The organism is Streptomyces sp. NPDC048483 (genome assembly GCF_040651455.1).
GTDB lineage: Bacteria > Actinomycetota > Actinomycetes > Streptomycetales > Streptomycetaceae > Streptomyces.
Window position 1 is genome coordinate 55,640 of the sequence record NZ_JBEZJZ010000008.1, and the last position, 99,964, is coordinate 155,603.

The window sequence follows — 99,964 nt, forward strand, 5'->3', positions numbered from 1 at the left end:
TGCCCTCGGCACCCCGGCGGTGTGCCTTCGCGGGATCCTCCGATGTCTCCCTCATGCACGACCACGCTCCTCTCCGACGACACGTCACCATGACGGCCGTAATGCGTCGTTGACCACCCCGCAGGGAGCGGCCTACCTTGTGTAAGCAGGTGCTTACATGAGGGAGGTCACCATGACCACGGCCGACACAGCACCACTCTCCTACCCCTTCAATACGCCCGAGAGCCTTGAGCTCGCCAACGAGTACGAGCAGGCGCGCAACCGTCCCGGACTGCTCCGGGTGCGGATGGCCCACGGGGAGCCGGCCTGGCTCGTCACACGGTATGCCGAGGCCCGGCTCGTGCTCGGCGATCAGCGGTTCAGCCGGGCCGACGCCGCACTGCACGACGAGCCCCGGCAGTCCGAGGCACGCCGCAACAGCGGCATCCTGGGCATGGACCCGCCCGACCACACCCGGCTGCGCTCCCTGGTCGCCAAGGCCTTCACGGTCCGCCAGGTCGAGAAACTGCGGCCACAGGTGAGGGAGTTGACGAACGATCTGCTGGACGAGCTGGAGGCGGCCGGGCCGCCGGCCGATCTGGTGGACCGGTACGCGCTGCCCATTCCCGTGGCGGTGATCTGCCGGCTGCTCGGGGTGCCGGCCGAGGACCGGCCGCGGTTCCGGGTGTGGAGCGATGCGGCGCTGTCGACCAGCTCGCTGACGGCGGCGGAATTCGATGCGAATCTGGAAGAACTACGCGCCTATATGGGCGAGTTGATCGAGGATCACCGGCGTGCGCCACGCGACGACCTGATGACGGCGCTGATCGATGCGCGGGATGTCGACGACCGGCTGTCCGAGCTGGAACTCGTCGATCTGTGCGTCGGGATCCTGGTCGCGGGCCATGAGACGACCGCCACCCAGATTCCCAACTTCGTGCTCGCGCTGCTGGATCATCCCGGGCAGCTGGCCCTGCTGCGGGAGCGGCCGGAGCTGATCGGCAGGGCCGTCGAGGAGCTGCTGCGGTTCGTCCCGCTGGGCAGCGGCGCCGGCCAGGCGCGCTACGCCAAGGAAGACATCGATGTCGGCGGCACGCTCGTACGGGCCGGATCGCCCGTACTCGTCGCCGTAGGGGCCGCCAACCGCGACGCCCTGCGCTTCGGCTCGCCGGGGACGCTGGACATCTCCCGGGACGGCAATCAGCACCTGGGTTTCGGGCACGGGGTGCACCACTGCCTGGGCGCGCCGCTCGCGCGACTGGAGCTCCAGGAAGCGATCGGTGCGCTCATCGGCCGGTTCCCGGGTCTGCGCCTGGCCGGTGATGTGGTGTGGAAGAGCCAGATGCTGGTGCGTGGCCCGCGGGTCATGCCGGTGGGGTGGTGAGGGCGGATGACGTGGAAAGCGGCGATCGATTCCCGGCAGTGCATGGCGTCGGGGATGTGCGCGAACATCGCGCCGGACCTGTTCGTCCTCGGTGAGAGCTACTCGCGCCCGGTGAAAGAGGAGTTCGAGGAGGACGAGCGGGCGCTGGACGCGGCCGACGTCTGTCCGGCCATGGCCATCAGCGTGTACAACGACGGGGGCGAGGTCATCGGCCCCCGCCCGTAGGACGGGCGCCCCACGCCGGGCGGGACCGGCGTGGGGCGCGCGGCGTCAGCGCGTACGGATCGTCTCGGCGAGGTGATTGACCGCCGACCAGCTGAATGTCATGGCCGGCCCGATCGTCGCTCCCGGTCCCGGATAGGTCTCCCCCATCGGTGCCGCGGACACGTTGCCGGACGCGTACAGCCCCTCGATCGGGCTGCCGTCCTCTCGGAGCACCCGCGCCGCGGTGTCAGTGACCAGACCGCCCTTGGTACCGATGTCCCCGGGGTGTACCGGGACGGCGTAGTAGGGCGGTTTGGACAGCGGGGCGAGGTTGGGGTTGGGGAGGGTCGGATCGCCGTAGTAGCGGTCGTAGACGCTGTCGCCGCGATGGAAGTCGCCGTCGCGGCCCGCGCGGGCGAACGCGTTGAAGCGGTCGATGGCGGCGTTCAGGCGCTCGGGGGCGGCGCCCGTCAGCCCGGCCAGTGCGGTGATCGAGTCCGCCTTCTTGATGAAGCCGCCGGCCAGCCATTTCTTGGGGAACGGCTGGCCGGGGAAGAGGCCCATGAAGAGGTAACGGGACTTGGCGCGGGCATCGAGGATCAGCCAGGAGGGGACGGTGGACGCTTCGGGGGTGTCGTGCGCGTACATCGCGTCGAGGAACTCGCTGTACGGCGCGGCCTCGTTGGCATACCGCTCGCCCGCCTGGTTGACGATGACCATGCCGGGGATGCCGCGGTCGGCGACCAGGAAGAAGGGGCGTTCGCCAGGGGGTACGACGGAGGGGGCACCCCAGACCTTGTCCAGGAGGTCGGTGGCGGCGCCCGCCTCGATGCCCAGTTCCAGTGCGTCGCCGGTCTGCCCCGCCGCGGCCGAGGACCAGGCGGTGGAGGTGGGGGCCGGCAGATGCTTCTCACGCAGCCGCTGGTTGTGGGAGAAGCCGCCGGCCGCGAGGACGACGCCGCCGGTTGCGCCGACGGTGACCTCCTTGCCGTCGAGGCGGACCCGTATGCCGGTGATCCGGCCGTTCTCCTCCACCAGGGCGGTGAGCGGCGCGGACAGCCACAGGTGGCCGCCGAGGGTGTCGAGCGAGTGCCGCATCCGGGCGATCAGCGCCTCGCCCAGGGACAGCGGTCTGCTGCGGGTGGCCAGTGCCTTGGCGGCGCGCAGGCCGACCTTGACGGAGGTACGGCGGCCGGCCCAGGTGCGGGCCACCATGTTGAGGTGGCGGAAGTCATGGCTGGTGATGGTCAGCCCGTACGTGGGCAGGCCGGCCCGGCGCATGGTGCGGCGCGCTTCGCCGCCGAGCCGGTTGAAGTCGAAGATGGCCGGTTCGATGGACCGGCCCTGCGGATAGCCGCCGAGCCGCTCGGGGAAGTAGTCGCAGTAGCCCGGCGTGTAGACGAACTTCACCTCCGTACGGTCGTGGAACTCGCGGACCATGCGCGGGCCGTCGCTCAGGTAGGCGTCCTTGAGGGCGGCCGGTACGCGGTCCCCGACGGTCGCGTCGAGGTAGGCGCGGGCCTTCTCGCGGGTGTCGCCGAGGCCCGCCGCGTCCAGGTGGAAGTTGCCCGGTACCCAGATGGCGCCGCCGGACAGCGCGGTGGACCCGCCGTAGCACTCGGTCTTCTCCACGACCAGGGCGGTCAGGCCCCGTAGCCGGGCGGTGAGGGCCGCGGCGAGACCGGCCGCGCCGGATCCGACGACCACGACGTCGTAGGTGTGGTCCCAACTCGTGCTCATCGGGGCTCCGTTCGGTGCGGCGGGCGGCGCAGGGTGACGCTCGCTTCGGTCAGTACCGGCGCCTCGTCGCGGTCCGCCGCGCTCGCGCGGAACAGGAAGCCGCCGGCGTCCGGGGCGCGCCAGAGGTGCAGCCGCAGGGTCTCGCCGGGGAAGAACACCCCGGCGAAGCGGGTGCGGCAGGCGGTGATCGCGGTGGGGTCGCCGTGCAGCAGCCGGTCGGTGAGGACCTTGACGGCCGTGCCGAAGGTGCACAGGCCGTGCAGGACGGGCCGGTCGTAGCCGGCCTTGCGGGCGGTGGCGGGATCGGCGTGCAGCGGGTTCCAGTCGCCGGTCAGGCGGTAGAGCAGGGCCTGTTGGCGCAGGGTGGGCACATCGAAGACATGGTCGGGTGCCCGGTCGGGGACGGGGGTGCGGCGGGCGGGGCCGCGGTCGCCGCCGAAGCCGCCGGCGCCGTGCACAAAGATCTGGTTGCGCTGGGTGAGCAGGGGCCGGTCGTCCTCGTCGTACAGGGTGGATTCCTGGACGATGACGGCGGCCCTGCCCTTGTCGTACACGGCCGGAACATGGGTGACGGCGGTGGCCCGGGCGGCGGCGGGCAGCGGGCGGTGGACGGTGATCTCCTGGCCGCCGTGCAGCGCCTGGGCGAGGTCGAAATCGGCTCCGGGCAGGTCGAAGACCTGGAAGCCGATGCCGCCGGTGCCTCCCGCGACCGTGCCGAAGGTGGGCAGTACGGTCAGGCCGCGGGTGTGCCGCTCATAGACATAGGCCAGTTCGCGCTCGTCGGTCTCGGGGACGCCCGCGCCGAGGGCGAGGTGGTAGAGCCGCACATCGCGGTCGTCCCAGCTCACCTCCGTACGGACGGGCGGCGCGGCGGTGAGTTTCGCTGCGTCGAGGGGCATCAGAACGCTCCGGCGGCGTAGGCGCTGCGGAAGTAGAGCAGCGGCGATCCGTCGTCGCGGGCGGCGAGTGCGCGGACCCGCCCGGTGACCACGAGGTGGTCGCCCGCCTCGTGGACGGCCTCCAGCGCGCAGTCCACGATGGCCAGGGCTCCCTCGATGTGCACCGTTCCGTGCGGCGACGTATTCCAGTCGATGGCGGCGAACTTGTCCGGGCCGGACCTGCCCAGTGCGGCACAGGTGTCCCGGTGCTCCTCGGCAAGGATGGAGACGGCGAACCGTCCGATGGCCTCGATCCGGGGCCAGCTGGTCGAGGACTTCCCGACGCAGAGCATGATCAGTGGCGGGTCGAGGGACAGCGAGGCGAACGACTGGCAGGCCAGGCCGGCCGGTTGGCCGTCGTCGCCGAGGGTGGCGACGACGGTGATGCCGCTGGCGAAGCGTCCGACGATCTCGCGGAAGGCGGCCGGATCGATCGGCCGGTCCCTCGGTGGGTTCAGCCGTTCCACTGGTGGCCCCAGAAGCTGTCGGAGGTGATCTCCTTCGCCGTCCAGGTGGCCGGGTCGACGATCAGGCCGTCCCAGCCGTACTCGACCTGGAAGCCGCCGGGGGCCTGCGCGTAGAAGGACACCATGTGGTCGTTGGAGTGCCGGCCCAGCGAGGAGGCGATCGGGATGCCGGCCTTGTTCATCCGGTCGAGGCAGAAGCCGACGTCGTCGAGCCTCTCCAGCTCGACCATGAAGTGGACGATGCCGGGCGGCAGGGCGCCGGGGTAGAGGCCGAGGCTGTGGTGGCGGGCGTTGGGGCTGAGGAAGTTCATCCAGTAGAAGTCGCGGCCCGGCTCGCCGGTCGGGACGGCGACCGGCGGCAGCTTCATCCGGTCGCGCAGCTGGAAGCCGAGCAGGTTCTCGTAGAAGTCGACGGCCGTGTCCATGTCGGGTGCGGGCAGCACGACATGGCCGAGGCCGAGGTGGTCGCCGGTGACGAAGCGGTTGCCGTACGGGGTGCCGAGCGGGGTGTGGTCCTGGGCCTGGCCCCAGTAGATCTCCAGGGGGTTGCCGGCCGGGTCGGCGCAGTGGATCAGGCCCTGGACGCGGCGTTCGGCCAGGGTGGCGTCGTCGGCGTGCTTGACGGCGACGCCGGCCGCCTCGAGTTCGGCGGCGGCCTCGGCCAGCGCCCTGGCGCCCGCGACCTCGAAGCCGGCGGCGAGGAGCCGGTCCTGGTCGCCGGCGACGAAGGAGAAGCGGCGGATGCGGTCATCGATACGGGCGTGGAGCACCTCGTCCGTGGTGCCCTCGGCCTCGGTCATGCCGAGGATGTCGAGGACGTAGCCGCGCCATTCGGCGAGCTTGGCGGTCTCGATGCGCAGATAGCCCAGAGAGCGAATGTCCATGGTGAAGTCCCTCGGTGGTTCCGGTGGCACCCAGTGCGGGCACTCAGTGCGAGAAGAAGTCGATGGCGAGGCGGTTGAACTCGTCGAACCGCTCCGTCTGTGCCCAGTGGCCGCAGTGCGGGAAGACGTGCAGCCGCGCGTCGGGGATGGTCTTGAGGGCGACCAGCGCCCCGTCGAGGGGGTTGGTGCGGTCCTCCCGGCCCCAGGTGATCAGCGTGGGGTGGGTGATGCGGTACGCCTCGCGCCACAGCATGGTGTCCTGGGGCCACTTGGCGAACGAGGCGCCCATCCGGGCGGTGCCGAGCCGGGCCTGGGGGTCGATGGCCTGCGCGTAGCGCTCCTCGACGAATGCGTCGGTGACGATCGCCGGGTCGTACGCCATCGTCAGCAGGAAGTCCCGCATCTGTTCGCGGGTGGGCTCACCGGAACCGTTTGCGGCATGGAAGGCGAAGAGCTTCTTGATGCCCTCGGTCGGGTCGGGCGAGAAGAGGTTGACGGAGATGCCGCCGGGGCCCATCAGCAGGAGCTTGGCGACCTTGTCCGGGTGGTCGAGGGCGAGGCGGGTGGCGGTGCCGCCGCCGAGCGAGTTGCCGATGAAGTGGGCTTGTTCCAGGCCGAGTTGGTCCATCAGCGCGGCCACGGCATCGGCGGCGAAGGAGAAGAAGTCCTTGTCCGGCTCGGGCTTGTCGGACGCGCCGTAGCAGGGCTGGTCGATCAGCAGCGTACGGAAGTGCTCGGCGAAGACGGGGAGGTTGCGGCCGAAGTTGGACCAGCCGGAGGCGCCGGGGCCGCCGCCGTGCAGCATGATCACCGCGGGTGCGTCCTGCGGCCCCGCCTCGTTGTAGTGCAGGGTCAGTCCGCCGGCCTTCGCGGTCCTCGAGGTGCTCTCGTAGGTGCTTTTGTGGGCGCTCTGGTCACTGCTGTCGTAAGTTGTCACCACATTCCTCCGAGAATGCCCCGGTCTTCAGGCCGGGGTGGGGGTACCGCCCGGTTGCGGGGGAGAATCGGACTCCTGCGGAGCAGGGCAGAGGTGGCCGGACCGCCGCCAGGGCGATCCGGCGTCCACCCCGCAACGGGGCGAGGCAGCCCACAACGATCAAGAGCTCTCAACTGTCAGTCCTCCCAGGTAGGTTCGGGTTCATGACGACACCAGCGCAGACGGCGGAGGAGTCCGGGCACACCCGGTACACCTACCGTGTGCGCCTGTCGGCATCGGCCAGGACCGCACTCGAAGCCGAGTGGGACCGGTGAATGGGGTCTCCCCTGCTCGAGCGGAGCCGAGAGCTTGGGGAAGGGTGTGGAACGAATACGTCGCGAAGTCGAAGGCCATGCACCAGCACAATCGGGCGACCGGCGAAAAGGTGACGTGTGGTCCGGCCCAGCTCGACAAGATGCTGACCGAGGCCCGACGCGTGAGCCGTGGCCGGCCGAGGGCGCATCGGTTCCTCAGCAGCAGCTCATACGCGACTTCGCGAAGTCGCGGGCCAAAGCGCTCAAGGACATCAAGGCCGATTGCCGATGCGGCGGCGCGCCGGGATGCCCCGCTGGAAGAAGCAGCGCGAAGCCGACCCGAGCCTGAACTCCACCCAGCGCGGCTTCCGTTTGAAGGACGGCCGCCTGCACCTTGCCGGCGGGATCGTGCTGTGCGTGGTGTGGTCGCGGGACCTTCCCAAGCCCCCGTCCAGCGTGCGCGTGTACCGCGACGGCATCGGAGTGCGCGCCCGCCGGGCCGCAGGCAACGTGAGCCAGGAATCCCCCTCGTCCACGAGGGGGAGGAGTCAAAGCATCGTGTCCTGGATGTCGATACCGAGCGCGCCCTGGCCGAAGAGGACCAGCGCCCGCTCGGGGTCGTTGGCGGCGTGGCCGCGGCCGGTGTGCACATCGCGCCAGGCCCTCTGGACGGCATTCGGGCCGGTGCGCATGGCGCTGCCGCCGGCGTTCTCCATGAGCAGGTCGACGGCGCCGACGGCCCGTTCGGTGGCGAGCACCTGGTCGCGGCGGGCACGGGTGCGCAGCTCCATGGGAAGCGCCTCGCCGCGCACCGCGAGCTCGTACAACTCGCCGACATTCCGGGTGAGTTGAAGCCAGGCGGCGTCAATGTCGCTCGCCGCGCGGGCGATCCGTACCTGCGCGAACGGATCCTCGGCCACCTTCTGACCGTACGAGACCCGGAACCGCTCCCGTGTGGCGGCGACATAGCCGTCGTACGCGCCCTCGGCGATGCCGACGATCGGGGTGGAGATGGTGGTGGTGAAGACGGCGGCGTACGGCAGCCGGTAGAGCGGTTCGGGGTGGACCTGGTGGCCGGGACAGTCGAGCGCGCTGACCGGGCCGAAGCCGAGGGCCCGGTGTTCGGGGACGAAGACGTCCTCCATGACGATGTCGTTGCTGCCGGTGCCGCGCAGGCCGACGGTGTCCCACACGTCGACGATGCGGTAGTCGCCGCGCGGGACGAGGAAGGTGTAGACCTCGACCGGCTTGCCGTCGTCGTCGGTGACCAGGCCGCCGAGCAGCGCCCAGTCGGTGTGGTCGCAGCCGGAGGAGAAGTGCCAGCGGCCGGAGACCCGGAAGCCACCGCCGACCGGGGTGACGTCGGTGGTCGGGGCGTACGAGGAGGAGATTCGGGTGTGCGGATTCTCGCCCCACACCTCGTCCTGGGCACGCCGGTCGTAGAGCGCGACGTGCCAGGGGTGGACGCCGACGACGGAGGCGACCCAGCCGGTCGAACCGCACGCCCTGGCTATCTCCTTGACGCAGCGGTAGAAGACCAGCGGGTCGGCGGCCAGTCCGCCGTAGGCCTGGGGCTGGAGCAGCCGGAAGAAACCGGTCTCCTCCAGGTCCTTGATGGACGTATCGGGCACCTTACGGAGCGCCTCGGCCTCCGCGGCACGCTCGCGCAGGGCCGGGGCGAGTTCGCGGACCGCTGCGAGTACATCGTCGTCGCGCATGCGCATCCCCTCTCGGGTCGTACGGGATGAGCCCCTGCCGCTCCGTCCCGCGGCAGGGGGTAGAGGGAACCTACGCTTTACTATTCCGAAACGAAATACCCTCTTCCCACTCAGCGGGAGGGCTGGCAGTCTCCCCCGCAACCCCGGAAAAACCTGGTCACGGCCCTGCACCGGTTCCATACCAGGGACGCATCGCCGGGGCGCTCCGCCGTTCGTGTCCGCCGTTCCGTGTCCGCCGTTCCGTGTCCGCCGTTCTGTGTCCGCCGTTCTGTGTCCGCCGTTCTGTGTTCCGACGTTCCGTGGGATTCCGTGGGAGGTATGCCGATGACGCAGCAGCCCCTCGAGGGCGGCTGCCCGCCGCCGTCGCTGCTGGAGAAGGCTGCGCGGGTGATGAGCGCGTTCAGCAGTGCGAACCCGCGGCTCACCCTGACCGAGGTCGTCGAGCGCTCGGGGGTCCCCAGATCCTCCGCGCACCGCATCCTCGACCAACTGATGCAGCTTCGCTGGCTGGAGCGCGAGGGCCGTGCCTACCGCCTCGGCATGGGCATGCTCGAACTCGGCGCACTGGCCTCCCACCACCACCGCCTGCGCCGCGCCGCCCTCCCCCACCTGCACGAACTCCACGAATCCACCGGGCATCTGGTGCACCTCGCGGTGTTGGACGACGCGGAGGTCGTCGTGGTGGAGCGGATCGGCGGGGCGATGGACACCGCGGTGCCCTCTCGGGTCGGCGGCCGGCTGCCCGCGTACTGCACCGCGGCGGGCAAGGCGATCCTGGCGTTCAGCGACGACGCCGTGGTGGAGCAGGTCGTACGGCGCGGACTGCGGGCCCGTACGCCGCGCACCATCAGCCGTCGGCAGGGGCTGCACAGCGAACTGGTCGCGGCACGCGAGCGCGGGGTGGCCTTCGACCGCGAGGAGGCCTACCGGGGCGTCTCGTGCGTGGCCGTGCCGCTGCGCGGGGCGGGCCGGGCGATCGCCGCGATCTCCCTGTCCGGCAACGGCGCGCACCGCGAACTGGACCGGCTGGTGCCCGCGGTGACGGACTGTGCGCGGGCGGTGTGGCAGTCGCTGTTCGGACCGGGGCGCCGGGCAGGCAAACCGAACCGCCCGCCCCGGCCCACCGCCCCCACGGGGCCGCGGCTGTCGCCGGCCGCGATGGACAGCACCATGGCGTGGATTCGCGACAGCGAGTGGCTGTGAGGCCGTCGAGGTGTACAAGGATCACCTCGGCTCAGGGCCGCCTGACTCAGGGCGTGTCCCACGGATCGGCCGGCAAGGCATGCGTGCCGGACATCGATCGGCCCCGTCAGGACTGAAAGGCGGACGGGCAGCACTGCCTTCGGCGAATTCCGTTTTCTCGCGGCCCTTCCATGGAATAATCCGAACATACTGCGAGGATTTCAGTGAGTCGGGGGGCTTGCTCATGAGCGGTACGTCACGGTCGCACCAGAACAGCGCGGAGTCAGGGGACACCACGCCTGAACCGGAGCGCCACAAGGTGAAGAAGATCGCGCTCCGGCCGCCCTCTCCGGGACCGCTGCCCGAGGGCAACCCCGAGCGTTCCGGCGACGAGCACCCCGACCCCCTCGCCTCGCTGCTGGCCAAGGTCAACAACGGGGAGGCCATTCCGACTCCCGGAGGCAGGGCGGGCAGCGAAGACCGCGACCTCCATGACGAGGAGTGGCGGGCACACGATCGCCACGGCCCCTATGGACAAGGGCGTCGCCGCAGGAATTGACACGACTCCGGCGGAGCCACCGCCGGATCGACGCGGGTCACCGTGCCGTGGAAGACGCGCTATTGGTGAGCTACGAGTAGGTGATCTCGACGCGGTCGGTGCGGGGCACGCTCTGGCAGGCCAGGACGTAGCCGTCCGCGAGGTCGGTCGCATCGAGCACCTCGTTGCGGGCCATCTGCACCTCGCCCTGCACCACCCGGCAGGTGCAGGCGGCGCAGGCGCCCTCGCGGCAGGAGTACGGGGCGTCGACCCCGGCGGCGAGAAGCGCGTCCAGGAGGGGGGTGTTCGCCGGCCAGTTGATCTCGTGGGTTTCGCCGCCCAGTTCGACGTGGGCCGTGCTGCCGGGGGCGTCCGCCGTGTCCCCGGCCGGTGCGGGCGGCGTCGCGAACACCTCGCCGCCGAGGGAGAAGAACCGTTCGCGGTGCAGCCGCTCGCGGGCGGCGCCGAGGCTGCGCAGGGCCGCCTCGGCGGCGTCCATCAGGGGCTGCGGGCCGCACAGGTAGGTGTCGCGGCCGGCGTACGGGGTGAGCGTGGCGGCCAGCCGGTCGGTGGCGGGCAGGCCCTGGAGGCTCTCCAGCCAGTGGAGCACCAGGAGCCGGTCCGGGTAGTCCTCGGCCAGCTCCCGTAGCTCCTCGCGGAAGATGACGCAGGATTCGGCGCGGTTGGCGTAGAGGAGGACGAGCCGTCCCCGGCCGTGGGTCAGAACGGATTTAAGGATCGACATCACGGGGGTGATGCCGCTGCCGCCGGCGATGAACAGCAGGTCCGCGTCCAGGCCGGGCGGGGTGAAGGTGCCGCCGGGCGGCAGCACCTCGAGTTCGGTGCCCGGGGCGGCGTGGTCGCACAGCCAGTTGGAGCCCAGGCCGCCGGTGACCCGTTTGACGGTGATCTTCGGGGGTTCGCCGGTGTGCGGGGAGCTGGCGAGGGAGTAGCAGCGGGCGGCCGTTTCCCCGTTCGCGCCGGGCAGCTTGAAGGTGAGGAACTGGCCAGGTTTGTACGGCAGTTGGGGTGAGGTCTCGAAGACCAGGGAGCGGGCGTCGGCGGTCTCCTCGATCACCTCGGCGATCACCAGCCGGTGCGTACGCGGCTCAGCCATCGGTCACCGCCACGGTCGCGTACACACCGCCGGCCTGCTCGGCCTCGCGCGTGCCGTCGACCGTCAGCGCCCCCTCCTCGACGGCGCGGGCGATGGACTCACGCAGCGCGTCGCAGGAACGTACCCGGGCGCTCGGCTCGCCGGCCGCCACCCGTGCGCGGATCCGTGGGCAGGCCTCGGCCGCGTCGTCGGTCCACTGGACCTGGGTGTGGGCGGGGCTGAACTTCTCGCACCGGACCTGGTTGCCGCAGGCCCCGCATGCCACGGGCCGCATCTCAGGACCCGGCCGCGCGGCGGGCGAGGTTGTCGGCCACCTCGGCCTGCCAGGCCGCGTTGGCCCGGGTGGTGTCGATCTCGAATTCGAAGCGGCGCACCATCTCGTCCTTGACCTCGGCGACGTTCACGTAGAACTGCTCGTACCAGCGGCGGAGTTGGTAGACCGGGCCGTCCTCCTCGGTGAGGAGCGGGTTGTCGATACGGGTCTTGTGCTGCCAGATCTCGACGTCCTGCTCGAAGCCGACCTTGAGGCCCTCGGAGGCGAGTCGGGCGGCTTCGGCGGCCTGGTCGTCGGTCATGCCGGGGAGTTTTCTGACGCTTGCGCCGTACATCAGCAGGAAGCTGTTCTCGTCGATCGGATAGTGGCAGTTGATCAGGACGGACTCCATCTCGACACCGCCGCCGACGTCGGTCCAGAGCCTGTCGATCATGTAGGAGGGGCCGTAGTACGAGGCGTCGGAGCGCAGTTCGCCGGTGGAGGAGAGGGTGCCGAGGTCGATGTCGCCGCGCGGGGTGGACTCCATGTACTGGGTGGCGACATGGCCGTCGAAGATGTTCTTGAAGTAGGTCGGGAAGGAGTAGTGGATGTAGTAGAAGTGCGCCATGTCGACGACGTTGTCGACGATTTCGCGGCAGTTGGAGTTTTCGACGCGGAGGGAGTTCCAGGACCAGTCGGACCAGTCGGCGCTGCCGACGCCCGCTATCTCCGGGATGGTGACCTCGGGCGGCGGCGGGTTGCCCTCGGGGTCGTGCCACACGTAGAGCTGCTGGTTGCGTTCGAGGCAGAGCCAGGCGCGGGTGCGGGCGCGGGGCGGGACGCGGCGGGCGTACGGGATGCCGGCGCAGCGGCCGTTGCCGGACCAGCGCCAGTCGTGGAAGGGGCAGGCGACGGCGTCGCCCTTGATGGTGCCGCGGGCGAGGTTGCCGCCCATGTGGGGGCAGTAGGCGTTCAGGATGTGCAGTTCGCCGTCGTCGGCGCCCTGGAAAACGACGAGTGTGGTGCCGAACGCCGTGATCTCGTGCGGCATGCCGTCCTTGAAGGTGTCGGCGAGGCCGAGACAGTGCCAGCCCCGGGCGAAGCGGGTGGGCGGCGCGGCCGCCTCGATGACACGGGCCTCTTCGTTGAGTGCGGTCATCGCTGCTCGCCCTTCTGCTGGTGTGCCGCGAGTTCGACGGCGATGTCGATGAGCTGGTCCTCCTGGCCGCCGACGAGGCGGCGTTCACCCGCCCGCAGCAGGATGTCGGCGCCGGAGACGCCATAGCGTTCGGCCTGCTGGTAGGCGTGCTTGAGGAAGCTGGAGTAGACGCCGGCGTGGCCCATCAGCAGGGCGAGCCGGTCGAGTTGGCATTCGTCGTCCATCACCGGGCGGACCACGTCCTCGGCCGCGTCGATGATCTTCAGTACGTCGATGCCGGTGCGGATGCCCATCTTGGCGCAGACCGCGGCCAGCGCCTCGACGGCGGTGTTGCCGGCGCCCGCGCCGAGGCGGCGGGTGGAGCCGTCGATCTGCAGGGCGCCGGCCTTGATGGCGGCGATCGAGTTGCCGGTTCCCAGGGCGAGGTTCTCGTGTCCGTGGAAGCCGACCTGGGCGTCGTCGCCGAGTTCGGCCACCAGGGCCGCGACCCGGTCGGTGACCTCGTCCATGACCATGGCCCCGGCCGAGTCGACGACATAGACGCACTGGCAGCCCGCGTCGGCCATGATGCGGCCCTGCTGCGCCAGCTTCTCGGGGGTGGTGGAGTGGGCCATCATCAGGAAGCCGACGGTCTCCAGGCCCATGTCGCGGGCGAGTCCGAAGTGCTGGATCGAGATATCGGCCTCGGTGCAGTGGGTGGCGATACGGCAGACGCGCGCGCCGTTGCCGTGGGCGGCCCGGATGTCGTCCTTGACGCCGAGGCCGGGCAGCATCAGGAAGGCGATCTTCGCTCGCAGGGCGGTGTCCACGGCGATCTTGATGAGCTGTTGCTCGGGGGTTTTGGAGAAGCCGTAGGTGAAGGACGAGCCGCCGAGTCCGTCGCCGTGGGTGACCTCGATGACGGGGACGCCCGCGCCGTCGAGGGCCGCGACGATGGACCGTACGTCCTCGCCGGTGAACTGGTGCCGCTTGGCGTGCGAGCCGTCGCGCAGCGAGGAGTCGGTGACGCGGATGTCGAGCGTGGCGGAGTAGGAGGGGTGTGTCGCTGTGCCGGAGTACGTCCTCATGCCTGCATGCCCTTCGCGAACTCCTCGCCGACCTTGGTGGCGGCGGCGGTCATGATGTCGAGGTTCCCGGCGTACGGCGGCAGGTAGTCGCCCGCGCCCTCCACTTCCAGGAAGATCGCGACCCGTGCCTGTCCCCCGCTCGCCGGTGTCGGGTCGTCGAACTGCGGCTCGCTGCGCAGCCGGTAGCCGGGCACGTAGCTCGCCACCTGCTCGGCGACCTCCTTCACGGACTGGGCGATCGCGGCCCGGTCGGCGTCTTCGGGGATCGCGCAGAACACGGTGTCGCGCATGATGACAGGTGGCTCAGCCGGGTTGAGGATGATGATCGCCTTGCCGCGCCCGGCGCCGCCTATGGTCTCGATGCCGCGCGAGGTCGTGCGCGTGAACTCGTCGATGTTGGCGCGGGTTCCTGGCCCGGCGGAGACCGAGGCGACCGAGGCGACGATCTCCGCGTACGGCACGGGAACCACCCGCGACACCGCGTACACCATCGGGATGGTGGCCTGGCCCCCGCACGTGATCATGTTGACGTTGGGCTCGGCCAGGTGCTCGCGCAGATTGGCGGGCGGCACGACCGCCGGACCCACCGCGGCCGGGGTCAGGTCGACCGCCATGATGCCGAGCTCGGCGTAGCGCGGGGCGTTGGCGCGGTGAACGTAGGCGCTCGTGGCCTCGAAGACGATGTCGGGCTTCTCGTCCTGCGCGAGCAGCCAGTCGACGCCCTTGTGGCTCGTCTCCAGGCCCGCCCGGCGGGCCCTGGCGAGGCCCGCACTGTCGGGATCGACGCCGATCATCCAGCGGGGCTCGACGAGTGCGGAGCGCAGCAGCTTGTGGAGCAGGTCGGTGCCGATGTTTCCGGATCCGACGATCGCGGCGGTCGCCTTGGTCTTGCTGGTCATCATCACCTCAGATGAACGAGAGGGAGACCGGGCCCAGCCCGGTGAACTCGGCGGTGAAGGTGGCTCCGGCCGTGACCTCGACGGCGCGGGTGCAGGAGCCGGGCAGTACGAGGTGGCCCTTGCGCAGGGGCACGCCGAAGCGGGCGACGGTGCGGGCGAGCCAGGCGACGGAGACGGCCGGGTCGCCGAGGACGGCGTCGCTGCGGCCGGCGGCGAGCGAGCGGTCGTCGTCGCGCAGTACCGCCTCGATCGCCTTGAGGTCCACCTCGCGCGGGTCGCGGCCGTCGCCGATGACATATCCGGCGGAGGAGGCGTTGTCGGCGATGGTGTCGGGCAGGGCGATCCGCCAGTCGCGGATCCGGCTGTCGATCAACTCCAGGGCGGGTACGACGCGTTCGGTGGCGGCGAGCACATCGGCGGCGTCGCATTCCTCGCCCGGAAGATCGTCGCCGAGGACGAAGCCGACCTCGACCTCGATGCGCGGGGCGCAGTAGCGGGTGACGGGTACGGGGCGGTCCTGGTGCAGTTCCATGCCGTCGAGGAGGTGGCCGTAGTCGGGTTCGTCGACGCCCATCATCTGCTGCATGACCGGGGAGGACAGTCCGACCTTGTGTCCGGTGACGGTGGCGCCGGAGACGCACCGCTGCCGGATGTTGATCAGCTGGATCTCGTAGGCGTCCTCGGCGTCGATGCCCGGGAAGATGCCGACGAGGGGGGCGACGGGGGTGCCGCTGCGCTCGGCGTCGCGCAGCAGTTCTGCCGCGAGGTGCCGTTGGCGGTCCGTGAGCATGGGGTGGTCCTCCGCAGGGCGTTGGTTCGTCCGGGGAGGCTAAGCGGGGCGGCGGGCGGGCGGGGAGCGCGCGTTCCCGCTGAGCGGGAACTCGGCTCCGCGGCGTTGTCCGGGCGGTCGCCGCACCCTGTCGCCTCACGCCGGCAGCGCACCCCGTCTCCCGTCCCGTCGCCCGCCCCGTCACCGCGCCCCGTACACCGGCTGTGGCCGCTCGGCGTCGGTGAGGAGCTTGCGGGCGGTCTCGCCCGCCTCGGCCGGGGTCCAGCGGGCGCCCTTGTCCGCGGTGGGGCCGGGCCGCCAGCCCTCCATCACGGTGATCCGGCCGGCCTCGGCCTCGAAGACCCGGCCGGTGATGCCGTCGCTGGCCGTGGAGGACAGCCAGACGACCAGCGGGGAGACGTTCTCCGGTGCCATCGCGTCGAACTCCTCCGCTGCGGGTGCCGCCATCGTCTCGGCGAAGGTCTGCTCGGTCATCCGGGTGCGGGCGGCCGGGGCGATGGCGTTGACCTGGACGCCGTAGCGGCCCATCTCGGCGGCGGCGACGAGGGTGAGGCCGAGGATCCCGGCCTTGGCGGCGGAGTAGTTGCCCTGGCCGACGCTGCCGAGCAGTCCGGCGCCGGAGCTGGTGTTGACGACGCGGGCGTCGGGCGTGCGGCCGGCCTTGGCCTCGGCGCGCCAGTGTGCGGCGGCGTGCCGCAGGGGCAGGAAGTGGCCCTTGAGGTGCACCCGCAGCACGGCGTCCCAGTCGTCCTCGTCCAGGTTGACGAGCATCCGGTCGCGCAGGAATCCGGCGTTGTTGACGAGGGTGTCGAGGCGGCCGAAGGAGTCGAGGGCGGTCGCGACGAGGGAGGCGGCGCCGTCGGTGGTGGTGATGTCGCCGGTGTGGGCGACGGCCTGGCCGCCGAGGGCGCGGATTTCCTCGACCACCAGCTGGGCGGGCCCGGTTGAGGCGCCGGCTCCGTCGGCGGCGACGCCGAGGTCGTTGACGACGATGCGGGCTCCTTCGGCGGCGAGGGCGAGCGCATGCGCGCGGCCCAGGCCCCGGCCGGCTCCGGTGACGGCGGCGACGCGTCCGGTGCAGATTCCGGTCATGTCAGGACTCCTTGGGGTGGTTGACGGTGGCGGCGTCGAGGAAGGCGGGGCGTTCCCCGCCGCCGTGGACGAGCAGGCCGGCGCCGCTGAGATAGGCGGCGCGGTCGGAGGCGAGGAAGACGCAGGCGTCGCCGATCTCGGCCGGTTCGGCGAGCCGGCCGAGCGGCACGGTGGCGCCGACGGCGGCGATGCCCGCCTCGTCCCCGTAGTGGAGGGCGGACTGTTCGGTGCGCACCATGCCCAGGACGAGAGTGTTGACGCGGACCGTGGGCGCCCATTCGACGGCCATGGAGCGGGCGAGGTTGTCCAGGCCCGCCTTGGCCGCGCCGTAGGCGGCGGTGCCGGGTGAGGGGCGGGTGCCGCTGACACTGCCGATCATGATGACCGAACCGCCGTGCGGCTGGGTGCGCATGACCTCGTATGCGGCGAGTGAGGCGGTCATCGGCGCGGTGAGGTTGAGTGCGATGACGCGGGCGTGGCGTTCGGCGTCGGTCTCGCCGAGGAGGCGGTACGGGGTGCCGCCGGCGTTGTTGACCAGACAGTCGAGGCGGCCGTGGTCGGCGGCGACGCGGGGGAAGAAATCCCGTACGGCAAAGGGGTCGTGCAGGTCGAGGGGGCGGAAGTGCGCGGTGCGTCCGGCGGCCTCGACGGGTGTGTCGGGCGGGCGTCGTGCGCAGACCACCACCTCGGCTCCGGCCTGCAGGAAGGCGCGGGCGATGCCCGCGCCGACGCCCCTGGTGCCGCCGGTGACGACGGCCACCTGTCCGGTCAGATCGAGGGTCAGGCTCATGTGACACCCCTCCCGCAGCGCGCGATCCGCTGCTAACTTCGCTACCTAACAAACGCTTGGTGGAAAGGTAGCTGATCTGCTCATGGGTGTCTCCACCTCCGGACCGGACCAGGGCATCGCGGTCGTCACCGTCGATTTCCCGCCGGTCAACGCCCTGCCTGTGCAGGGCTGGTACGACCTCGCGGACGCGGTCCGCGCGGCGGGCCGCGACCCCGAGGTCCGCTGTGTGGTCCTCGCCGCCGAGGGCCGCGGGTTCAATGCGGGCGTCGACATCAAGGAGATGCAGCGGGACACCGCATCCGGCGGCCACGGTGCGCTGGTCGGCGCCAACCGGGGCTGCGCGGAGGCCTTTTCGGCGGTCTACGCGTGCGAGGTGCCCGTGGTCGCCGCCGTACAGGGCTTCTGCCTGGGCGGCGGCATCGGCCTCGTCGGCAATGCGGATGCGATCGTGGCGAGCGACGACGCCACCTTCGGCCTGCCGGAGCTGGACCGCGGCGCGCTCGGCGCGGCCACCCACCTGGCCCGGCTGGTCCCGCAGCATCTGATGCGGGCGCTCTACTACACCTCACGGACGGCGACGGCTCAGGAGCTGCACGCCCACGGCTCGGTGTGGCGGGTGGTACCCCGTGGTGAACTCCACGACACGGCAATGGAGTTGGCGCGCGAGATCACCAAGAAGGACGGCTATCTCCTCCGGCTCGCCAAGGCCGCCCTCAACGGCATCGACCCCGTCGACGTCCACCGCAGCTACCGCTTCGAGCAGGGCTTCACCTTCGAAGCGAACCTCAGCGGTGTCGCCGACCGCGTCCGCGACACCTTCGGCAAGGAGGCCCGATCGTGACCGACAAGACCATGACGCCCGAGGACGTCGTCTCCCGCCTGCGCAGCGGAATGACCCTGGGCATCGGCGGCTGGGGCTCGCGCCGTAAGCCGATGGCGCTGGTGCGGGCGCTGCTCCGTTCCGAGATCACCGATCTCACCGTCGTCTCGTACGGCGGTCCCGATGTCGGCCTGCTCGCCGCCGCCGGAAAGATCCGCAAGCTGATCGCCCCGTTCGCGACCCTCGACTCCGTCCCCCTCGAACCGCACTTCCGCGCGGCCCGCCAGCGCGGCGCGTTCGCGCTGACGGAGATCGACGAGGCGATGTTCATGTGGGGACTGCACGCCGCCGCCAACCGGCTGCCGTTCCTTCCCGTACGGGCCGGCCTCGGTTCGGACGTCATGCGGGTCAACCCCGGCCTGCGGACCGTCACCTCGCCGTACGAGGACGGGGAGACGTTTGTCGCGATGCCCGCGCTGCGCATGGATGCGGCCCTGGTCCATATGAACCGCGCCGACCGGCTGGGCAACGGCCAGTACCTGGGGCCCGATCCCTACTTCGACGATCTGTTCTGCGAGGCCGCGGACGCGGCGTATGTCTCCTGCGAACAGCTGGTGGACGGCTTCCAGGACGCCGTCGCGCAGACCCTGCTCGTCGCGCGGCACGCGGTCACCGGTGTCGTCGAGACGCCGAACGGGGCGCACTTCACCTCGTGCGTCCCCGACTACGGCCGCGATGAGCCGTTCCAGAAGCTGTACGCGACCACGCCCTGGGACGGGTTCGCGGAGCGCTTCCTGTCCGGGGCGGACGAGAAGTCCTACCAGTCCGCGGTGCACGCCTGGCGCGAGGAGCAGAAGTGACGACGACCGTGAGCGCGGCCACCCGCGCCGAGTACTGCGTGATCGCCTGTGCCGACGCCTGGCGCGACAACGGCGAGGTCCTCGCCAGCCCGATGGGCATGATCCCGTCCATCGGCGCCCGGCTCGCCAAGCGCACCTTCTCCCCCGACCTCCTCCTCACCGACGGCGAGGCCATGATCGTCGGCCTCGACGGGGAGCCCGAGGGCTGGCTGCCCTACCGCCGCCACCTGGCCATGGTCACCGGCGGCAGGCGCCACGTGATGATGGGCGCGAGCCAGATCGACCGGTTCGGCAACCAGAACATCTCCTGCATCGGCGACTGGCAGCAGCCCGCCCGCCAGCTCCTCGGCGTCCGCGGCGCACCCGTCAACACCCTGAACAATCCGGTCAGTTACTGGGTGCCGAAGCATTCGACGCGGGTCTTTGTCGAGAAGGTCGACATGATCAGCGGGGTCGGTTACGACAGTGCGGCCGCGGCCGGCCCGTCCGCGACCCGCTACCACCGCATCCCGCGCGTCGTCTCGAACCTCGGCGTCTTCGACTTCGCGACGCCGGACCGCGCGATGCGGCTCGCCTCTGTGCACCCCGGTGCCACGGTGGACCAGGTCCAGGAGGCCACCGGCTTCGCCCTCGCCCGGCCCGACGACGTGCCCGGCACCCGCGAGCCCACCCCCGAGGAGCTGCGGCTGATCCGCGAGGTCATCGACCCGAAGGGGCTGCGCGACCGCGAGGTGCCCTCGTGAGCGGGGCGACCGCGGGGCACGGTGCCGGCAGTGCGGGCGGCGCGGGCATCGCGACCGCGCTGACGAAGCTGGTCGGCGTACGGCATCCGATCGTGCAGACCGGCATGGGCTGGGTGGCCGGGCCCCGGCTGGTCTCGGCCGCCGCGAACGCGGGCGCGCTGGGGATCCTCGCCTCCGCCACCATGACCCCCGACCAGCTGCGGACCGCCGTCCGCGAGGTCAAGTCCCGTACGGACGAGCCCTTCGGCGTCAATCTGCGGGCGGACGCGGGCGATGCGGCCGACCGCGTCCGCATCATCGTGGAGGAGGGCGTACGGGTCGCCTCCTTCGCGCTGGCTCCCTCGCGCGAACTGATCGCCCGGCTCAAGGACGCGGGCGTCCTCGTCGTCCCGTCCATCGGCGCCCGCCGGCACGCCGAGAAGGTCGCGGCCTGGGGCGCCGACGCCGTCGTCGTCCAGGGCGGCGAGGGCGGCGGCCACACCGGGAACGTCGCCACCACGGTGCTGCTCCCCCAGGTCGTGGACGCCGTGGACATCCCCGTGATCGCCGCGGGCGGCTTCTTCGACGGCCGGGGCCTGGTCGCCGCGCTGGCCTACGGCGCGGCCGGGGTCGCCATGGGCACCCGCTTCCTGCTGACGTCGGACAGCACCGTGCCGCAGGCCGTACAGGCCCGCTATCTGGCGGCGTCCGTCAAGGACATCACCGTCACCACCAAGGTGGACGGCCTGCCGCACCGGATGCTGCGCAGTGAGCTGGTCGCGGCGCTGGAGCGGTCCGGGCGCGCGGCGGCGCTGGCCAGGGCGGTGCGGCACGCCGCGTCGTTCAGGAAGCTGTCCGGGCTGAGCTGGGCGCAGATGGTCCGCGACGGTCTGACGATGAAGCACGGCAAGGACCTGACCTGGAGTCAGGTCCTGCTCGCGGCCAACACCCCGATGCTGCTGAAGGCGTCGATGGTGGACGGCCGTACCGACCTCGGTGTGATGGCCTCCGGCCAGGTGGCGGGCCTGATCGACGATCTTCCCTCGTGCGCCGAACTCGTCGGCCGGATCATGGCCGAGGCGCACGAGGCCCTGGCGGCGCTGCCGCGCTGACCCGGCCGCCCCGGCCCACCGTTCACCTCCCCCGCACCGGACCGGTGTTGCTGCCTCTCGCCGGTCCGGCGGGGCCCTCCCCCTCCCCTCCCCTCTCCACCGATCCGGAGCCGCCGCATGTTCCCCACTCGCCGACGCGCCACCACCCTCCTCTTCGGGTCCGCCCTCACCCTCGGCGGGCTCTCCGTCACCGCCGCCTGCGGCCGCGCCGCCCGCGCGCCGTCCGATGCGCACACCCCGGCCGCGGCGCCCGCGGTACGCCGCGTCGCGCTCCAGGGCGCGGTCAACGTCCGTGACCTGGGCGGCTACCGCACCGCCGACGGCCGCACCGTCCGCCACGGCCGGATCTTCCGCGCCGGCTCCCTCGCCAGGCTGACGCCCGCGGACGTCACCAAGCTGGCCGGTCTGGGGCTGCACACGGTGGTGGATCTACGGGTCCCGGCCGAGCTCCGCTTCGACGGCAAGGACCGTCTGCCGCCCGGCCTCGAGGTGACCTCGCGGCCGGTCGACGACACCGGCCTGTTCCAGGCGGTGCAGGCGGCCGTCGCGAGCAAGGACCCGGCCGAGCAGCGCAGGCAGCTCGGCGGCGGGAAGGCCGAGCGGCGGATGCGGGAGATCTACCCGGGCTTTGTCCACAACCCCGACAACCGCGCCCGGTTCGGTGCCGTCCTCACGGACATCGGGCACGACCGACGGCTCCCGCTGCTCTTTCACTGCACGTCGGGCAAGGACCGCACCGGCTGGCTGAGCTATGTCCTGCTGCGGCTGCTCGGCGTCCCGCACGCCGACGCCGTAGGCGACTATCTGCTCTCCAACACCTTCCGGCGCCATGCCGACACCCAGGTCAACGCGGGGCTCAGGAAGGCCGGGGCGATGCGGGACACGGATCTGCTCAGGCCGCTCCAGGACGTGCGGACCAGCTATCTGAGCGCGGGGCTGACGGAGCTGCGCCACGAGTACGGCACCCTCCAGGCCTATCTCACCAAGGGCCTGGGGCTGGACGAGCGGGCCGTGGGCCGGATCCGCGACCGACTGCTGCGCTGATCCGGCCGGCTGTGCCGCCGCCCGGGGGCACCGTGCGGCGGCGTGGGCCCGGCCGGGTCGACGCAGCGGTGCCTGCATCACCGGCCGCGTGCCTCCGCGGTGGGTGCCTCAGAGGCGCTCGATGATGGTGACATTGGCCTGGCCGCCGCCCTCGCACATGGTCTGGAGCCCGAACCGGCCGCCGGTGCGCTCGAGTTCGTGCAGCAGGGTCGTCATCAACCGGACGCCGGTCGCGCCCAGCGGGTGGCCCAGGGCGATGGCGCCGCCGTTGACATTGACCCGCTCCGGGTCGGCGCCGGTCTCCTTCAGCCAGGCCAGCACCACCGGCGCGAATGCCTCGTTGATCTCGACCAGGTCGATGTCGTCGATCGCCATACCGGCCTTCTTCAGCGCGTACGCGGTGGCCGGGATGGGCGCGGACAGCATGCGGATCGGGTCCTCGCCGCGCACCGAGAGGTGATGGATCCGGGCGCGCGGGGTGAGGCCGTGTTCGGCCACCGCCCGCTCGGAGGCCAGGAGCATGGCGGCCGCGCCGTCGGAGACCTGTGAGGAGACCGCCGCGGTCAGCCGGCCGCCCTCGACGACCGGTGCCAGCGAGGCCATTTTCTCCAGCGAGGTGTTCCGGCGCGGCCCCTCGTCGGCGATGACGTCCCCGTACGCGACGGTCTCGCGGTCGAAGCGGCCCTCGTCGAGGGCGCGGACGGCGCGCTGATGCGAGCGCAGCGCGAACTCCTCCATGTCCTGGCGGGAGATGCCCCACTTGGTGGCGATGAGTTCGGCGCCGTGGAACTGGTTGACGGGCGCGTCGCCGTAGCGGGCCCGCCAGCCCTCGGAGCCGGCGAACGGGCCCTGGGCCAGGCCCAGCGGTTCGGCTGCCTGGCGGCTGGCGAAGGCGATCGGGATCTGTGACATGTTCTGGACGCCGCCCGCGACGACCAGGTCCTGGGTGCCGGAGAGCACGCCCTGGGCGGCGAAGTGGACGGCCTGCTGGGAGGAGCCGCACTGGCGGTCGACCGTGACGCCGGGGACTTCCTCGGGCAGTCCGGCGGCCAGCCAGCAGGTCCGGGCGATGTCGCCGGCCTGCGGTCCGACCGTGTCCAGGCAGCCGAACACGACGTCCTCGACGGCGGCCGGGTCGGCGCCCGTACGGTCCATCAGCGCCCGCAGGACATGTGCGCCCAGGTCGGCAGGGTGGACGGCGGCCAGACCACCGCCCTTTTTGCCGACGGGGGTGCGGACCGCATCAACGATGTAGGCCTCGGCCATGGTGTCTCCTAAGTCAGATTCTGCGGAGGTGCCGGTCGGTTCCGCAAGGCGATGCCGTCCAGGACCATCGAGAGGTACTGACGGGCGATCTCCTCGGGGCTGTGCTGTGCGCCCGGCCGGTACCAGGAGGCGGCGACCCAGACGGTGTCGCGGACGAACCGGTACGTGAGCCGGATGTCGAGATCGGCGCGGAAGACCCGGGCGGCCACGCCGCGCTCCAGGGTGCCCAGCCAGGCCTGCTCAAAGGTGCGCCGCGCGTCGGTGAGGTAGCCGAAGCGGGGCTGCTGGGCGGCGAGGTGCTTGGCCTCCTTCTGGTAGATGGCGACGGCGGCGCGGTGCCGGTCGATCTCCCGGAAGGACTCGGTGACCAGGGCCTCGATGGTCTCGCGGGGGCCGAGCCGGGCGGCGAGCACCGCGTCGTACCCGGCCCCCAGTTCGTCCAGGAAGGCGGCGAGGATCTCGTCGAGCATCGACTCCTTGGAGTCGAAGTGGTAGTAGAGGCTGCCCGCGAGCATGCCGACCGTGTCCGCGATCTGCCGGACGGTGGTGGCGTTGTACCCCTGCGCGGCGAAAACCTCCGCCGCGGCGGCAAGGAGTTCACTGCGGCGTGCCTCAGGCATGCTGAGAGCTGACCGAGACCGTCTCCCCGGTCATGTACGAGGCGTAGTCGCCGGCCAGGAAGACGATGACGTTGGCGATCTCCCAGGGTTCGGCGTAGCGGCCGAACGCCTCCTTCTCGGTCAGTTCGGCCAGCAGCTCGGGCGTGGTGACCTTCACCAGGTGCGGGTGCATGGCGAGGCTGGGCGAGACCGCGTTGATCCGCACGCCGTACTCGGCGGCCTCCATGGCGGCGCAGCGGGTCAGGGCCATCACCCCGGCCTTGGCGGCGGCGTAGTGGGCCTGGCCGCGCTGGGCGCGCCAGCCGACGACGGAGGCGTTGTTGACGATCACGCCGCCGTCGCCCGCGGCCTTCATCCGGCGCAGTGCGGCGCGGGTACAGCGGAAGGTGCCGTTCAGGGTGACGTCGATGACCTTGTCCCACTGCGCGTCGGTCATCTCGGTGAGGTCGGCGGTGCCGCCGAGTCCGGCGTTGTTGACGACGATGCCGAGGCGGCCGTGGCGCTCCTCGGCGAGGTCCAGCAGGGCCGTGACCTGGTCTTCGTCGGTGACGTCGCAGGGCAGTCCGGCCACCTTGTCGGCGCCGAATTCCGCCGCGAGCGCGGCCACGCTTTCCGTCAGCCGCCGCGCGTGCGCGTCGCCGATGACGATACGGGCGCCTTCCTCCAGGAAGCGGCGGGCGGTGGCGCCGCCGATTCCCGCTCCGGCGGCGGCAGTGATGACGGCGGTGCGCCCGGCGAGCAGGTGGTGGCCGGGGACGTAGGGGGGCGGGGTCATCCGCGAGCCTCCTTGGGCAGGCCGAGCACCCGCTCGGCGATGATGTTCCGCTGGATCTCGTTGGAGCCGGCGTAGAGGGTGTCGGCGCGGGAGAAGAGGAACAGCCGCTGCCAGTCGTCGAGGTCGTAGGGCTCCCCGGCGGCCAGCATGCCGCCCGCGCCGCAGATGTCCATGGCGAGTTCACCGAGGTCCCGGTGCCAGGTGGCCCAGAAGATCTTCCCGATGGACGCCTCGGGTCCGGGGGCGCCGGCCGCGACGCCGTCGAGCATCCGCAGGGCGTTGAACCGGATGGTCTCGAGGCCGATCCAGGCCCGGGCGAGCCGGTCGCGGATCAGCGGGTCGTCGGCGGTGCCGTTGCGGCGGGCCAGCGCGATGAGGGTTTCGAGTTCGCGGCGGAAGCCGACCTGCTGGCCGAGGGTGGAGACGCCGCGTTCGAAGCCGAGGGTGGCCATGGCGACCTGCCAGCCGTCGCCGGGGGCGCCCACGAGGTGTGCGCCGCGGGTGCGGGCGCCGTCGAAGAAGACCTCGTTGAACTCGGAGGTGCCGGTCAGCTGGACGATGGGCCGGATGTCCACGCCGTCCTGGTCCAGGGGGACCAGGAGGTAGGACAGTCCGCGGTGGCGTACGGAACCTGCCTCGGTGCGCGCCACCACGAAACACCACTGCGACTCGTGCGCCAGTGACGTCCAGATCTTCTGCCCGTCGACGATCCAGTCGCCGCTCGCCTCCTCCCGTACCGCGCGGGTCCGGACATTCGCCAGGTCGGAGCCCGCGTCCGGCTCGCTGTATCCCTGGCACCACAGTTCCTCCACGGCGACGATCGGCGGCAGGAACCGGGCCCGCTGCTCGGGTGTGCCGAAGGCGATGAGGGTCGGGCCGAGGAGCTGCTCGCCGATGTGGTTGACGCGCGCGGGGGCGTCGGCGAGGGCGTACTCCTCGTGGTAGGCGACCTGCTGGGAGAGCGTGGCGCCGCGGCCGCCGTACTCCACGGGCCAGCCGACGCAGGTCCAGCCGGCGGCCGCCATGTGCCGCTCCCAGGCAAGGCGTTGGGCGAAGGCCTCGTGCTCGCGGCCGGGTCCGCCGCGGCCGCGCAGGGAGGCGAATTCGCCGGTGAGGTTGGCCCGCAGCCAGCTGCGGAACCCGGTGCGGAAGCTCTCGGTGGTGGAGGGGGCCTCGACGCTGCTCATGGCGGTACGTTAACCTACCAAACACTTGTTAGGGAATGCTTGGCAGGGAAGCTTGTCAGGGAAGGAGGGGCGGGGAATGACCGCTGCCCACGACGACGGGCCCGTGCGGTACGCACGCCAGGGGCCGATCGCGACCGTCACCATGAACCGGCCGGACTACCGCAACGCCCAGAATTCCGCGATGACCTACGCCCTCGACCGGGCCTTCTACCGCGCCGCGGACGACAGCGACGTCAAGGTCGTCGTGCTGGCCGGCGAGGGCCGGCACTTCTCCGCGGGCCATGACATCGGCACGCCCGAACGCGATGCCCACCTCCCCTTCGACCGCGCGGCGGGGCTGTGGTGGGACCACTCGGACAAGACGGGGGCGGAGAGCCGGTTCGCCCGCGAGTCCGAGGTCTATCTGGGTATGTGCCGCCGCTGGCGGGAGCTGCCCAAGCCCGTCATCGCCTCCGTACAAGGGGCGTGCGTGGCGGGCGGGCTGATGCTCGCCTGGATCTGCGACCTGATCGTCGCCTCCGACGACGCCTTCTTCGCCGACCCCGTCGTCCGCATGGGCATCCCCGGCGTCGAGTACTTCGCGCACCCGTGGGTGATGCCACCGCGCATCGCCAAGGAATTCCTCTACACCGGGGACCGGATGAGCGCGCGGCGGGCGTACGAGGTGGGCATGGTCAACCGCGTCGTACCGCGTGCCGAACTCACCGGCTGCACCGAGGAGTTGGCACTTCGCATCGCCGAGATGCCCCGACTCGGGCTGGCCCTGACCAAGCGTGCCGTCAACCAGGCCGAGGATCTCCAGGGCCTGCACACCGGCCTGGACTCCGTGTTCGGCCTGCACCACCTCGCGCATGCGCACAACGCCGAGACGGCCAGTGACCCGCTCGGCGGCATGGACGTCAAAGCGATGAAGGAGGCGGGTGCGTGATGGATCTCGACTTCACGGCCGACGAGGACGCATTCCGGGCCGAGGCCCGCGCCTGGCTCGCCGACCACACACCCGCCACGCCCCTCCCCTCACTCGAGACCGAGCAGGGGTTCGCCGCCCACCGCGAGTGGGAGCACCAACTCGCCGCGGACCGCTGGTCGGTGGTCTCCTGGCCCGAAAAGTACGGCGGCCGGGGCGCGTCGATCCTGGAGTGGCTGATCTTCGAGGAGGAGTACTACGCCGCCGGCGCGCCCGGCCGGGTCAGCCAGAACGGCATCAACCTCCTCGCCCCCACCCTCTTCGAGCACGGCACCGACGAGCAACGCGCCCGCGTCCTGGGCCCCATGGCGGGCGGCGAGGTCATCTGGGCGCAGGCGTGGTCGGAGCCGGAGTCGGGCTCGGATCTGGCATCGCTGCGCTCGACGGCCGTACGGACCGCGGGCGGCTGGCTGCTGAGCGGCCAGAAGACCTGGTCGTCGCGGGCCGCCTTCGCCGACCGCGCCTTCGGCCTCTTCCGCAGCGACCCGGCCACGCCCAGACCCCACCAGGGGCTCACCTATCTGATGTTCCCGCTGGACGCGCCGGGGGTGACGGTCCGCCCCATCGGCCGCCTGGACGGCAAGCCCGCCTTCGCCGAGCTCTTCCTGGACGAGGTCTTCGTCCCCGACGCGGACGTCATCGGCGAGCCGGGGCAGGGCTGGCGGGTCGCGATGAGTACGGCGGGCAACGAGCGCGGGCTGACGCTGCGCAGTCCGGGCCGTTTCACGGCGGCGGCCGACCGGCTGGCCGCCCTGTGGCGCGAGGCCCCGGACCCGGTGCTCGGCGAGCGGGTCGCCGACGCCGTGATCGGCGCCCGCGCCTACCAGCTGTTCACCTACGCCAACGCCTCCCGGATCGCTGCCGGAAGCTCGATCGGCGCCGAGTCGAGCCTGAACAAGGTCTTCTGGTCCGAGCTGGACATCGCCCTGCACGAGACCGCACTGGACCGGCTCGGCCCATACGGCACCCTGGCCGACGACGCCGCCGAGGCCCCCTCACACGGAAGTTGGGCCGAGGGCTACACCTTCTCCCTCGCGGGACCGATCTACGCCGGCACCAACGAGATCCAGCGCGACATCATCGCCGAGCGGCTGCTCGGCCTGCCGAAGGGACGCCGGTGATGCGGTTCCTCCTGACCGATGAGCAGCGGGAGTTCGGCCGCACTCTGGACGGCATGCTCGGCGCGTCCGGCACCCCGGCCGCCGTACGGGCCTGGGCATCCGGGGACCACAAGCCGGGGCGCCACCTGTGGGCGCGGCTCGCGGAGGCGGGGGTCTGGGGGCTCGCCGTCCCCGAGGAACACGACGGGACGGGACTGCTGCCCGTCGAACTGACCGTGGCCTTCGGCGAGTTGGGCCGTCATGCGGTGCCGGGTCCGTTGGCGGAGACGGTGGCCGCGGCGGCCTTCCTGGACCGGCTCGGCGAGGAGGCGGCGGCCGGCGAGTGGCTGCCGCGGATCGCCACCGGAGACGCCGTCGTCAGCCTCGGCATCGGGGGCCCGTACGTGCTGGACGCGGACGCCGCCGACGCCGTGTTCGCCGTCCAGAACGACCAGGTCCGTATCACCCGACGCCACGGCGCCGTCCAGCCCTCCCTCGACCCGGCCCGCCGGCTGGCCCGCCCCCTCGACGGCACCCTGCTCGCCCAGGGCCCGGCGGTGGCCGCGGCCGCCGCGCACGCCACCGATGTCGCGCGGCTGGCCACGGCGGCACAGTCCCTCGGTCTGGGCCGCGCCCTGCTGGCCGAGACCGTGGCATACGTGAAACAACGCACCCAGTTCCAGGTCGCCATCGGCTCCTTCCAGGCGGTCAAACACCGGCTCGCCGACACCCTCATCGGCCTCGAGTTCGCCCGGCCCCTGGTGCATGCGGCGGCGCTGGCGGTGGCGGCGGGCGCCCCCTCGGCGGGCCGCGACCTCGCCGCGGCAAAGGTGGCGTCCGGCGAGGCGGCGTACGCGGCAGCACGCACCGCACTCCAGCTCCACGGCGCACTCGGCTACACCGAGGAGCTGGACCTCTCCCTCTGGATCCGCAAGGCCCGCGCCCTACGGGACGCGTGGGGGACGCCGGCCGAGTGCCGGGCCCGCGTCCTGGCGGACTAGTTCGACGACGGGGCCTGGCGCGCTTCCCGGGGCCCGCGGCGTCTTCTCGTACGAGGCGCCGCGGGCCCGTTACGCCAGGCCCGCTCGCCCAGCAGGACCATCGCGGCGGGCAGCAGCACCCCCCGCACCACGGTGGCATCCAGCAGCACCGCCAGCGCCATGCCGAGTCCCAGCATCTTGTACTCGATGGCCGACAGCGTGAGAAAGACCAGGAAGACGCCGGTCATGATGAGGGCGGCGCTGCTGACCACGCCCGCGCTGGCGGCGATGCCGGAGACCACGGCGTCCCGGGGTGTGGCGCCGCCGAGCCACCGTTCCTTGATCCGGCTGAGGATGAAGATGTGGTAGTCCATGCTCAGCCCGAACAGGACGATGAACATGAACAGCGGCAGCCAGCTGACGACGCCGCCGTAGGACGTGAACCCGAGCGCCGATTCCAGGTTGCCGTCCTGGAACACCCACACGAGCACTCCGTAGGCGGCCCCGATGGACAGCAGGTTCAGCAGGATCGAGGCCAGGGGCAGGGTCCAGGACCGGAACGTCACGGCGAGCAGGAGGAACGCCAGGGCGAGAATGAACCCGAGGACGAGGGGCGTTCTGCTGTTCACCTGGCGCGCGAAGTCGTGCGGGACGGCGGTCTTTCCGGTGACGGCGTACCTGACGCCCGGCACCGTTCCGAAGGTGGCGGGGAGTGCGTGGTCGCGCAGGGTGGCCAGGGCGCGGTCGGCGTCCGGGTCGGTGACGGCGCCGCCGAGCGGCACCCGTATCACCATGGTGTTCCCCACCGGCAGCGCGGTGATGGGCTCGTGGAGGGCTCCCTGGCTGTGGGCGGCCCGGCGGTGCAGCGCGTCGAGGGCCTTGCGTGCCGGGGGTCCGTCGACGGGCATGCCGTCCGTCCGGTCGATGACGACCCGCGCGGCCGTCGCCGCCCCCGGGAACGCCCGTTGCATCTCCCGCGCGGCGTCCACCGCGGCCGAGGCGCCGGGCGGCAGGCTGGCGGTCACCGCCGCGTCCTGGAGGCGGAGTCCCAGCGCGGGGACGGCCATGAGGACCAGGACGACGGCCATCGACAGCCCGGCCGCCAGGGGGCGCCGTACGACGGCCCGTGCCACGCCGCCCCAGAACCGGGACTCCTTGGGCACCGTCATCCGCTTGCCGAGCCACGGGACGCGCGCCGAGTCGACCCGGTCACCGAGCGCGGCGAGCAGCGCGGGCAGCACCGTCACCGAGCCGAGCACCGCCAGGCCGACCACCAGCACGGTGCCCGCGGTCAGGCCTTTGAAGACGTCCACGCCGGTGAACAGCAGGCCGAGCATGCAGATCATCACGGTCAGTCCGGACGCGACGACGGCGTGGCCCGAGGTGGCCGCCGTGATCCGCAGCGCCTCGCGCACGTCGTGCCCGGCGGCGCGTTCCTCCCGTACCCGGCGCAGGTAGAACAGCGAGTAGTCGATGCCGACGGCCATGCCGATCAGCAGCACGATCGCGGAGGCCGCGCTGTTGAACGGCACCCATTTGCCTATCAGTTGGAGGAGGCCGAAGGTGGCCGCGACGGTGGTCGCCGCGACCAGCAGCGGTATCCCCGCGGCGATCAGCGAGCCGAAGACGGCCAGCAGAATGAGCAGGGTGAGCGGGAGGGACGTCGTCTCGGCGTGTTTCAGGTCGCCCTTGATGCCGTCGTTGACCGCGTCGGAAAGGCTGCTGTCGCCCGCCTGGAGGAGCCGTACGCCGGGGTGGCGCTTCTGTACCGCCGTGACAGCCCGCTCGGCGGTCGCGTAGTGGTCCTCGAACTGCTCGTCCGGACCGCGGACTTCGAAGGTGACGAGGCCGGAGCGGCCGTCGCGGGAGATCCAGTGGGCGCCGTGCGCGCCGAGCGGTGACCCGACCTCGCTCACGGCGTGCGGGGTGCGGCGCATCTCGGCCACCAAGTCCCTGGTGGTAGAGGTCAGTTCGGGGTCGTCCGCGAACCGGCCGGCGTTCCGCCCCCGTATCAGGACGTTCTCCCGGATGGAGTCGCCGCTGCGCTGGGCATCGACCCGCTGCTGGGCCCGCCCCGCCTCTCCGGGGTCGACGGCATGGGCCCCCTCGCCGCCGGCCGGCGCACCGGCGAGCAGGGCGAGGACGACCAGCGCCAGCCAGCCGGCGATCGCCGCCGTGCGATGGCGTGTGGACCATCCGGCCACGGTCGCGACCATGCCCGGCCGGGCGCCTGGTTTGTTTTCGGGCAGCATGAACTACCCTCCTGTTCCTGGTGGATCGATCCTGTGGAACCCGCCTGTCGGCGGGGTGGTCCGGCCGCCGTTACGGGGCCGTCGAGTTGCCGCTCGACGGCCCCACGGCCGGGTTTGCGAGGTGCTGCAGACGGGGCTGCTCGGTCCGACCGCCCGGTCCGGCTCCTTGGTCTACTCGACGTCCTTGAGGATCCTTTCGATCGCCTCCAGCCGCCGCTCGATGCGCTCCTGCCCCGCCGTACCGGCTGCGACGAGCTTGCGGTACTCGCCCTCCCTGGCCAGCTGCGCCTTGGCCCGTTGGCTGATCGCCACCTGCCAGATGACGGTGACGACGGTGACGGTGAGCAGCACGAAGATCCCGATGGTCCCTATGATTTCCTGCCACTGGTGGTACTTCATCGTGACGGTCCTTTCTCGATGGTCAGCGTCTCCACGGCAGTGGCGAGCCGTTCGGGTGTGAGATGAACCGAGAAGGGGTTCACCTCGTAGAACTTCATGGCTTTGCCGTCGTCCGACACCTGGATCCGCGAGGAGACCAGGCCGGCCGCCTCGAGCTTCTTCAGATGGACCTGAAGGAGCGCTCGGGCGATGCCCAGCTCGCGGGCCAGTTGGCTGACGTAGTTCGGCCCTTCCTGGAGCGCGGCGATGACGCGCACCCGGTGGGGATTGGACAGGGTCGCCAGCATGCGGACGAGGGCGTCGCCGGTCGGCGCGGGGTCTTTCATGGCAGCCTCCAGCACATGCCAATTTACGTTAGCAGGTGCCTAGTTGTCATGGCAGGCGAGGGCAGGCAGGGGACAACTGGACTGTCAGTGGCAGCAGTTAGGGTGCGAAGCATGACTGATCACCGAATGATGCGCGGCTTCGCCGGCCACACCCACGGCTTCCAGGACACCTCATCCGTCATCGAACTCGACGGTGTTCTCGTGGTGGTCAGCGTGGACGTCGACGGAATTCTGTGGACCTGCGATCTGCGCAGCGGGAAATGCGCGCAACGCCCTCTGGAACTCGACGCGGCCCGGCCCGAGGACGACTGGTACCGCGAGGTCGGCCTGTTGGAGGACGACGAGGAGAAGGAGAACGAGGACTGGCGCCAGGTGCGCGAAACGAACGCCGGGCAGACCGTCTCCCTCTTGACGGCGGCGTATCTCGACGGACGGCCCGTGATCGTCACCGGCGGCGGGCGGTTCGACCTTTCCCACTTCGACGAGGAAAGCATGGGCGGTGCCGTGCGGGTCTGGGATCTGCGTACCGGTCGCAAGATAGGCAAGACGCTGACCGGCCACGGTCTGGGCGTCGGCTCGCTCACCACGGTTGCGTACGAGCGAGGGCTGCTCGGGGTCAGCAGCTGCGAGGAGGGGAAGCTGCTGGCATGGGATCTGACCACCGGTGAATGCTTCGCGGAAATCGAGGGCAGCTACAACGGGGGCATGGGCGCCGCCCGCATCGGAGGCCGTCCGCTTGCTGCCACCGGAGGGCACGACTCCTTCGTCGAGGTGTGGGACATCCTCGGCGAGGAGCGGCTGGGAGAGCCGCTGACCGGCATCGAGCCCGTCGTCAGAGCCCTCGCGATCACCGAGATGGACGGTCGCACCGTGGTCGTGGCCGGCGGCGACGACCGCAACGCGCTGCAGGTGTGGGACCTGGCGCGCCAGGAGCCGGTGGGATCGCCCATGACGGGCCACACCGACAGCATCCAGACGCTGGGCACCGCGACCGTCGCGGGGCGGGCCATCGCCGTGACCGGCAGCAACGACGGCACCACCCGTGTGTGGGACCTGGCCCGCGGTGAACAGCTCGGGGAGCCGTTCACCGGCCACCACCTCCAAATGGTCACCGAGATAGCCGGTAGGCCTGTCGCCGTCACGAACTCCGGTGACGGCATCCGTGTATGGGACCTGACGCTCGCCGCCCCCGCACCCCGGGACTGACCCCGGTACGACGGGGGCGGGGCGCCCGATCAGCGGCTCCGGCTCACACGAGCAACCCCAGCTCCTCCGCGAGCCGTTCACGATGCCGGGCCGGGGCGCCGAAGAGCTGCCCGTCCCCGTGCGCCCGCTTGAAGTAGCGGTGGGCGTCGTGCTCCCAGGTGATGCCGATCCCCCCGTGCAGCTGCACCATCTCCCCCGCCACCGCCGAAAACGCCTCCGAGCAGGCCGACTTGGCGACGGCCGCGTAGCGGGGCAGCTCCGGTGCGCCCTCGGCGGCCGCGAAGGCGGCGCCCAGCGCGGCCGATCGCGCCGCCTCCACCTGTACGTACGCATCCGCCAGCCGGTGCTTGACGGCCTGGAAGGAGCCGATGGGGCGGCCGAACTGCACGCGCTCCTGGGCGTAGGACACGGTCAGCTCGAGGCAGCGTTCCGCCGCGCCCACCTGCTCGGCGGCGAGCGCCACACACCCGAGGTCCCGGACCTGCCGCAGCACGCGGTCGCCGTTGCCTTCCGTACCGATCAGGCGCGCCGCAACCCCGTCGAGGACGATGCGCGCCTGCGGTCGCGACGTGTCCATGGGCACCAGCCGCTCGCGCCCCAGCCCCGCCGCATCCACCGCCACCTCGAACAGCGAGATCCCCGCCTCCGCGCGGGCGGCGACGATCAGGACATCGGCATCCGCCCCGTCCAGGACGTGCTCCTTGACACCGGTGAGCCGCCACCCGTCCGGGCCCCGGCGCGCGGCGGCCCGTACGGCATCCGGCTCCCACGACCCGCCCTCCGCCCAGGCCAGCGCCCCCACCGCGCTTCCCTCGGCCAGCCCCGGCAGCAGTTCCGCATCCCCCGCGGCGAGCAGGGCCTGCGTCGTCAGCACCGCCGAGCCGAGGAAGGGTACGGGAGCCGGCGTCCGCCCCAACTCCTCCATGACGACGTGGACTTCGAGAGCGCCGCAGCCCGCTCCCCCGTACTCCTCGGGCACCGCCAGCCCCGCCACCCCGATCTGCCGGGTCAGCGGCCGCCAGGCCGTCTCACCAGGGTGACGGACGAGCAACGCCCGTACGGCGGCCCGGAGTTCCTGGTGTTCCTCGGTCAGCCTCATGCGCCGGGTTCTCCTTTCCTCGCCGCGCGGCGCAGCTCGCCCTTGAGGATCTTGCCGCCGGCGTTGCGGGGCAGTTCGGGTACGAGGTGATAGTGGCGCGGCACCTTGAAGTTCGCCAGTCGTTCGCGCGTCCAGGCGGTCAGCTCGTCGGGGTCGGGGACGGTGCCCGCGGCGGGCACGACGAAGGCGACGCCCACCTCGCCGAGCCGTTCGTCGGGGGCGCCGACGACGGCGATGTCGGCGACGGCGGGGTGCCCGCGCAGCACTTTCTCCACCTCCGCCGGGTAGGCGTTGAAGCCGCCGACGACGTACATGTCCTTGATCCGGTCGGTGAGGGCGAGAAAGCCGCGGTCGTCCAGCACGCCGACATCGCCGGTGTGCAGCCAGCCGTCGGGGTCGATGGCCCGGGCGGTGGCCGCCGGGTCGTCGAGGTAGCCGGGCATGACGTGGTAGCCGCGGACGACCACCTCGCCCGGCTCTCCGGTGGGCACCGGCTCCCCGGCCGGGTCGACGATGCGCAGCTCCGTACCGGGCAGCGGCAGGCCGACCGTGTGCGCGACAGTCCAGGCGTCGGCGTCGGTCGGGCAGACCGTCACCACTCCGGCCGATTCGGTCAAGCCGTAGGCGGTGAAGACGTCCGGGGCGCCGAGCACCTCGCGGATCTCCTGGACGAGTTCGGTGGGGACGGTGGCGGCGCCCGTCCCGGCCAGCCGGAGGGCGGTGAGCGGGTGGCGGTCGCGTTCGGGGTGGTGGATCAGGCCGTGGAAGACGGTCGGCGGGCCCATCAGCACGCTGACCGATTCATCCGCCATGCGCCGCAGGATGCGGTCGGTGTCGTAGACCGGCTCGGGCAGCATGGTGACGCCGCGCAGCAGGCAGGCGAGGATGCCGGCCTTGTAGCCGAAGGTGTGGAAGAAGGGGTTGACGAGGAGGTAGCGGTCGCCCGTGCGCAGGGTGACCAGGCGGGACCATGTGTCGAAGACGCGGAGGGTCTGGCCGTGGGTGGCCATCACGCCCTTGGGGCGGCCGGTGGTGCCGGAGGTGAAGAGGATGTCGGCGAGGTCATCGGGGCCGACCGCGTCGGTACGGGCGGTGAGCGCGGCGTCGGTGACGGCGCGGCCGGCCGCCAGGTAGGCGTCGAAGGTCGTGGTCGACGGGGTGTCCTCGGCCGGGTCGGCGTCGTCCCTCAGGATGACCGTGTCGCTCAACCGGCCAAGGTCCTCACCGGAGTTGTGCAGCATCGCGGCGTAGTCGCGGCCGAGGAATCCGCGCGTGGTGAACAGCAGGCGGGCGCCGCTGCGACGCAGGATGTCGGCGGCCTCGGCGGCTTTGTAGCGGGTGTTGAGGGGGACGAGGACGGCGCCGACGGAGACGGCGCCGAGGACCGCGGTGATCCATTGGCGGCTGTTGGGGGCCCAGACGGCGATCCGGTCGCCGTGCCGTACGCCGTGGGCGAGGGCGGCCCGTGCCGCGGCGGTGATCTCCTGCGCCAGCCGGGCGAAGGTCCAGCGGACCTCGCCGTCGGCGAGCGCCTCCCGGTCCCCGTACGCCTCGGCGGCGTACTGCACCAGCCGCGCGATGGTGGCCGGCTCCGACGCGACCGGCGCCAACTGGTCAGGCGGCCCTTGGTGGTTGGTGTGTGCGCTGGTCATGGCCTCCCGCTCCCTTGCTCGGAGGTGGCGGCCGCGGTCCCGTGCGGTGCCGCCTACTTGACGTGCGGACGTGGCCGGTATCCAATCACAGTGTTTCGGTTAGGCATATACCTAGTAGGAATAACCTGGGAGGCAGTGATGTCCATCCTCACCCCTGACACCCCCGCGCCGCCCGTCGCCCCGGCGCCCCGCGTCGACGACGCGGCCATGCGCGACGCCCTGAGCAGCTTCTGCACCGGCGTCGCGGTAATCACCGTGCGCCGGCCCGACGGACGGCCCGCCGGTATGGCGGTGCAGTCCTTCGCGTCGGTGTCCCTCGACCCGCCCCTGGTGTGCTTCTGCCCGGCGAAGACCTCCACCACCTGGCCGAAGATCAGCGCCGCCGGGCGGTTCGCGGTCAATCTCCTCGCGGCCGACCAGCAGGAGCTGTGCCGCCGGTTCGCGGTCACCGGCGGGGACAAGTTCACCGGCGTCGACTGGCGCGCGGGCCTCAACGGCGCGCCGCTGCTGACCACCGCGCCGGCGACAATCGAGTGCGATCTGGTGGACACCCTGCCGGGCGGCGACCATGTCATCGCGCTGGGCCGGGTCACCGCACTCACGCCCGCGGACCGGGTCCGGGACGCCGATCCGCTGCTCTACTTCCGCCGCGCCTACGGGAGCCTGCGCCCCTTCTCGCCCGTCCCGCCGCGCTCGCCCATCTCCTCCAGGTCGGCCAGCATCGCGTCGGCCAGATCCCGCTCGGAGGCGTAGTACCGCTCCGACCACTTCAGGACGAGCGACGGGTAGGCCCACTCCTCCTTCTCCCGGGCGCCCGCCGCGTCGACCTCGGCGCGCTGCCGCATGGTCTCCGCGTACTCCCGGTGCCGGCCGAGCACTTCGCGCATCTGGTCACCCTCGAGCAGATGGCCGAGCCAGAGCCGCAGCATGACGCCGTGTTTGAGGACCGGGGGCTCCACCGACGCCTCGCGCGCCCAGTGGCGGACCGCTTCCATGCCCTCGTCGGTGATCAGATAGACCCGCTTGTCGCGGTTGCCGGTCTCCTGCGCGACCATCCGCGAGGTGACATAGCCGACCTTCTCCAGCCGCTTCAGCTCGCCGTAGATCTGGCTGAAGGACGGGCTCCAGTAGAAGAAGCGCAGCGACCAGTCCGACCATTTCTTGAGGTCGTAGCCGGACAGCTCCTCGCCGAACGAGAGCAGCCCCAGCACCGCCCAACTCGTTGCCGGCAGCGCCGGGCGCCCGTCTTCACCGGCCTTTGCGCCGCTCGCCTTCTTGTCCGTCACGTTCCGCAGTCTACGGTCCGCGTCCGCCCCGGAAGTGGGGCACCTCCCGGACGGAGCCCGGAGGGACGGAGGGCCCGGAGGGACGGACATCGCCCATTCCACTTCCCCCACCCCTCCTATTCCTGCTAGACATATTCCTATTAGAAATAACTTCTGCTGTAGCCGCAGCAACCAGGAGGCAGTTCCGTGAAGTTCTCGATGATCTTCGAGGCTCAGCTCGCCCACCCCACCCCCGAACGCGAACACCAGGTCATCCGCGACTGCGTCGAACAGGCCGTGTACGCCGAGGAGATGGGCTTCGACCGCATCTGGGCGGTGGAGCACCACGCGCTGACCCAGTACGCGCATATGAGCGCCTCCGAGATCTTCCTCACCTGGGTCGCCGCGCGGACCTCCCGCATCCGTATCGGGCACGGCGTGGTGACCATGCCGTTCGGCTACCAGCACCCCGTACGGGTCGCCGAGCGGGCCGCCATGCTGGACGTGCTCTCCGGCGGACGCGTCGACATCGGCGCGGGGCGCGGCGCCACCAAGCAGGAGATGTCCATGTACGGGGTCGACCCCGCGGACACCTACCCGCAGATGGAAGAGGCGCTGCGGATCTTCGCCAACGCCTGGCGCGAGGAGCGGTTCGAGTGGCACGGGTCGATCGACATCGGCCCCGGCGCGATCCTGCCCCGCCCCGTACAGGCCCCGCACCCGCCGCTGTTCATGGCCTGCAGCAAGCACGACACCCTCAAGCTCGCCGCCGAACTGGGCATCGGCGCGCTGGTGATGGGCTTCGCCGGGGCCGATGACGTACGCGAGATGCGCAAGGTCTACGACGAGGCGGTCGCCACCCGTGGTGGTGACCGGCTGGTCTCCACCGAGGTCAACAACCACTTCTCGGCGCTGTGCCCGACCGTGGTGCTGGACGACGCGGCCGCGGCGTACCGGATCGGCACCCGCGGCCAGCGGTTCTTCGCCGAGTCCATCGCCCACTGGTACGGCAACGGCCCCGCGCCCACCGGTGACGAGGAGGGCGAGGACCATGTGGCGGCCATGGCCGAGGGCCGCGAGCGGCTGGTCGCCAAGCTGCACGAGGCGAACATCCCGGCGCGCCCGAACGACACCGGCGCCTACAACGCGCAGCACGCGTACGGCACCGCGCAGGACGCCATCGCCTATGTCGAGCAGCTGCGCGAGATCGGGGTGGACGAGGTGATGTGCCTGATCCAGATGGGCACCGTGCCGCAGGAGGCGTGCATGGAGACCATCCGCCAGTGGGGCGAGACGGTGCTCCCGCACTTCCGTGCCCTCGAGGAGCGCGCATGAGCGCCGGCGGGCAGCGCCTCGACGGCAAGGTGGCCGTGATCACCGGCGCGGGGCGGGGCCAGGGCGCGGTCGAGGCGCGGCTGTTCGCCGAGGCGGGCGCGCGCGTGGTGATCACCGATGTACGCGAGGAGGAGGGCCGCTCGGTCGCCGCCGAACTGGGCGACGCCGCCGTCTTCGTCCGGCATGACGTCACGGAGGCCGCCGGATGGGCGACCGTCACCGAGACCGCGGTGGAGTCCTTCGGCCGGCTGGACATCCTCGTCAATAATGCGGCCCTGTGGCGCACCGCCCCCGTCGACACCGAGACCGAGGAGAACTTCGCGCTGCTGCTCCGCGTCAACCTGCTCGGCGCGTTCCTCGGCATCAAGGCGGTGGTTCCGGCGCTGCGCACGGCGGGCGGCGGCTCGATCGTGAACATCTCGTCGACGGCCGGGCTCAAGGGCCTGCCGCAGCACGCGGCGTACGGGGCGAGCAAGTTCGGGCTGCGCGGCCTGACCAGGTCCGCCGCCATCGACCTGGCCGGTGACCGGATCCGGGTCAACTCGGTGCACCCGGGAATGATCGACACCCCGATGGTGGCGAGCGTGCTGGGCCCGGAGCGCCGCGAACAGGAGTACCCGCGGGTGCCGTTGCGGCGCATCGGGCAACCGGACGAGGTGGCGGAGCTGGTGCGCTTCCTGGCCTCGGACGCATCCGCGTACATCACCGGCGCCGAATTCGCCGTGGACGGAGGACTGACCACCTGATGACCGCCGCAACCGGATCCCGAGCCCCCGACCCGCTTTCCCCCGCAGCCCGCCAGATATGCGACGCGATGACGGCGAACTTTCCCGATCCCGCGCGCGGGCCGCTGGACGCCGCCTCGCTGCGCCGCGCCACGGGCGCCGGCGCCGGCCGGCCCGTCCGGGAGGGGGTCGCGACGGAGGACCGCAGCGTCCCCGGGCCGCCCGGGGCACCCGCCCTCCCGGTACGCCTCTACCGCCCCGAGGCCGAAGCCACCGGCCCCCGCCCCCTCCTCGTCTTCTTCCACGGTGGCGGCTGGGTGATGTGCGACCTCGACACCCACGACGGCCTGTGCCGCGAACTCGCCCTGCGCAGCGGCGCGTTGGTGATGTCGGTGGATTACCGTCGCGCGCCGGAGGACCGCTTCCCGGCCGCCGCCGAGGATGCGTACGCGGCCACCCGGTGGGCCTTCGCGCAGGCGGCCGGGCTGGGCTGTGACCCGGACCGGGTGGCCGTCGGCGGCGACTCCAGCGGGGGCGGGCTCGCCGCGGCGGTCACCCTCATGGCCCGCGACCGCGGCAGCCGGGCCCCGGCCGCCCAACTCCTGCTCTACCCGGCCCTGGACCACCGCCTGGCCGGCGACTCGGCGGCCGACTACGCCACCGGCTACTTCCACACCACGGCCCATATGCGCTGGTACTGGGAGCAGTACCTGGGCCCCGACGGCGACCCCGCCCACCCGTACGCCTCCCCCGGCCTCGCCCCGGACCTGACCGGACTGCCGCCCGCCCTGCTGGTCCTGCCCGAGTGCGATCCGCTACGGGACGAGGGGCGCGCGTACGCCGAGGCCCTGCGTGCGGCGGGCGTCGAGGCCCGTGTCGACGAGCACGGCGGCACCTTCCACGGATTCCTGGGGGCGCTCGGGTATCTGCCGGCCGCGGAGGCGGCGGTCGCTGCGGCGGGCGAATGGCTTGCGGGGGTGCCGGGCGCAGCGACGGCGTGAGCGGCGGCGACGGCGGGGCCCGCCGCCGCACCGGGCCCTGCCGTCGCGCCTCGTCACCGGACCGTGCCGAGGAACTCCTCCACCCGATCGGCGATCCGCTCCGGGAACTCCCCGTTGATCGCGTGCGAGGCGTCGGGCCAGACCTCGACCGTACCGCCGGGCACCGTACGTGCCCGCGCGGCGGCCTTGTCGGGGTCGTGCGCGATGCTCCTGCCCGCGATCAGGGCCAGTACGGGCACGCCGATGGCCCGCAGTTCGTCGTCGCGGGGCAGGACCGGGGCCGGGAAGCGGGTCGTGAAGTCACGCATTCCGGAGGCGATCAGCCGGCCCTCGATAGGGTCCCCGGCGTCGTCGATACCGCCCGAGATCCACCCCAGGAGCCGGTTGCGCAGCCGCTCCGGCATGCCCGGGATCACGCTGCCCAGCGAGACCACGAGCATCTTCCAGCTCAGCCGCGCAAAGGAGTGCGCCGGATCCAGGGTGATGACGGAGGCGAGGCGTTCCGGGCGGTGGATGGCCACCTGGAGCGCCGGCCACCCTCCGATGGACACCCCCAGCAGATGCGCGGCGGGCAGTTCCAGGCCCGCGAGCATCTCGTCGATCCACGCCGCCTGGTCCGCGCCCGATGTCAGCGGCGCGGACTGCACGCTGCACCCCGGCTCCCCGAGCCCGTCGACCGCGCACACCGTGCGCCCGCCGCGGGTCAGCCCCGCCAGGTTCGTCCGCCACAGCGGAGTGCACGAGCCCCGGCCCGGCATCAGCACCAGCGGCACGCCCTCCCCCGTACCGAACCGGTACACCCGGACCGCCCCGAAGGCCGTCTGCACCATGCGCTGTTCGTCCGGTTCGGGCAGCCGGCCCATCGCTTCCTCGTAGACCGCCGCGAACCGCTCGAACGCCGCCGCGTCACGGAACGCGCCGATCCGCCGCCGTCCCCACTCGGGTCCGATCCGCGCGTCCGGAAAGCTCGCCTTCCTCGACTCCCTCAACCCAGCGGTTCCTTGGCGGCGTGCGCGAGCAGGGCGCCGACGGTGACGGGCGAGCCGGGCATCGGCCAGTTGGTGTCGTAGCCGGTGATCGCGGCGAAGAGCCGCTGCCAGGCGGCGTGGTCGGTGCCCAGGTGCTGCGCGGCGAGGGCGGCAAGCTCCTTGGTGGCGTCCTGGACCGCGGTCCGCATCGGGGCGGGGAGTTCCTGGCGGAGGCTGGCCTCGGCGAGGTAATGGAGGACGGTGTTGGCGCCTTCGGCGCGGTGGACGAGGTCGCCGGGGGTGAGCAGGCCGCGTTCGAGGAGAGAGTCCAGCGTCACCCCGAACTCCTCGCGCCTGTCCGACCTGCCGGGGACGGCGATGAGCGCGCGGGCCAGGCGGGGGCTGCTCCGGGCGAGAGCGCCGTCGAGGGAGGCCGACGCCACCTCCTCCGGAGCGTCCGGGAGGCCGCGGAGCGCATCCCAGGCCGCCCGCGGGAAAGGCTTCTCTTCCTGCGCGCGGAGCAGGACGTCCCAGTCGCGGACGTAGGGAAGGCCCAGGATCTTGTGCTCCTCGAGGTATCTCTTACAGGTCCGGAGCCTGGTGACCAGCCGCTCCATGCTCAGCTCACGGTCGAGCCGGGCGGTGAGCACCGCGTCCGGGTCGGGCGCGGCCAGCGCCTTGGTGGCGGCCTTGGCGGCACCGGTGCTCAGCAGGCCCCGGTCGATGAGTGAGCGCAGATGGTCCGGGCCGCCGTGGCGCAGCGAGTTGCGCGCGGCGAGGAGATGGTCCAAGAGCGGGAGCTGTGTGCCGAAGGACGCGAGAGCACCCTCGACGACGTGGGAGTCTGCCGCCTCAACCGCCAAGCGGTCGTCCTGCAGAGAGCTCTTGCCGAGGGAGACGCGCAGCCGTGTGCGCAGCTCCGGGGCGAGCGGGAGGAGGTCGTCGGGGCCGGTGACGGCACGCCCCTGAGGCCGGCGGGAGAGGATGACCCGGCGGATCTCGACCGGGGACCGGGCGTACATCGCGTAGTTGAGGGCGGTGTCGTCGAGGGTCAGCAGGCGCCACCGCAGGTCCGGGTGGCACCTGGCGGCGTACGTATTTCCGGCGAGGGTGAGCAGTGCGGTCCGGTCGCCGCGGGCGAAGACATGGTCGACGAGGGCGGCGGTCACATGGTTGCGCGCACATGCCTTCTCGGTCAGTGTGGCCGTTGCCCCGCAGGCCAGTTGCGTCATCACGGCGGCGAGGGCGTCGGCGTCCGCATGGAGCAGAAGCCCGGCCGCGGCGGGCGTCAGGGTCAGGGGGGCTGTCCGGGCCGCGCCGTCGGCATCGTCCGTGTCGGCATGGTCCAGCAGTTCGGCGAAGGGCCGCTCGGCCCATTCGGTGTCCATGGCCACGAGCGCGCGCAGCCAGCGCCCGGGGTCGGCGCCGAGCCGGTCGGCGGCCAGGCGGCGTACGGCGCGCAGCTGCGCGGCGACCCTGCCGCGCTTGAGCCAGGCGTCGGGCAGCGGGGCCAGTTCGGCGGCGGGCCGCCGGGCGACCATCTCGCTGGGCGCGATATGGCCGGTGCGGCAGGCCGCCAGTTCCTTGGTGGCGCCCCGGTCGGATCCGTCGAAGTGCTGGTAGGCGGGTCCCTTCCGGGAGGCCAGCAGCTCGGCGGCTTCGGGGGTGCCGTGCGCATGGCAGGCCTCGTCCAGCCAGCCGGGGTGCCGGTGCCCGGGGATGCGGGAGGAGTCGGTGTCGGCAAGCTTCTTCAGGACGACGGGGTCGGTGGGCAGCGGCGCGTGCGGCACGAGACTCCGCAGCAGGTCGGCGGCGGTCACCGCGGCCTCGGTGTCCAGGGTCCGGTCCAGGCGATGGCGGTCGACGTAGCGGGGTTGCTTCGAGGGCGGTGCGGGCGCGGGCTCCTGGGCGGCCGCCCTGGCGTCGGCGGCGTGCCGGCTCGCGTCGAGGCGGGCCAGTTCCTCCGCGTCCGGCCTGGGGCCGGCCACCTGCGCGGCGACGGTGATCAGCTCGGCGAGCGTACCGGTGAAGGTGCCGAGGAGGTTGAGCGCGACGACCCAGGCCTCGGGGTGGCCGGCCAGGTGCTCGTGTGCGAGGCCGATGGCGTGCCGGCGGGCCGCCGTGACCTGCGATGCGTGCCAGTTTTCGTGGAGGCTCGCCACGACCGCCGCCGCGGGCCGGGCGGTGTCGACGAGCCGTTCGGCGGCGAGCGAGCCCTGCCGTACCGCGTCGGTGAACCAGCGGGAGGGGCCGGGCCACGACGCGGCGCGCAGATACGCGATCGGCTCGAATGCTCCGTCCTGGGCATCGTCCGCTTCCCGCTGGGGCCTCGCCGCGGTGAGCGCCCACCGGATCTCGTCGTCGACGTCCTCGTGGCGCAGGAGTTCCTCGAGGGGCTCGGGTTGGAAGGTGTGCCGGTGATGGGCGGCGATCAGGCGCGCGAAGTCGTAGGCATAGGGCTCGTGCACGATGGTCCGCATCAGTCGCCGGGTGGCGTTGCGTCCGCGCGGCTGCGCGAAGAGGCCGGGCAGCCGGCCGGTGTCCTCGTACGGTTCCATGCCGGCCCGGAGGCGGGCCACGCCGTCGCGGTGGTCGAGCGCGGCGAGGGTGTCCTGGACCAGCTGCCACCCCTGGACGGCCTCGGGGAGCAGGCCGACCAGCCGGCGTACCGCGTCCGGGCCGCCGCGCTCCCACACCCGGACCACCGCGAAGCGCAGCGCCGCGTCAGGGAGGTGCCGCCAGGCGCGGTGCACGAGTTCGGGATCGCCGCTGGTCACGGCCGGTGTGAGAAGGAACTTGTCCTTGGCGGCGAGGAGTGCGGCGCGCAGGCCGGCGTCGAGCGGGAGCAGATCGCTGCGGCCGGGGGTACGCGGCACGCCGGAGGCGATCGCACGGCGCAGCGACAGGGTGGCCTTCTGGTTGAGGTACACGGCCGCGTTGACCGTGGGCTCATCGCCTTCCGTCAGCCGGCGCAGATCACGCGCGCCGAGCGCGACATTGCCCCCGATGGCGGCCCATGCGCGGGGATCGGCCGCGGCGAGCGCGGTGTCGAGGGCATGGGCCGGCAGCGCGCCCTTGCCGAGCAGGGCGTGCCGCAGCTCGTCGGGGAGGTGCGGGAGGAGGTCGCGCAGGTCGTCGGGCTCGGCGGCGTACAGCAGGTAGCGGTACGGCTTGGTCAGGGCGGGCACCTTGGCGGTGGGCGCAGGTTCGGGGACCGTACCGTCGGCGATGTCTGCCAGGAGGTCGGCGAGGGTGCCCTGGTAGCGGGACAGGGCGGTGCGCAGGGTGGCCCAGCGGCGCGGGTCGGCGCCGAGGTGACGGCGTAGCAGGGCGCGCAGGGGTGCGGCGGGGGCGCCGGTCCCGAGTTCCACGAGGGTGCTCACCGCCGTACGGGCGGGGCTGACGGCATCGAGGACGGCCGACCCGGTTGCCTCGTCGGCCCGGTCCAGGGCGGCGGCGAGCCGGGCGAGTTCGGGGTGGCCGGGGGTGTGGGCCGCGGCGCGCAGTACGGCGGGGCAGGGGCGGGCGGCGTCGGCCACGGCGGCGGGGTGGGCCCGGTAGAGGTCGGCGAGCAGCGGCTCGGGGCAGCCCGGGTGGGCGGCGAGGGCACCTACGGCCGACTCCGGCAGCGAAGCCTCCTGATGTGCCGTCAGTAGCGCATCCCAGTCCAGGGTCCGCCGCCATACGGGCCCGGACTCCTCGCCCGCCCGAAGGCCGGCGATCAGCCCCTCGGCTCCCTCGGCGTCGGTGACGGCGGCGCGCAGCCGCTCACCGCCGTCCTCCGTCCCGAGGGCGGCGCGGGCGAGTTCCGCAACCGGCGTACGCAGCAGTGCTGTTGAGGCGTTGTCGGCCGGGGAATCCAGCAGGGCCCGCAGGCGTTCGGGGTGCGGGAGCAGCGACAGCACGCCGCGCAGCTGTTCCGCGGTGGTCAGCGCCGGGCCGCGGGTACGCAGGGCGTACTCGGCCACCTCGGGTACGTCGCTGACCACGGCCGCGGCGACGAAGTGGGCGAGCCCGGGCGGGTCCTGGACGGTCGCCCGGATCCGGTCCAACAGGGGCTTGAGGGCAGTGGGGTCGGGGTGCCGGCCGGGCTCGAGAATGCGGCGCCGCATCCAGGGAAGCGCCGCCGGGTGCTCGTACACGGCCTGGTCGGCCACGGGATCGGGCCGTTCGAGCAGCGCCGTCAGATCGTCCTCGGTGAGCCCGTCGGCCCGGACCACCTCCCGCCGTACGCGGGCGTCCGGATCGGCGATCGCCTGCGCACGGGCCTCGTCACCGAGGCGCACCCAGGTGAGATAGCGGGGCTCCGCCTCCCCCAGCCGATGGCGTATCCGCCCGGCGTCGCCCGGTGCCGCGCCGCCGAGCAGAAGGGCGAGCAGCTGTGCGCCGCGGTGGTCGTAGGGGGTGGTCGAGCCCGATGTCACCGGTCGTGTCCCTTGCATCCGTGGTCCGATTGCCTCGTGGGGATCACCCCATCACATGCGGGGCGGGCAGATGGCCGGGGGCGGTGTCCCGGGCTCATGCGCGGGCTCGCACTTTCGGGCTCATACATTCGGGGCTCTCCAGGTGGCCCGGTGCGGCGCGCAGCCGCAGGCTGAGGACGCGCATCCGCCCGCCCGCCGCAAGGAGTCCCCGATGCCCCCGGCCCTGCGCTACGACGACCTCAGCGCCCTCTTCATCAACTGCACCCTCAAGCGCTCCCCCGAGACCAGCAACACCGAGGGCCTGATCGGCAAGAGCCGCGGCATCATGGAGGGCAACGGCGTCACCACCGAGGTGATCCGCGCGATCGACCATGACATCGCCACCGGCGTCTGGCCCGACATGACCGAGCACGGCTGGGCGTCCGACGCCTGGCCGCGGCTGTACGAGAAGGTGACGGCCGCCGACATCCTCGTCCTCTGCGGCCCGATCTGGCTCGGCGACAACAGCTCCGTCATGAAGCAGATCATCGAACGGCTCTACGCCTGCTCCAGCGTCCTCAACGAGCGCGGCCAGTACGCCTACTACGGCCGGGCCGGCGGCTGCCTCATCACGGGCAACGAGGACGGCATCAAACACTGCTCGATGAACGTCCTCTACAGCCTCCAGCACCTCGGCTACACCATCCCGCCCCAGGCCGACGCGGGCTGGATCGGTGAGGCCGGGCCCGGCCCCTCCTACCTGGACCCCGGCTCGGGCGGCCCGGAGAACGACTTCACCAACCGCAATACGGCCTTCATGACCTGGAACCTGATGCACATCGCCGCCATGCTCAAGGCGGCGGGCGGCATCCCGGCCCGTGGCAACCAGCGCACGGAGTGGGACGCGGGCTGCCGGGCGGACTCCGCGAACCCCGAGCACCGCTGAGCGACACCGGCACCGGCAGCACCCCGAGCCGCCCGGCCGCAGACGGGCGGCCACCCTCAGCCGGCGGTCTCCCGTAGCGCCTTGGTGACGATCGCCTCCAGGCGGGCATGGTGCGCCCCGCGCCAGTAGACCCGGCCGCAGGAGGTGCACTGCGCGAAGACGTCGTAGGTGCGCTGGGTGCCGTGTTCGAGCTGTTCCTGGACCGAGTCCTTGTCGGCGGTCGTCAGTTGGCCGTTGCAGGCGGTGCAGCGGGTCCAGGGAGCGAGGGCGGGGGCGAAGCGCCTGAGTACGTCGTGGAGTTGGTCCTCGGGGCGGTCGCTGTAGATGTAGGCGCCGGCCCAGATCTCCCGGCGCCGGAGCAGGCCGCGGTCGCGGGAGAGCATGACCCGCCGCTCCTTTGCCGAGAGTGCGGCAAGTGCGGCGTCGCCGGGGTCCTCATTGGTGTACGCGGCGTCGACGCCGAGCAGCCGCAGGCGTCGTGCCAGGGTGCCGAGGTGGACGTCGAGCAGGAACCGCAGGGGTGCGCCGGGGACCTGCTGGGGGCGCTGGACGGCGCGTACCTCGACGATTTCGTCCGCCTGCGGGATGTGGGAGACGGGGACCTCCCGGCCGTCGACGACGAGCCGGCCGACCTCGGTGAGCGGGACGCCCAGGGACTCGATGACATGGCCGAGCGTCGACGCCCCGTCGGTGACGACGCGGGTGCCGGCCGGGGTGCGGCCGGCCGCGATGAAGAGGTGCAGCTCAGGCGGGAATTTCACATGGATTTCGGGACCGTTCACAGCGTCAGCATGCCATCGGGGGCGGTGGGGAAGCCATGGGATTCCCGGGGCCCGCCGTCCATCGGTCGGCTTGATTTGATCATGACAGGCAACATTCTGTTCATCAAAATGTTGAAGGGCGTCCTGAGGGAGTGTCAGGTCCAGGGCGTCGGCACGCAGGTACAGGAAGGGAGTGGCGTCATGGGCAGGGCCAGGGCAGTGGACGGTGTGCTGGAGGTACCCGTCATCGATATCTCCGCCTGGGAGCACGGCGGCGAGACCGACCGCGCGGCCATCGCGGCGGAGGTCGACGCGGCGGCGCGGACGGTCGGGTTCCTGCAGGTCCGCGGGCACGGCATCCCCCAGTCCACGGTCGCCGCCTTCACGGACGGGCTGGATGCGTTCTTCGGGCTCCCACTGGAGGAGAAGAAGGCGCTGCGGCCGCCGTCCCCGGACATCAACCGCGGCTACACCCCGCCGCGTACCGAGAGGCTCAGCCTGAGCCTGGGCGTTCCGGCCGCCGTCGAGGACCTCTTCGAGGCGTTCAATGTGGGCGCCGAGGCTGCCGCGTACCCGGAGCTGGACCTTCCCGAGGCCCACTACCCGGCCAATCTCTGGCCGTCCGTGCCGGGCTTCCGTGCGGCGGTGGAGGAGTGGTGCATCCGGGCGGGCGGGCTCGCCGAGCGACTGACGGAGATCTTCGCGCGGGCCCTCGGGCTCGAGGAGGGCTATTTCGGCCCGTTCACCGACCATTCCCTCGATGTGCTGCGGATGATCCACTACCGGCTCCCGGAAGAGGAGACGGTGATCGACCCCGAGCAGATGGGGATGGGCGCGCACACCGACTACGGCATCGTGACGGTGCTGTGGGCGGACCGCGTCCCCGGCCTGCAGATCCTCGACAGCGACGGCACCTGGCACGACGTCCTGCCGCAGCCGGGCTGTCTGCTGGTCAATCTCGGTGACCTGATGGCCCGTTGGACCAATGACCGCTGGCTGTCGACGATGCACCGGGTCCTGCCGCCGACCGATGAGCGGGGGCGGGTGGTACGGCGCCGCTCCGCCGCGTACTTCCACGACGGGAACTGGGACGCGCAGATCAGCTGTCTGCCCGGCTGCGTCCCGGTCGGCAGCGAGCCGCTCTACCCGCCGACGACGGTGGGCCGGCACCTCGCCGACAAGCTGGCGGGTTCGCGGGCCGGCCGGCTCAACGAGAACTCGCCGCGGGAGGCCGCCCGGCTGCGGGCCGCCAAGGACGGCTGACGCCCGCACCGCACCGCCGCGTCGGGACGACCCCCGCCCGCCCGGCGCCACCCGCGCCCGAGAGGTCGGCCATGCCCCGCAGACTGCACCGCCGCGTCCCCCCGTACCCGCGAGGCGATGACCCGACACGCCAAGCCCCCGCCACCGGCCGCCTGTTGAGCCTCGGGTTGCAGCACGCGCTGGTGATGTACGCGGGCGCGGTCGCCGTCCCGCTCATCTTCGGTGCGGGGGCGGGGCTGGACCGGGAGACCGTCGGGGTGCTGATCAACGCGGACATGTTCGTCGCGGGGATCGTCACGGTCGTCCAGAGCCTGGGGGCGGGCCCCCTGCTGGGGGTGCGGCTGCCGCTGGTCACCGGCGGCTCCTTCGTCTGCGTCACCCCCATGATCATGATTGCGCAGCAGCACGGACTGCCCTCGGTGTACGGCTCGATGCTGGCCGCGGGGGCGTTCGGCCTGCTCATCGCCTTCCCCTTCGCACGGGCGCTGCGGCTCTTCCCGCCGCTGGTCAGCGGGGTGGTGATCACCGTCGTCGGCCTGGCGCTCATCGGTACGGCCCCGGGGATGATCGCCGGGCCGGACCCCTCGGCGAAGAGCTACGCCCCGTTCGGGCACCTGGCGCTGGCGGGTGGGGTGGTGGCCCTCCTCGTCCTGCTCCGGCGGTTCGGCCGCGGCCTGCCGGCGCAGGTGAGCGTGCTGATCGCGCTGGCCGCGGGCACGCTCGCGGCGATCCCGATGGGCCTCGCCGACTTCTCCGGGGTCGGGGGCGCCGACTGGCTGGGAGTGGTGACACCGTTCCGCTTCGGCGCGCCCCGGTTCCCGCCGGCGGGCATCGTCTCGATGTGTGTGGTCATGCTGGTGGTCTTCGCGGAATCGACGGCACAGATGATCGCGGTCGGCGAGATCGTCGAACGGCCGCTGAGCGACCGGGCGTTGGGCCGCGGGCTGGCCGCCGACGGGCTGTCAGGCGTCCTCGGCGGGGCCATGAACGCGTTCCCCGACACCGTCTTCTCCGGCAACGTCGGGCTGACCCTGATGACCGGGATGCGCACCCGCCGCATCACCGCGGTCGCCGGGGGCATGATGATGTTCCTGGGCACGGTCCCCAAGCTGGGCGCGCTGATCGCCGCCCTCCCCCAGCCGGTGGTCGGCGGCGCCTCCCTGATGTGCTTCGCCACCGTCGCCGCCGTCGGGATCGGCATCCTGCGCCGGGCCGCCCTCGACGAGGGGGACAACCTTCTGATCGCCGCGGCCGCGCTCGGCGCCGGGATGCTCCCGGTCGTCGCGCCGCGCCTATACCACCGCTTCCCCGAGTGGTGGCAGCTGATCCTCGGCAGCCCGTCGACGGCCGCGCTGACCGTGGCCTTCGGCCTGAATGCGGTGTTCCACCACGGGCGGCGGGAACTCAGGGGACGGGCGGACTGAGCGACGGCGCCCCCTGCTCCCCCACCACCTCCGCCACCAGTGGCTGTTCCGTCCAGATGACCTTGCCGTCGCCGGTGTAGCGGGTGCCCCAGCGTTCGGCCAGCTGGGCGATGAGGAAGAGGCCGCGGCCGCCCTCGTCGGTGATGGCGGCCTGCTTGAGGTGCGGGGAGGTGCTGCTGTGGTCGGAGACCTCGCAGATCAGGGAGCGGTCGCGGATCAGGCGTACGTGGATGGGGCCGGAGGCGTAGCGGATGGCGTTGGTGACCAGTTCACTCAGGATGAGTTCGGCGGTGAAGGCCTCGTCGGCCAGGTCCCATTCGACGAGCTTGCGGACGGCCGCGGCCCGTACCTGGGCGACGGCCGAGGCTTCGGCGGGGACGTCCCAGTCGGCGACGTGGGCGGTGTCCAGGACGCGGGTGCGGGCGACGAGCAGCGCGATGTCGTCGCTGGGGCGGTCGGGCAGCAGCTCGCGCAGGGCCGCCTCGCAGGTCTCCTCCGGGGTGCGGTCGGGTTGGCCGCCCAGGGTCCGGACCAGCAGGGCCATGCCGGCGTCGATGTCGCGGTCGCGGTCCTCGACGAGGCCGTCGGTGTAGAGGACCAGGCGGCTGTCCTCGGCGAGCGGCAGTTCCCAGTTCTCGAAGGGCATACCGCCGAGGCCGAGCGGCGGGCCGCCGGGCACCTCGGCGAACTCGGCGGTGCCGTCCGGGCGCAGCAGCAGCGGCTGGCAGTGGCCGGCGCGGGCGACGGTGCAGCGGCCGGAGGCCGGGTCGTAGATGGCGTAGAGGCAGGTGGCGCCGGTGACGCCGGCGGAGCCGTCGGCGGCCTCGTCCTGGTCGATCCGGGTGACCAGCTCGTCCAGGTGCCACAGGAGCTCGTCGGGGGGCAGGTCGAGGTTGGCGAAGTTGTGGACGGCGGTACGCAGCCGGCCCATGGTGGCGGCGGCGTGCAGGCCGTGCCCGACGACGTCGCCGACGACCAGGGCCACCCGGGCGCCGGGCAGCGGGATGATGTCGAACCAGTCGCCGCCGACCCCGCCGACACCGCCGAGTCCGGCCTGCGCGGGAAGGTAGCGGTAGGCGGCCTCCACGGCGTTCTGCTCGGGCAGGCCGCGCGGCAGCAGGCTGCGCTGCAGGGTCACCGCCATGGCGTGTTCGCGGGTGTAGCGGCGGGCGTTGTCGACGCTGACCGCGGCGCGGGCGACCAGCTCCTCGGCCAGGGAGAGGTCCTCCTCGTCGAACGCCTCGGGCTCCTGCGCGCGCCAGAACATCGCGACGCCCAGGATGACGCCGCGGGCGCGCAGCGGGACGGCGATCATCGAGTGGATGCCGTACTCGACGAGCCGGCGGGCCCGCTCGGGGTCCTGGCGCTGCCAGCCGGACAGGGCCCTCAGGTCCGCTTCGAGCACGGGCTCGCCGTTGGCCAGGCCGGCGCCCAGTGAGGTGTCGGGGTTGAAGCGGATCACCTTGCCGACCGGGTAGAGCGCGGTGTTCTCGGCGTCGTCGCCGCTGACCGCGGTACGCCGCATCTCCGGGCCGGCGCCGGAGGGCGTCGGCTCCTCGCCGCGCAGCACGGCCCCGGCGAGGTCCACGGTGACGATGTCGGCGAACCGGGTGGCGGCGAATTCCGCCAGTTCCTCGCAGGTGCGCACCACGTCGAGGGTGGTGCCGATCTCGGTGCCGCCCTCGTAGAGGAGCTTGAGGCGGCCGCGGGCGCTGTCGGCCCGGCCGGAGAGTGCCTGGAGTTCGGTGGTGTCGCGCAGGGTCGTGACGCTGCCGGGCGGTCCGCCGGCCTGGTCGGTGGAGCGCTGGTTGACGGCGATGAGGCGGTCCCCGACGGGATGCACCTCATCGGTCGCCGTCCGGCCGGAGGACAGCAGCGCCGCGACGTCCGGGCCGAGCCCCAGGTCGGCGACCCAGCGTCCTTCCACATCGGCGGGGAGGCCGAGCAGCCGGCGCGCCTCGTCGTTGGCCAGCAGCACCCGGCCGCTGCCGCTGACGATGATCACGCCCTCGCGTACGGCGTGCAGCACCGCGTCGTGATGCTCGTACATCCGGGTCATCTCGGCCGGGCCGAGGCCGTGGGTCTGGCGGCGCACGCGCCTGCTGACCAGGGCGGTGCCGCCGGTGGTCAGCAGCAGGACGCCCGCGGCGGCGCCGAAGAGCAGCGGGAACTGGTCGTCGACGACGCCGCTGACCTTGTTGATGGTGATGCCGGCGGACACCAGGCCGACGACCTTGCCGCTGTGGGGGTCGGTGATCGGGACGACGGCCTGGATGAGGGGGCCTATCGTTCCGGTGATCTTCTCGGTCACGACGCCGCCGGCCAGTGCGGGCGCCAGATTGCCCACGAATTTCTTGCCGATGCGGTCGGGCAGGGGGTGCGTATAGCGGATGCCCTGCGTGTTCATGATGACGATGAAGTCGACGCCGGAGCCTTTGCGAGCGGCTTCGGCGCGAGGTTGCAGCACGGTGGTGGGATCGGCGCGCTGGAGCGCCTGCTCGATGCCCGGGGCGTTGGCGACGGATTCGGCCACGGCGACCGAACGGTTGCGGGCTTCGCGTTCCGAGTCGGTTCTGGACTGCAGCACGAGTGCCGCTATGGCTGCGGCGACGAGCAGCACCACGATCGCCACCTGCAGGAGAAAGACCTGGCCCGCGACAGTTCGCATTCTCAGAACCGAACGCGGGCGGCCGTAGCGTCCGGCCATGTCCTCTTTCTACACCTCCCGCTTACGGTGGGCGAGCCGCGCGATGCGGAGCGCAGCCGCTCGGGGCCGCACCGCGACGGCCGGGTTTCACGGGCATCCCGGAGTCGGTCCGATGATCCCGCGCTCCTGGCTCGGGCACCAGAGGGCCAGTAAACCAGCGGGTATGTTTCACGGCTATGCGGTTGCGGAGTTCTTTATCCGCAGATGCGTATTGCGGGGTTGCCGCTGTCATTCGCCGGTGCCGCGGCCGGCGAAAGCGGAAGGGTTCCGCACTCACGCAGCGATGGGCGTTTTGTCCGATCAGGCCCTGGAATTGAGGCTCCTACGGCATTCGCGCCCGTCACGCTCCGCCACCCGACGGGAACGGAATTGCGCCCGTTCCCGCTCCCGTCCTTTAGCCGTCATGTAACTCTTGCCACAGGTTTGACCGCCGGAATTCCGGTTTTCGGCCGGTCGGGTGAGTGCGGGACATTCGTAATGTGCCTGGTCAGCCGGGATCGGCGGAAGATCGGCGACGTCGGCCGGGCGGCCCGTCGGGCCCCGGAGCGGTCCGGCGGGCCGCCAATCGTGTATGAGACGTTCTTGGGCATGCATGTTGCTGACGAGATCCGCGCCGAGGCGGTTGCGCTCATCGACCACCACGCGCTCGGTGTGTGGAAGCCCAACGACGCCGACCGGCACGCCGCCGTGGCGTTGTTCCGCTTCCTCGAGACGGGCCTGCCGCTGACCGGCGAGCAGATCCGCTCCGTCCTCGTCCACACCGGGCCGCTGGCAGGCGCGAGCGAGAGCCTGCTGGGCCTGCTGCGGTCGACCGCCGGCCTGCTCGACGAAACGACAGTGGCCGACGGCCCCGCCGGGCGGGACGCCGTCGACCACGTGTGTCTGCTGCTGGACGCCGTTGCCCTGGCCCGGCCCGCCGGGGAGTAGCGGGCCGGGGCCAGGGCCTCCGGAGGAATCCTTCAGGCGCTCACCGGAGAGGCTGCGCTCTCCGCGGTGGGCGCCTGCTCGTCCTCCGGGACGGAGATCACCCAGTGCGAGTCCTGCCGCGGGCGGAGATAGACGGCCCAGTACACGGCGGCCGCCGCGACGATGAACCCGGTGATGAGCAGGCTCTTGGTGCTCTGCTGGCACAGCACCCAGACCAGGACGAGAACCACCACCGCCGGAATCGCGGGCCACAGCGGCATCCGCCAGGCCAGGCGGTTCTTGTGGTCCCCGCGGCGGGAGACCAGGGCGCCCAGCGCGACGAAGACGTACATGGCGGCGACGGCCACGCCGGTGACCTCGCTGAGGGTGTCGAGGTTGACGAAGCACAGCGCCGCGCCCGGCACACCGACCGCGAGGGTGGCCGCCCAGGGGGAGCCGAAGCGCTTGCCAACGTGCGAGAAGATGCGGTTGACCGGCGCCGGCCAGGCGGCGTCGCGGGCGGAGGAGAACACCACGCGGGAGTTCTGGATCACCATCACGATGGCGGCGTTGACGATCGCCAGGGCGATGCAGAGGCTGACGAAGGTGCCGACGCCGGAGTTGCTCCAGGCCTGCACCATGCCGGCGACGTCACCGGCGCCAAGCGTCTTGAGGTCGGGGGCGCCGAGGGTGAGGGCGATGACCGGGATCAGCACGACGGCCGCGCCGATGGCGAGGGTCCACAGGACCGTACGGGAGACATTGCGGCGCGGGTTGTCCATCTCCTCCGCGAGATACACGGCGGTGGAGAAGCCCTGCAGGATGAAGAGCGCGGTGGCCAGTCCCGCCACGATCAGCGCCGCGGTGACCGGCGTGCTGTGGCCGTGTCCGGCGTCCATGACCGGGTGGACGAGCACCGAGGCGGACCGCTGGGTGTGGGTGAAGCCGAGGAAGGCGACGACGGCGCAGGCCACGACCTCGAGAACGAGGAAGATGCCGGTGATCCAGGCGTTGGCGCGCAGGTCGAGCAGGCCCATGACGGTGGCCAGCAGCATCACGCCGGCGGCGGTGTACTGCGGATCCAGGTGCAGGATCGGCGTCAGATAGTCGGCGGTGCCCAGCGCGATGATGGGCGGGACGATCATGACGACGATCAGCGAGAGTATGAAAACCAGCCATCCGGCGAGTCGCCCCATCAGGGTGCCGACCATGGCGTATTCGCCGCCGGAGCTCGGGATGAGCGTGCCGAGCTCGGAGTAGGTGAAGGCGACGCCGATGCACAGCAGGGCCGCGATGGCGATGGTCAGGGCGGTGCCCGTACCCAGGGTGGCGAACGAGTCCGGCACGATCACGAAGAGCGAGGACGCCGGGGTCAGACAGGACAGGGTGAGCAGCGTGCCGCCCACGACACCGATGGAGCGGGTGAGCTTGGGGGTGCCGCTCCCGGTCGTACTTGGGACGTCTTCCGTCGTACGGAGGTCTTCCCTGTCAGGGGCGGTGGAGGCAACGGGCAAGTTGGGCATATCGGTTATCCGTGTCCCATCGGTGCTGGCGGCAGGAAGGGGGCACTCTTCGACGGAGAGGGCCGCAACGCGAAAGAAGCCAGGAGAATCGCAGGCTCCGCTTCGGTGACCGAATACAACCCCCGCGGACGACTCCCGTCAAGGTTTTGTTAAGGCCGCCCGACAACGAAATCCGTTGTGTGACGCGGGCCACCAGAGCTAATCGTCGCCGAGATGGCGACCTTCCGGCGGATTCCGTGGCGATCGCGCGGATGCGGATTCAGCCGCCCCCTGCGGAGAACCGTTGCCGCAACAACGGATCCGCCCGCCGTCAGGCCTCGTCGCGGGTGCGGGCACGGGCGATGAGCAGCGCGACATCGTCGTGGTCGTGACCGTGGCGCAGCTCGCCCAGCAGCCGGTCGCAGAGCTCCTCCAGCGGCCGCTCGGGCTCGGAGAGCAGCTCGAGGAGGGTGTCGAGGCGGGTGTCGATGGCGTCCTCGCGGGTCTCGATCAGCCCGTCGGTATAGAGGACGAGCTGGTCGCCGTCGGCCACCGGCACGGTGGTCTGCTCAAAGGTGACCCCGCCGACGCCCAGCGGGGCGCCGGTGGGCAGATCCAGGAGCTCCGGCGGCTGCCCGGGGCGTACCAGGACCGGTGGCAGATGGCCCGCGACGGCGATGCTGCACTGCTTGCGATGGGGGTCGTAGACCGCGTACAGGCAGGTGGCGAAGGCCGGGTCGAGACCGCCGGCGATGTGGTCGAGATGGCGGAGCACCTCGGCGGGCTCGAGGTCGAGGTCGGCCAAAGCGCGGGTGGTGGTGCGCAGCTGGCCCATGGTGGCGGCGGCGTTGATCCCGCTGCCCATGACGTCCCCGACCACCAGGGCGGTCTTGTCACCGGCCACCGGGATGGCGTCGAACCAGTCGCCGCCGACCTCACTGGCCGCCTGTGCGGGCTGGTAGCGGTAGGCGATCTCCATGCCGGTGGGCTGCGGCGGCCGGTGGTTCATCAGGTGGCGCTGGAGGGTCAGCGCGGTGCGGCGTTCGCTCTGGTAGGAGCGGGCGTTGTCGATACAGACCGCGGCGCGGGCGGCCAGCTCGACGGCGAGTACGGCGTCGTCCTCGTCGAACGGCAGCGGATTGCGTACGCGGTACAGCGACAGGGCACCGAGCACCTCGCCGCGGGCGATCAGCGGCACCGCGAGATAGGAGTGCAGCCCGGCCTTGGCCAGGAATTCGGCGCCCTGCGGGTCGGCGGCAATCCGCGGCAGGTCCGCCTCGCCGACCTGGGGGACGAGTACGGGGCGGGCGTCGGTGACACACCGGGTGATCAGCCGGTCGGCGTCGTACGAGGCGATCTGGCCGGTGGGGTCGGCGGCGTGGGCGGCGTCGGTGGGGTAGGCGGCGGCGACCGCGAGCGCCCGGAAGCGGGCCGGGGCGCCGGGAGGCAGGGAGGTGGGGCGGCGGTTGTTGAGGACAGCGTCGAGGACGTCCACCGCGGCGAGGTCGGCCAGCTCCGGCACGATGACATTGGCCAGCTCATGGGCGGTCTGGTCGACGTCGAGGGTGGTGCCGATGCGTGCGGAGGCGTCGGCGATGACGGCGAGGCGGCGGCGGGCGCGGGCCGCCTCGGTGGCGGCCCGGTGCTGTTCGGTGACGTCCACGACGGAGGTGGCCAGGCCCAGGACCCGGCCGTTGGGGTCCTCCAGGCGGTAGTACGACACCGACCAGGCCTGGTCGGTGGCCGGGTCGGCGCCGGTGCGGCCGACGGTGAACTGGTCGAGCAGCGGTTTGCCGCTGGCCAGGACCTCGCGCATCCGGGACGCGATGACATGGGTGTCCAGGAACGTCAGCGTTTCGTGGACGTCGCGGCCGATGTGCTGGTCGGCGGGCAGGTCGTTGATGCGTTCCAGCGCCGGGTTGACCATGACGAACCGCAGCTCGGTGTCGAGCACCGCCAGCCCGATCGGCGACTGGGCCACCAGCCGTACGGACAGCGCCAGGTCCCGCTCCACCCGCCGCAGCACGGTCTGGTCGGTGGCGATACCCAGGGCGTAGGAGTCGCCGTGCTCGTCCTGCAGCCGCATATTGCGGAATTCGACCAGCAGGGTGGTGCCGTCCTTGTGCACGACGGGAAAGACCCCCGCCCAGCTCTCGCCGCTGGCCATCACCTGGGAGAAGAGGCTGAGGACCAGGTCGAAGTGCTCAGGGTCGACCAGCAGCTGCGCGGCGAGCTTGCCCAGCGCCTCCTCTGCGCTCCAGCCGAACAGGTCCTCGGCCTGCGGGCTCCACAGCGCGATCCGGCCGTTCGCGTCCAGCATCACCGCGGCCACGCCCAGCACGTCGAGCAGGCCACCGGGCCGGGACGTGCCTGCCCCCGTCGGGGCCGCACCCTCGGGGAACGCGTCGGTCGCACCCATCAAGGCTCTCCTTCCGCCGGTCTCCGGGGACCGACAGCCGTGGTGCTCTCCGCGCCCGGCCATCTGCGCCGTGCGTCCGCTGTCCTCCATCATCTCTCCAGACGGGACGGCCCCGCAGGGAGAGCGGGATCTTCAGGAGAACGAATGTCCTGTGGGGAGGCAGCATTATGCGCCGTAGTAGTACGAGCGGGCGACCTTGATGCCGGATTTGGTGGCGTGGCGGATAACAGCCGTGCACGGCAAGCCGACTTGGTGGTGGCAAGCGGCAGCGATTATCTGATTTAGTTGCCTCTGGCAACTAGCTTTCTCGTACCCGCACCCCCGGAGTCATGACCCCACTCCGGCCACAGGAGAAGCCCCACATGTCCATGGATGACCAGAACTTCCGCACGTATGTGGAGGAAAACCTCGATGTCCTTAGCACCCGCCCCGACCACGAGGCCCTGATCCATCAGGGCCGGCGCGTCACGGCAGGGGAATTCCGTGACCTGGTCCACCGTATGGCGCGGGCACTGCTCGCCCAGGGCGTCGGCCGCGGGCAGACCGTCACCCTGCTCAGCGGCAATCTGCCGGAGACCATCGCCGCCCGCTACGCGGCCAACCTGGTCGGCGCCCGCGTCAACCACCTCTACAACAAGCTCTCCGCCGACGCCCAGGCCGCCCTCGTCCGCGACGTCGAGACCCGGGCGCTGATCGTCGACCCCCGGTACACCGAACGGGCCGCCGAGGTAACGGAGTTGGCGCCGGTGCCGGCCGTCCTCGTGCTCGGCCCGGCGAAGCGGGGCACCGACCTGCTGGAGCTGGCGGCGCAGCAGTCCGCCGAGCCTCTGGCGGGCCGGGCCCGGCCCGAGGACATCTGCACCATCCGCCACACCGGTGGCACCACCGGCCACCCCAAGGGCATCTGCTCCAGCTTCGGCCAGTTCCGCTGGTTCCCCGAGGAACCGGAATTCGAGCGCCGTCAGCTGGTGGTCACCACCCTCGCGCACGCCGCCGGGCACCTCGCCGACAACACCCTGCACACCGGTGGCACCGTGGTGCTGCTCGACGATTTCGACCCGGCCGAGGCGCTCGCCGCGATCGAACGCGAGCGGATCACCGACCTGTTCGTGCTGCCGCCGCTGCTCTACCGGCTGATGGACCACCCCGACGCCCGGCACACCGACACCTCCAGCCTGCGGATGCTGACGTACGGCGGCTGCCAGGCGTCCCCGGCCCGGATGGCCGACGCGGTACGGCGGTTCGGCCCCGTGCTGCTGCAGGGCTACGGCCAGAACGAGGCGGGCGGCATCAGCGTGCTGCTGCCCGAGGACCACGACCCCGAGCGCCCGGACCGGCTGCGCTCGGCCGGAAAGGTGCTGCCCGACGTCGAGGTGGCCATCCGGGACACTCCCCCAGCCAACGCTGGGAGGTACCCCCAGGGCCGCGATCTGCCCAACGGTGAGCACGGCGAGGTCTGCGTCCGCTCCGCCACGATCATGCAGGGCTACTGGAAGCAGCCCGAGCTGACCGCCGAGGTGCTGCGGGACGGCTGGCTGCACACCGGGGACATCGGATTCCTCGACGACGAGGGGTACTTGACCCTCGTCGACCGCATCAAGGACATGATCGTCGTAGTCGGCGGCCATGTGTACACCACCGAGCTCGAGGACCTGCTGAACTCGCATCCGCAGGTCCTGCAGAGCGCCGTCTTCGGCGTCCGCGACGCGGACCGGATGGAGCGGGTCCACGCCGTGGTGGTGCCCGTGCCGGGCAGTGACATCGACGGGCAGCGGCTGCGCGCAAGGGTGCGCGAGCAGCGCGGCGCGATGTACGAGCCGGCGCAGATCCGCTTCGCCGACGCGCTGCCGCTGACCGACGCCGGCAAGCCGGACAAGAAGGAACTGCGCCGCCTGGCCGAGCGGGACCTCACCGCCGCGGGCTGAGGCCGGCACCCCCTCAGAGGGCGTCCCAGGACTCGGGGCCGCCGCCCTGCCACTCGATGAGGTCGGTCTCCTCGATCTCGATGTCGTCCAGGCCGACATGCCTGAGGAACTTCACCAGGTCCTCGATCCGGTGGGCGACCCCCAGCTTGCGGTCCCCGGCCGTCACCGGCCGCGCCCCGTCCGGGCCCGGCGGGTGCACGGTCACGGTCGTCTGCGGTGGGTTCGCGTCCATGGGACCAGGGTGCGGGCGGGGGCGCCGGAGCGCAGGCCCTACGGCGCTGTCAGAGGCGGATTCGGCGGCGGAATCAGAGGGGATTCAGCGGCGGAATCAGAGGCGGATGATGACCAGCGCCGTGTCGTCGGCGGCCCCGCCCGGCGGCAGCAGCTCCGCCAGGAGGGCGTCGGCGAGGGATTCGGGGTCGCGGCCCTGATGATGGGCGAGGGAATCGGCCAGCCGGGTCAGGCCCACGTCGATGTCCTCGCGGCGGCGTTCGATCAGGCCGTCGGTGTAGAGGACGAGGACGGTGCCTTCGGCGAAGGGGGTCCGGGCCTCGGGCCGGGCGACATGTTCCGGGCGTGCCCCCAGGGGCGGGTCGGTCGCCCGGTCGAGGAATTCCACGGTGCCGTCGGGGTGCAGCAGGACGGGCGGCGGGTGGCCGGCGCTGCTGTAGCTGACGACATGGGCCGTCCAGTCGATGCTGACCTGCACCGCGGTGGTGGATTCGGCGCCGTCGACCGAGCGGGCGTAGAGGCCGAGCACCTCCAGCGCCCTGGCGGGCCCGGAGGTGACCAGCATGGCGGCACTCAGGGCACTGCGCAGCTGGCCCATGACACAGGCGGCTTCGAGCCCGTGGCCGACGACGTCGCCGACGGCCACCGCCATCCGGTCCCCCGGCAGATCGGTCAGTTCGTACCAGTCGCCGCACACATTGAGCGTCCCGGCGGCGGGCTGGTAGCGCACCGCCGCCCGGTGGTGCCCTACGGGCCGTGGTGCGGGCAGCATCGCCGCCTGGAGTGCCAGCACCACCTCCCGCTCCCGCGCCTGGACCTGGCGCAGCCGGTCGTTGATGTCCTGGAGTTCCCGGGCGCGGCTGTAGAGCTGGGCCTCCATCCGCTCCCGCTCCACGCCGGACTCCGCCCGGCGCGCCCGGATCAGTTCGGTGACCTCCTCGACCCGGTGCACCAGCAGCGTCACCTCCCCGTCGGGGCCGAGTACGGGCGCGTTGACGGTGGTCCAGTACCGCTCCTCGTACACGCCGGGCCGGCCGGGCGCCTCCACGTCGTAGCGGTGCAGCGGCATGGCGTCGGGGGCGCGGGTGGCGATCGCGCGCCGCAGCGACGCCTCGAGGCCGCGGGCGCCGGAGGCGTCGGGATCGTCGGGGTTGCCGGGGAAGACATCGAAGAGATAGCGGCCGATCTGGACGCTGCGGGGGCGTCCCGAGAGCCGCAGATGGGCCTCGTTGACGTCGAGGATCACCAGCTCGGGGGTGAGCAGCACCGCGCCGCCCGGAAGGGCCCGGAAGACGGCCTCGTAGTCGATCCCGGTGGACACGGACGGTCACCTGTCCGGGAGCGGCGCCCGGGTCACCCGGGCGCCCGCCGGACAGCCGGACGCGGTGCCGGGCCGCGGCACCCGGCGCGCGCCTCCTGCCCGCACGGGCGGCGATTTCCCGTCGTACTCCACGGTCGGAATGTTTCCTTCCGTTCGGTGTCCGCGCATGCCGGGCAGGGGCGGCTCCCGGCACGCCGAGGCCCGTACGACAGAAGGGGCCCAGCCCTGACGCGTACGCGGCGGATGCCGCCGTTCGGGTGCCCGAGGGAGCCGGAGCCGACAGGGGGCGTCGTGCTCGGTCCGGCCGTCGGGACGGCCGGGGTGGTGGCCGCGGTATCCCTCGCGGCCGGCCACCACCACCCGGCAAAAGGCCTGATCTCAGCGCTTACGGGCCCGGCTCGGCTGTACCCTGGCCGGCTCCCCGGGCATCTTGGGGTGATCCGGCGGGTACGGCATGTCGCCCAGGCCCTCGTCGGCCTCCTGACGGTCCGCCAGTTCCAGCACCGGCTCCAGGCCGAAGGCGTGCTCGGCCATGTCGGCGTGGACATCGCCCAGTTCGGCGAACCGGGGCGGCACGGTCCGCAGGTCGAAGTCCTCCGGGGCGGCGTCCGCCAGCTCCTCCCAGCGCAGGGGTGTGGAGACCGTCGCCCGCGGCCGGGCGCGCAGGGAGTAGGCGGAGGCAATGGTGCGGTCCCTGGCCATCTGGTTGTAGTCGACAAAGACCTTCGCGCCGCGCTCCTCCTTCCACCAGGCAGAGGTCACCAGATCCGGTCGGCGCCGCTCGAGCGCCCGTGCCACGGCGATGGCGGCCCGTCGCACCTCGGTGAAGGTCCAGTTGGGGCGGACGGGTACGTAGACGTGCACACCCCGGCCGCCGGACGTTTTCGGCCAGCCGCGCAGCCCGTGCTCCGCCAGCAGCTCTTGCAGGTCGTAGGCGACCCGTACGGCATCGGTGAAGTCCGTACCGGGCTGCGGGTCGAGGTCGATGCGCAGCTCGTCGGGGTGCTCGGTGTCGTGGCGGCGCACCGGCCAGGGGTGGAAGGTCAGACAGCCCAGATTGGCCGCCCAGACGACGGCGGCGGGTTCGGTCGGGCACATCTCGTCGGCGAACCGGCCACTGGGGAAGGCGATCCGGGCGGTGGGCAGCCAGTCCGGCAGCCCCTTGGGCGCCCGCTTCTGGTAGAAGAACTCGCCCTCCACACCGTCCGGAAAGCGCTGCATGGTGGTGGGCCGGTCGCGCAGGCCGCGCAGCACGCCGTCCGCCACCGCGAGGTAGTACTGCGCGACGTCCAGCTTGGTGAAGCCACGCTCCGGGTAATAGGTCTTGTCCGGATGCGACACACGCACCGTGCGTCCCGCAACGTCCAGCTCGACAGCTCCTGCGGCCATGCCTCAACGCTAAGTTCCGGCCGCCCCTCCCGCGCGCCGGGAAGCCCGCTCCGGCGCGCGCCACGGGCGTCCGGCCTTCAGGATCGGGAGCATGGACCTGCCCGTCATGCCCCCGGTCTCCCCCATGCTCGCCAAGCTCGTGGCCGATATTCCCGCGGGCATGCAGTACGAGGCCAAATGGGACGGATTCCGCGTCATCGTCTTCCGGGACGGCGACGAGATCGAGATCGCCAGCCGTACGACCAAGCCGCTCACCCGCTATTTCCCCGAGGTGGTCGCCGCCGTACGGGCCGAGCTGCCGCCCCGCTGCGTCCTCGACGGCGAGATCGTCATCGCGCACGACGGGCGGCTGCACTTCGAGGAGCTGCTGGAGCGCATCCATCCGGCCGACTCCCGGGTCCGCACGCTCGCCGAGCGGACACCCGCCTCCCTCGTCGCCTTCGACCTGCTGGCCCTGGACTCCGGCTCGCTGATGCACGAGCCGCAGTCGGCGCGGCGGGAGGCGCTGGTGGAGGCGCTGCGGCCGGCCCGGGCGCCCGTGTACACCGCGCCCGCGACCACCGATCAGCAGCTGGCGCGTACCTGGTTCACGCGGTTCGAGGGAGCGGGCCTGGACGGGGTGGTCGCCAAGCCGCTGCATCTGCCGTACCGGCCTGGCGACCGCGCCATGTTCAAGATCAAGCACGCCCGCACCGCCGACTGCGTCGTCGCGGGCTACCGGCTGCACAAGAGCGGCCCGGTGGTCGGATCCCTGCTGCTGGGCCTGCACGACGACGCCGGGCAGCTGCAGCATGTCGGGGTGTGCGCCTCGTTCCCCATGGCGAAGCGGCGCACGCTCGTCGAGGAGCTCGAACCCCTGCGGACGGACGATGTCGCGGCGCACCCCTGGGGCAGCTGGACGGACGAGGCGGCGCACGCCTCCCGGCGCATGCCGGGCGGGCCCAGCCGGTGGAGCGGCGGGAAGGACCTGTCATGGGTGCCGCTGCGCCCGGAGTGGGTGTGCGAGGTCGGCTACGACCACATGGAGGGCAGCCGGTTCCGGCACACGGCCCAGTTCCGTCGCTGGCGGCCCGACCGTACGCCGGAGAGCTGCACCTATGCGCAGCTGGAGGAGCCGGTCGGCTATGACCTGGGGGAATTGCTGCGCGACGGCTGACGGCTCAGGGGCTGCCGTCCGGCGGCCAGCGGCGGCCGCTCTCCCCCGGCGCGAGCCGGTCCACCACTTCGGCCAGCTCCGCGCAGGCCTGTTCGATCTTCCGCCGGATGCCCTTCTGCTCGGCGATGATCGCCGACAGCAGCAGCGCGGTGAGCGCCGCGGACGCATTGAAGGCCTGCAGATTGACCATCGCCTCCAGCAGGCTCTGCCCTTCGAACGGCCCGACGCGGTCGGTCGCCGCCCCGATCGCCACGACGGACACCAGCAGCACGCACGGCGCGGCCCCCGCCAGCTGGAAGCGCAGCGCCGCCCACACGATCAGCGGAAAGACCAGGAACAGCAGGGAGAGCGGGCTCTTGACCGCGACTAGGGAGACCACGACCGAGGACGCCAGCAGGGCCGCCGCCTCGGCCCACCGGTGGAGCGGGATGTCCCGCGGCCGGCGGACCGTACGGAAGGCCAGGACCAGCGGCGCGACGACGAGGACACCCATCGCGTCGCCCACCCACCAGGCCGCCCAGGCCTGCCAGAATTCGCCGGTCGGCAGCGAACCGGTGAGCACCTGGGTGCCGCTGCCGAACGTCGCGCTGATCAGCATCCCGGCGAAGGCGCCGAGGAGTACCAGCGCGACCCCGTCGCGCAGCCGGTCCAGTTCGGGGTGGAAGCCCACGCGCCGGAGCAGCAGGCAGGAGCACACGGGGGCCAGCGTGTTGCCCGCGATGATGGCGAGGACGGTGATGTCGAGCGGACTGATCGTCCAGACGATGGCGAGGGTGCCGAGGGCGACGGCCGGCCAGGTCCACAGGCCCAGCAGGAGCATGCTGCTGAGGGCGATGCCCGTGGGCGGCCACAGGGGCGTGACCACGGTGTCCGTGATCACGACCTGCTCCAGCAGCCCGATCCGCGCGGCCCCGTAGTAGACGGCGGTGAGGGCGACGATCGTCAGGGCTGCGGTAGCGGGCCGCCGGAGTTGCTCGGTGCGCACCACAGCAGCCATCAGACATCGCGGACGTCCCGGCGCCGTCCGCGACACGCGCGCCCGGTGCGCGCTTCACCCGGCCCTGTCCGCCACCCCGTCGAAGCTCAGCACGATCACCGCGGCGTCATCGGTGTGGCCGGTGCATTCGGCCATGTTCATCACCTCGGCGGCCACCGCGGCCGGATCCTCGCCGGCCCTGGCGCCGACCAGGGCGACCACCTGCGCCAGTCCCGCCTCGATCGCGTACGACGGCCCCTCGACGACACCGTCGGTGAGCAGGACGAAGCTGCCCGGCACCGTGAGCCGGCGCCGGGTGACCGGGTAGGTCTCGCCCGGCGCGATGCCCAGCGGCAGGCCCCCGGGGTCCTCGGCGACGCCGCAGCCGCCGTCGGTGGTGGCCCAGACTCCGGGCACATGGCCCGCGCGGGCGCTGGAGAGTTCCCAGGTGGCCGGGTCGAAGCGGAGGAAGGTGCAGGTGGCGAAGAGGCCGGCCTTCACCGAGAGCAGCAGGTCGTTGGCGCGGCTGAGCACCTCGCCCGGGTCGGCGGCGTGCGGGGCGACGGCGCGCAGGCCGATCCGTATCTGCCCCATGAAGGCGGCCGCCTCCACGTCGTGTCCCTGGACATCGCCGATGCAGTACGCCAGGGACCCGTCGGGCAACGAGAAGCCGTCGTACCAGTCGCCGCCGATGTCCAGACCGTGCCGGGCGGGCGCATACGTGGCCGCCGCCCGCAGCCCGGGCACCTCCGGCAAGGTGGCGGGCAGCATCTCGCGCTGCAGCGCCTCGGCCAGCTCGACGCGGGCCTGCTGAAGCTCGGCCCCTTCCCGCGCCTGGGCGGTCAGCCGCCCGAGCGTGGTCAGAAGGTCGTCAGCGCTCGCCGACCGTGGGGGACGACGCCGAAGCATGGACCGCTCCAAAGTGCGTCGGTGCAGGGACCACTGCGGGGTGCGATCCGCTCGGCTTGTCCGTTCCGGCCTCCTGACCTGGCGGGATCCACAACTCCCGGGTTTCATCATATTTCTGCGGATCGGCTTCCGCGCGGCCAGCGGCGGCGCGTGATCCGTTACGCCGCGGCCGTACGGGACGCCGTCCTGTGCCCGACGCCGGCCCGTACCGCCCAGAAGAACACCCCCAGTGCGACGGCTGCCACCGTGAGGGAGTCGTACGGAGCGGGCAGCCGCCCGGAGCCCTCGAAGGTGCCCAGCCAGGACAGCACCGTCAGCACCACGAGATAGGCCACCAGCCAGGCGCCGGTGCGCAGTTCGGCGAGGAGCGGGCGGGCGGGTCCGTCGTGCGCTCCCCGGCGACGCATCGCGAGGAAGATCAGCAGCCCGCCGAGCACCAGCGGCAGCGCCAGCCGCAGATCGCCCCAGCCCGACCAGTACACGAACTCGGTCGACACCACGAAGCTGAGCGGCGCGATGTACCGCAGGCCCGGCACCCAGCCCGCCGTACGGCCGCCCGGTTCGGCGCGGAACACCGCGACCGCGACCGCCGACGCCGCGTAGATCAGCAGATACATGTCGCCCATCACGCTGACGATGTCCTGCCAGCCCCCGAACGGCAGCAGAAACACCATGATCACCACCAGGTTGACCACCAGCGCCCGCCGTGGCACCCCGAACCGTTCATTCACCTTCATGAAGTAGCGCGGAATGGTGCCGTTCTTGGCGAGCGCATAGGTGTGCCGGGCGTCGATGGCGACACCGACATAGGCCGAACCGCCCGGCGAAAGCACCGCGTCCGCATACAGCAGGCTGGACAGCCAGTGCAGATTCAAAATCAGCGCGAGCTGCCCGAAAGGCGAGTCGAAGGAGACTCCTTTCCAGCCGCCGCCGAGCAGGTCTTCGGGTACTGCGAACAAAAACGCCACCTGGAGGGCGAGATACATCACCAGGGCCAGGCCGATTCCCGTGAGCACCGCGGCCGGAATGGTACGGCGCGGATTACGGGTCTCCCCCGAGAAGTCCAGCGGCGCCTGAAAGCCGTTCACGGAATAGACGATGCCGCCTCCGGCCAGTGCGGTCAGACACGCCACATAGCCGTACGGGGCGAATCCCCCATGGTCCGTCAGCCGCCCGGAATGCCAGCCCGAGGCGATCAGCGCGATGACCGTGACCACCGGCACCACGATCTTGAACACCGAGACCAGGTTGTTGAGTTGGGCGAACATCCGCACCGCGAACCAGTTCAGCGCGGTCAGCAGCACGCTGAGCCCGGCGGCCAGCGCCAGGCCGGAGGCGGTGAGGGTGTGGCCGTTGTAGATGTCCGGGAGGTAGTGCGCGGCGTACTGCATGATCGCGCTGATCTCGGCCGCGGTGCCGCCGACCGACAGCAGCACCGACCAGCCGACGAGGGTGCCGACCAGCGGCCCGCTGGCGTAGAGCGGCCAGCGGACGGTGCCGCCGCCCTCCGGCCGTGACGCGCCGAGCTCGATCATGACCAGGGCGACCAGCGTGCACAGCAGCCCCGCCCCGACCCAGGACAGCAGCGATGCCGGCCCCGCCGTCTGCGCCGCGTACATGGCGGCGAACAGCCACCCGGAACCCACGATGTTGGAGAACCCGATCCCCGTCAGACCCCAGAACCCCAGCTCCCGCCGCAGCCGCCCCTCCTGCGCCTGCACGTCCGGCGCGCCGTCCGCTCCGCCCCCACCCGTCACTTGACGCTCCGACACGAAAAATGGCCTCCTCGTCAACCTGTCCCAGCAGGTCGGAGCCTACGTGACGAGGCCGGATGTCCTTTGCACCGCTCCGGGTGAGGCCGGCCGGCCGGCACAAGCCGTCGTGCACCAGTCATCGGACACAAAAAATCCCCGCACCGAATTGACGGCCGGGGTATTTCTCTGCGTATATTGGGAGCTTGCCTGCCCTGATAAAATCAAGACAACTAACCACCCTTCAACTTCACTATATCCAGGCGGAGCTGAATTGTCAAACGCGCCGAACCACGCATTGCAGAAAGAGCAGGAATTCATCGACCTGCTCTATGACCGCCTCGCCGAACTGCGGACCGAGGCCGAGACCGCGGTGCACCACGCCCTGCCGCCGGCGGGAAACACCCACCAGGCCCGGCTGGAGCGCGACGTCCTGGTGGCCGAGCAGTCCGGTCTCCTCGCCGCGTTCGACGCCGGCGAGAACGGCCTCTGCTTCGGCCGCCTGGTGTTCCGGGACGGCCGCGATCACCACATCGGCCGTATCGGTATCCGGCGCGACGACGCGGACCGCACCCCGCTGGTCCTCGACTGGCGGGCCGAGGTCGCCCGCCCCTTCTACCTCGCCACCGGCCACACCCCGATGGGACTGCGCCGCCGGCGGCACATCACGACCCAGGGCGTTGGGGTATCCCCTGCTCGAGCAAAGCCGAGAGCTTGGGGAAAGGTCACCGCGCTGCACGACGAGATCCTGGACCTCGCCGACGCCGTACGCACCGGACACGAAGGCACCGACGCGGACGCCGTACTCCTGGCCTCGCTGGACGCGGCGCGCACCGGCCGGATGCACGACATCGTGCAGACCATCCAGGCCGAGCAGGACCGCATCATCCGCGCCCCGCACCACGGCGTCCTCGTCGTGGAGGGCGGACCCGGCACCGGCAAGACCGTCGTGGCCCTGCACCGCGCCGCCTATCTCCTGTACGCGCACCGGGAGCAGCTGGCCCGCCGCGCGGTGCTGATCGTCGGGCCCAATCCGGCGTTCCTCGGCTATATCGGGGAGGTGCTGCCCTCTCTCGGCGAGACCGGTGTCCTGCTCGCCACGCCCGGCGAACTCTTCCCGGGCGTGACCGCGACCGGCACCGACACCGCGAGGGCCGCCGAGGTCAAGGGCGACGCGGCGATGGCGGACGCGCTGGCCCGCTTCGTGGCGGACCGGCAGATTCTGCCCGACCCGGTGACCGTGATCGACCATGAGGACGGCGAACTGCGGCTGGACACGGAGATCGCGTACGAGGCCCGGCGCCAGGCACGCGAGACCGGGCTGCCGCACCACCTCGCCCGCCCGCACTTCGCGTTCCGCGTCATCGATGCGCTCACCGCGCAGCTGACCGAACGCCTCGGCGCGGACCCGTACGGCGGGCCCAACCTGCTCGGCCCCGACGACATCGCCCAGCTCGGCAAGGCGATCGCGACGGATCCCGAAGTGCACGCCGCCATCGAGGAGTTGTGGCCGGCGCTCACGCCGCAGCAGCTGGTCACCGACTTCCTCGCCGAACCCGTCCACCTCCCGAAGGCCGACGCGGACGCGATCCGGCGCACCGGCGGCGCATGGACCCCGGCGGACATCCCCCTCCTCGACGAGGCCGCCGAACTCCTCGGCGAGGACGACTCGGCCGCCCGCGCCGCCGCGGAGGCCGAGCGCCAGGAGCGGATCGCGTACGCGCAGGGCGTGCTCGAGCTCTCCTACGGCTCCCGTACCCAGGAGTTCGAGGACAAGGAGGACATGGATGCCGATGCCTCGGAGGTGCTGGCCGCGCACGACCTGCTCGACGCGGAACGGCTCGCCGACCGGCACGAGGAGGCCGACCACCGCAGCGCCGCCGAACGCGCCGCGGCCGACCGCACCTGGGCCTTCGGCCACATCATCGTCGACGAGGCGCAGGAGCTGTCCGCGATGGCCTGGCGGCTGCTGATGCGCCGCTGCCCGACCCGCTCGATGACGCTCGTCGGCGACCCGGCACAGACCGCGGAGCCGGGCGGCTGCGGCGCATGGCAGACGGTCCTCGAGCCGTACGTCGGCGATCGCTGGGAGCATGTCCGGCTCGGCGTCAACTACCGGACGCCGACCGAGATCATGGAGATCGCGGCCGAGGTGCCCCGCTCCGCGAACCCGTCCTTCGAGCCGCCGCGCTCGATCCGGTCGACGGGTATCCGGCCCTGGGCGCGGCGCACCGACGAGGTGACCGGCGCGGTCGCCGAGGCCGTCGCAGAGGAGACCCGCGACGCGGGCCGCCTCGCGGTGATCGCCCCACGCGCCCGTCACCAGGCCCTGGCCGCCGCCCTCCCGGCCGCCTCCGCCGGCGCCGCCCCGGATCTGACGCGCCCGGTGGTGCTGCTCGCTCCGCGCCAGGCCAAGGGGCTGGAGTTCGACACGGTGATCGTGGTGGCGCCCGAGGAGCTCGGGGCGAGCGATCTGTATGTCGCGCTGACGCGGGCCACGCAGCGGCTGGGGGTGATCCATACGGGGCCGCTGTCGGCGGGGCTGGAGGGCTTGGGGGCGGCGAGCCAGGGCCTGTCCTAGCGAGGTGCCCGCGCCCGCCCCGCCCCGATCAGGCGCAGCACCAGCAGCCCGACCAGCAGGCGCAGCGCGCTTCGCGGACGATGTGCTGCTGGTCGGACTGTCTGCGGCGGTGATTCTCCGCGAGGATGCGCAGGCCGACGAGACGGGCGCCCAGGATGACGGTGAGGGCCGCGAGCTCCTCGGGCTCGGCGTGGCCCCGGTCGATGCGCAGCGGCACCTCGGGGAGTTCGTCCGGAGTGTTTATGCAGGTCACAGGCCCGACGTTAGGAGTGGGGGCGGGCGCTGTCGTGCGGGGACGCGGTCCGTGTGGGCCATTCGGGGCAGGGGGTGACGCGCAGGGAGCGGCCGGTGGCGCGTCGTGAGTGCGACGGGCCACAGGCCGCCCGCCCGGATCCCGGGGCACGGTCCCGGGATCCGGGCGGGCGGCCCCGAAACCCGGGTCAGCCGCAGTTGCCGTTCGCCGGCCTGTCCTCGAAGCGGTCGGCGAGCCAGTCGGCGGCCTGGGGCGCGCCCGCGATGGCGGCGAGGACGTGCTCCCCGAGCGGGACGGGGGTCCACTGGACGGTGGCGCCCATACCGCACCAGTCGGACCGCAGCCGGCTGCCGACGCCGTAGGGGATCAGTTCGTCGGCGGTGCCGTGGTAGAGGTACACCGGGGCGTCCGGCCGACGGCCGCCGACGTTCGACTCGCGCAGCCGCTGCTGCCAGTCCGGCTCGTACAGCGGGTTGCTCACGGTGACGTCGGAGACCTTCTTGAAGAGTCCGGCGACGGTGCCGTCCGCCACGCAGTTCGTCTTCATGAAGTCGACGTAGCGGCGGCCCTTGTCGTTGAGGTACTTCTCCAGGTGCAGTTCGGGGAAGGCGGCGTTCTGGCCGATGGCGGCCATCAGGATCAGTCCGGCGCCGACGTTGCCGTCGTTGGCGTCGGCGACCTTGAGCAGATCGGCCGGTACGCCGCCGGTCGCGGTGCCCTTGACCCGGAGCTCGGGCGCATACGACTGGTGCAGTTCGGCGGCCCAGCTGCTGGCCTGGCCGCCCTGGGAGTAGCCCATGATGCCGACCGGGGAGTTCGCGGTGACGCCGGCCGCGGCCGCTTCGGGCAGCCGTTGGGCGGCGCGGGCGGCGTCGAGGACGGCCTGTCCTTCGGCGCGGCCCACGGTGTAGGTGTGGTCGCCGGGGGTGCCGAGGCCTTCGTAGTCGGTGACCGCGACCGCCCAGCCGCGGTGGGTGAGCTGCTGGATGAGGTTGGCCTCCATGGTGGTGCCCTTGGGGAAGCCGGCGGAGGGGGCACAGGAGTCGCCGAGGCCGACGGTTCCGACGGCGTAGGTGATCAGCGGACGGGGGCCCGTCCTGCCGTCGTTGGGGACGATGAGCGTCCCGGAGACGGTGTTGGGGGCCCCCTGGGCGGTGGTGGAGCGATAGGTGAGGTGCCAGGCGCGCGTATTGGTCGGCTGGCCGGGTGTCGGGTGGAAGGAGGTGGGGGACGACGACACGATGTCGCCGGGGCTGCCGGTTGCCTCCGGCAGCCCCGAGGCGGCGCTGCTGCCGGTGAGGCCGAGCGACAGGGTCAGGGCGACGGCGGTGAGTGCGGTGGCGCGTAGGGGCATGCGGCTCTCCCAACTGACTCGGGTGCCAGGGTGGTTGGGGCGACCGTAGTGACCGGCCGGTAAGGAAGGCGCTGACCGGGACGCTCAGCTTTGTTGACCCGTTGTCTCATGAGGGGTCGCAGGACGGACCGGCGAACCGCTCACCACACCCGTCCATGACCCCGTTCAGCCGGTAGGCACCGGGTGTGGTCCCCGTCCACCGCCGGAAGGCCCGGTGGAAGGCGGTGTGCTCCGAGAAGCCGATCCGGGCCGCCAGTTCGGCGATCGGTTCCTGCCCCGCGGCCAGCGAGCTGATCGCCGCGTCCCGGCGCACCGCGTCCTTCAGCCGCTGGTACGAGGTGCCCTCGGCCTGGAGCCGCCGCCGCAGCGTCGCCGGGCTGACCGCCAGCCGGGCCGCGACCTCGGGGACGTCCGGCAGCCGCGTCGGCGCCGGGGCCCGCAGCGCCTGGGCGAGGCTGCGCCGCACCTGCTCGGCGACGGTCGTGCCGTAGTCACGCCGGCTGAGCAGATCGGCCGGCGCCCGCCGCAGCATCGCCGCCAGCGCGGCCTCGTCCCGTACGACCGGTGCGGCGAGCCAGTGGGCGTCCCAGCCCGCCGCGGTGTGGCGGGCGCCGAAACGGACCGGGCAGCCGAACAGGACGGCGTATTCGGGGGCGTGGACCGGCGCGGGGTGGGCGAACCGGGCCCAGCGCAGCGGGATGCGCCGGCCGATCAGCCAGCTGGAGAGCCGGTGCCAGATGATCAGGACGCATTCGGCGAGGAAGTTGCCGTGGTCGTAGGGGCGGAGGTCGCTGCGGAGGGAGAAGACGGCCTGTGCCGGTCCGTCCGGGCCGGCACTCGTCTCCAGCGCCATCTCGGGTCCGCCGGGGAAGAGCCCGTAGAACCGCGCCGCCCGCTCCAGGACCGAGCCGAGGTCGCGGCAGCCCAGGCAGGCGTGGCACATCATCGCGAAGGTGCCGCGCCGGCTGGGGACCGGGCCCAGGCCGAGGAATTCGTCGTCGGTGGCCCCGTGGAGGGCCTTGACCAGGCGGGTGAACTGTTCGGGGGTGACCCGGGCGCGGTCGTCGGCGAGCAGCAGCGGCGGGATCCGGGCACTCTGGAGCAGCGGCACGGTGTCGATGCCGTGCCGCTCGGCGCCGCTCAGCGCGGCCCGCACATGGTGCATCGCGATCGTCGGCCGGCTCATGGCCCGACACCGTAGCCCCCGGGAGCGAAGAGGTCAGCGGGTGTGACGGCATCTGTCGTCCCGGCCGGGTGGCGGGCGTCCCTGGCGTCGTACGCGGGGTGGGGTCGAGGCGCGGTACGCAACGGGACCGGCGCCTCGGCCTCCCGCCTGACGCCGCCTCAGCAGATCCGCGGAAGCTGCTCGCCGATGGGCAGGTCCACCACCCTCGTCCCGCCGAGCGGGGTGTGGGCCACCACCATGCCGGGGTGTGCCTCGACCGCCTCGCCGATCACGGCGGCGTCGGTGCCCAGGGGGTGCGCGTGCATGGCGTCCAGTACGGCGTCGGCGTGTGCGCGCGGGACGAACGCCACCAGTTTGCCCTCGTTGGCGACGTACATCGGGTCGAGGCCGAGGATGGCGCAGGCGTTGGCGACGGTGGGCGGGACGGGGACGGCGCGTTCCTGGAGGGCGATGCCGGTTCCGGAGGCGGTGGCGATCTCGTTGAGGGCGGCGGCCAGGCCGCCGCGGGTGGGGTCGCGCAGCGCGTGCAGGTCGGGGGTGACCGCGAGCATCGCCTCGACCAGGCCGCCGAGGGCCGCGCAGTCGCTCTCGATCTCGACGCCGAATTCCAGGCCCTCGCGGACGCTCATGATCGCCACGCCGTGGATGCCGATGCCGCCGCTGACGATCACCACATCGCCGGGTACGACCCGCTGCGGGCGCAGATCGACGCCCGCCGGAATCAGCCCGATGCCCGCGGTGTTGAGGTAGATGCCGTCGCCGTGGCCCGCCTCGACGACCTTGGTGTCGCCGGTGGCCACTTCGACGCCGGCGGTGCGCGCGGCGGCGCCCATGGCGTCGGCGACGCGGGCGACGACCGGCATTTCCACCCCCTCCTCCAGGATGAAGCCGCAGGAGAGGTAGGCGGCCCGTGCGCCGCTCATGGCGAGGTCGTTGACGGTGCCGTTGACGGCGAGGTCGCCGATGCTGCCGCCGGGGAAGAACAGCGGGCGCACGACGTAGGAGTCGGTGGAGAAGGCGAGGCGTACGCCGCCGAGCGAGACGGCCGCGGAGTCGCCGAGCTGGGCGAGGATCTCGCCGCCGAAGGCGGGGGCGAAGATCTGCTGGACGAGTTCGGCGGAGAGTGCGCCGCCTCCGCCGTGTCCCATGACGACGCGGGGCTGGTCGCGCAGCGGGGCGGGGCAGGTCCAGCCGGAGATGTCCAGGGCGGGCAGGGAGGTGTCAGGCAACGGGGCTCGCCTCCAGCTTGGTGGGTGTGACGCCGAGTCGGCGGTAGAGGTAGTAGGCGGCGCAGGCTCCCTCGCTGGAGACCATGGTGGCGCCGAGCGGGGTGCGCGGGGTGCAGGTGGTGCCGAACGCCTCGCACTCATGGGGCTTGATCAGGCCTTGCAGGATCTCGCCGCTGCGGCAGGCGGCGGGCTCGCGGGTGGTGATGTCCGCCACCGAGAAGCGGTGTTCGGCGTCGTAGTCGCGGTAGCGGGCGGACAGCCGCCAGCCGCTGGCGGGGATGGTGCCGATGCCGCGCCAGGCGCGGTCGGTGACCTCGAAGACGTCGGCGAGCATGGCCTGGGCGGCCGGGTTGCCCTCGGTGCGTACGGCGCGCGGGTAGGCGTTGTCGACGGTGTGCTCGCCGCGCTCCAGCTGGCGGACGGTGCGGCGGATGCCCTCCAGGATGTCGAGCGGTTCGAAGCCGGTGACGACGATCGGGACCCGGAAGCGTTCGGCAAGCGCCGGGTACTCGTTCATCCCCATCACGCTGCACACGTGTCCGGCGGCGAGGAACGCCTGGACCCGGCAGCTCGGCGAGGTCATGATCGCCTCGATCGCGGGCGGCACCCGGACGTGCGAGACCAGCAGGCTGAAGTTGGGGATGCCGTGCTTACGGGCCTGATACACCGTCATGGCGTTGGGCGGGGCGGTGGTTTCGAAGCCGATGCCGAAGAAGACCACCTCGCGGTCCGGGTTCTGCTGGGCGACCTTCAGCGCGTCGAGCGGGGAGTAGACGACCCGTACGTCGCCGCCCTCGCTGCGCACCCGGAACAGATCGCGGTCGGTTCCCGGGACCCGCAGCATGTCCCCGAAGGAGCAGAAGATGACCTCGGGGCGGGCGGCGATCTCCAGGGCCTTGTCGATGACCTCGAGCGGGGTCACACAGACGGGGCAGCCCGGACCGTGGATCAACTCGACCTCGTCCGGGAGGAGTTGGTCGATCCCGTGCCGGATGATGGTGTGTGTCTGGCCGCCGCAGACCTCCATCAGCGCCCAGGGCCGGGTCACCGTGGCGCGGATGTCGTCGAGCAGCCGCCGGGCCAGCTCGGGGTCCTGGAACTCGTCGAGGTACTTCACCGCTGCACCTCCGTCGCTCCGTCACTCATGGCGGGCCCCGGCAGGACGCCCGCCTCCGCGGCCGCCGCCTCCCAGGGGTCACCGAACTCCTCCTGGAGCAGCCCGAGTTCCTCGAAGAGGGCAAGCGTCTGCCGGGCCGAGTCCTCGTCCAGGCGCTGCAGCGCGAAGCCCACATGGACGATCGCGTATTCGCCCACCACAAGGTCCGGTACGTACTCCAGGCACACCTCCTTGACGACGCCGCCGAAGTCGACGGTGGCCATCCGGGTGCCGTCGCGTTCCTCGATCTCCACCACCTTGCCGGGTACCGCCAGGCACATGGGTCTCTCCTCGTCGTGGGTGCGGTCGTGGGTGCGGTCGTGCGTTCGGTCCGCCGGCCTCACCGGGGTCCGTCGGCTGCGCGCGCCGCCACGACGAGCTGGCCGAGCGCCAGTCCCCCGTCGTTGGGCGGGACACGGCGGTGGCACAGGACGGTGAGGCCGTCCTGCCGCAGCAGGCGGGCCGTGGTGGTGGCCAGCAGGGTGTTGGCAAAGACACCGCCGGTCAGGGCGACGGTGTCCAGGCCCGTGCGTTCGCGGGCCAGGGCGCAGCAGCGGCGGACGAGGGAGGCGACCGCGGTGTGGAAGCGGGCCGCGATCAGCGCCGGCGCGGTACCCGTGCGGAGGTCGGCGACGACCGCGGCGAGTACGGGGGCGGGGTCGGCGACGACCGGTGCTGCGGGGGTGGTGACGTCGAGCGCGAAGGCGTAGCCGGGGCCGTGGTCGTCCTCCGCGGTCAGCGCCGCGGCCTCCAGCTCGACGGCGGCCTGGGCCTCGTATCCGGCGCGGTGGCAGACCCCGGCCAGTGAGGAGACGGCGTCGAAGAGGCGGCCCATGCTGGAGGTGGGCACGCAGTTCAGGCCGCGCCGGAGCTGTTGTGCCAGCAGCCGCCGTTCGTCCGGCGGGCAGGCCGCCACCGGGGGCAGGTCCGTGGCCCAGTCGATGCCCGCGGCGTGCAGCTGCGCGAGCGCCATCCGGTACGGGCGCCGGACGGTGGCGTCGCCGCCGGGCAGCGGGACGTAGCGCAGCTGCCCGAAGCGGCGGTAGCCGTCGTAGTCGGCGAGGAGGATCTCGCCGCCCCAGATCGCCCCGTCGTCGCCGTATCCGGTGCCGTCGAAGGCGACGCCGATCACCGGGCGGCCGCCGTCGAGGCCGTTTTCGGCCATGGCGGCGGCGATATGGGCGTGGTGGTGCTGGACGCGGACCAGCGGCCGGGCGCCGGTGTGGCGCTGCGCCCACTGGGCGGACCGGTACACGGGATGCCGGTCGGCGGCGAGCAGGCCGGGGCGCACCCCGGTGACCGTCTCGAGGTGCCGCTCGGCGTCCTCGAAGGCGCGTTGCGTCGCCAGGTCGTCCATGTCGCCGATGTGCGCGGACAGCCAGGCCCGGCGCCCTTCGCCGAGGCAGAGGACGTTCTTGAGGTCGCCGCCCACGGCGAGCGCGGGCCGTACCGGGACCGGGAGCGGCACCGGGAGCGGCGCATGGCCGCGCGAGCGCCGTACGAACAGCGGCTCCCCGTCGCAGATCCTGACCACGGAGTCGTCGCACGGGACCTGGATGGGGCGGTCGTGGGTGAGCCAGGCGTCCGCCAGGTGCGCAAGGCGCAGCAGCGCGTCGCCGTCGTCGGTGACGATCGGCTCGCCCGCGACATTGCCGCTGGTCATGACGAGCAGACGAGGTCCGGGAGGATCGCCGGGCAGGCCGAACAGCAGGTGGTGGAGGGGGGTGTACGGGAGCATGACGCCGAGGTCGGGGCTGCCCGGTGCGACGGCGCGGGAGAGCGGTACGGCGGGGTCCGGGGGGCGGCGGCGCAGCAGGACGACGGGCTGGGCGGGGCCGGTGAGCAGGGCGCGTTCCTCGGCCGATACCCGCACCAGCGGTGCGATGTCGGCGAGTTGACGGGCCATCATGGCGAAGGGTTTGTCGCCGCGGGCCTTGCGGTGGCGCAGCAGGGCGACGGCGTCGTCGTTGGCGGCGTCGCAGACGAGGTGGTAGCCGCCGAGGCCCTTGACGGCCACGATCGCGCCGTCGGCGAGGAGTTGGCGGGCCCCGGCGATCGGTTCGTCACCGGCCACGGGGTGCGGTGGCCGGGTGCGGTCGGCGGGGTCCGCGGTGAGCAGGCGCAGCCGCGGTCCGCAGTCGTGGCAGGCGAGGGGCTGGGCGTGGAACCGCCGGTCGGCCGGGTCGGCGTACTCCCGGGCGCAGGCGCGGCACATAGGGAAGCGCGCCATGGTCGTCGTGGCGCGGTCGTACGGCAGCGCGGTGACGATGGTGAAGCGGGGGCCGCAGTGCGTACAGGTGAGGAAGGGGTGCCGGTAGCGGCGGTCGGCCGGGTCGCGCAGTTCGGCGAGACAGGCGTCGCAGGTGGCGGCGTCCGGGGAGACCAGGGTGCGGGCGGGGCCGTCGGTGCGGGAGGGGAGGATGGCGAAGCCGGTGCCGCCGGTGGTGGCGATGTCCTCGCCGTCGACGGTCTCCACCACGGCCAGTGGGGGTGCGTCGCCGCCGAGCCGTACGCCGAAGCGGGCGACCGCGGCGGGCGGGCCCTCGACCTCGGCGACGACGCCGTCGCCGGTGTTGGTCACCTGCCCGGTCAGCCCGAGCTCGGTGGCGAGGGTGTGGACGAACGGCCGGAAGCCCACGCCCTGGACCACTCCGCGCACGGTGATCCTGCGGCGTACGGTGGCCGTCGCGGGGGCGGCGGGGATCGCGGCATCGGCCTGCCGGACCGTCATGAGCCGCTCTGGGCCAGGGAGTTGGGGTCCACCACGGAGGCGTGCTCGTGAGGGTGGTGCTGCCGGGCCATCACCGGGACATGGACCGGTGCGCCGTCGCGGGCCGCCAGCGCCCGGTCGAGCAGCGCGCCGTCGCCCTCACCGCGCCGGGCCGAGGTGAGCACGATCTCCACGCCGGGGTTGATCCGTTCGACGTTGGCGCGGAAGGTCTCCTCGTCGAAGCCGACGGCACCGGCGATATCGGCCTTGGTCACCACGACCAGATGGGCGAGCCCGAAGGCGGTGGGGTACTTGAGCGGCTTGTCCTCGCCCTCGGTGACCGATGCCAGCACGATGCGCAGCGTCTCGCCCAGGTCGTACGAGGCGGGGCAGACCAGATTGCCCACGTTCTCGACGAACAGCAGCCGGGTGTCCGGCGGGAGCCAGCCGTCCAGGTGCCCGCCCAGCATCCCGGCCTCCAGGTGGCACAGCCCGTCCGTGCACACCTGCTTGACGGGGACTCCGGAGCGGGCCAGCCGCAGCGCGTCGTTCTCGGTGGCCAGGTCGGCGGTGAGCGCCGCCACCGGCACGCCGCGCCGTCGGGCGAGGGTGAGTTCGCGCTCCAGCAGGGCGGTCTTGCCGCTGCCGGGGCTGGAGAGGAGGTTGACGACCGCGGTGCCGCGGGCCGCCAGGTCCTCGCGCAGCGTGCGGGCGCAGGCGTCGTTCTTGGCGAGGACGGCCTGTTGCAGGTCGACGACACGGCACATGGTCTCAGCGCTCCTGGTGGGTCGGTACGGGCAGCGGGGCGTCCTGCCAGCTCACGCTGACGATCTGCAGTTCGCGGCCGGACAGCAGCTCGGTGTCCGCCCCGCCGCACGTCGGGCAGTTCAGGTGCGGCGGCATTCCCGTCGGCCAGGTGTCGGCACAGGGGCGGCAGCGGGCGCGCGCCGGGACGGGTTCCGTGACGAGTTCGGCGCCCTCCAGCACCGTTCCCGTACAGGCGAGTGCGAAGGAGAAGGCGAGGGCGTCCGGGACCACTCCGGCCAGTTCGCCGACCTGGAGCCGGACGCTCTCGACCGCCGTGGCCCCGGCGGGCCGGGCCGCGCTTTCGACCTGGTCCACGACCGCCAGCGCGATGGACATCTCGTGCATCGGTATCTCTCTGGGTCGGTCTCGGTGGCCGGTGGGTGCCGCCCGCCCATTAGACGGCGCGGCCGCGGGGCGTCCGGGGTGCCTCGCCGGGGCGGCCCGGTGGCGTCCGCCGTTCGGTGCAGCGCCGCCGGGGCACCGGGAGTGGATGCGTCACATGGCCCGCATCCGCAGGTAGCGCTTGATGTCGGGCAGCTGGGACATGACGGCGGCGAGGGCGGCGGCCAGGGCCGCGCCGAGGGCGAGTTTGAGCATGGTGTCGGGTTCCTCTCACTGGTGGGTGGCACGGGTGGGCGGCAGGGCGTCGGCCCCGGCCGGTTCCGCCCCGGTGACGAGCCGCAGGATCAGCTCCACGGCCTCGTCGACCGCGGCGGCCACCGGCTCGCTCAGGCCGATGCCTTCCTCGGTGTCGGCGGGTTCGCAGCAGACGACCAGGACGCGGTGCGGGCGGCTGCCGCCGGTGCCTTCGCTGAGCGTGCCGAGCAGCGCGAGCACGCTGTCCGGGGTCATGTGGTGGCCGTCGAGCGCGGGGGGCGGCGAGGCGGCCGGGGCGGGGTCGGTGGCGTCGAGGAGGTGGACGGTGCCGGGTGCGTCGCCGCGCGCGGAGGCGTCCACCAGCAGCACCGTCTCGTATCCGTCCAGCATCTGGTAGGCGAGGTGCACCCCGCGCACTCCGACGTCGACGAGCTCGACATGGTCCGGGAGTGGGTGCTCCTCCAGCCGGCGGACGGTCTCGACGCCGAAGCCGTCGTCGCCGAGGAAGATGTTGCCGACGCCGGCGATCAGCGTCCGCGGTGGCTGTTCGGCACGAGAGGCGGCGGCGCTCACACGTCCTCCAGGGGAGCGACTTCGTCGGGCTGGAAATACAGGAACCGGCCCTGCTCGCGCCGGATGTCGGCCCCCGGGTCGCCGTCGACGGTCACCGCGAGATGCACCCCGCCGTCCACGTCGTGCAGTACGGCCTCGATCTGCGCGCTGCGGCCGTGCAGAAAGAGGTCCTGGGCGTCGGTACGGCGCTTGCCGGGGCGCAGCAGCACCCGGCTGCCGGCGCCGACGGACCGGCCGTCGATCGTGACGCGATCGCGCACGGGGTCGACGCTGCGGTCGCTCTCCGGGTCCCACCAGGGGGTTTCGGGGTGCAGACCGGGTACACCGGGAGCCGTGTCCTCGGGTGCGGCCGGCGCCGGACCGGTGACCTCGCGCAGCGCCCGTACGGCCCCGTGCAGCCGTTCCAGCACTTCGGGCGGCATCGTGTCGGCGAGGTCGATGACCTCGGCGGCGCGGGGGTCGGTGCCGCGCGCTTCGCGCTTCTCCTGGTCGGTGAGGGCTGCGGTGCGCAGGGTGAGGATCTCGTCGATCTCCAGGGCGTCGTAGAGGGCGCCGGGGCTTTCGGGGGCGATGGCCGGGTGGTCCTCCAGGATGATCGGGGCGGAGAGCATCACCTCGGCCCGGCCGGGCTCGCCCGCCAGTACGGGCCAGGTGTGCTGGTTGTGGCAGGCCGCGACGGCGCCCTTGGCCCACTCGGGCGGGTCGGTCATGGACAGGAAGGACCCGGTGTCGAGGCCGAGCAGGAGGTGGGCGGCGACCAGTGCGCGGGGCAGCGCCGCGTCCCGGTCGGCGGCCGGGTCGCCGGGGGTCCAGGTGCTGGTGTTCTCGACGGTGGCGGTCAGCCGCAACGCCGCGTAGGGGCCGTCGAGTTCGCTTGCCGCGAACCGCAGCAGGCCCTCGATCCGCTCGCGGCGGCGCACCAGCCGCCCGACGAGCCGGCCGTCCGCGTCGTGCACCGGCTCGGTCTCCTCCGCGGCGGGCCGGGAGAAGGGGAAGGCGCCGCCCTCGGCCGCCAGTTCGGCGACGGGGACGACACAGGTGACCCGCTCCTCGACACCCTCGTCCCAGGGGACCAGCACCCGGTCCGGCAGTTCGAGTGCGTCGACGTCCGCGAACTCGCCGTCAGGACCGAGGCGTTGGACCGTACGGCGCTGCGCGTGCAGGAACCGCAGCTCGGCGGAGAGCCGGGCGCCGGACCGCGGCTCCATCAGGCATTCGGTGCGCTGGAAGGAGTGCTCCTCGCTGTCGGCGCCCCAGTGGGGTGGTACGAGCACGCCGAACTGCCAGCGCAGCCGGTTCTTGGCGGCGGAGGCGCGGTACGGGTAGAGCACATAGCCCTCGAACAGCACCGCGTCCGCCACCTGGCGGGCCGCGGCGAACCGGGCCGCCATCGTGTCGGGCAGGACGCTGGTGGTCACGGCGCGGTCCTCTCGGGGGCGGGGCGGGCGGCGGGGCGGGCGGCGGCGAAGGGGTGGGGCGGCGGGGCGGGGGCGGCGGCCGCGGCCGATGCCAGGAGCGCCTCGACGGTCGCCTCCCAGGAGGGCAGGGCGCGCCGGGAGCGGTAGGCGAGCAGCGCGTCGAGGGTCTCGCGGGACAGCCGGAGCCAGCCGCAGCCCGGGAAGTGCTGCTCGGTCATCTCGTGCCAGACGGCCACCGGCATCCGGAACGGCGCCTCCTTGTCCCAGGGCACGGGTGCCACTCGGAAGCCGCCGGGGCCGGCGAACACCGTGCCGGAGAACAGCAGGAGCAGCGGGACCTCGCCGTCGCGCAGCGCGTGGAAGTAGCGAGTGGCGGCGATGTCCAGGTCGTAGGTGCAGGGGACGGGGAGGTCCACCTCCGTCTCGCCGGTGAAGCCGGGGACGACGAGGGAGACCTGGGCGAACTGGAGGGGGTTGAGGCTGGTGCCCCAGCGGGAGCGGTCGCCGAAGAGGTCGGTCAGCGCCTCGGCCTCGTCGGAGGCGTAGCCGCGGCGGGCCGGCTCGATACGGATCTGGCAGCGCAGCGCGAGGGCGTGCACCCGGGCAGGGTCGGCGGCGGTGATGCGCAGCCGGAAGACGAGGGTGGGGCCGGCGGCGTAGGGATCGGCGCGGACGCCGGTGCAGACGAAGGACAGCTCGGTCACGGCCCGTGGTCCTCCTTCGGCGCGCGGGCGCGGCTCGCGACCCGGGTGAAGAAGTCGGCGACGGCGGCGCGCGCCTCGGCGCCGCCGTCGAAGCCCTGCCAGAGCAGCCGCATCCGGCCGACGAGTTCGTAGCAGAGGTCGACGGGCACGAGATAGCACTCGATCCGCCCTTCGTGGCGGCGCAGCAGCAGGGCCTCCACATCGGGTTCGAGAAGGCGGGCGAGGGTGGTGGCGCCGAGGACGGATTCCCAGGCGGCGGGGTCGAGTTCGCTCTCGGTGGCGCCGGCCGGGCTGGGGTAGAGCGCAACCAGCCGGTCGAGATCGGTGTTCTTGAGGAAGAAGGCGACGCCGACGGGGATGCGGAGGAGGTCCCAGGTGGTGTCGTCGAGGGTGTGGCCCGGATCGCACAGACAGCGGTTGGGGACGCTACGGAACTGTCCGGCGCCGGCGCCGGGCCGTTCGAAGAGCAGCGCACAGGGGGTGCAGGCACATGCCAGGGCGCGGCGTCCGGTGTCGACCAGGTGGCGGTGGTCGTGGTCGGCGAGCAGTGCGCCGCACAGCTCGCAGCTTTCGGGGGTGGGCGGTTGCGGCGCGCGGAATCTGCGCAGGCCTCGGTGGGTGGTGGGCGCTCCGGGGTGCGGGGGCGCCAAGGGGCGGGCGCTCACGAGGGCATGGCGGTGGTCGGCGGTCGGCGGGAGATCTGCAGCAGCGTCGGCTCCGGCCCGGACCCGGCCGTCTCCAGCCGCACCGAGGTCACCTCGGGCGCGAAGCAGGACAGGGCGTTCTCGATCGCCTGCTGGGCCGCCTGCGTCGTGCTCGGGCAGCCGCAGCCGCCCGAGGCACCGGACCGCAGCCGCAGCTCACCGCTCTCCGCGTCGAAGCCCGCCAGCTCCACGGGATGCTGCGCCCGGACGGTGTCGAGGGCCCGGCCGATCCGGGTCCTGACATTCTCCGGATGCAGATCGTGCAGCACGAGCAGAGAGGCCACCAACTCATCGCCCAGCAAGGCGAATTGCTCGCTGTCGCCGACCAGCCGCATGATCCGGGCGAGCCCCGCGCCATAGAAGTCCATCAGGGCGCGGACGAGTTCCTCGGCGGCCGCACCGGCGTCGGCACTGCCGCCGCCGGCGAGCCGGTCCAGGACCTCCTCGACGCGCCGGCCGGTCGTCTCGGCGTCCGGGGCGGTGGTCGTCCCGGCGTCGGGCGTGGCGGTCGGGGCGGTCATCCGCCGAGTCCGCTCAGTCCGGTGGGCACATGCATCTTCTGTACGGACTTGCCGCCGCCGACGTACATATGCACGCCGCAGGGCAGACAGGGGTCGAAGCTGCGCACCGTGCGCATGATGTCGATGCCCTTGAAGTTGTCCGGGGTGTTCTCCTCGAAGATGGGGGTGTTCTGGACGGCGTCCTCGTACGGGCCCGGCGTGCCGTAGGTGTCGCGGGTGCTGGCGTTCCACGGAGTCGGCGGATAGGGGTGATAGTTGGCGATCTTCCCGTCCCGGATGACCATGTGGTGCGAGAGCACACCCCGCACCGCCTCGGTGAATCCGCAGCCGATGGACTCGTCGGGGACCTCGAACTTCTCCCAGGTCTGGGTGCGTCCGGCGCGTACCTCGTCCAGGCCCTGCTCCGCGAAGTGCAGTGCCATGGCCGCCGCGTACGCCTGGAAGTACGTCCGGGCGCGGTTGCGCTCCAGCGCGTTGCTCCACTTGGGGATCTTCCACTCGAAGCGCGTCTCGGGCTTGGTCATGCTGCGCGGCAGGTGGATGACGACGCTCTGGCCGGTGGCCTTGACGTACGGGGTGTCGACGAGCCCGGAGAGCGCGGTGGACCACAGCCGGGCGATCGGGCCGCCACCGGTGTCCAGCGCCAGATGCTCCTTGCCGTCGAACCAGCGCGGCGACATCACCCAGCTGTACTTGTCCTGGAAGTCCCGCTTCTGCGGGGCGGGGATGGTGTGCTGGTTCCACGGGTGGCGCGGGTCGACGGGGTTGCCCAGCGGGTCGTGGGTGACGAACTGCTCCTGGCCTTCCCAGTCCTGGTAGTAGGAGCTGCCGAGCAGGATCCGGATGCCGAGGTTGATCTGGGTGAGGTCGTTGGTGACGAGCTTCCCGTCGACGACGATGCCCGGGGTGACGAACATCTTCCGTCCCCAGTCCGTCATGTTGCGGTAGGTGAAGTCGCAGTGGTCCGGGTCGTTGAGCGCACCCCAGCAGCCGAGCAGCACCCGCCGCCGACCGACCTCTTCGTAGCCGGGCAGCGCCTCGTAGAAGAAGTCGAAGAGGTCGTCGTGCAGCGGCACGACGCGCTTCATGAATTCCACATAGCGCATCAGCCGGGTGAGGTAGTCGGTGAACAGCTGGACGCTGGCGACCGTGCCGACGCCGCCCGGATAGAGCGTGGAGGGGTGCACATGGCGGCCCTCCATCAGGCAGAACATCTCGCGGGTGTAGCGGCTGACCTGGAGCGCCTCGCGGTAGAACTCCCCCTCGATGGGGTTGAGGGCGGTCATGATGTCGGCGATGGTGCGGTAGCCGTGATCGCCGGCGTGCGGGGCTTCGGTGCGCTGCGCGAGTTCCCAGACCCCCGGATTGGTCTCGCGGACCATTTTCTCGCAGTAGTCGACCCCGACCAGGTTCTCCTGGAAGATGTTGTGGTCGAACATGTACTCCGCGGACTCGCCGAGGTTGATGATCCACTCGCCCAGGTGCGGCGGCTTCACCCCGTAGGCCATGTTCTGCGTGTACACCGAGCAGGTGGCGTGGTTGTCGCCGCAGATGCCGCAGATCCGGCTGGTGATGAAGTGCGCGTCGCGCGGGTCCTTGCCGCGCATGAAGACGCTGTAGCCGCGGAAGACGGACGAGGTGCTGTAGCACTCCGCCACCCGCTTCTGCTTGAAGTCGATCTTGGTGTGGATGCCGAGGCTGCCCACGATCCGGGTGATCGGGTCCCAGGACATCTCCGTCAGACCGCTGCCGTCACCGGCCGCCTTTGTCTTCGGTGCCATCGTGTGTGCCGTGCCCTTCTTTGCGCGCGGGAGGGAGAGGTCTGACGGAATGCGGTCCGGCTGTCTGCGGTACGGGGACGGCCCCGGTCACCAGGGGGACCGGTAGCCGGTGGTCAGTTTGTCGCCGCGGTGGCGCCACTTGGGCTCGTGGTCCACGGTCCGGGCGGTGATGTCGCGCAGTCGGCGCACGACAGTGCCATAGGCGGCGCTGGCGGTACTGGAGACCTTGCCGCCGGGCGGCTCGTCCATGAACGGCATGAACTTGTCGGGGAAGCCGGGCATGGTGCACGCGATGCAGATGCCGCCGACGTTCGGGCAGCCGCCGATGCCGTCCATCCAGCCCCGCTTGGGCACGTTGCATTTGACCACGGGACCCCAGCATCCAAGCTTCACCAGACACTTGGGCGAGTCGTAGGTGGTGGCGAACTGGCCCTGCTCGTAGTACCCGGCCCGGTCGCAGCCCTCGTGCACGGTGGCGCCGAACAGCCAGGTGGGGCGCAGCTGGTCGTCCAGCGGGATCATCGGGGCCGCGCCCACCGCCTGGTAGAGCAGATAGGTCAGCGTCTCCGAGAAGTTGTCGGGCTGGATCGGGCAGCCGGGCACACACACGATCGGGATGCCCGCCTTGGACGTCCAGTCCCAGCCCAGGTAGTCGGGCACGCCCATGGCGCCGGTCGGATTGCCGGCCATCGCGTGGATTCCGCCGTAGGTGGCGCAGGTGCCGATCGCGACGACGGCCAGCGCCTTGGGGGCGAGCCGGTCGATCCACTCACTGGTGGTGATCGGCTGGCCGGTCTCGGGATTGTCGCCGAAACCGCACCAGTACCCTTCCGGCTTGATCGACTCATTGGGGACGGACCCCTCGATGACCAGCACGAACGGGTCGATCTCGCCGCGTTCCCCCTTGAAGAACCACTCGATGAATGTGTCCGCGCCCTGCGTCGGACCGCTTTCGAAGTCGATCAGCGGCCAGTGCATCTGGACCTTGGGCAGGCCGGGCAGCACGCTGAGCGCGATCTCCTCAATGCTCGGCTGGGTCGCCGCGGTCAGCGACACCGAGTCGCCGTCGCAGCTCAGGCCCGCATTGATCCAGAGCACATGGATCGGGCCCGCGTCCTCACCGGACGGGGTCCCGTTCGCTTGTGCGCGGTCGGCGGTGGACGACGGTGCTGCATCCATGGGGATGCCTCCTCGCAGGGTGCAGTGCAGGGGTGCGCAACGGAGCGCGGACAACGGTTTCCGTTCCCCTTCGTAGCACCGATCACCACGCCTGGAGCGCTCACGCGGGCCGTTCAAGTGACGGGCGGCGTGGCGCGCTCGCGGGGCCGCTCAGCAGGCGACGGCGGGCAGCCGCCCGGCGGTGAACGCGGTCGGCGTCACCCGCATCACCCGACGGAACTCCGCGATCATGTGCGACTGGTCGTAGTACCCCGCCTCGCCGGCCAGCCGCGCCCATGACCTGCCCCGCGCGCCGGCCAGGACGGTACGTACCCTGCTCAGCCGCGCGTACTGCTTGGGCCCCACCCCGACGGCGGCCGTGAAGACGTCCCGCAGCTGCCGCTCGCTCAGACCCACCCGGCGGGCCGCCTCCCCCACCCGTACGGCGGGCCGACCGGGCCGTACGGAGAGCAGGGCCGCCGCGGCCCGGACCGCATCGCCATGGGCCGGCAGCCCCGCCGCCCGGTCCCTCAGCAGCCCCGCGATCCGCGCAACGGCACGCGCCGGATCCGGCCCCAGCTCCGCCAGTTCCTCCCCCAGCCGCTCGCCGCGCGGCCCCCACAGCTCCCCCAGCGGCACGACCTGGTCCACGACCTCACCGGCCCGCACCCCCAGCAGCGCGGGCGCGGCGCCGGGTGCGATCCGAATCCGTACACACACCGGAATGTCCTTGGCGGCGTGGTACGACGCCTGCGTACGCGGCCCCATCACGCTCACCGCGCTCGTACCGTCGCCGGCGGTCCGCCAGACGAGGACGGTGGCGGCGTCGGGTACATGCGTCAGCGCGCCGCCCCGGCCGTATGCGGCGAGCCCGATCCCGTCCACCCACGGCCGCAGGGGCCCCGGGACCACAAGCCGCTCCTGTGGGGAATTCACCGCACCAGGCTAGGGCTTGTCCGATGGCCCAGGGACCGCCGATTCTTCCTATAGCGCGCCGGTCCCGCGGTGCCACGCTCTCCCCATGATCTTGGTAACCGGTGCCACCGGCACCATCGGAAGCGAAGTCCTCCGCCTCCTGGCGGACCGCGGCGCGGACGTCCGCGCCATGACCCGTAACCCGTCCCGTGTCCGCGCAGGCCGGCACCGCACCACCGTCCACGGTGACTTCGAGGCCCCCGACTCGCTGCGCGCCGCCCTCGAGGGCGTACACAGCGTCTTCCTGCTGACCGCACCCGGCGCGTGGATCCCCGACCACGACCTGGCCCTGATCGGCGCCGCGCGCTCCCTGGGCGTACGCAAGGTGGTCAAGCTGTCGGCCATCGGCGGCGGCCCGGAGACGGACGACGAGGGCACCGCGCCGGCCGACTGGCATGCGCCCGGTGAACAAGCGCTGGCCGGGAGCGGGCTGACCTGGGCCGCCCTGCGACCGACCTCGCTCGCCTCGAACGCGCTGCGCTGGGCCGGCGCGATACGGGCGGGCCGGCCGGTGCCGAATACGACCGGGACGGGTGCACAGGGCACCGTCGACCCGCGCGATGTGGCCGCGGTGGCCGTTGAGGCGCTGCTCACGGACGCACACGACGGCGCGGTGCGCACCGTGACCGGACCGGAGCTGCTGAGCGTGCCCGATCAGGCCGCTCAGCTCGCCGAGGTGCTCGGCCGGCCGGTCGGGACGGCCGAGGTGCCGCCGGACGAGGCCCGGCGGCAGCTGCTCGCCGCCGGCCTGGACCCGTCCGTCGTCGAGGTGGCGCTCCGCGGCGACCGGCTCGTACGGGCGGGCGGCAATGCCGTGGTGACCGACGAGGTGACGCGGGCCCTCGGCCGCCCGGCCCGCACCTTCCGCGTCTGGGCGCGCGACCACCGGGAGGCGTTTGTCGCTGCCTGAGCCGTTTCTTTCAGCCTGACCCTGGCGGCCGTCAGCCCAGGGACCCGGCCTCCACCGTCGTCACATCGAACCGTCCGCCGCACACCCGCAGCCCACCGCTGTTGGTGGTCATCGACTCCTTGGAGCCGGGCGGGTAGACGAACACCAGCTGCGACTTGGACCAGCACGGCGTGTCCGAGACGCCGTCGTTGACCGTGTGCAGCACGGCGTGCGCGCTCTGTCCGGGCTGGAGGCGGACGGCGCCGCCCGCGCCGCCCGAGCGGGTGGCGGGCTTGCCGACGGTCGAGCCGTCGCGCTGGATCAGCGAGACCCCGGGAAAGCCGCGCAGCGAACAGGCCGTCTTGCTCTTGTTCGTGAATACCAGGGGGACGTGGATATTGCCCGCGCCGATGTCCGTGCGGCCCAGGCGCAGCGACATGTTGTCCGCGGTGCAGCGGTCCGACGCCGCCATGGCCGAGGTGTGGGACCCGGACGCGCTCGGGGCCTTGGCCCCCGGCTTACCGCTGGGGGACTTCGCCCCGGCGCCGGACGACGGACCGGCGGCCTCGGTGGAGCGCTCCTGACTGCCGGACGGCCGCGTGTTGTTGCCGGACGACTGCGAACCGTGACCGCCGTCCGGGCTGTGGGCCGAGGCGGGCGCGGAGGCCGACGACACCGACGAGGAGGGGGACGCGGAGTCCGTCCCGCTCTGGCAGGCGGTGAGCGCGAGCGCCGCGACGGCGATCAGTGATCCGGCGGCGACCCGGCGGCCGCGGCCGAGGGATTGGGTGGTGAGCGACATCAGTCTCCCCCTCGTCTGGTGGTTGCGTACCCTTTCGGGTGTGGGTGCGCACGGTCGGTCCGTTGTTCTTCCAGCGTGACCCCGGGCACTGCCGGTCCGCTAACGAGGCGCTAACGCACCACTAACGAGCCGTCGCGCCCGTCGCCCGGCGGCGGGCCCCGGGCGGTCCGCCCGACCGCCCCGAGCTCCAGGTGCGCCGCTCAGGCTCGCAGAATTTCCCCCGGACCGAACACTCCCCTCCCCGGTTCGGCCGTCCCCCTCTCGGCCCTCTCCCTCCCCGTTGGCCGCACAGGCCCCACCGGCCCCTGGAGACCTCCGACAACCGGTGGCCGCGGCGATCCGCAAGGTGCCCGTGGGGCCCGTGGGGCCGTTGCCCAGGGCACCGCCGCCGACGGCAGACGCCGCAACAGCCTCAATGGGCGGCCGGACACCGCCCCGCACCGGTGACATTGACGAAAACCGGGCGCCCGGCGGACAGGCGCCTCACGCAGGTGCGGGCCCGCGCCCTACTCCCCCCGCCCCTGGTACGCGCCGATGCTCGGCGGGTCGGGGACCGGATTGCCGTAGAAGTCACGGTCGCCGGGGTCCGGGACGCGTACGCCCGCCCCGTGGGCGGCCTCCCGGAGCAGACGAAGGCGGCGCTCCGGGAGGCCGTCCGGTCAGCCGGCGTCGACGGCCGTTCCGCCGGCTCCGCCCGCCCCGTCGGCGGCCGCCCGGTTGACGGCCGACAGCACGGCCCGCACCGAGGCCATCAGCACGGAGGTGTCCCGGCCCGCGCCCCAGTACGTGACGCCGCCGATCCGGCACTGGACATAGGCGACGGCGGCGCTGTCCGGACCGGAGGCCGTGGCGTGCTCGGCGTAGCTGACGATGTCGACGGGGTGCCCCGCGGCGGCCAGCGCAGCGCAGAACGCGGCGAGCGGCCCGTTCCCGGTGCCCTCGTAGGAGCCGTCACCCACCTCACAGAGGACCCGGTGCTCCCCCGGAGCGACCTCGGTGGCACTCCAGGAACCGAGCGCCAGCGGACCGTCCGTCCCGGGCACGAGATAGGTGCTCCCAAACAGCTCCCACAGGTCCTTGGACGTGGCCTCCCGACCGCTGTCGTCCGTGGCGCTCTGCACCGTACGGGAGAAGTCGGGCCGCATCTCCCGCGGCAGGTCCAGGCCGTGGTCGCGCTGCAGCAGGTGCGCGATTCCGCCCTTCCCCGACTGGCTGTTGACCCTGATGACGGCCTCGTAGCTGCACCCGAGATCGGCGGGGTCGACCGGCAGATACGGCACGTTCCAGGGCGCGTCCGACTCCGGTACGCCCAGCTCGGCGGCGCGCTTGGCGTGGTGGGCCAGGCCCTTGCTGATGGCGTCCTGGTGGGTGCCGGAGAAAGCGGTGTGCACCAGCTCGCCGGCATAGGGGTGGCGGACGTGGACCGGGATCCGGATGCAGTCCTCGACCGTACGGCGGACGGTGTCGATGTCCGAGAAGTCGATCATCGGGTCGACGCCCTGGGTGTGCAGATTGAGTGCGAGCGTCACCAGGTCGACGTTCCCGGTGCGCTCCCCGTTCCCGAACAGGCAGCCCTCCACCCGCTGGGCCCCGGCCAGGACCGCGAGTTCCGCACAGGCCACCCCGGTGCCGCGGTCGTTGTGCGGATGCACAGAGAGGATGACCCCGTCGCGCCGCTCCAGGTGGCGGTGCATGTACTCGATCTGGTCGGCGTACACATTGGGCGTGGCGATCTCGACGGTGGCCGGCAGATTGTGGGTCACCGGGCGGTCGGGCGAGGCTTCCCACAGCTCCGTCAGCCCGTTGCAGATCTCCAGGACCAGATCGGGCTCGGTGAGGTTGAAGACCTCGGGCGAGAACTGGAACCGGATGTCGGACTGCGGCCGAGTGGCCGCCAGTTGGGCCATGTAGATGGCGGCGTCACGCACCAGGGCGTGCACCTCGTCACGGCTGCGGCCCAGGACGACCTCGCGCCAGGTGGGCGCGGTGGCCGTGTAGAGGTGCACCACGGTGCGCGGCAGCCCCTCGATGGCGGCGAAAGTCCGCTCGATCAGCTCGCGGCGGGCCGGGGTGAAGACGACGACGGTGACGTCATCGGGCACGGCGCCGCTCTCGGCGAGGTGCCGTACGAAGTCGAAGTCCGTACGGCTCGCGGACGGATAGGCGACCTCGATCTCCTTGAACCCCATCGCCACCATCAGGTCGAACATCCGGCGCTTACGGGGCGTGTCCATCGGCTCGACCAGCGCCTGGTTGCCGTCCCGCAGATCGACCGGCACCCACAGCGGGGCCCGCTCCATCCGGGCGGCGGGCCAGGCGCGGTCGGTGAGCGGTACGTCGACGCGCTCATGGGCGGGCCGGTAGCGGGCGAAGGGCATCGCGCTGCCGCGCTGCGGATTCCAGGCGGGCGCGGCGCCGGGGACGGGGCCGTCGGGCGTACGGAGGGAGGGGAAGGCGGCGGACCGGGGCTTACTGCTGCTGGGCATCGCTGTCCTTTTCAGGAGCCGGAGGGAGACCGGCAGCACCGAACCCCGCGGCGGGGTGCCGGTCGCGTCAGGCCCCGCCGCGGCGGCCGAGAAGGAGACCACGCAGCTTCATGGCGGCTACACTAACCCCGAAACAACTCCTCAGACAACCTACTCCTCAGACAAGTTGAGGGTCAGTCACATGAGAGGTGGCGGACAGCACCGGATGGCGAAACACCCGATGCCTCTCGAGGCCCTTCGCCCCAGTCCCCTGGTCGAACAGGCCGCCCAGCGGCTGCGCGACCAGATCAGCGGCGGTCACTGGCCGGTGGGCACCAAGCTCCCCGGCGAAACCACCCTGGCCCAAACCCTCGGCGTCGGCCGCTCCACGGTCCGCGAAGCCGTACGGGCCCTGGCCGGCGCCGGGTTGGTGCGGCCGCGCCAGGGCGCCGGCGTCTTCGTGATCGCCACCGAGCCCACCGAGGACTGGCCCACCCGCCTGCGCCGCGCGGCCGTCGCCGATGTCTACGAGGTCCGCATGATGGTCGAGGTCCAGGCCGCCCGCCTGGCCGCCGACCGTCGCACGGAAGCCGACGTCGCGGCCCTGCGCGCGGCCGTCGAGGGCCGGCGCACGGCCTGGTCCGGAAGCGACCACGCCGCCTTCGTGGACGCGGACATCGCCCTGCACTCGACCGTGGTCGACGCCGCGCACAATCCCGTACTGACCGACCTGTTCGCCGAATTCGTCCCCGTCCTGCGCCAGGGTCTGATCGAACTCGTAGAACTGCTGGGACTCCGCGACCCGGACCCGCCGCACGGCGATGCCCGCCATTCGGAGCTGGTGGAGGCCGTGATCAACGGCGACGGGGAGACGGCGAGCCGCACGCTGCAGACGGAACTGGAGGCCACATTGCGGGAGTTGCTGCGCCGGTAGGCCTCCGGCTGTGTGGCCCCCTCTGCTCGCCCACTCGCTCGCTGCCGTGCCAGGCCGTGGCGGGACGGCGAGAAGCGGTGACCGCTGCCGTACGCGCGACCACGGCCGTACGCGCGACCGCTGCCCTGCGAGCGGACCGTTGGGCTCCGCCGCCCGGCCTCCGCAGCCGGGAGCCGCGGAAGGGGGCGGCGGGGCCGGTGTACGTCAGCCGGCCGTTCCCAACGGCTGGGCCAGCTCCAGGTCGAGGACCTCGTCCGCGCCGCCGGTCAGGGATATCGGGGTGGCGTGCGGCGGGTAGCCGGCCGCCGAGAGGGTGTAGTGACGTCCCGTCAGGTCGGCGAAGGTGAAGACGCCGTCCGGGCCGGTGACGGTGTGGCCGGTGACCGAGCCGTCCTCGAGGAGGGTCACCGCCGCATCGGCGAGCGGGCGGCCGTCGGTGCCGCGGACCGTGCCGCGGACGGTCGCGGTCGGTCCCAGCCGGACGTCCTGGCGTGCCGCCTCGGCGCCGGGGAGCTCGACGGCGCGTGCCTCGGGCTGATGGCCGGGGGCACCGAGGACCAGGGTGTAGGTGCCGGACGGGAGGTGGGAGACCTCCCATGTGCCCTCGGCGCCGGTCGTCGTACGGGTGGCAACATCGCCACGGGCATCGGTCACCACCACGCTCGCGCCGGCCAGCGGGGTACCGTCGGGGCCGCCGAGCAGGGTGCCGCCCAGCCGGCCGGTGCCGGTGAGGACCAGGTCGACGGTGGCCGGCGCGCCCTCGTCCTCGTACGTGGCCGAGGCCGCGTGCGGGGTGCGGCCGGGTGCGGCGCCGGTGAGGACGTAGGTACCCGTGGCGGGGACCGCGAGGGCGTAGTGGCCGTCCCCGTCCGCCGTGGTGACTCCGGCCTGGCGGCCCTGACGGTCGATGAGGGTGACGGTCGCTCGGGGGACGGGCGTGCCGGCGGGGTCCAGCACGCGGCCCTGGAAGCCGACCGAGACGTCGGCCGTGGAGGTACCGGAGGCGGCGTGCGCGGCGAGGTCCACCGTCACCCCGGCATCGGACTGCGCCCAGGACGGCGCGGACTTCGCGAGCGGGGCAGGGCTTGCCGGCAGAGCGGGCGGCGCGGCCGAGGGGCCCGCCCCCGCCCCCTCCTCCGCGCTCTGCGCGACCAGCGTCGGCGTCGGCGTCGTACGGGATGCCTTGCGTTGCGACGGCAGGAACGCCGCCACGACGACGCCGATCAGGACGGCGGCCGTGGCGATCAGGAAGGAGACCCGGAAGCCGGCCATGGTCGGCACCGTGACCGGGCCGAAGTCCTGGGACATATGGGCCAGCACCATGCCGATCACGGCGCTGGACACGGACGTACCGATCGACCGCATCAGGGTGTTCAGGCCGTTGGCCGCGCCGGTCTCGGACGGGTCGACGGCGCCGATGATCAGCGCGGGCAGCGAAGAGTAGGCGAGGCCGATGCCCGCGCCGACGACAACCGCGATGATGACGGTCTGCCAGGCGGCGTTCATCAGGCCGATGCCCGCGCCATAGCCGATCGCGATGACCAGCATGCCCAGCAGGAGCGAGATCTTGGGGCCGCGCCGGGCGGCGATCCGCGCGTACAGGGGGGCGACGCACATCATCGTCAGGCCCAGCGGCGCCACGCAGAGGCCGGCCACCACCATGGATTGTCCGAGGCCGTAGCCGGTCGATGCCGGAAGCTGGAGCAGCTGCGGCAGGACCAGGGAGATCGCGTAGAACGCCACACCGACCGTGATGGAGGCGATGTTGGTGAGCAGCACCTCGCGGCGGGCGCTGGTGCGCAGATCGACCAGCGGGTCGGAGATCCGCAGCTCCATCAGGCCCCAGAGGGCGAGGATCACCACGGCGATGCCGAAAAGCCCGAGGGTGGTGGGCGAACCCCAGCCCCAGTCACTGCCCTTGGTGAGGGGCAGCAGCAGCGCGACCAGCCCGGCGGTCAGCCCGATGGCGCCGGCCACGTCGAAGCGTCCCTGGGCGCGTACGGACGTCTCCGGTACGACGACGAGCGTCAGCAGCATCGAGAGCACGCCGAGTCCGGCGGCGCCGAAGAACAGGGTGTGCCAGTCAGCGTGTTGGGCCACCAGTGCGGCGGCCGGCAGGGCGAGGCCGCCGCCGACACCTATGGACGAGCTCATCAGGGCCATCGCCGAGCCGAGCCGTTCGCGCGGCAGCTCGTCGCGCATGATGCCGATGCCCAGCGGGATGGCGCCCATGGCGAAGCCCTGCAGCGCCCGGCCGACGATCATGGTGAGCAGATCGCTGGTGAAGCCGCAGATCAGCGAGCCGACGACCATCACGGCCAGGCTGGTCAGCAGCATCCGCCGCTTGCCGTAGAGGTCGCCGAGGCGCCCCATGATGGGCGTCGAGACGGCGCCGGCGAGGAGGGTGGCCGTCATGACCCATGTGGCGTTGCTGGGAGCCGTGTTGAGCAGCGTCGGCAGGTCCTTGATGACCGGCACGAGCAGCGTCTGCATCACCGCGACGACGATGCCGGAGAAGGCGAGCACCGGGACGATGCCACGGCCGCCTCTGCGGTGCCCGCCCTTGGACGGGTCGGGGACCGTGTGCACGGCGTCGGGGGCCGGTGTCCTTCCGGGAAGTTGGTCGGTCGTCGTCCGGGTCATGCGTGCGGCCTCCAGGGCGGCAGGAGCGGGTGTCGTCGGGGCAAAGCAGAGCTGACGGCGGCCGTTGGCGCACGGCATCGCCTGCAGATGTGGCGCACGGTCCCGGCATCGCCGGAACCGTGAATACATGCATGCCGAACGTTTTGGCCTGGCCGCCTATTCCGTCCTGCGGGACGGCTTCCGACGACGTCGGCCGTGATCCCCCTCACCCCTCGGATCACGCCGCCCCGCCGCACCCCCGTGCATCCGACCTCCCCCGGGCCACCCGGCAGACAGCGGGCGGCGCCGCGGACCCTGTGGCGCCTCCCACCGCCAGAACCAAACCGTCTGAGCGGTTTGTTTTAGCTCCACACAACGCACCGCGCACGACTCATGACGATGCGGCGTCCGCCGACGCTCTCCCTTGCAGCGCCGCATCGAGCTCGGCACCGCGTTCCGGTTCCAGTTTGAGCCTGGCCAGCACGGCCGGTACCGCAATGCTGGGGAGAGTGTGTTCGAAGAACACGGTAAGGCGGTGGCTGAGGTCGGCCTGATTGGTCAGGGCATTCGACATCAACTGCAGTCCGGCAAAGGCTCCGACGAAGAGCTCGGCGGTATCGTTCACGACGACGCTGTCCAGGATTTCGCCGCGATCTCTCGCCTGATTCAGCAGACCCTCGACGAACCGGGTCCAGGCGAGCATCGACTGCTTGCGGTCAAGGTGGTTGGAGCCCTGCTCGACCGCCAGCCGGGCCGCCCCGCGCTGGATCGGGTCGCTGCGCAGCCGGTATGCCAGCACCTGACCCGCGTCGACGAACTCCTGCAGCTTGATCTTCTGCGGCTCCACCACAATGTCCACCACCTGCTCCTGGAGCACGGCAAGCGCGAGTTGCTCCTTGGAAGCGAAGTGGAAATACAAGGCGCCCTTCGTCACACCGGCGCGCTCGAGGACTTCGGCGATGGTCGCGCGGTCGTAACCGCGGTCGTCGAAAACCGACGCGGCCGCCTCCAAGATCAGTCGCCGGGTCCGGATCGCGCGGTCCTGTTGTGCCACAGGACGCCTCCTGTCTCTCGTTGTTTTCACGTTCCGCATGAGTTAGCTATCGCTCAATTCGCCCCTGGGTCAGCTACTTGCTCCAATTCGCCGTCCCGGCATTGAAAATAAAACCGGATGGTACGTATCTTAACAGCGTCGGACCTCATACCATGAAGATGCCTGGGGGCAGTCATGAGCGACACGATGCACGTCAGCGGCACGATTCAGCCCAGGGCTCCACATCAGACGCGCCTGAACCGGAACCATCACACCACCACCGGGCATCGCCGCGGACCCTACGTACCCCGGGAGTTCGTGCACCGTCCCTTCATCGACGACATTCTGGTCACTTCATGGCGACGGCACGACGATTCCCGGTTCTCGCTGACCGCGCAGTGGCCGCACGATCACGGGTACTTCACCCCGGTCCACGGCCGCCACCACCTCATTCTCACCGGCGAGAGCATTCGGCAGGCGGGGCTGCTGCTCTGTCACACCGAACTCGGCGTACCTGTCGGCCATCACTTCATCCTCGGCGACCTCGTCTATACAACGCACCCCGAGCACCTGGCCGTTGGACGCGGCCCCACCCAGCTGACGATCGATGTCAACTGCAGCCGACTGCGGTTCCGGGCCGGCGCGCTGACCAGCGGCTACTTCGCCATGGCCTTCCGCAAGGAGGGCCGGATCGTGGCGACCGGCCACTCCGACGTCACCGTCACCTCCCCGGCCGTCTACCGCCGGATCCGCGGTGACCGGCTGACCGCCCGCCGCACCCTCGGCCCACTCCCCACCCCCGTCCCCCACCAGCTGACCGGCAGCGCGCATGACAGCGATGTCCTGCTCTCCCCCACCGACCGGCCCGACCGCTGGCAGCTGCGGATAGCGCCGGGCCATGCCGCGATGGTGAACCCGGCGAACGACCACATCCCCGGAATGCTGCTGCTCGACGCCGCCCAGCAGGCCGCCCGCGCACTGACCGCGCCGCAGACCTTCGTGCCGTACGCCTTCGGCACCGAATTCCGCCGCTACGCCGAGCACGGCACCCCCTGCGTCATCGAGGCGCGGCGCATCCCGTCCGCGCTGCCCACCACCACGACGGTCCAGGTCACCGGCACACAGGACGGCGAGCCGGTGTTCGTCTCCTCCCTGACGGCGCTGGACGCACGCGCCTGAGCCGGCGGCTCACAGGCGCGTCGCGCGGTGCGGAGCACCCGTACGGCCTGGCCACCAACCCGGCAACCGGCCCCGGGCCGCCATCGGCAATCATGGGGCGGCAGCATGCCCGCCACACGCAAACGGAAGGCCTCAATTTTCATGGGTGACCTCAAGGGAAAGACCGCGCTGGTAACGGGATCCAGCAGGGGGATCGGCCGGAGCATCGCCCAACGCCTCGCCCACGACGGCGCATTGGTGGCCGTCCATTACGGCAGCAACGACTCCGCGGCCAAAGAAGCGCTCGACAGCATCAGAGCCGCCGGCGGACAAGGATTCCTCATCGGCGCGGAACTGGGGGTACCCGGCGACGCCGAGGCCCTTTTCGCCGCCTTTGACGCCGAACTCGCCGCGTACGGCGCGGAACCGGGTCTGGACATCCTCGTCAACAACGCGGCGATCAGCCTCCCGGGGCACATCGGCGACGTGACGCCGGAAGAGTTCGACCGCACCATCGCGATAAACACCAAGGCACCGTTCTTCATCGCGCAGCACGGTCTGCGCCGGATGCGCGACGGCGGACGCCTCATCAACATCTCGTCGGCGGTGACCACTACGGCGTTCCCCTCGACCATCGCGTACGCGCTGTCCAAGGGCGCCGTGGAGACCATGACGCTCACCCTGGCCAAGGACCTGGGCGAGCGGGGCATCACGGTGAACACCCTCGCCCCCGGCTTCATCGAGACCGATATGAACGCAGCGATGCGGGCGACACCGGAGGCGCATGCCGCGCTGGCGGCCCTCTCGGTCTTCAACCGCCTCGGCAAGCCCGCCGACATCGCCGACGTCACGGCTTTCCTCGCCTCCGACGACTCCCGCTGGATCACCGGCCAGCGCATCGACGTCACCGGCGGCTCGATGCTCTGACCCGGCCGACGCGGCCGGTCCATGCCGGACACTGCCGAAGCGGCCCGCCGCAACGGACCCGAGCGCGGCGCGCCGCTCGCCCACCGTCCTGGGCGGCCGCGCACCCTCCGCGGTTCAGGCCGGCGGCATCGGCCAGTCGTCCAGGTTGCCCCCGCGCCATTCGACGAGCCGGGGGTTGTCGAGCTCGATCTCCCCGGCCGGTCCTGCCACGCCCGCGCGGCGGAGGAATTCGGCAACATCGCCGCGGCCGTGGGCGAGGCCGACGATCTGCCCACGCACGGTCACGCGCCGGCCACCGGAAGGCGTCGGCGGGTGCACGATGACGGGCGGGTGCTCGGTCATGAGACCAGGGTGCGCCGGGCTCCGTGTCGGCGCACGTCGAATGCCTCCGCAAACGGGCGGTGAGCCCAAGCTTCGAGCCTCCAAGGAGTCCGCCGTAGGCTGGGCGTGTGGTGACACCGACACCGGACGACGTCACGCGGAAGCTGCTCATCGCTGTCCGCGAGGTCATCGGCGCGTCCCAGGCCGAGCTCAGGGAGACGCTCGACGGGCTGGGGCTGACGGTGCCGCTCGCGGACGCGCTGTGGGCGCTCGATCCCGCGCTGCCCGCCCCGTCGATGAAGGTCCTCGCGGGTCTGCTGCACTGCGATCCTTCCAGTGCCACGTTCCTGGTGACCCGCCTCGAGCGGCAGGGCCTCACGGAGCGGGTGCCCGACCTGGCGGACCGGCGGTCCAAGACGGTGGAGCTGACGGACAAGGGGGCACTGGTGCGCGGAGAGCTGATCGAGGCGATGGTGGGGCAGACACCGCTGGCGGCGCTGAGCGCCGAGGACCAGACGGCCGTCCTGCGGCTGCTGCGCAAGGCCCTGGACCTGGGCGGCCGCCCGTGAGCGGTCCCCTGGACTCGAGCGAGTTCTCCCGGGATCCGTATCCGGCGCTCGCCGCCCTGCGGGAACGCGGTCCCGTACAGCGGATACCGACCGGTAATGGACGGCGGACGTGGGTCGTCACCGGATGGGCGGCGGCGCGGGCGGCGCTGGCCGACGGGCGGCTGTCGAAGGACACCGCCCGGTACTTCGCGGGCAGGCCCGCCACCCGCGATCTGGCGCCCGCCGTCAGCCGCACCATGCTCGCCACCGACCCGCCCGACCACGGCCGGCTGCGGAAGCTGGCGATGAAGGCCTTCACCACGGCGGCCGTCACCCGCCTGGAACCCCGTATCCGCGAGATCGCGGAGGGGCTGGCCGATGCGCTGGCCGCGCGCCTCGCCGCACACGGGGTCGCCGACCTCATCGAGGAGTACGCCGCCCCGCTGCCCATCGCCGTGATCAGCGAGCTGCTCGGCGTGCCGGAGCGGGACCGGGCGGCCGTACGGCGCTGGTCCAACACCCTGTTCGCGGCCGCGGATCCGGACTCCGTCGTCGACCGTGCGTCCCATGCCCTCAGCGACTACATGACGGAGCTGATCGCAGAACGGCGCCGCGCGCCCGGGGAGGACGTGCTCAGCGCGCTGATCGCCGCCAGGGACGAGCAGGACCGGCTGACCGAGCCCGAACTGGGCTCCCTGGCCGTGCTGTTGGTGGTCGCCGGGCACGAGACCACGACCCACCTCATCGGCAATGGCATGCTGGCCCTGCTCCAGGACGACCGTCCCCCAGCTACCGCTGGGAGGTACTCCCATCGCGCCCGCCTCCAAGCCGATCCCGGGCTGCTGCCCGGCGCGATCGAGGAATTCCTGCGCTATGACGCGCCGATGACCACCGCCACCTTCCGCTACGCCACCGAGGCGATGGAGCTGGGCGGCGCCAGGATCGAGCCGGGGGACGTCGTGCTGGTCTCCCCCGGCGCCGCCAACCGGGATCCGGCGCAGTTCCCCGCACCCGACGCCGTACGGCTGGACCGGCCCACCGGCCATCTCTCGTTCGGGCATGGACCGCACCACTGCCTGGGGGCGCCGTTGGCCCGCCTCGAGGCGCGGATCGCGTTCGAGGTGCTGCTGACGCGGTTCCCGGAGCTGCGGCGTACGGAAGAGGGCACCGATGCGCTCGATTGGCGGCGGACGCGGCTGATGCGTGGGCTGGCGGCTCTCCCCGTCACCCTGAACGGGCAGACCGGCTGAACGGGCAGACCGGCTGAACGGGCAGACCGGCTGAACGCAGCAAGCCGGCGCCGCGACTGCAGTGCGGCAGTCGCGGCGCCGGCTGTTCGGCTCCCGAAGGGAGCCAGACCCCGGTGTCAGCCTTCGATGGTGTGGCCGGAGAGGCGCTCGACGCCGCGCAGGAGGGCGGAGTGGTCGAGGCTGCCGTCGCCCTGGGCGCGCAGGGAG

89 protein-coding genes and 1 pseudogene (1 of these 90 only partly in view) are annotated in these 99,964 nt (G+C 72.0%); 31 read left to right on the forward strand and 59 right to left on the reverse strand.

Annotated elements, in window-relative coordinates; genetic code table 11:
- Nucleotides 1–55 carry the start of a TetR family transcriptional regulator gene (locus tag AB0D04_RS06585; protein WP_362700028.1) on the reverse strand. The gene continues 653 nt to the left of window position 1, outside the view, so 55 of the gene's 708 nt are visible here — the first part of the coding sequence; its start codon is at nucleotides 53–55; its stop codon lies off the left edge, out of view.
- Between the two features lie 117 nt (nucleotides 56–172).
- Between AB0D04_RS06585 and AB0D04_RS06590 the strand changes: the two genes are divergently transcribed.
- Together AB0D04_RS06590 and AB0D04_RS06595 are read left to right on the forward strand one after the other, a co-directional pair.
- Entirely contained in the window at nucleotides 173–1,363 is a 1,191-nt protein-coding gene (locus AB0D04_RS06590; RefSeq protein WP_362700030.1) for a cytochrome P450, read from the forward strand.
- A 6-nt stretch (nucleotides 1,364–1,369) separates the two neighbouring features.
- Nucleotides 1,370–1,588: a ferredoxin gene (locus AB0D04_RS06595; RefSeq protein WP_362700032.1), complete on the forward strand. Its 219-nt coding sequence runs from the start codon at nucleotides 1,370–1,372 to the stop codon at nucleotides 1,586–1,588.
- A gap of 45 nt (nucleotides 1,589–1,633) precedes the next feature.
- Here AB0D04_RS06595 and AB0D04_RS06600 read toward each other — a convergent pair whose 3' ends face one another.
- From AB0D04_RS06600 to hsaD, 5 genes are read right to left on the reverse strand one after another with little or no spacing between them, the layout of a single operon-like run.
- Nucleotides 1,634–3,307: an FAD-dependent oxidoreductase gene (locus AB0D04_RS06600; protein WP_362700034.1), complete on the reverse strand. Its 1,674-nt coding sequence runs from the start codon at nucleotides 3,305–3,307 to the stop codon at nucleotides 1,634–1,636.
- Nucleotides 3,304–4,206 (reverse strand): MaoC/PaaZ C-terminal domain-containing protein, encoded by a 903-nt coding sequence (locus AB0D04_RS06605; protein ID WP_362700036.1) that lies wholly within the window; start codon nucleotides 4,204–4,206, stop codon nucleotides 3,304–3,306. The genes AB0D04_RS06600 and AB0D04_RS06605 overlap by 4 nt, the downstream gene beginning before the upstream one ends.
- Nucleotides 4,206–4,712: a flavin reductase family protein gene (locus AB0D04_RS06610; RefSeq protein WP_362700038.1), complete on the reverse strand. Its 507-nt coding sequence runs from the start codon at nucleotides 4,710–4,712 to the stop codon at nucleotides 4,206–4,208. The genes AB0D04_RS06605 and AB0D04_RS06610 overlap by 1 nt, the downstream gene beginning before the upstream one ends.
- Nucleotides 4,700–5,596 (reverse strand): VOC family protein, encoded by an 897-nt coding sequence (locus AB0D04_RS06615; protein ID WP_362700040.1) that lies wholly within the window; start codon nucleotides 5,594–5,596, stop codon nucleotides 4,700–4,702. The genes AB0D04_RS06610 and AB0D04_RS06615 overlap by 13 nt, the downstream gene beginning before the upstream one ends.
- Nucleotides 5,597–5,639: 43 nt before the next feature.
- Complete coding sequence (gene hsaD, locus AB0D04_RS06620; RefSeq protein ID WP_362700042.1) at nucleotides 5,640–6,533, reverse strand: 4,5:9,10-diseco-3-hydroxy-5,9,17-trioxoandrosta-1(10),2-diene-4-oate hydrolase; 894 nt, start codon at nucleotides 6,531–6,533, stop codon at nucleotides 5,640–5,642.
- Between the two features lie 203 nt (nucleotides 6,534–6,736).
- On the opposite strand from hsaD, the pseudogene AB0D04_RS06625 reads away from it, so the two are divergent.
- Nucleotides 6,737–7,309 (forward strand): annotated as a pseudogene (locus AB0D04_RS06625) (RNA-guided endonuclease TnpB family protein); the annotation flags it as partial.
- A gap of 65 nt (nucleotides 7,310–7,374) precedes the next feature.
- On the opposite strand, the gene hsaA reads toward AB0D04_RS06625, so the two are convergent.
- A complete protein-coding gene (gene hsaA, locus AB0D04_RS06630) occupies nucleotides 7,375–8,550 on the reverse strand; it encodes a 3-hydroxy-9,10-secoandrosta-1,3,5(10)-triene-9,17-dione monooxygenase oxygenase subunit (RefSeq protein WP_362700044.1) in 1,176 nt (391 codons plus the stop codon).
- Nucleotides 8,551–8,868: 318 nt separating this feature from the next.
- Between hsaA and AB0D04_RS06635 the strand changes: the two genes are divergently transcribed.
- Together AB0D04_RS06635 and AB0D04_RS06640 are read left to right on the forward strand one after the other, a co-directional pair.
- The gene (locus AB0D04_RS06635) at nucleotides 8,869–9,747 is read left to right on the forward strand and encodes an IclR family transcriptional regulator (RefSeq protein ID WP_362700046.1); all 879 of its coding nucleotides are present in this window, start codon (nucleotides 8,869–8,871) and stop codon (nucleotides 9,745–9,747) included.
- Nucleotides 9,748–9,970: 223 nt separating this feature from the next.
- The gene (locus AB0D04_RS06640) at nucleotides 9,971–10,285 is read left to right on the forward strand and encodes a hypothetical protein (protein ID WP_362700048.1); all 315 of its coding nucleotides are present in this window, start codon (nucleotides 9,971–9,973) and stop codon (nucleotides 10,283–10,285) included.
- 70 nt (nucleotides 10,286–10,355) lie between these two features.
- On the opposite strand, the gene AB0D04_RS06645 is transcribed toward AB0D04_RS06640, so the two are convergent.
- The 8 genes from AB0D04_RS06645 to AB0D04_RS06680 form a co-directional block, all read right to left on the reverse strand.
- The gene (locus AB0D04_RS06645) at nucleotides 10,356–11,381 is read right to left on the reverse strand and encodes a ferredoxin--NADP reductase (protein ID WP_362700049.1); all 1,026 of its coding nucleotides are present in this window, start codon (nucleotides 11,379–11,381) and stop codon (nucleotides 10,356–10,358) included.
- Nucleotides 11,374–11,646, reverse strand: coding sequence for a hypothetical protein (locus AB0D04_RS06650; RefSeq protein WP_362700051.1), 273 nt, complete (start codon nucleotides 11,644–11,646; stop codon nucleotides 11,374–11,376). Before AB0D04_RS06650 ends, AB0D04_RS06645 begins: the two co-directional genes overlap by 8 nt.
- Before the next feature lie 10 nt (nucleotides 11,647–11,656).
- Nucleotides 11,657–12,793, reverse strand: a complete 1,137-nt coding sequence (locus AB0D04_RS06655; RefSeq protein WP_362700053.1) for a Rieske 2Fe-2S domain-containing protein — start codon at nucleotides 12,791–12,793, stop codon at nucleotides 11,657–11,659.
- Nucleotides 12,790–13,860: a 4-hydroxy-2-oxovalerate aldolase gene (gene dmpG, locus AB0D04_RS06660; protein WP_362700055.1), complete on the reverse strand. Its 1,071-nt coding sequence runs from the start codon at nucleotides 13,858–13,860 to the stop codon at nucleotides 12,790–12,792. Before dmpG ends, AB0D04_RS06655 begins: the two co-directional genes overlap by 4 nt.
- Nucleotides 13,857–14,759, reverse strand: a complete 903-nt coding sequence (locus AB0D04_RS06665; protein ID WP_362700195.1) for an acetaldehyde dehydrogenase (acetylating) — start codon at nucleotides 14,757–14,759, stop codon at nucleotides 13,857–13,859. Before AB0D04_RS06665 ends, dmpG begins: the two co-directional genes overlap by 4 nt.
- 7 nt (nucleotides 14,760–14,766) lie before the next feature.
- On the reverse strand, nucleotides 14,767–15,549 hold the full coding sequence (locus AB0D04_RS06670) for a 2-keto-4-pentenoate hydratase (protein ID WP_362700057.1): 783 nt from the start codon (nucleotides 15,547–15,549) through the stop codon (nucleotides 14,767–14,769).
- A gap of 180 nt (nucleotides 15,550–15,729) precedes the next feature.
- Complete coding sequence (locus AB0D04_RS06675) at nucleotides 15,730–16,641, reverse strand: SDR family oxidoreductase (RefSeq protein WP_362700059.1); 912 nt, start codon at nucleotides 16,639–16,641, stop codon at nucleotides 15,730–15,732.
- Between the two features lies 1 nt (nucleotide 16,642).
- A complete protein-coding gene (locus AB0D04_RS06680; RefSeq protein ID WP_362700061.1) occupies nucleotides 16,643–17,431 on the reverse strand; it encodes an SDR family oxidoreductase in 789 nt (262 codons plus the stop codon).
- Between the two features lie 82 nt (nucleotides 17,432–17,513).
- On the opposite strand from AB0D04_RS06680, the gene AB0D04_RS06685 reads away from it, so the two are divergent.
- From AB0D04_RS06685 to AB0D04_RS06705, 5 genes are all read left to right on the forward strand, one after another.
- On the forward strand, nucleotides 17,514–18,272 hold the full coding sequence (locus AB0D04_RS06685; RefSeq protein ID WP_362700063.1) for an enoyl-CoA hydratase family protein: 759 nt from the start codon (nucleotides 17,514–17,516) through the stop codon (nucleotides 18,270–18,272).
- Nucleotides 18,269–19,111, forward strand: coding sequence for a CoA-transferase (locus AB0D04_RS06690; protein WP_362700065.1), 843 nt, complete (start codon nucleotides 18,269–18,271; stop codon nucleotides 19,109–19,111). The genes AB0D04_RS06685 and AB0D04_RS06690 overlap by 4 nt, the downstream gene beginning before the upstream one ends.
- The gene (locus tag AB0D04_RS06695; RefSeq protein ID WP_362700067.1) at nucleotides 19,108–19,854 is read left to right on the forward strand and encodes a CoA-transferase; all 747 of its coding nucleotides are present in this window, start codon (nucleotides 19,108–19,110) and stop codon (nucleotides 19,852–19,854) included. The genes AB0D04_RS06690 and AB0D04_RS06695 overlap by 4 nt, the downstream gene beginning before the upstream one ends.
- 47 nt (nucleotides 19,855–19,901) lie before the next feature.
- Nucleotides 19,902–20,945 (forward strand): nitronate monooxygenase, encoded by a 1,044-nt coding sequence (locus AB0D04_RS06700; RefSeq protein ID WP_362700197.1) that lies wholly within the window; start codon nucleotides 19,902–19,904, stop codon nucleotides 20,943–20,945.
- Nucleotides 20,946–21,062: 117 nt separating this feature from the next.
- A complete protein-coding gene (locus AB0D04_RS06705; protein ID WP_362700068.1) occupies nucleotides 21,063–21,989 on the forward strand; it encodes a tyrosine-protein phosphatase in 927 nt (308 codons plus the stop codon).
- A gap of 108 nt (nucleotides 21,990–22,097) precedes the next feature.
- On the opposite strand, the gene AB0D04_RS06710 is transcribed toward AB0D04_RS06705, so the two are convergent.
- From AB0D04_RS06710 to AB0D04_RS06725, 4 genes are read right to left on the reverse strand one after another with little or no spacing between them, the layout of a single operon-like run.
- A complete protein-coding gene (locus AB0D04_RS06710) occupies nucleotides 22,098–23,255 on the reverse strand; it encodes an acetyl-CoA C-acetyltransferase (protein ID WP_362700070.1) in 1,158 nt (385 codons plus the stop codon).
- An 8-nt stretch (nucleotides 23,256–23,263) separates the two neighbouring features.
- Complete coding sequence (locus AB0D04_RS06715; protein WP_362700072.1) at nucleotides 23,264–23,875, reverse strand: TetR/AcrR family transcriptional regulator; 612 nt, start codon at nucleotides 23,873–23,875, stop codon at nucleotides 23,264–23,266.
- A complete protein-coding gene (locus AB0D04_RS06720; RefSeq protein ID WP_362700074.1) occupies nucleotides 23,868–24,650 on the reverse strand; it encodes an SDR family oxidoreductase in 783 nt (260 codons plus the stop codon). Before AB0D04_RS06720 ends, AB0D04_RS06715 begins: the two co-directional genes overlap by 8 nt.
- Nucleotides 24,647–25,837, reverse strand: a complete 1,191-nt coding sequence (locus AB0D04_RS06725) for an acyl-CoA dehydrogenase family protein (protein WP_362700076.1) — start codon at nucleotides 25,835–25,837, stop codon at nucleotides 24,647–24,649. Before AB0D04_RS06725 ends, AB0D04_RS06720 begins: the two co-directional genes overlap by 4 nt.
- Nucleotides 25,838–25,913: 76 nt before the next feature.
- On the opposite strand from AB0D04_RS06725, the gene AB0D04_RS06730 reads away from it, so the two are divergent.
- The 3 genes from AB0D04_RS06730 to AB0D04_RS06740 are packed head-to-tail and all read left to right on the forward strand — an operon-like array spanning nucleotide 25,914 to nucleotide 28,905.
- Entirely contained in the window at nucleotides 25,914–26,765 is an 852-nt protein-coding gene (locus AB0D04_RS06730; RefSeq protein WP_362700078.1) for an enoyl-CoA hydratase, read from the forward strand.
- Nucleotides 26,765–27,925: an acyl-CoA dehydrogenase family protein gene (locus AB0D04_RS06735; protein ID WP_362700080.1), complete on the forward strand. Its 1,161-nt coding sequence runs from the start codon at nucleotides 26,765–26,767 to the stop codon at nucleotides 27,923–27,925. The genes AB0D04_RS06730 and AB0D04_RS06735 overlap by 1 nt, the downstream gene beginning before the upstream one ends.
- Entirely contained in the window at nucleotides 27,925–28,905 is a 981-nt protein-coding gene (locus AB0D04_RS06740) for an acyl-CoA dehydrogenase family protein (protein WP_362700082.1), read from the forward strand. The genes AB0D04_RS06735 and AB0D04_RS06740 overlap by 1 nt, the downstream gene beginning before the upstream one ends.
- Here the strand turns inward: AB0D04_RS06740 and AB0D04_RS06745 are convergent.
- The 3 genes from AB0D04_RS06745 to AB0D04_RS06755 form a co-directional block, all read right to left on the reverse strand.
- Complete coding sequence (locus AB0D04_RS06745; RefSeq protein WP_362700084.1) at nucleotides 28,902–31,136, reverse strand: MMPL family transporter; 2,235 nt, start codon at nucleotides 31,134–31,136, stop codon at nucleotides 28,902–28,904. The genes AB0D04_RS06740 and AB0D04_RS06745 overlap by 4 nt on opposite strands.
- A gap of 171 nt (nucleotides 31,137–31,307) precedes the next feature.
- Nucleotides 31,308–31,535, reverse strand: coding sequence for a hypothetical protein (locus AB0D04_RS06750; protein ID WP_362700086.1), 228 nt, complete (start codon nucleotides 31,533–31,535; stop codon nucleotides 31,308–31,310).
- On the reverse strand, nucleotides 31,532–31,861 hold the full coding sequence (locus AB0D04_RS06755) for a winged helix-turn-helix domain-containing protein (protein WP_362700088.1): 330 nt from the start codon (nucleotides 31,859–31,861) through the stop codon (nucleotides 31,532–31,534). Before AB0D04_RS06755 ends, AB0D04_RS06750 begins: the two co-directional genes overlap by 4 nt.
- Nucleotides 31,862–31,972: 111 nt before the next feature.
- Here AB0D04_RS06755 and AB0D04_RS06760 point away from each other — a divergent pair, with 111 nt between their 5' ends.
- Nucleotides 31,973–33,067 (forward strand): hypothetical protein, encoded by a 1,095-nt coding sequence (locus AB0D04_RS06760; RefSeq protein ID WP_362700090.1) that lies wholly within the window; start codon nucleotides 31,973–31,975, stop codon nucleotides 33,065–33,067.
- 43 nt (nucleotides 33,068–33,110) lie between these two features.
- On the opposite strand, the gene AB0D04_RS06765 is transcribed toward AB0D04_RS06760, so the two are convergent.
- Nucleotides 33,111–34,166 (reverse strand): acyl-CoA dehydrogenase family protein, encoded by a 1,056-nt coding sequence (locus AB0D04_RS06765; RefSeq protein ID WP_362700092.1) that lies wholly within the window; start codon nucleotides 34,164–34,166, stop codon nucleotides 33,111–33,113.
- Nucleotides 34,163–35,818, reverse strand: a complete 1,656-nt coding sequence (locus AB0D04_RS06770) for a FadD3 family acyl-CoA ligase (RefSeq protein ID WP_362700094.1) — start codon at nucleotides 35,816–35,818, stop codon at nucleotides 34,163–34,165. The genes AB0D04_RS06765 and AB0D04_RS06770 overlap by 4 nt, the downstream gene beginning before the upstream one ends.
- Nucleotides 35,819–35,956: 138 nt before the next feature.
- Here AB0D04_RS06770 and AB0D04_RS06775 point away from each other — a divergent pair, with 138 nt between their 5' ends.
- Entirely contained in the window at nucleotides 35,957–36,571 is a 615-nt protein-coding gene (locus AB0D04_RS06775; RefSeq protein ID WP_362700096.1) for a flavin reductase family protein, read from the forward strand.
- Here the strand turns inward: AB0D04_RS06775 and AB0D04_RS06780 are convergent.
- Nucleotides 36,472–37,104: a PadR family transcriptional regulator gene (locus AB0D04_RS06780; RefSeq protein WP_362700098.1), complete on the reverse strand. Its 633-nt coding sequence runs from the start codon at nucleotides 37,102–37,104 to the stop codon at nucleotides 36,472–36,474. The two genes, AB0D04_RS06775 and AB0D04_RS06780, sit on opposite strands and share 100 nt — an antisense overlap.
- 186 nt (nucleotides 37,105–37,290) lie before the next feature.
- Between AB0D04_RS06780 and AB0D04_RS06785 the strand changes: the two genes are divergently transcribed.
- From AB0D04_RS06785 to AB0D04_RS06795, 3 genes are read left to right on the forward strand one after another with little or no spacing between them, the layout of a single operon-like run.
- Nucleotides 37,291–38,418 carry an LLM class flavin-dependent oxidoreductase gene (locus AB0D04_RS06785; RefSeq protein ID WP_362700100.1) on the forward strand — a complete coding sequence of 376 codons (1,128 nt, stop codon included), beginning with the start codon at nucleotides 37,291–37,293 and terminating at the stop codon, nucleotides 38,416–38,418.
- Nucleotides 38,415–39,164 (forward strand): glucose 1-dehydrogenase, encoded by a 750-nt coding sequence (locus tag AB0D04_RS06790; protein WP_362700102.1) that lies wholly within the window; start codon nucleotides 38,415–38,417, stop codon nucleotides 39,162–39,164. Before AB0D04_RS06785 ends, AB0D04_RS06790 begins: the two co-directional genes overlap by 4 nt.
- Entirely contained in the window at nucleotides 39,164–40,144 is a 981-nt protein-coding gene (locus AB0D04_RS06795) for an alpha/beta hydrolase (protein WP_362700104.1), read from the forward strand. Before AB0D04_RS06790 ends, AB0D04_RS06795 begins: the two co-directional genes overlap by 1 nt.
- A 53-nt stretch (nucleotides 40,145–40,197) precedes the next feature.
- Here AB0D04_RS06795 and AB0D04_RS06800 read toward each other — a convergent pair whose 3' ends face one another.
- Both AB0D04_RS06800 and AB0D04_RS06805 read right to left on the reverse strand, forming a co-directional pair.
- Nucleotides 40,198–41,133 carry an alpha/beta hydrolase gene (locus AB0D04_RS06800; protein ID WP_362700106.1) on the reverse strand — a complete coding sequence of 312 codons (936 nt, stop codon included), beginning with the start codon at nucleotides 41,131–41,133 and terminating at the stop codon, nucleotides 40,198–40,200.
- Nucleotides 41,130–45,536: a hypothetical protein gene (locus AB0D04_RS06805; protein WP_362700108.1), complete on the reverse strand. Its 4,407-nt coding sequence runs from the start codon at nucleotides 45,534–45,536 to the stop codon at nucleotides 41,130–41,132. The genes AB0D04_RS06800 and AB0D04_RS06805 overlap by 4 nt, the downstream gene beginning before the upstream one ends.
- A 211-nt stretch (nucleotides 45,537–45,747) precedes the next feature.
- Between AB0D04_RS06805 and AB0D04_RS06810 the strand changes: the two genes are divergently transcribed.
- The gene (locus AB0D04_RS06810; RefSeq protein ID WP_362700110.1) at nucleotides 45,748–46,461 is read left to right on the forward strand and encodes a flavodoxin family protein; all 714 of its coding nucleotides are present in this window, start codon (nucleotides 45,748–45,750) and stop codon (nucleotides 46,459–46,461) included.
- Nucleotides 46,462–46,517: 56 nt separating this feature from the next.
- Here AB0D04_RS06810 and AB0D04_RS06815 read toward each other — a convergent pair whose 3' ends face one another.
- Nucleotides 46,518–47,243 (reverse strand): Mut7-C RNAse domain-containing protein, encoded by a 726-nt coding sequence (locus AB0D04_RS06815; RefSeq protein ID WP_362700112.1) that lies wholly within the window; start codon nucleotides 47,241–47,243, stop codon nucleotides 46,518–46,520.
- 81 nt (nucleotides 47,244–47,324) lie between these two features.
- Between AB0D04_RS06815 and AB0D04_RS06820 the strand changes: the two genes are divergently transcribed.
- Nucleotides 47,325–48,485 carry a 2-oxoglutarate and iron-dependent oxygenase domain-containing protein gene (locus AB0D04_RS06820; protein ID WP_362700114.1) on the forward strand — a complete coding sequence of 387 codons (1,161 nt, stop codon included), beginning with the start codon at nucleotides 47,325–47,327 and terminating at the stop codon, nucleotides 48,483–48,485.
- Between the two features lie 155 nt (nucleotides 48,486–48,640).
- Nucleotides 48,641–49,909: a nucleobase:cation symporter-2 family protein gene (locus AB0D04_RS06825; protein ID WP_362700116.1), complete on the forward strand. Its 1,269-nt coding sequence runs from the start codon at nucleotides 48,641–48,643 to the stop codon at nucleotides 49,907–49,909.
- On the opposite strand, the gene AB0D04_RS06830 is transcribed toward AB0D04_RS06825, so the two are convergent.
- Nucleotides 49,890–52,616 carry a SpoIIE family protein phosphatase gene (locus tag AB0D04_RS06830; RefSeq protein ID WP_362700118.1) on the reverse strand — a complete coding sequence of 909 codons (2,727 nt, stop codon included), beginning with the start codon at nucleotides 52,614–52,616 and terminating at the stop codon, nucleotides 49,890–49,892. The genes AB0D04_RS06825 and AB0D04_RS06830 overlap by 20 nt on opposite strands.
- Nucleotides 52,617–53,204: 588 nt before the next feature.
- Between AB0D04_RS06830 and AB0D04_RS06835 the strand changes: the two genes are divergently transcribed.
- Nucleotides 53,205–53,543, forward strand: a complete 339-nt coding sequence (locus AB0D04_RS06835; protein WP_362700120.1) for a hypothetical protein — start codon at nucleotides 53,205–53,207, stop codon at nucleotides 53,541–53,543.
- Between the two features lie 32 nt (nucleotides 53,544–53,575).
- Here the strand turns inward: AB0D04_RS06835 and AB0D04_RS06840 are convergent, their stop codons facing one another.
- Nucleotides 53,576–55,045 (reverse strand): APC family permease, encoded by a 1,470-nt coding sequence (locus AB0D04_RS06840; RefSeq protein ID WP_362700122.1) that lies wholly within the window; start codon nucleotides 55,043–55,045, stop codon nucleotides 53,576–53,578.
- A 310-nt stretch (nucleotides 55,046–55,355) separates the two neighbouring features.
- Nucleotides 55,356–57,443 carry a SpoIIE family protein phosphatase gene (locus tag AB0D04_RS06845; protein WP_362700124.1) on the reverse strand — a complete coding sequence of 696 codons (2,088 nt, stop codon included), beginning with the start codon at nucleotides 57,441–57,443 and terminating at the stop codon, nucleotides 55,356–55,358.
- 362 nt (nucleotides 57,444–57,805) lie between these two features.
- On the opposite strand from AB0D04_RS06845, the gene AB0D04_RS06850 reads away from it, so the two are divergent.
- Nucleotides 57,806–59,368, forward strand: coding sequence for an AMP-binding protein (locus tag AB0D04_RS06850; protein WP_362700126.1), 1,563 nt, complete (start codon nucleotides 57,806–57,808; stop codon nucleotides 59,366–59,368).
- A gap of 13 nt (nucleotides 59,369–59,381) precedes the next feature.
- Here AB0D04_RS06850 and AB0D04_RS06855 read toward each other — a convergent pair whose 3' ends face one another.
- The 3 genes from AB0D04_RS06855 to ligD form a co-directional block, all read right to left on the reverse strand.
- Complete coding sequence (locus AB0D04_RS06855; protein WP_362700127.1) at nucleotides 59,382–59,600, reverse strand: hypothetical protein; 219 nt, start codon at nucleotides 59,598–59,600, stop codon at nucleotides 59,382–59,384.
- 96 nt (nucleotides 59,601–59,696) lie between these two features.
- Nucleotides 59,697–60,920: a SpoIIE family protein phosphatase gene (locus AB0D04_RS06860; RefSeq protein WP_362700129.1), complete on the reverse strand. Its 1,224-nt coding sequence runs from the start codon at nucleotides 60,918–60,920 to the stop codon at nucleotides 59,697–59,699.
- A 378-nt stretch (nucleotides 60,921–61,298) separates the two neighbouring features.
- Nucleotides 61,299–62,309, reverse strand: a complete 1,011-nt coding sequence (gene ligD / locus AB0D04_RS06865) for a non-homologous end-joining DNA ligase (RefSeq protein WP_362700131.1) — start codon at nucleotides 62,307–62,309, stop codon at nucleotides 61,299–61,301.
- A gap of 91 nt (nucleotides 62,310–62,400) precedes the next feature.
- Between ligD and AB0D04_RS06870 the strand changes: the two genes are divergently transcribed.
- Nucleotides 62,401–63,465, forward strand: coding sequence for an ATP-dependent DNA ligase (locus AB0D04_RS06870; RefSeq protein ID WP_362700133.1), 1,065 nt, complete (start codon nucleotides 62,401–62,403; stop codon nucleotides 63,463–63,465).
- A gap of 4 nt (nucleotides 63,466–63,469) precedes the next feature.
- Here the strand turns inward: AB0D04_RS06870 and AB0D04_RS06875 are convergent, their stop codons facing one another.
- The 3 genes from AB0D04_RS06875 to AB0D04_RS06885 all read right to left on the reverse strand — a co-directional run bounded on the left by AB0D04_RS06875 (nucleotide 63,470) and on the right by AB0D04_RS06885 (nucleotide 67,050).
- Nucleotides 63,470–64,453 (reverse strand): MASE1 domain-containing protein, encoded by a 984-nt coding sequence (locus tag AB0D04_RS06875; protein WP_362700135.1) that lies wholly within the window; start codon nucleotides 64,451–64,453, stop codon nucleotides 63,470–63,472.
- 63 nt (nucleotides 64,454–64,516) lie between these two features.
- Nucleotides 64,517–65,350, reverse strand: a complete 834-nt coding sequence (locus AB0D04_RS06880; RefSeq protein WP_362700137.1) for a PP2C family protein-serine/threonine phosphatase — start codon at nucleotides 65,348–65,350, stop codon at nucleotides 64,517–64,519.
- Between the two features lie 158 nt (nucleotides 65,351–65,508).
- Nucleotides 65,509–67,050, reverse strand: coding sequence for an APC family permease (locus AB0D04_RS06885; RefSeq protein WP_362700199.1), 1,542 nt, complete (start codon nucleotides 67,048–67,050; stop codon nucleotides 65,509–65,511).
- Nucleotides 67,051–67,399: 349 nt separating this feature from the next.
- Between AB0D04_RS06885 and AB0D04_RS06890 the strand changes: the two genes are divergently transcribed.
- Nucleotides 67,400–69,682, forward strand: coding sequence for an ATP-binding domain-containing protein (locus AB0D04_RS06890; RefSeq protein WP_362700201.1), 2,283 nt, complete (start codon nucleotides 67,400–67,402; stop codon nucleotides 69,680–69,682).
- A 28-nt stretch (nucleotides 69,683–69,710) separates the two neighbouring features.
- Here the strand turns inward: AB0D04_RS06890 and AB0D04_RS06895 are convergent, their stop codons facing one another.
- The 17 genes from AB0D04_RS06895 to AB0D04_RS06975 form a co-directional block, all read right to left on the reverse strand.
- On the reverse strand, nucleotides 69,711–69,935 hold the full coding sequence (locus tag AB0D04_RS06895) for an acyl-CoA carboxylase subunit epsilon (RefSeq protein ID WP_362700139.1): 225 nt from the start codon (nucleotides 69,933–69,935) through the stop codon (nucleotides 69,711–69,713).
- Between the two features lie 187 nt (nucleotides 69,936–70,122).
- Nucleotides 70,123–71,289 (reverse strand): lipase family protein, encoded by a 1,167-nt coding sequence (locus AB0D04_RS06900; RefSeq protein ID WP_362700141.1) that lies wholly within the window; start codon nucleotides 71,287–71,289, stop codon nucleotides 70,123–70,125.
- Between the two features lie 106 nt (nucleotides 71,290–71,395).
- On the reverse strand, nucleotides 71,396–72,475 hold the full coding sequence (locus AB0D04_RS06905) for an AraC family transcriptional regulator (protein ID WP_362700143.1): 1,080 nt from the start codon (nucleotides 72,473–72,475) through the stop codon (nucleotides 71,396–71,398).
- Nucleotides 72,476–72,633: 158 nt separating this feature from the next.
- Entirely contained in the window at nucleotides 72,634–73,704 is a 1,071-nt protein-coding gene (hypE, locus tag AB0D04_RS06910; RefSeq protein WP_362700145.1) for a hydrogenase expression/formation protein HypE, read from the reverse strand.
- Nucleotides 73,697–74,821: a hydrogenase formation protein HypD gene (gene hypD, locus AB0D04_RS06915; RefSeq protein ID WP_362700147.1), complete on the reverse strand. Its 1,125-nt coding sequence runs from the start codon at nucleotides 74,819–74,821 to the stop codon at nucleotides 73,697–73,699. The genes hypE and hypD overlap by 8 nt, the downstream gene beginning before the upstream one ends.
- Complete coding sequence (locus tag AB0D04_RS06920; protein ID WP_362700149.1) at nucleotides 74,818–75,141, reverse strand: HypC/HybG/HupF family hydrogenase formation chaperone; 324 nt, start codon at nucleotides 75,139–75,141, stop codon at nucleotides 74,818–74,820. Before AB0D04_RS06920 ends, hypD begins: the two co-directional genes overlap by 4 nt.
- Before the next feature lie 59 nt (nucleotides 75,142–75,200).
- Nucleotides 75,201–77,591, reverse strand: a complete 2,391-nt coding sequence (gene hypF / locus AB0D04_RS06925; RefSeq protein ID WP_362700151.1) for a carbamoyltransferase HypF — start codon at nucleotides 77,589–77,591, stop codon at nucleotides 75,201–75,203.
- Entirely contained in the window at nucleotides 77,588–78,337 is a 750-nt protein-coding gene (hypB, locus tag AB0D04_RS06930; protein ID WP_362700152.1) for a hydrogenase nickel incorporation protein HypB, read from the reverse strand. The genes hypF and hypB overlap by 4 nt, the downstream gene beginning before the upstream one ends.
- Before the next feature lie 4 nt (nucleotides 78,338–78,341).
- Entirely contained in the window at nucleotides 78,342–78,722 is a 381-nt protein-coding gene (locus AB0D04_RS06935) for a hydrogenase maturation nickel metallochaperone HypA (RefSeq protein ID WP_362700154.1), read from the reverse strand.
- A 267-nt stretch (nucleotides 78,723–78,989) separates the two neighbouring features.
- Entirely contained in the window at nucleotides 78,990–79,547 is a 558-nt protein-coding gene (locus AB0D04_RS06940) for a hydrogenase maturation protease (protein WP_362700156.1), read from the reverse strand.
- Entirely contained in the window at nucleotides 79,544–80,965 is a 1,422-nt protein-coding gene (locus AB0D04_RS06945; RefSeq protein WP_362700158.1) for a hypothetical protein, read from the reverse strand. The genes AB0D04_RS06940 and AB0D04_RS06945 overlap by 4 nt, the downstream gene beginning before the upstream one ends.
- Complete coding sequence (locus AB0D04_RS06950) at nucleotides 80,962–81,669, reverse strand: DUF6084 family protein (protein WP_362700160.1); 708 nt, start codon at nucleotides 81,667–81,669, stop codon at nucleotides 80,962–80,964. The genes AB0D04_RS06945 and AB0D04_RS06950 overlap by 4 nt, the downstream gene beginning before the upstream one ends.
- On the reverse strand, nucleotides 81,666–82,334 hold the full coding sequence (locus tag AB0D04_RS06955) for a DUF5947 family protein (RefSeq protein ID WP_362700162.1): 669 nt from the start codon (nucleotides 82,332–82,334) through the stop codon (nucleotides 81,666–81,668). The genes AB0D04_RS06950 and AB0D04_RS06955 overlap by 4 nt, the downstream gene beginning before the upstream one ends.
- Entirely contained in the window at nucleotides 82,331–82,894 is a 564-nt protein-coding gene (locus AB0D04_RS06960; RefSeq protein WP_362700164.1) for a hypothetical protein, read from the reverse strand. The genes AB0D04_RS06955 and AB0D04_RS06960 overlap by 4 nt, the downstream gene beginning before the upstream one ends.
- Complete coding sequence (locus AB0D04_RS06965; RefSeq protein ID WP_362700166.1) at nucleotides 82,891–84,675, reverse strand: nickel-dependent hydrogenase large subunit; 1,785 nt, start codon at nucleotides 84,673–84,675, stop codon at nucleotides 82,891–82,893. Before AB0D04_RS06965 ends, AB0D04_RS06960 begins: the two co-directional genes overlap by 4 nt.
- An 87-nt stretch (nucleotides 84,676–84,762) precedes the next feature.
- Nucleotides 84,763–85,854, reverse strand: coding sequence for a hydrogenase expression protein HypE (locus tag AB0D04_RS06970; RefSeq protein WP_362700168.1), 1,092 nt, complete (start codon nucleotides 85,852–85,854; stop codon nucleotides 84,763–84,765).
- A 150-nt stretch (nucleotides 85,855–86,004) separates the two neighbouring features.
- Nucleotides 86,005–86,769 carry an AraC family transcriptional regulator gene (locus tag AB0D04_RS06975; protein WP_362700170.1) on the reverse strand — a complete coding sequence of 255 codons (765 nt, stop codon included), beginning with the start codon at nucleotides 86,767–86,769 and terminating at the stop codon, nucleotides 86,005–86,007.
- Between the two features lie 85 nt (nucleotides 86,770–86,854).
- On the opposite strand from AB0D04_RS06975, the gene AB0D04_RS06980 reads away from it, so the two are divergent.
- Nucleotides 86,855–87,718: an NAD(P)H-binding protein gene (locus AB0D04_RS06980; protein ID WP_362700172.1), complete on the forward strand. Its 864-nt coding sequence runs from the start codon at nucleotides 86,855–86,857 to the stop codon at nucleotides 87,716–87,718.
- Between the two features lie 31 nt (nucleotides 87,719–87,749).
- Here the strand turns inward: AB0D04_RS06980 and AB0D04_RS06985 are convergent, their stop codons facing one another.
- Together AB0D04_RS06985 and AB0D04_RS06990 are read right to left on the reverse strand one after the other, a co-directional pair.
- Nucleotides 87,750–88,499 (reverse strand): DUF4232 domain-containing protein, encoded by a 750-nt coding sequence (locus AB0D04_RS06985; RefSeq protein ID WP_362700173.1) that lies wholly within the window; start codon nucleotides 88,497–88,499, stop codon nucleotides 87,750–87,752.
- Between the two features lie 659 nt (nucleotides 88,500–89,158).
- Nucleotides 89,159–90,985, reverse strand: coding sequence for a 2-isopropylmalate synthase (locus tag AB0D04_RS06990; RefSeq protein ID WP_362700175.1), 1,827 nt, complete (start codon nucleotides 90,983–90,985; stop codon nucleotides 89,159–89,161).
- Nucleotides 90,986–91,205: 220 nt separating this feature from the next.
- On the opposite strand from AB0D04_RS06990, the gene AB0D04_RS06995 reads away from it, so the two are divergent.
- Nucleotides 91,206–91,898, forward strand: a complete 693-nt coding sequence (locus tag AB0D04_RS06995) for a FadR/GntR family transcriptional regulator (protein ID WP_362700177.1) — start codon at nucleotides 91,206–91,208, stop codon at nucleotides 91,896–91,898.
- Between the two features lie 204 nt (nucleotides 91,899–92,102).
- Here AB0D04_RS06995 and AB0D04_RS07000 read toward each other — a convergent pair whose 3' ends face one another.
- Nucleotides 92,103–94,541: an MFS transporter gene (locus AB0D04_RS07000; protein WP_362700179.1), complete on the reverse strand. Its 2,439-nt coding sequence runs from the start codon at nucleotides 94,539–94,541 to the stop codon at nucleotides 92,103–92,105.
- A gap of 370 nt (nucleotides 94,542–94,911) precedes the next feature.
- Nucleotides 94,912–95,574: a ScbR family autoregulator-binding transcription factor gene (locus AB0D04_RS07005; RefSeq protein ID WP_362700181.1), complete on the reverse strand. Its 663-nt coding sequence runs from the start codon at nucleotides 95,572–95,574 to the stop codon at nucleotides 94,912–94,914.
- A 186-nt stretch (nucleotides 95,575–95,760) separates the two neighbouring features.
- On the opposite strand from AB0D04_RS07005, the gene AB0D04_RS07010 reads away from it, so the two are divergent.
- On the forward strand, nucleotides 95,761–96,732 hold the full coding sequence (locus AB0D04_RS07010; protein ID WP_362700203.1) for a ScbA/BarX family gamma-butyrolactone biosynthesis protein: 972 nt from the start codon (nucleotides 95,761–95,763) through the stop codon (nucleotides 96,730–96,732).
- A 141-nt stretch (nucleotides 96,733–96,873) separates the two neighbouring features.
- Complete coding sequence (locus AB0D04_RS07015; RefSeq protein ID WP_362700183.1) at nucleotides 96,874–97,638, forward strand: SDR family oxidoreductase; 765 nt, start codon at nucleotides 96,874–96,876, stop codon at nucleotides 97,636–97,638.
- Nucleotides 97,639–97,752: 114 nt separating this feature from the next.
- Here AB0D04_RS07015 and AB0D04_RS07020 read toward each other — a convergent pair whose 3' ends face one another.
- A complete protein-coding gene (locus tag AB0D04_RS07020) occupies nucleotides 97,753–97,980 on the reverse strand; it encodes a hypothetical protein (protein WP_362700185.1) in 228 nt (75 codons plus the stop codon).
- Nucleotides 97,981–98,087: 107 nt separating this feature from the next.
- Here AB0D04_RS07020 and AB0D04_RS07025 point away from each other — a divergent pair, with 107 nt between their 5' ends.
- A complete protein-coding gene (locus AB0D04_RS07025) occupies nucleotides 98,088–98,528 on the forward strand; it encodes a MarR family transcriptional regulator (protein WP_362700187.1) in 441 nt (146 codons plus the stop codon).
- Complete coding sequence (locus AB0D04_RS07030; RefSeq protein ID WP_362700189.1) at nucleotides 98,525–99,757, forward strand: cytochrome P450; 1,233 nt, start codon at nucleotides 98,525–98,527, stop codon at nucleotides 99,755–99,757. Before AB0D04_RS07025 ends, AB0D04_RS07030 begins: the two co-directional genes overlap by 4 nt.
- Nucleotides 99,758–99,964: the final 207 nt, after the last annotated feature.

Excerpts from the sequence above, each read along its gene's own strand:
- AB0D04_RS06590 (WP_362700030.1), top strand. The coding sequence starts at position 173 with ATGACCACGGCCGACACAGCACCACTCTCCTACCCCTTCAATACGCCC.
- AB0D04_RS06595 (WP_362700032.1), top strand. The coding sequence starts at position 1,370 with ATGACGTGGAAAGCGGCGATCGATTCCCGGCAGTGCATGGCGTCGGGG.
- AB0D04_RS06600 (WP_362700034.1), bottom strand. The coding sequence starts at position 3,307 with ATGAGCACGAGTTGGGACCACACCTACGACGTCGTGGTCGTCGGATCC.
- AB0D04_RS06605 (WP_362700036.1), bottom strand. The coding sequence starts at position 4,206 with ATGCCCCTCGACGCAGCGAAACTCACCGCCGCGCCGCCCGTCCGTACG.
- AB0D04_RS06615 (WP_362700040.1), bottom strand. The coding sequence starts at position 5,596 with ATGGACATTCGCTCTCTGGGCTATCTGCGCATCGAGACCGCCAAGCTC.
- hsaA (WP_362700044.1), bottom strand. The coding sequence starts at position 8,550 with ATGCGCATGCGCGACGACGATGTACTCGCAGCGGTCCGCGAACTCGCC.
- AB0D04_RS06635 (WP_362700046.1), top strand. The coding sequence starts at position 8,869 with ATGACGCAGCAGCCCCTCGAGGGCGGCTGCCCGCCGCCGTCGCTGCTG.
- AB0D04_RS06640 (WP_362700048.1), top strand. The coding sequence starts at position 9,971 with ATGAGCGGTACGTCACGGTCGCACCAGAACAGCGCGGAGTCAGGGGAC.
- AB0D04_RS06645 (WP_362700049.1), bottom strand. The coding sequence starts at position 11,381 with ATGGCTGAGCCGCGTACGCACCGGCTGGTGATCGCCGAGGTGATCGAG.
- AB0D04_RS06655 (WP_362700053.1), bottom strand. The coding sequence starts at position 12,793 with ATGACCGCACTCAACGAAGAGGCCCGTGTCATCGAGGCGGCCGCGCCG.
- dmpG (WP_362700055.1), bottom strand. The coding sequence starts at position 13,860 with ATGAGGACGTACTCCGGCACAGCGACACACCCCTCCTACTCCGCCACG.
- AB0D04_RS06665 (WP_362700195.1), bottom strand. The coding sequence starts at position 14,759 with ATGACCAGCAAGACCAAGGCGACCGCCGCGATCGTCGGATCCGGAAAC.
- AB0D04_RS06670 (WP_362700057.1), bottom strand. The coding sequence starts at position 15,549 with ATGCTCACGGACCGCCAACGGCACCTCGCGGCAGAACTGCTGCGCGAC.
- AB0D04_RS06675 (WP_362700059.1), bottom strand. The coding sequence starts at position 16,641 with ATGACCGGAATCTGCACCGGACGCGTCGCCGCCGTCACCGGAGCCGGC.
- AB0D04_RS06680 (WP_362700061.1), bottom strand. The coding sequence starts at position 17,431 with ATGAGCCTGACCCTCGATCTGACCGGACAGGTGGCCGTCGTCACCGGC.
- AB0D04_RS06685 (WP_362700063.1), top strand. The coding sequence starts at position 17,514 with ATGGGTGTCTCCACCTCCGGACCGGACCAGGGCATCGCGGTCGTCACC.
- AB0D04_RS06705 (WP_362700068.1), top strand. The coding sequence starts at position 21,063 with ATGTTCCCCACTCGCCGACGCGCCACCACCCTCCTCTTCGGGTCCGCC.
- AB0D04_RS06710 (WP_362700070.1), bottom strand. The coding sequence starts at position 23,255 with ATGGCCGAGGCCTACATCGTTGATGCGGTCCGCACCCCCGTCGGCAAA.
- AB0D04_RS06715 (WP_362700072.1), bottom strand. The coding sequence starts at position 23,875 with ATGCCTGAGGCACGCCGCAGTGAACTCCTTGCCGCCGCGGCGGAGGTT.
- AB0D04_RS06720 (WP_362700074.1), bottom strand. The coding sequence starts at position 24,650 with ATGACCCCGCCCCCCTACGTCCCCGGCCACCACCTGCTCGCCGGGCGC.
- AB0D04_RS06725 (WP_362700076.1), bottom strand. The coding sequence starts at position 25,837 with ATGAGCAGCGTCGAGGCCCCCTCCACCACCGAGAGCTTCCGCACCGGG.
- AB0D04_RS06730 (WP_362700078.1), top strand. The coding sequence starts at position 25,914 with ATGACCGCTGCCCACGACGACGGGCCCGTGCGGTACGCACGCCAGGGG.
- AB0D04_RS06735 (WP_362700080.1), top strand. The coding sequence starts at position 26,765 with ATGGATCTCGACTTCACGGCCGACGAGGACGCATTCCGGGCCGAGGCC.
- AB0D04_RS06740 (WP_362700082.1), top strand. The coding sequence starts at position 27,925 with ATGCGGTTCCTCCTGACCGATGAGCAGCGGGAGTTCGGCCGCACTCTG.
- AB0D04_RS06745 (WP_362700084.1), bottom strand. The coding sequence starts at position 31,136 with ATGCTGCCCGAAAACAAACCAGGCGCCCGGCCGGGCATGGTCGCGACC.
- AB0D04_RS06750 (WP_362700086.1), bottom strand. The coding sequence starts at position 31,535 with ATGAAGTACCACCAGTGGCAGGAAATCATAGGGACCATCGGGATCTTC.
- AB0D04_RS06755 (WP_362700088.1), bottom strand. The coding sequence starts at position 31,861 with ATGAAAGACCCCGCGCCGACCGGCGACGCCCTCGTCCGCATGCTGGCG.
- AB0D04_RS06760 (WP_362700090.1), top strand. The coding sequence starts at position 31,973 with ATGACTGATCACCGAATGATGCGCGGCTTCGCCGGCCACACCCACGGC.
- AB0D04_RS06765 (WP_362700092.1), bottom strand. The coding sequence starts at position 34,166 with ATGAGGCTGACCGAGGAACACCAGGAACTCCGGGCCGCCGTACGGGCG.
- AB0D04_RS06770 (WP_362700094.1), bottom strand. The coding sequence starts at position 35,818 with ATGACCAGCGCACACACCAACCACCAAGGGCCGCCTGACCAGTTGGCG.
- AB0D04_RS06775 (WP_362700096.1), top strand. The coding sequence starts at position 35,957 with ATGTCCATCCTCACCCCTGACACCCCCGCGCCGCCCGTCGCCCCGGCG.
- AB0D04_RS06790 (WP_362700102.1), top strand. The coding sequence starts at position 38,415 with ATGAGCGCCGGCGGGCAGCGCCTCGACGGCAAGGTGGCCGTGATCACC.
- AB0D04_RS06795 (WP_362700104.1), top strand. The coding sequence starts at position 39,164 with ATGACCGCCGCAACCGGATCCCGAGCCCCCGACCCGCTTTCCCCCGCA.
- AB0D04_RS06810 (WP_362700110.1), top strand. The coding sequence starts at position 45,748 with ATGCCCCCGGCCCTGCGCTACGACGACCTCAGCGCCCTCTTCATCAAC.
- AB0D04_RS06820 (WP_362700114.1), top strand. The coding sequence starts at position 47,325 with ATGACAGGCAACATTCTGTTCATCAAAATGTTGAAGGGCGTCCTGAGG.
- AB0D04_RS06830 (WP_362700118.1), bottom strand. The coding sequence starts at position 52,616 with ATGGCCGGACGCTACGGCCGCCCGCGTTCGGTTCTGAGAATGCGAACT.
- AB0D04_RS06835 (WP_362700120.1), top strand. The coding sequence starts at position 53,205 with ATGCATGTTGCTGACGAGATCCGCGCCGAGGCGGTTGCGCTCATCGAC.
- AB0D04_RS06840 (WP_362700122.1), bottom strand. The coding sequence starts at position 55,045 with ATGCCCAACTTGCCCGTTGCCTCCACCGCCCCTGACAGGGAAGACCTC.
- AB0D04_RS06845 (WP_362700124.1), bottom strand. The coding sequence starts at position 57,443 with ATGGGTGCGACCGACGCGTTCCCCGAGGGTGCGGCCCCGACGGGGGCA.
- AB0D04_RS06850 (WP_362700126.1), top strand. The coding sequence starts at position 57,806 with ATGTCCATGGATGACCAGAACTTCCGCACGTATGTGGAGGAAAACCTC.
- AB0D04_RS06855 (WP_362700127.1), bottom strand. The coding sequence starts at position 59,600 with ATGGACGCGAACCCACCGCAGACGACCGTGACCGTGCACCCGCCGGGC.
- ligD (WP_362700131.1), bottom strand. The coding sequence starts at position 62,309 with ATGGCCGCAGGAGCTGTCGAGCTGGACGTTGCGGGACGCACGGTGCGT.
- AB0D04_RS06870 (WP_362700133.1), top strand. The coding sequence starts at position 62,401 with ATGGACCTGCCCGTCATGCCCCCGGTCTCCCCCATGCTCGCCAAGCTC.
- AB0D04_RS06880 (WP_362700137.1), bottom strand. The coding sequence starts at position 65,350 with ATGCTTCGGCGTCGTCCCCCACGGTCGGCGAGCGCTGACGACCTTCTG.
- AB0D04_RS06900 (WP_362700141.1), bottom strand. The coding sequence starts at position 71,289 with ATGCCCCTACGCGCCACCGCACTCACCGCCGTCGCCCTGACCCTGTCG.
- AB0D04_RS06905 (WP_362700143.1), bottom strand. The coding sequence starts at position 72,475 with ATGAGCCGGCCGACGATCGCGATGCACCATGTGCGGGCCGCGCTGAGC.
- AB0D04_RS06920 (WP_362700149.1), bottom strand. The coding sequence starts at position 75,141 with ATGTGCCTGGCGGTACCCGGCAAGGTGGTGGAGATCGAGGAACGCGAC.
- hypF (WP_362700151.1), bottom strand. The coding sequence starts at position 77,591 with ATGACGGTCCGGCAGGCCGATGCCGCGATCCCCGCCGCCCCCGCGACG.
- hypB (WP_362700152.1), bottom strand. The coding sequence starts at position 78,337 with ATGTGCCGTGTCGTCGACCTGCAACAGGCCGTCCTCGCCAAGAACGAC.
- AB0D04_RS06935 (WP_362700154.1), bottom strand. The coding sequence starts at position 78,722 with ATGCACGAGATGTCCATCGCGCTGGCGGTCGTGGACCAGGTCGAAAGC.
- AB0D04_RS06960 (WP_362700164.1), bottom strand. The coding sequence starts at position 82,894 with ATGACCGCCCCGACCGCCACGCCCGACGCCGGGACGACCACCGCCCCG.
- AB0D04_RS06965 (WP_362700166.1), bottom strand. The coding sequence starts at position 84,675 with ATGGCACCGAAGACAAAGGCGGCCGGTGACGGCAGCGGTCTGACGGAG.
- AB0D04_RS06970 (WP_362700168.1), bottom strand. The coding sequence starts at position 85,854 with ATGGATGCAGCACCGTCGTCCACCGCCGACCGCGCACAAGCGAACGGG.
- AB0D04_RS06980 (WP_362700172.1), top strand. The coding sequence starts at position 86,855 with ATGATCTTGGTAACCGGTGCCACCGGCACCATCGGAAGCGAAGTCCTC.
- AB0D04_RS06985 (WP_362700173.1), bottom strand. The coding sequence starts at position 88,499 with ATGTCGCTCACCACCCAATCCCTCGGCCGCGGCCGCCGGGTCGCCGCC.
- AB0D04_RS06990 (WP_362700175.1), bottom strand. The coding sequence starts at position 90,985 with ATGCCCAGCAGCAGTAAGCCCCGGTCCGCCGCCTTCCCCTCCCTCCGT.
- AB0D04_RS06995 (WP_362700177.1), top strand. The coding sequence starts at position 91,206 with ATGCCTCTCGAGGCCCTTCGCCCCAGTCCCCTGGTCGAACAGGCCGCC.
- AB0D04_RS07000 (WP_362700179.1), bottom strand. The coding sequence starts at position 94,541 with ATGACCCGGACGACGACCGACCAACTTCCCGGAAGGACACCGGCCCCC.
- AB0D04_RS07010 (WP_362700203.1), top strand. The coding sequence starts at position 95,761 with ATGCACGTCAGCGGCACGATTCAGCCCAGGGCTCCACATCAGACGCGC.
- AB0D04_RS07015 (WP_362700183.1), top strand. The coding sequence starts at position 96,874 with ATGGGTGACCTCAAGGGAAAGACCGCGCTGGTAACGGGATCCAGCAGG.
- AB0D04_RS07020 (WP_362700185.1), bottom strand. The coding sequence starts at position 97,980 with ATGACCGAGCACCCGCCCGTCATCGTGCACCCGCCGACGCCTTCCGGT.